This is a genomic window from Pseudarthrobacter sulfonivorans (assembly GCF_014712225.1).
Classification (GTDB): Bacteria; Actinomycetota; Actinomycetes; order Actinomycetales; family Micrococcaceae; genus Arthrobacter; species Arthrobacter sulfonivorans.
The window spans coordinates 1-113,351 of record NZ_JACXBW010000011.1 but is presented as its reverse complement, the minus strand read 5'-3'; the positions used below and the strand labels follow the sequence as shown (position 1 = coordinate 113,351).

The following is a 113,351-nucleotide window of genomic DNA, read 5'->3' as shown; positions in this document are numbered from 1 at the left end:
TGGACCTCGGAGCCCTGGCGTTTACCGAGGTGGCGCCGTCGGTTCCCGTGATCATCCTTCATGGCGGCGGCGACGCCAGCACGCCAATCCGTGTCAGCGAGGCCTTCACCGCCCGCTTCCCTGACCACGTGCGTCTGGTCAGGATTCCGGCCAGCCGGCACACCCAGGAGTGGAACAGCTGGCCGGGGCTTTGGGAAGACTCGGTGGCCGGCTGGCTGCGGGAGCTTACCCCAGGTAGGTAGCAGTAGGTGTCGTTTTGAGCGCTCAAAACGACATGTGCTGCTACTTAGTTGGGTTAGTGGCCGCCGTGGCCCGGGGCGGCACCTTCTGTTTTGCGCATCATCGCGGAAAGCACGACGGCGGCAAGGGCTATGACGGTTGCCGTCAGGAAGGCGGCACTCATGCCCGCCACCAGCCCGGACGACGCCGACACCACCGCAAAGATGGATACCAGCAGTGCCGTGCCGGCAGCACCGGCAACCTGCTGCGAGGTGCTCATGATGGCCGAGCCGTGGGAGTACAGGTGCGGGGGCAACGGGTTCAGGCCGGTGGTGAACGCGGGCGTGAACAGCAGCGCCAGGCCGAAGCTCAGCCCCACGTGAAGGGTGACGATCCACCACACCGGAGTGTCGGCGTCGAGCATGGAGAACTGCCACAGGGTCACCACCATCAGGACCGAGCCCGTCACGGTGAGCGGCAACGGGCCCACTTTGTCGAACAGCCGCCCGATGAACGGGCCCAGCAGGCCCATCGCCAGGCCGCCCGGCAGCAGCGCGAGGCCGGTCTCCAGCGACCCCAGGCCGCGGATTTCCTGCAGGTAGAGCGGCAGCAGGATCACTGCGCCGAACAGCGCCATCATGGCCACCACCATCAGCAGCACGGACACCGTGAACATGCGGAAGTTGAACGCGCGCAGATCCAGCAGCGGGGCATCCGCCTTCTGCAGCCTGAGCTGGCGGAGCACAAAGACAGCCAGGCTGGCTACGCCGATAACCAGCGCGGCAATGGCGGCCGTGCTCGGACCGCTCTGGCCGCCGTGACCGCCGCCGATCTGGCTCAGGCCGTACACCAGGCCGCCGAAGGCGGGAACAGTCAGAAGTACCGAGAGGAAGTCGAGCTTGGTCTTCTCGGTTTCACCGACGTTCGTCAGGTACTTCGCACCGATGGCCAGGGCAGCCAGTGCCACCGGAAGGACAAAGACAAACATGAAACGCCATGTGAAGTGCTCCAGGATCAGCCCGGAGACGGTGGGCCCCATGGCCGGTGCCACGGAGATCGCGATGCTGACGTTCCCCATGACGGCACCGCGCCGGGCCAGCGGGACCAGCGTGAGGATGGTGGTCATCAGCAGCGGCAGCATGATGGCCGTGCCGCCGGCCTGGATGATGCGTGCCAGGAGGAGGATCTCAAAGCCCGGCGCGACGGCTGCCAGCGCGGTGCCGCCGGCGAAAAGACCCATGGCCAGCATAAAGACGGCACGGGTGGAGAGGCTTTGGAGGATGAACCCAGTGGTGGGGATGACTACGGCCATGGTGAGCATAAAGCCGGTGGAGAGCCACTGCACAGTAGGCGCGTCCACGCCGAGGTCGACCATCAGCCGCTGCAGGGCAACGTTCATGATGGTCTCGTTCAGGATCACCACGAAGGTCGCCACCAGCAGGGTGGCGATGATGGTCACCGACTCCCGGGACAGTTTCTCCGGTGCGGAGGACTTCGACGCCGATGCCTGGCGGGTTTGGCCGGATTTGCCGGGCGGGCCCGGCTGGCCGGAGGCGTTCGAAGAGACTTCTGTAGACATGGGTGTTCCCTCAGGGAGTAAGAATGAAGTGGCGCGCGAGCATCGTCGCTGCAGATTCCAACACTGTACTCGCCGCAGCCATTCCTGCGCACGGGGTTTTTCTTTGCTGCGCGTAGGCTGTTTGGCGTGGACACCCGGAAACTGAAGTATTTCCTGGCCGTTGTTGACCATGACGGATTCAACCGGGCGGCGGAGCACCTGCTGATCGCCCAGCCGTCGTTGTCCCAGACCATCGCCAGCCTGGAAAAGGAGCTGGGCGTTCCGCTCTTTCACCGCATCGGCCGCAGGGCTGTGCTCAGTGAGGCCGGCAAGGAACTGGTGGGGCCGGCCCGCTTGGTCATGCGGGACCTGGACGCCGCACAGTCAGCTGTTCAGGCCTTGCGGGGCGTCCGCAGCGGAAAGCTCGACATCATCACCATGCCGTCCCCCGGCATCGAACCGCTGACGTCCATGATTGCTGGCTTTACCCGGGTCCACCCGTCCGTACGGCTCAACGTCAGCGCTGCGTTCACCCCGGAAGAAGTCATCGAATCGGTCCGCAGCGGAAGCACGGAAATCGGGCTGGCCGGATCCTCCACGCCCATCAGGGTGCCGGGCGTCAACGTCCTGGATCTCGAACGCCAGCCACTCATCCTGATCGTTAACCCGCAAACGGACACCTTCCGCCCCGGGCCGGCCATCCAGCGCGAAGACCTGGGCGGTCACCGCCTGATTGCCAGCCAGCGCGGATCCCTGATGCGGTGGCTGGTCGACGACGCCCTGGCGCACGGCGTCCAGGTGGAGATCGTTGTCGAAGTGGCACACCGGACCTCCATCCTGCCCCTGGTGCTGGCCGGCGTCGGGCACGCGGTGATGCCCTCATCCTGGGCACCCACTGCACAAAAAGCCGGGCTCCGTACGCTGCTGATCGAACCGGTGTCCCACCTCGATGTGGCCATCCTGAGTCGGAAGGACGGCATGACCCCCGCGGCGCAGGCCTTCCTGAAAGTCGCGGCTGAGCACGTCGACTAGCTTCCCCATCGGTTGCTCCAACACGGCCCTTTTGAGTGCTCATAAGGGCCAGGGCCCACGCTGGCAGGGTTCCCTGGCCGAACTTGTGAGGCGAGGGGGGCGGTGTTGGAGCGGTGGATGGATCCGCTAGATAGGGAAAACCTATCTAGCGGATCGGATCTTGGTCTTGGACGCTGCCTGCCCACGGGCCGTCTACTTGAAGAGGAAGAACAGTGTGACCCGGATTACAGGCCCGCTGGTAAAAAACTCAACGAGGAGGTAGGCACATGAGCGCCACCCAGAAATTCAGCATCGCATCCATCCCCGCAGACGGCGTGGGCAAGGAAGTCGTTTCCGCCGGCCGCCGCGTTCTCGAGGCCCTTGCGGAGAACTCCAACGGCAAGTTCGCTTTCGACTGGACCGAGTTCCCCTGGGGCTGCGGCTACTACGAAAAGACCGGCCAGATGATGGACCCCAAGGGCCTGGAAGCGCTCAAGGAATTCGACGCCATTTACTTCGGCGCCGTCGGCTGGGAAAACGTCCCGGACCACATCAGCCTCTGGGGCCTGCGCCTGAACATTACACAGAACTTCGACCAGTGGGCCAACATCCGCCCCGTGAAGTTCCTGCCCGGCATCCAGTCGCCGCTGCGGAAGGCAGACAACACCGAGCTTGACTGGGTGGTTGTCCGCGAGAACAGCGAAGGCGAGTACGCCGGCCTGGGCGGTCGCAACCTCAGCGGCCGCGGCCCCGGCAACGAAGTGGCGCTGCAGACCGCGCTGTTCACCGAGAAGGGCTGCGAGCGCATCATGCGCTTCGCCTTCGACCTTGCCCGGACCCGCACGGTGAAGAAGGTCTCGTCGGTCACCAAGTCCAACGCCCAGCAGTACGGCATGGTCCTCTGGGACGAAGTCTTCAACCGCGTGGCACTGGATTACCCGGACGTGCAGACCGAAAGCGTCCTGGTGGATGCCATGAGCGCCAAGTTCATCCTCAAGCCCGAGGACCTGTCGGTGGTGGTCGCGTCCAACCTGAACGCAGACATCCTGTCCGACCTGGGCTCAGCACTTGCCGGCAGCCTGGGCCTGGCGGCGAGCGCCAACCTGAACCCCGAGCGCCGCTTCCCGTCCATGTTTGAGCCGGTCCACGGCTCCGCTCCGGACATCGCCGGCCAGGGCATCAGCAACCCGATCGGCGCCATCGCCAGCGCCGCCCTGATGCTGGACCATTTCGGCCTGCACGAGGAGGCTCGCCAGGTTGAGGCCGCCATCGAGGCAGCCACCGGCTCCGGCCACCTGACCCGGGACGTCGGCGGCGACGCCAGGACGGACGACGTTACCGAGGCAATCATCAAGGCACTCACGCTCGCACCCGCCGCGGTGTAGCAAGTCTTTTTCGCGGAGGTCCCACGCCAAGCGGCGTCCCGAGGACCCCAACACGAGCTTGCAAGTGTTGGGAAGGGACCTCCGCGGGCGGCCCCGCGGCCGCCGTCGAACGCTCCGCCCCCTTACTTATCAGCGGCGTCCCGATGGCCCCGGCACGAGCTTGCGAGTGTTGGGAAGGGACCTCCGCGCCCTCCAGCGCCATTCCACAACGAGGTAGGAATCATGGATCACAGCACCACCACGGGCCGGGCTGCCCCAGCCACGACACAGCCGGCAGCGAAAGCCCCTAAAACACGTTGGTACCGGCAGCTTTACTTCTGGGTACTGACAGCCATTGTTGTCGGCATCCTGGTCGGCTGGCTCGCACCGACCGCCGGCATCGCCATGGAACCCATCGGCACCACCTTCGTGAGCTCCATGAAGATGCTGATCGGGCCCATTGTGTTCCTGACCATCGTGGGCGGCATCGCCAGCGTCGCCGACCTGAAGAAAGTCGGCATGACGGGCCTGAAAGCCCTGACCTACTTCCAGGTGGGCACCATCTTCGCCCTGATCTTCGGCTTGGTGGCCATCAATATCTTCCGCCTTGGCGAGGGCATGAACGTGGACGCCAGCACCATCAAGGCCTCCGATTCTGCAGCCAAGCTCATCGACGCCGGCCAGCACCAGGAGTGGTGGCAGTTCCTCACCCACATCATCCCCAACAGCGTTGTGGGGCCCTTCGTCGAGGGCGACATCCTTCAGATCATCTTTATCGCCGTCGTCTTCGGCATCGCCCTGAACGCCATGGGCAAGGTGGGCGCCCCGGTCCTGGACGGGGTGCAGCGACTCACCGGCGTGATGTTCAAGATTCTGGGGTTCATCATGAAGGCAGCGCCGCTGGGGGCCTTCGGCGCGATGGCCTTCGCGGTCGGCAAATACGGGGTGTCCTCCCTGACCAGCATGGGCGGGCTGATCGCACTGTTCTACGTCACCTCGATCCTCTTTGTTGTGGTGGTCCTCGGTTCCGTGATGGCCTTCCTGAAACTGAACATCTTCACCATGATCCGCCACCTCAAAGAGGAATACATGCTCATCCTGGGCACCTCCACGGCGGAGCCCGCCCTGCCCGGCCTGATGCGCAAGCTCGAGCACGCCGGCGTCAAGAAGGAAACCGTAGGACTGGTGGTCCCCACCGGCTACAGCTTCAACCTCGACGGCGCCGCGATCTACCTCTCCCTCGCTGCCCTCTACATCGCGCAGGCCACCAACACCCACCTGAGCATCGGCCAGCAGCTGGGCCTGATCGCCGTCATGCTCCTCACCTCCAAGGGCGCAGCCGGAGTGGCCGGCGGCGGATTCATCGCCCTGACCGCAACCCTCACCACCCTCGGCACCATCCCGGCCGCAGGCATCATGCTCATCTTCGGCATCGACAAGTTCATGTCCGAATGCCGCGCCCTGGTCAACTTCACCGGCAACGCCGTCGCCACCCTCTTCATCGCTTGGTGGGACCGCACCCTGGACGCAGACCGCGCCCGCCGCGTCTTCGCCGGAGAACACGTGGAGCCCATGCCCGCCGAGGACCCGGTCCATGTGGACGACGTCGCGGACATCGATGAGGACCTGGCCGAATACGGCCACCACGCACCCAAGCACGCGGTGACAGAAGGTCCGGCACCGGCGGCACCTGCCGCCGTCGAGCCTTCCACAACCAATAACCGCCGCCCGGCCTATTCGGAATCTGTCTGACATGAACAACACCACCGCCCCGAAAAACGTCCGGACCCTCATCGCACCCGATAAGTTCAAAGGCAGCCTCACCGCCGGCGAGGTGGCGGACGCCCTGGCCGCGGGACTCCGGTCAGCAACCGGCGCCGGGACGGTCCACTGCGAGCTCCTTCCACTCGCAGACGGAGGTGACGGCAGTGTGGACGCCGCCGTCGCCTCCGGCTTCACCCGGCGGAGCTACACCGTGGCAGGACCCACGGGTCAGCCGGTCCAGGCGGGCATAGCGTTCGACGGCGTCACGGCAGTTGTGGAGGTGGCCAACACCTGCGGCCTGGGGCTACTGCCGGGCGGACGGCTCGAAGCCATGGCAGCCTCCAGCCGCGGCTTCGGCGAAGCCGTCCTGTTCGCCTTGAGCCTCAACCCGGCCACCATAGTGCTGGCGCTCGGCGGCAGTGCCAGCACCGACGGCGGCATGGGGATGCTCACCGCCCTCGGGTTCACCTTCCGGGATGCCGACGGACGGCAGCTGAACGGTGCCGGCAGGTCACTGGGCCGGATCCACTCCGTACACCGGGCAGCATTCCCTGACTTGGCCGGCACCGAGCTGATCATCGCCAGCGACGTGCACAACCCGCTCCTTGGACCCCAGGGCGCACCGGCCGTTTTTGGCCCCCAAAAAGGCGCCGGACCCGCTGAGATCGCGGCACTCGAGGAGAGCCTCACGCATTTTGTCTCCCGGCTGACCGAGGCTGGGTTTCCAGGCGCCGGATTTCCCGATGCCGCGACGCTGGCGCGGCATGAGGGCGCAGGCAGCGCGGGCGGAATCGGCTTCGCCTGCCTGCTGCTCGGGGCCCAACAGGTCTCGGGCGCAGACTTCTTCCTGGACCTGCTGGACTTCAACAGCCGCAAGGACGGCTGCGACGTGGTGATCACCGGCGAGGGAAGCATCGACGAACAAACACTGGCGGGAAAGCTGCCGGCCGCCGTCGCCCGCCGATCCGGAGCCCGGTCGATCATCGCCGTCGCCGGACGCTCGCTGCTCCCGCGCGAGCGCTGGTCCGACCTGGCACTCACCAGCGTTTACACGCTCGCCGAGTATACGGACCTGGACTCTTCCAAGGACCCCGAACTGTCCGCGGCGCTGCTCAGGCAGATCGGCCGGGACATCGGCGCCAGCATGCTTTAGCCCAGCCCCGGCCCGGACCGGGCCGGCGAGCCACCTCAACGGGAGCCGTCGCTGAGAGAAGCTGGCCGCCTCAGGCGGCCAGCTTCTTCTGCCGCTTGCGCACGCTCGGGCGCTTATCCGCCACCACGTCAGACCGGCGCTGCGGCTGGGCGGCAACGCGACCGCCGTCGGGCACCCTGCTGTCAGCCGCCAGCCGGGCGCCATGTCCAATGACGGCACCGGCGCCGATACGTGAATGGCTACCGATGTGCACGCGGTTACCGATAATTGTTCCGTGGCCCACGCGGACGGCGTCGCCGATAATGGTCCGTACCCCCACCTGCACCTGCTGGTCGATCCAGCTGCCGTGCCCCACCCGGGCGCATGCTCCGATCCGCGCGTGCGGCTCAACGTACGTCATGGGCCCCAGGCGGGCCGAGTCAGCCACAACAGCCCCGCGGCCCACAAAGCCCCCGCCATTCGCGTGCCGGTGGTAGTACACCACTGCGCCGGCGTCGTCCTCAACCGATTCAACCTGCCTGGTCATGCCGATCCCTCTTCATGATTCGTCAAGACGGGTGGTTCCCCCGCTCATTACTGTTAACCGCGGGGGAACCAGGCAGATTCCTCAGGCTCCTCAGGCGGTCTGGCCGGCGTGCTGGCCTTCCGAGATTTCCTCCACGAGCTTGCCGTTGAAGGCGTCCAGGTCACCCGGGTGACGGCTGGTCACCAGGCCCTGGTCCACCACCACTTCCTCATCACTCCAGTTGGCACCAGCATTCTTCAGGTCCGTCTGGAGCGTGTGGTAGGAGGTGACGTTGCGGCCGCGAATCACACCGGCATCGATCAGCAGCCACGGTCCATGGCAGATGGAAGCAACCGGTTTGTGCTGCTCAAAGAAGCTGCGCGCGAAGCTCTGGGCGGCCTTGTCCACGCGGAGATGGTCGGCGTTGACCACGCCGCCGGGGAGCACCAGGGCGTCGAAGTCGGAAGCGTTGGCCTCCGCCAAGGTGAGGTCAACGTTGAATGTGTCGCCTTTGTCCGTCCCGTTGTACCCCTGCAGCCGTCCGCTGCTGGGAGCTACCAGGGTGGGTTCGCCGCCGGCGTCCTTGACTGCCTGCCACGGGCTGGTGAGCTCAATCTGCTCCACGCCGTCCGTCAGCAGGAAAGCTACCTTCTTGCCTGCGATGTTGTGTTCTGACATTTTTCCTCCTTCAGCGAGGCGGACCGGGCGCAATCCAGCGCCGGGTGACCGCTTCGAGAGTTGTGTGTCTGACAGCATCCAGCCTAGGAAAGCACCAGGTGATAAGCAAGCTGACTATTTGCTGGTGTGGTGCTCGATCAGCCAACCGGCCATCTGCTGGGCGCGTTTCGCAGCCTGCATGTCCCCCTCGGAGGCCGAGACGATGGACCCCTTCATGAGGATGTGCCAGGACCGGGCGAAATCCTCCGGGCGGTCCAGACCGGCCTGCTCCGCGAGGGTTTGCACGTGGCCCCGGATCCTGGACAGGTAGTCGATGCTGGCCCGGCCCAATGGATGCGCCGGACCCATTTCCAGCAGGATGTTGATGAAGGAGCAGGCTTCAAAGTCGTCCCGGAGGAACCATTCGCCAAAGACGTCGAAAATGGCCAGCAGCTGTTCCGTAGGCTTGGTGGCACGAAGCTTGGCCTGGCCAACGATGGCGTCCACAGTCCAGAGCTGGTCCCGTAGCTCCAGGAACGCCAAAACCAATGCGTCCTTGGACGGGAAGTGCCGGTAGAACGTTGCCTTGGCCACGCCGGAGCGCTCGATCAGTTCGTTGACCCCGACATCCCGCACTCCGCGTCGGGAGAAGAGTTCGTAGCCCACGGCGAGGATTCGCTCCCGGGAATCGGCGGGACGAATCGCGGCCGACGCAAAACTTTCCGCCGGCTGTAGTGCGGCTTCTCCATCGGAAATCATCGTGATATTTACTTTACTCCTAGGTGCAGACAGACCGGTCTTACTCCATGTAATGTTTTTCCAGACACAAGTGCGTTGACGCCGACGGGAACCCTTCCAAGGCCCGTCGGCCTGGTGCAAGGAGGCCCCAATGTCAGCAGAGCGAACGTTCGAGTTTATCCCATGCAACGACCCGGACCCGTGGATCGAAACCACGGCGGCATCGGCCGAGGTGCGGCAATTCGCCCGCGAGTCCCTTCGGTGGCAGGCGCAGGAAATCATCGATGAAGTGCTCAGCGGAACGGAGCCGGGCGAGGAACTGGCGAGGGCCAGGCTTCGCCGCTGCGTGGCGCAAAACCCTGGCAGGCCTGAGCGTGCACTCCTCCAGCAGTTGATGGTCAACCGAGACGCCACGGGTGAATCAGCCCTGTAGTGCGGCGCGCGTCCGCCCTGCGCAAAAGTCTGCTCACGGCGTCAGCCGATATCAGGAACTCAACGGCGCATTGTCGATCAGCCGGACCGGCCCCACCTTGGCCGCGATGAGAGCCAGGCCTTCGCCTCGGAACGGGACTTTCCGGCAGTTTTCGGCGAGCGGTTCGAGGGTCCGCGGGTCCACCACGTCGAAGTAGTCAAGTTCCACCAGCGGCTGGGATGCCACCATGGCCTGGGCCGAGTCGAGGTCCAGCGGCTCGCGGGCTTTGGCCCGCTCCTCAAGCAGCGCCAGGGCGCGGGAAAGCACCAGGGCCGCCTCCCGCTCCTGGTCGGACAGGAAACGATTGCGGCTGGACAGGGCAAGGCCCTCTGCGGAACGCACCGTGGGCACCGCAACGATGTCCACAGGGAAGTTCAGGTCTGCGACCATCCGCCGCACCAGCGCCAACTGCTGCGCGTCCTTCTGCCCGAAGTAGGCACGGTAGGCGGGCAATCCTGCGCTGCCGCCGGAAACGAAGGCACCTGCGGACGGGAGGCCCGCACCGGGAATGCCGTAGTGCAGCAGCTTGGCAACGACGGTGAGGGCGCCGTCGAAATGCCCGGGCCGTGACGCCCCTTCCCATTTCTCCCCCAGGGAACCGGCCGTTACGCGCACCAGCGGCTCCCCGCCCGGATAAACCTCGTCCACCGATGGCGCAAACACCAGGTCCACGCCTTGTGCCTCCAGCAGGGCAACGTCGGCTTCGAGTGTGCGCGGGTACCGGTCAAGGTCCACCGCATCGCCGAACTGCAGCGGATTCACAAAGATGGAGGCCACCACCACGTCGTTTTCTTCGACGGCGGTCCGCGCCAGCCGGGCGTGTCCTTCGTGGAGGGCGCCCATGGTTGGCACCAGGCCTTGGGATCTGCCCTCCTTCGCGGCCAGGAGGCGGGCGCTGGCCCCCCGCAGTTCCGCCGCTGTCCGTACCACTTGGGTAGCCACGTCAGTCTCCTTCTTCCAGGGCCGATCGGATGGCCCCCAGTTGATCCGTTTTGAGCAGCCCGCGGTTTTCCGCCCGCCGCGCGGTGGCACGGGCCATGGCGAGGTAGGCCTCGAGAACATCGCCGTGCGCCCCGGCGTCGTATTCGCGCAGCGCCTCGGCGTGAGCCGCCACGGTTCCCACATCGCCGCGGGCCACCGGGCCCGTCAGGGCTGATTCGCCGGAGGCCAGCGCGTTCTCGAGCGTGGCGCGCAGCAGCGGCCCGAGCATCCGCTCCGGCGCGTCCACGCCGACATCCCGCAGCAACTGGGAGGCCTGCGCCACAAGCGTGACCAGATGGTTCGAACCGTGGGCCAGGGCCGCGTGATACAGCGTCCGGTCCGCCTCGGCGATGGCAACAGGCTCGGCACCCATCTCCACCACCAGCGCCTGCGCGATGGGCAGCATCGCGGCGTCAGCGGTCACCCCGAAGGTGCAGTCAAGCAGGCGGGTCAGGTCCAGGCTCATGCCCGTGAATGTCATGGCGGGATGCAAAGCCAGCGGGATGGCTCCGGCGGCCCTTACGGGGCGCAGTACCCCTACCCCGAACCTGCCCGATGTGTGGGCCACCAGCTGGCCGGGCTGCCAGGCCCCAAGTTTGGCGAGGCCGTCCACCAGGCCGGCCAGGGCGTCGTCCGGAACGGCCAGGAGCACCAGTTCGGCGCGCTCCACAATCTCCTGGATCTCCAGTACCGGGACGCCGGGGAGCAGGGCTTCCGCCCGTTCCCGGCTGGCGTCGGACACCGCGGAAACTCCGACGACGGCGTGTTCCGCCGCCCGGAGTGCCGCACCGAGTACGGCACCCACCCTGCCGGCGCTGATGATTCCGACGCCAAGGCGCCCCGGTTTAGCCACGGTTGGTGCTCTCCTGTTGGTTGATGGTTTCGCTCCCCGACCGCTCCCCCGGAACGGGCGCCGTCATCGGGGCGGGGGCCACCTGCGCCAGCCACTGTTCGCTGGTCTGCCGGTTGCGGGCCAGCCGGGCACGCGCGGACTGTTCATCAAAGAGGGTCCGCGCCTCGTCCAGGCCGGCCTGGGTCAAGCGGGGCGACACTGGCCCGGCAGTGGTGTGGAGGACCAAGTCCGCCAGGCGGAACCGCCGCGCGATCGGGCCTTGGTGCAGCGCCATCGACTGCGTGCGCTGGTGCGGGACCATCACCAGTTCCCGCCACCATCGGCCGGACCGGATCAGCAGGGCCGTCTCAGTAGCGGCGAAGCCGTTGCGGCGCCAGGCAAACGGCGCCAGGAACCGGCCGCGGCGCGGCGTGGTGACAAATCCGCCGTCGGAATCCAGTCCGCCGAGCCCCGCCGCGAAAATTCGTCCGGGCTCAGGCGTCCCCGGATCGGGCAGGACCAGTGCGAGCATGCTCATCACCTCGGGGAGCTTGCCGACGGGCAGCAGCGTGGTCCGTGACGCTGACTCGCCGTTGCTGCCCGCCGCACCGTAGCCGGCAACATTGACTTGCATCCGGTACCAGCCGAAGATCCGCCACAGCGGGGACTGGACCACTTTCAGCGCCTGGATCCTGCCAGGCGGGAGCGTCTGCGCCTGCGTATCCAGCAGCCCGTAGCGGAGCCGGATCCCGTCCGGCGAAATTGCCGCGGTGAAGTTGTAGCCCTTGTTGAAGGAGCCCCAGTAGCTGGCGGCAAGGCCCAGCGCCGCCGGGATCAGGTAGAAGTAGAAGCTGCGGTTGTCCGTCACAGCGGACAGGATGACGGAGGCGACGCCGCCCAGCACCACACCGACGCTCTGCTCGCTGAGGAGCAGCGAACCAACAAGGCGCGACGGCGGCACGGACAGTACCGGAAATTCCGGCGCCTCGGGCGCGGCCTCCAGTGGCCGGGCAGGGTCAGGGACCACGCCGGCGGCGCGTGCCAGGATGGTGGCCCGGAGCTGCCGGGCATCGTCCATCCGCAGGTAGGCGAGCTTGACGGCGGATTCGCCGGCGTCGGCCACCTCGAACTTGAGTTCTGCCAGGCCGAAGATCCTGGCCAGCAGCGGCTGGACGATGTCGATGGCCTGGACGCGGTCCAGCCGGGCCTGCCGCTGCTGGCGGAAGAGGAAACCGGAGTTGACCCTGACGTAGCCTTCGGACACCTGGTATTTGGTGAAGTACCAGGTCAGAATGAAGCCCAGGACGGCCAACACCAGCATGATCCCGCCGCCGGCCACCAGCCAGGGCGCACGGCCGGCGAAGTCCTCCGCGATGAGGGGACGGCCCTGCAGCAGGCGTTCGACGATGTCCCGGCCGAAGAAGAACCCGATGGCCGCCAGGGCCACCCAGCCGCGCACAAAAGGCGACGCCGGGTGCACACGCAGCCACTCGCCGTCGGGCGCTGATCCGGGCTCAGGGGCAGGCGCCCCCGGCGCTGCGGTGGACTCATCCATCGCTGGAGTGGAAATATCCGGCACGCTGCGCTCCGGAAGGTCAGCGGTCACAGCCCTGCCAGCCTCGCTTCGCCCCGGGCGGCGAGCTGCTCGCGCAGGCGTGCCCCTTCTTCGGCGGGCAGGCCGGGGATAGTGGCGTTGGTGCCGGGCGAAGCGGTGTGGAGCTTCAGCGTGCACAGCCCCAGCCCGCGCTCCACGGGACCCACCCCGATGTCCACGTACTGCATCCGGCCGTAGGGAACTGCCATGGTCCGTTGGAAGAAGATGCCGCCGCGGATCAGCAGGTCGTCATCCCGTTCGGCATAGCCGATGGCGCGCACCTGGCGGGGAATCAGCACCAGCCGCCAGACGGCCAGTACCAGGGTCACCGCCGGGACCGTGACGGCCAGCCACAGCGGCGGCCACCGCCACCACCCCAGCGAGACGAAGACGAGGGGCAGGCTGAGGACAACCACGGCGAGCAGGTTGCCGATGGCCCACTCCACAAGCCGCACAGTGACGTACTTCGGCGACACCCGCTGCCAGGTGATGCCCGCCGGATCAATCGCCTCGGTAGGCATATTCACCTTCCCCTGCGGCTTCCCCGCGGACTCCGTGGCCGGGTTTCCCGTCGCCGGTCGCGTCAGTGTCCTCGGGCGGGATCCTGCAGAACCGCTCCACCAGCAGGCCCACCACGATCATCACCAGGCCGCCGCCGGCCACGGCGATGGCCACCCACGTGATGCCCTGGTCGCTGCGCAGGTTCCAGATGCGGAGCTGGTCCAGGAAGATCCCGGCGTGCCAGCCCAGCAGCACGGTGCCTGCGTAGGCGCAGGCCTGGGCGAGCACCAGCGTCCGCGCCGCGAGGATCGGGTCAAGGGCCTTCTTGCGTTTGGTGCTGTTGCGCCAGCGGAGGACCCGGATGCCCAGAATCAGCGTGATCACCACGATGACGGCCATGGTGGCCAGGGCGGTCGCCGGCAGCACGGGGGTGGCCATGCTGTAGCGCGTGGTCACCACGGTGGCTGACCAGCCGGCAACAGTCAGGACCAGGCCGATCAGCACGAGCCGTCCAGGGCTGATGGGTTTCACTGCTATTCCACCGCCCCGGCGGTAGGTACGCCGTCGTAGTCCCCGAAGCCGTCGAACGGTACGATGTCGGCGAAGTCAGCGGCGCGCGCAGCCAGCTCACTGATCCGTTCGCCGCCCAGCGTTGCCGCCGGGTCGATGAGGGACCAGGGATACAGGACAAAGGCGCGCCCGGCAGCACGGGGATGCGGCAGAGTCAGGTCCGGATCGTCGCTGGTGACATCGCCGTACGTGATGATGTCGACGTCGAGCGTCCGGGGTCCCCAGCGCACGTCACGTACGCGGAGGTGCTTGTTCTCCACCGCGTGGCAGTGCTCCAGGAGGGCCTCCGGGGACAGGGTGGTTTCCACTGTCATGACCATGTTCAGGAAGTCCGGCTGCCCGGCCGGGCCGCCGACGGGTTTCGTCTGTACTACGGGGGAAACGGCCAGCAGGCGCACCTCCGGCGGGTCGACGAGGTCCGCGACCGCCCCGGACAGAGTGTCGTTCCGTTCGCCCAGGTTGCTGCCGAGGGCCAGGACCGCTTTGGTGTAACCCGGGCTCATGGTCTCTCCCTGTGCACGCTGACGGCCACATCACCGAAGGGCACCTCAATGGGCGCCTGCGGTTTATGGACGGTGATGTCCACGGCCTGGATGCTGAACCGGCCCAGGAGGTCATCGGCAATCCTGACGGCCAGTGCCTCGATCAGGTTCAGCGGCTCCCCCGTGATCCAGTCGGTGATCCGCTCAGCCACTTCACCGTAATGTGCAGTGTCCCGGACGTCGTCGGATTCCGCGGCTTTGGCGAAGTCCAGATGCAGGACCGCGTCCACCACAAAGGGCTGGCCCTCCCGGCGCTCAAAGTCGAACACGCCGTGATGGCCGACGGCGGTGACACCGCTCAGCGTAATCCTGTCCATGGGTCCCCCGGCCCTAGTGAGTGGTGCGGGCAGCCGCCACGCGTGAAGCAACCTTAACAGCGTCAAGGCTTGGTGCGACGTCGTGCACCCGGACGGCCCAGGCGCCGCGGAAGGCGCTGATGGCCGTAATGGCCGCGGTGGCGGCGTCACGTTCCTCCGGTGCGGCGGACTTGCCGGCCACCGTCAGCAGGGTGCCCAGGAAGCGTTTGCGGGATGCAGCCACGAGGACCCGGTGCCCCAGGCTGTCCAGCTGGTCCAGGTTCTGCAGGAGTTCCCAGTTGTGGGCATCGTTCTTGGCGAAGCCCAGGCCCGGGTCAACGATGATCTGTTCCGGGCTCACCCCGGCGGCGAGGAGCTTGTCGCGAACACCGGCCAGTTCCGCCACCACTTCGCCGGCAACATCCTTGTACTCGGCCAGCGAATTCATCGTGCGGGCGTCGCCCCGGCGGTGCGTCAGGACGTAGGGGGCTTTCGACGAGGCCACCAGTTCTGCCATTTCGGACTCCATGGTGAGGCCGGAGACATCATTGATGATGGCGGCTCCGGCCTTCAGCCCGGCCGCCGCCGTGGACGTGTGCGTGGTGTCGATGGAGACCAGCGCACCTGCCTTGACCAGGGCTTCGATGACAGGGACCACCCGGCGCTGTTCTTCCTCCGGGCTGACGTCCAACGCGCCGGGGCGGGTCGATTCACCGCCCACGTCGATGATGTCGGCGCCCGCGTAGAACATCCGCAGGCCGGCCGCGATGGCAGTGTCTGCCGTGGCGTGCTTGCCGCCGTCACTGAAGGAGTCGGGCGTAACGTTCAGGATGCCCATGACCAGCGTGCGGTCGGTGGGCAGGTCTGCGAATTTCGCTGCCGGGCGCGGTTTGCGCAGGATGGGCAGCGGCGACGTTGCGGGCCCGGTTCCCGGGGCTGCAGCTAGTGAGTCCATGGTTTGTACTTACCTTCCGAGGATGAGGCTCATGGCTTCGGCACGGGTGGCCGGGTCATGGAGCTGCCCGCGTACCGCACTGGTGACGGTCTTCGCTCCGGGCTTGCGGACACCGCGCATGGACATGCACATGTGCTCGCATTCAACAACAACAATTGCGCCCCGCGGCTTGAGGTGGCTGACCATTGCTTCGACGATCTGGGTGGTCAGCCGTTCCTGCACCTGGGGGCGCCGGGCGTAAATGTCCACGAGCCGCGCCAGCTTGCTCAGGCCGGTCACTTTGCCGTCGTGCGAGGGGATGTAGCCCACGTGGGCAACCCCGTGGAACGGCACCAGGTGGTGCTCGCATGTGGAGTAGAACGGGATGTCCTTGACCAGGACCAGTTCCTCGTGGTCGAGGTCAAAGGTGGTGGAAAGGACGTCAGCGGGGTCGTGGTGAAGACCTGCGAACACCTCGGCGTAGGCTTTGGCCACCCGCCGGGGGGTGTCCACGAGCCCGCCGCGGTCAGGGTCCTCGCCGATGGCCAAGAGGATCTCGCGGACGGCCGCTTCGATCCGCGGCCGGTCCACTTTCTCGTGCTTTTTGTGGTGGGATCCGTCCTCCGCCGGGTATCCGGCGGAGGAGGGCGCGTCGTCGTCGTCGAAGTGATTCACAGAAGAAAGCTTAGCCGCGCAGGGCGTCAGGCCCCGAGTCCGGAATGCCGCCCTTGAAGGTAGCATCCTCCGGGACACCCTGCGGGTGCGGAGGCTGGGCATCCAGCGGCTCGTCCAGGCGGGCCTGTTTGGCCTCTTCCTGGGCTTCGCGTTCCGCCTTTTCCTGCCGGGATTCCACGGGACCGGCCTGCTGGACCGGCCGGGATTCCTTGGACAGCCATACTTCGCGGAAGTCACGCAGACGGATGTCCGTGAAGATGTCCGCGATCTCTGCCTGGTTCAGGGTTTCCCGCTCCAGGAGCTCGAGGGCCAGCTGGTCCAGCACGTCGCGGTTTTCGGTGAGGATCGCGTAGGCCTCGTCATGCGCCTGGTCGATCAGGCGGCGCACTTCCTCATCCACAACGTAGGCGATCTGGTCCGAGTAGTTGCGCTCGTGGCCGGCATCGCGGCCCAGGAAGGGCTCGCCGCCGCCCTGGCCCAGGCGCACGGCACCAACACGCTCGCTCATGCCGTACTCGGTGACCATTTTGCGGGCCGTGGCAGTGGCCTTTTCGATGTCATTGGAGGCGCCGGTGGAGGGGTCGTGGAAGACGATTTCCTCCGCCACGCGGCCGCCCATGGCGTAGGCCATCTGGTCCAGCAGCTCATTTCTGGTCACGGAGTACTTGTCGTTGTCCGGGACCACCATGGTGTAACCCAGGGCGCGGCCGCGGGGCAGGATGGTGATCTTGGTGACCGGAGCGGAGTTCCGCAGCGCCGCTGCCACCAGTGCGTGGCCGCCTTCGTGGTACGCGGTGATCTTGCGCTCGTGTTCCTTCATGACGCGGCTGCGCTTCTGCGGGCCGGCCATCACACGGTCGATGGCCTCGTCCAGGGCGCGGTCGTCGATGAGGTTGGCGTTGGAGCGCGCAGTCAGGAGAGCGGCTTCGTTGAGAACGTTGGCCAGGTCAGCACCGGTGTAGCCGGGGGTCTTCTTGGCCACGGCCTTCAGGTCGACACCCGGGGCCATCGGCTTGCCCTTGGCGTGGACCTGCAGGATCTGGTCACGGCCAATCATGTCCGGCGCGTCCACGCCGATCTGGCGGTCGAAGCGTCCCGGGCGCAGCAGTGCCGGGTCCAGGACATCCGGGCGGTTGGTGGCGGCGATCAGGATGACGTTGGTCTTGACATCGAAGCCGTCCATCTCCACCAGCAGCTGGTTGAGGGTCTGCTCGCGTTCGTCGTTGCCGCCGCCGATGCCGGCACCGCGGTGACGGCCGACGGCGTCGATCTCGTCCACGAAGATGATGGCGGGCGAGTTGGCCTTGGCCTGCTCGAAAAGGTCGCGGACGCGGGAGGCGCCAACGCCGACGAACATTTCAACGAAGTCCGAGCCGGAGATGGAGAAGAACGGGACGCCTGCTTCGCCTGCGACGGCGCGGGCCAGGAGGGTCTTGCCGGTTCCTGGCGGGCCGTAAAGGAGCACACCCTTGGGGATCTTGGCGCCCACAGCCTGGAACTTGGCCGGTTCCTGCAGGAATTCCTTGATTTCCTGCAGTTCCTCCACGGCCTCGTCTGCACCGGCGACGTCCACGAATGTCACCTGCGGCATGTCCTTGCTGACCATTTTGGCCTTGGACTTGCCGAACTGCATGATCTTGGAGCCGCCGCCCTGCATGCGGGTCATCAGGAACCAGAACAGTGCACCGAGGAGGATGACGGGGATCAGGAGCGAGAGCAGGCCGGAGAACCAGTTGCTCTCGATCGGCTGGTCCGTGTATCCGTTGGCCGGCTTGGAGTCGGTGACGGCCTTGACGACGTCCATGGCGCGGGCGTCCACGTAGAAGAACTGGACGCTCTTACCCTTGTCTTGTCCATCGACGTTGTAGCTGTCCTTCAGCACCAGGTCAACACGGTTCTCGCCGTCGAAAATCTTTGCCTGCTCAACCTTGCCGTTGTCGGCGAGGAGCTCAAGGCCCTTATCAGTGTCGATCCGCGCCGCACCGCCGGGAGCCAGCGTTGCAAAGGCCACAAGGAGCATGGCGATCACAACGACGATCCAGATGCCCGGGCCCTTGAAGAAACTCTTAGCTTTCATCTGTTCGGGGGCTGGCCCCGTCCCTCCTGGTAGTGCTGCACGGCGAGTGGTCTACGCGCGTGTGGTGCTGCATCAGCTACTAGCTATACACCGTCCGGAGTAATTCACGCACGGTGCCGGCTAAAAGTTCCCTCTGGGCGTAGCGATGGGAGGGGGCGAACTGTCAGCCGCTAGATGAAGGTTGAGACGCTCAGAGTCCGGATGATGGCGTCGCCGCCGTCGTTGAACACCGAAACCCCAAAGTCTCCGGGGAGCGGGAACACCAGGTCGGTGAGCACCACCTTCCCGCCTTGGGCGAAAACCTCAACTGAGCAATGGTCGACGACGATACGCAGCGTGAGCAGTCCATCCTCCAGCGCGACGGCGGCGGACTCCACGGACGCGAAGGCCGGGTGGAAGGCAGCGTTCCCCGCATTGGTGCGGTCCAGGCTGAGCACCCCGGCGGCGGGATCATAGGCGAGGACGGCAGCACCGCCGTCGGCATCCTCCCACAGCCGGAATCCGCAGCGGTCCGAGGCTCCGGGCAGGATTTCGGCGTCGATGACCTGCGCCGTGCCCGGCAGGATTTCCGGCAAGGCGAGCGTACCGCATAGCTCGCGGCTATCCAGGCAGTGGACGTTGTCAAGGGGCGGAAGAATGGGGGTCTGGACCAGGGCCGGGCGCCCGTCCACCGTTTCCAGCGAGACCTCGCGGACCAGCGACATCCCGGACCGCCAGGGGAACGTGGGCAGGCTGTTGGCGTAGTCCCAGTTGCTGAGCCAGCCGACCATGAGGCGCCGGCCGTCGGGAACATTGCTGAAGGAGACGGCAGCGTAGTAATCGCGTCCCCAGTCCAGCCAGCGGCATTCGCGGAGCCGTCCAGCCTCCGCGCCCGCACCGCTGGTGCCGTAGACCGGGGAGTCCAGCAGGGACGACGGATCCGGCGTGAACGTGAAGCCGTCGAAGTCGCCCACGAAGTATTGCCCGCCGGAGCCCCCTGCCACCGCACCGGGGTTGATGTTGACCACCAGCACCCACTTGGTCCGGTCCGGGTCTCCGTCCACGGACAGCGGGAAGATGTCGGGGCATTCCCACTCTCCCCCGGCGGCGTTGGCTGGTCCGAACTCGCTGGCCAGCTCCCACACGCGCAGGTCTGTGGAGCGGTAGAAGACCACCTTTTGCTCCCCCGCTTCGACGGCGGCCATCACCCAGCACAGGCCGTGAGGGCCGGCGTAACTGAAGACCTTGGGGTCGCGGAAGTTCGTCGAGCCACGGGTCAGGACGGGGTTGCCCGCGAACTTGGTCCAGGTCATGCCGGCGTCGTTGCTGTAGGCCAGGGACTGGGCCTGGGTGCCTTCGTGGGCGGCGCCGGGCTTGAACGCGCTGGTGTAGATGGCCACCAGCGGCGGGTTTTCGGCGCTGCCGAAGCCAGAGCTGTTGGCGTGGTCCACCACAATGCTGCCGGAGTAGATGTCCTCGGCATCGTCGCAGGCGATGGCAACGGGTTGCTCCGTCCAGCGAACCAGGTCCGTGGACGTTGCGTGGCCCCAGGACATGTTGCCCCACACGTTCCCGTACGGGTTGTTCTGGTAGTAGAGGTGGTACATACCGCGGTAGAACACCAGGCCGTTGGGGTCATTGAGCCAGGTGTCCCGCGCCGTGTAATGGAGGGCGGGACGCAGGTGCGGCGTTCCGGCCGGGACTTGCTGCGGTAGCACTTCCTGGGGCCTGACTTCCTGCGGCGGGGCCGGTTTTGGGCGTGCGTCATCAAGGCGGCTGGACATGGTGCTTGATCCTTGCTCTGGTGTGATCGGTGGGAGGACTTGCTTTTCCGGGTCCGGGGAACGGGCCCCGGGGTCACGGCGGAGGCGCCGCCACGGAGTCGCGGGCCACCAGCGGGCAGTCGAGGATGGTCGGGTGGAGCGCCATGAGCGCCAAGTCCGTCTTGCCTTCGATGGCGTCGATCAGGTTCTCGGCGGCCCAGGCGCCCATTTCGTAGTGCGGCAGGGCCACCGTGGTCAGGCCCGGGTACAGGTTTGCCGCGATGAGCTCCTGGTCATCAAAGCCCACCACAGACAGATCCCCGGGGATAGACAGCCCCAGCTCCGCTGCGGCCCGGTAGGCGCCCATGGCCATCCGGTCGTTGTAGCAGAACAGCCCGGTGGGCCTGTCGTCACGCCCCAACATCCGGCGGGCCGCCTCATAGCCTCCCTGCACTTCGGAGAGCTCCGACTCGACAGGTGCCGCGTCGCCGTCGAGCCCTGCCTCCGTCAGCGTGGCGCGGAAGCCGTGGAGGCGGTCCCGGGTGGCGGGGACATCATCGGTGTTGTTTAGGAATCCGATGCGGGTATGGCCGGCCGCCAGCAGGATTTCGACGGCGGCACGGGCGCCGCCCTCCTCGTCCGGCACCACGGCAGTGATGCTGCCGCTGGTGCTGACGGAGTCCACCAGCACCGCCGGTACGCTGCCAAGGTTGACGGGAAGCTGCACGTGGCGGTGGTACATGGTGGCGTAAAGGATGCCGTCGACCCGGCGCTCCAGGAGGGCTTCGACGTCGGCATCCCTGGATTCAGGGCTCGCGGACCCGGACGTGTTGATGATCATCAGGTTGTAGCCGCGGGCCCGGGCAGCTTCGTCTGCGCCCAGAATGATGCGTCCTGCATGGGGTGTGGTCGCGATGTCCTCGCTGACGAGGCCCAGCATGCCGGTCCGCTGGGTGCGGAGCGCCTGGGCCAAGCGGTTGGGACCGTAGCCGAGGTGCTCAGCGGCGGACTTCACCTTGTCCCTGGTTTCCGCGCTGATCCGCGCGTACGACACGTCATTGAGGACATGGGAGACCGTGGTCACCGACACCCCGGCGGCGACTGCTACTTCCTTGATACCGACTGATCTATTGGTCATTGGTCTCCCACGTCCTCATGGTGTTGGTGCTGATTCTACGGTTCGACTTGTTCGTAAATCATTTCCCGGCCCTCGATGATGGCGATCCCGGCGGTCTCGCCGCGCCTGAGCGGGTTACTGGGCCACAAGTGCATGTGCCGCCTGGAAACCGATCGTTGGTGTGGCCCTAAAGGCGTTAACAGCCCTATCGGCGATAACTTGGGCGTCACTCCCGGAATCCAGGATCGTATTCCGGGCTGATTCGGAATCGACCATGACGGCCGTTACGGCGAGGCCGTCCGAAGCCTCGGTGGTCAACAGTGCGTCCACCTGAGCCGAGAAGCAGGAGTCACTTGACTTGGATTGAACGTCCATGGCCACCACGTGGTTGTTGGAGACGAAGTTGCCGACCCCCGCCATCAGCCGGACGATGACAGGCGTCGCACCTGTCGGCCGGATGCTCTGTGAGTCGATGATCTGGGAGAAGTGGTTGCTGACGACGGAGTTGTTGCTGCCACTGACACAGAGAAGTCCGTAGAGGTCGTTCAGTCCGTTGTCGACGCCCAGGAAGGGCGTCCAGGGCTCATGGTCGCGCAAGAAGTGGTTCGTGGCCACGAGGTTCTCCGAACTGTTCGCTGCGAGAATCAGCATCCCAGGGTAGAACGAATGCAAACGGTTGTTGGTGACGCTTGAACGCGTGACGCCGTCGAGACGGACGCTGCTCGCGCCACGGGGGAAGACGTTGTTTGCGGTTATCAGGAGCCCGCCATGGTTCTCGGCGTAGATCGAGTGACCCTTGAAGCCTGCTCCGACCAAGTTGTCGGTGATCTTTGAGGCCTGTCCCCAGCCGCGCAGCTCGATGCAGCTTCCGCATTCAGCGATGAAGTTGCCGTGAACGGAAAGCGCGTCCGCGTTGTAGATAGTGAGAGCGTTCTCAAGGTAGACGAACCCCATGCCGGTTACGCGGAATGAGTCATTGTCGTTCGCGACATAGATACCCGTCTTGCCGTTGACGTAGGTGTTCTCCGGATGCATCCCCGAGCCATCCGGGTTGAAGTGCAACCCGTCGATGCAGAAGTTGGAGAACTCGACCGAGCTGATCCGCGGGCTTCCGCTTCGCTCAACGTAGAAGGCGGCTCCCTTGGATTCCTCGCCGTCTCCGCCGAGGGGAATGTCGACGATAATGCGACTCCCTCCGGGCCACAGCTCATGCAAGGCGGGCCATTCGTCTTCGGGAACGTTGAACCGGATGCTCGACGACGTAAAGCCGTGTCCCGAGCCATGGATCCTGAGGAAGCTGACGTCGATCACCACCTGCGTACGAAGGTGGTAGTCCCCGGGCGGAATGTAGATCACCGCGCCTGGCTTTCCTCCATGGTTCGCATCGGTGGCCGTCTGCCGATCCTTGATGTCAGCGATGATGCTGTTGATTACTTCACCGACGTCCTCGGACGGATTGCCGACGGGCCACGTAGTCACGTCGTAGCAGTTGTTGCTTGACATAGGTTCTTCCCTTTGTGTGCTGTGGTTTCTCAGCCCTTGACGGCGCCGAGCGTCATGCCTGCGACGATCTTGCGCTGCAAGAGAAGCGTGAGGAGGATCACGGGGATCGAGTAGACGGCGGCGAGTGCCGTCATGGATCCCCAGTCCAGTCCGAACTGGGTCTGGAAGTTTGCGATGACCACGGGGGTGGTCTGGGACCTGACGGCGGTCATCAGGAGGGCGAACAGGAACTCGTTCCAAGAGGCGAGGAAGGCGAAGATCGCGGTGACCGCGATGCCGCCGGACACCACCGGGATGACCACCCGCCAAAGGGCTCCGAGCCTGCTGCAGCCGTCCACGGTGGCCGCTTCCTCCAGGTCCTTGGGCACGGCTTCGAAGAAGCTGGACATCAGCCAGATGGAAAGCGGCAGCGAGATGGTGGTGTGGGCGATGGACAGGGCGATCGGCGTGTCAGCCAGTCCCGCTGCTGACATCATCGATGCGAGCGGGATGCCGATGGCCACCGGCGGCACCATGCGGGTGACCAGGGCCGCCATGATGAACACGCGTCCGCTGGGTGTTTTGTAGCGGGTGATGCCGTACGCGGCGGGGACCGCCAGCACCAGGGACAGGACCGTGCTGATGATGGCCGTCTGCGCGCTGTTAATAAAGGAGGCCAGCACGCCACTTCGTCCCAGCGCGTTGGTGTAGTTCTCCAGCGTCCATTCCCTGGGCAGGATAGTCGGCGGGACGGCGATGGTGTCGATCGGCGTCTTGAAGGACGTGAAGAGCAGGTAGAGGAACGGGAAGCCGTAGAAGATCATGGCCGCCGCGAGGAGGATCCAGAGCAGCGTCCTGGTGCTGCGCTTGCCTGCCTCAAGGCCCTCAGCGTGGTGCCGGCGACGGCGCGTGCCGTTGCCGTTCGACGCCCTGGTCTTGGGTGCGGATGTCATTGTTGAGGTTGGCATGGTGGTCTCCGTTACGGCCGGACCGTGAAGGCGGGGGTCTGCGAGGCTCATCAGTTGTCCTTTCCTGGCCGCCAGATGGTGGAAACGGCGAAGAAGGCGACGGCGAGCATGGCCAGCAGGTAGATGGTGCCCATGGCGCTTGCCAGCCCGGGATCACCGAAGCGGATCATGGTGCGGTATATCAGCAGGCTCATGGTTTCGGAGGCGGACTGGGGGCCGCCGTTGGTCTGGATGAGGATCGTGTCGAAGGCCCGTGCCGCGTCGATGCCGCGGACCACCAGCGCGACGGCGATGACCGGCCGCAGCAGGGGGAGGATGATCCGGAACAGCATGGCGGGCGCACGTGCGCCGTCCAGGCGGGCCGCTTCGATCAGGTCACCGGGGATGTTCTGCAGACCGGCGAACAGCACAAGGCACATAAACGACGTGGTGAGCCAGATGTCAGGGATGGCCACCGAGAACAGCACGATGTTGGGGTCGGACAACCAGCCGATCTGGTTGGGGTTGGCAAGCAGCCCCGCCTGGTGCATGAGGGTCCCGATCAGGCCGAAGTTATCGATCATCAGGAACTTCCACAGCAGGCCCGCCACGATCGGCGCAATCATGAGCGGGTACAGGAACACGGTCCGCCAGATCTGGGAATTGCGGCCCAGCATTGTGAACAGCAGTGCCATGCCAAGGCCGAGGGCGAATTCGAGGGTGACCACCACCAGGGTGTAGGCGAGGGTCCGCCAGCCGGCGCCCATGAACGCCTCCGAAGCGAAGGCCCGGAAGTAGTTGTCCAGGCCCACGAAGTCGCGGGGTCCGCCGGCGATGGGCGAGATCTTGAAGAAGCTGTCGGCCACCAGGCGGAACAGCGGGTAGGCCACGAAGATGGCGAGGAACAACGCCGCCGGGGCCATCAGAAACGTTGCGAAGCGGCGATCGGAGATGCGCACGGTTTTCTCTTCTGTTTGTTGGGGCCGCGGCCGGCACCGGTGAAGGCAAGTGCCGGCCGCGGAGTTTACTTAAGGAGGTCCTGGATCTGCTTCTTGGCGTCGGCCAGAAGGGCTGTGGAGTCCCCGCCGGCCACGGCCTTCTGCAGGAGCGGCACCAGCACGGTGTCCACGATCTGCTGCCACTTTTCCGTTGCCGGCCGGGTGGCGGTGGCGGCACCGTTGAGCGTTGAGATCAGCGGGCCGAAGCTCTCGTACCCGGCTTTGTCCTGGTACTTCTCGAAGGCCGAAATGCGCGAGGCGAGGCCAAGGCTGGACTCGATGCCCAGGCTGTTGTAGTCGTAGGCGCATTTGACGAACTTCTTGGCGTTGTCCGCGTTCTTGGTGGCCTTGGGGACTGAGAGGTACCAGGGACCCGGAACGCCAGCCACGCCTGCACTGCCGCCGATCATCGGGGCTGCGCCCACCTTGCCGGCAACCGGTGCATCCTTGGGGATCTGGCGGTACGCGTGGGCCCAGAAACGGGTCATTGCGGTCTTGCCTTGGTTGAACAGGTTTTGCGCAGCGGCCCAGTCCACCTGCGCGGCACCGGGAGGCGCATAGCTGGTCAGGCTGGTGTAGAAGTCCAGTGCTTCCTTGTGGGCCGCGTTGTCGATGACCACGTTGTTGTTTTCGTCCAGGACCATCGGGGAGCCGGCTTGGAGGACGTGGGCCAGCCATTCGGTCTCGACGCCGCCCTTGACATCGGTGCCGTACATGCCGTCCTTGGTGAAGAACTCGGAAATGTCCTTGTACTGCTGCCAGGTGGTGGGTGCCGCGAGGTCGTAGCCGTACTTCGCGTTGAAGCCGGCCTTGTTCGCGGCGTCTTCGAAAAGATCCGTGCGGTAGAGGATGATTTCGGCGTTGGTCCAGGCGGGCATGCCGATGAAGTGGCCGTCCACGTTGGCCTCCTTGACGAGGGCCGGGAAGATGTCCTTCTTGGCCTCATCGGTGAAGAGCTCATCGATGGGCTGGACGGCGTCCTTGAAGCTGGGCAACCATACGGAGTCCAGTGCAGCGACGTCGAAGGAGACGTTGCCTGAGGAGAACTCGCTGGAGAGCCGGTTGAACATGCCGTCGTAGGGCAGTTCGACGAAGTTGACGTCGATGCCCGCGTCCTTCTTGCACTGCTCGGCGACGCCGGTCAGCTCGGCGTGGCCGCCGGCTTCCACCAGGACATTGACGGTGCTGGCGGCGCTACCCGAGCTGGTCGGGCCCCCTGCGCCGCACCCGGTGGCCACAAGTGCGACGGCAGTGCAAAGGCCGCCGATGGCAGTGAACCTGTTGATGGTCTTTCGAGTGGACATCGCTGTCGACTCACTTTCTCTCGAACGGAATGGCGAGACGGTACGTGGGCTGAAAAATCGTTTTGCCAAAACGACTTGGCATAAACGTAAGCCTGACGCTCAGAAGTGTCAAGAGTCACAGTCAGCAAAGTTTTGCCTGTTGACGGCGGCGGCCAGCGCGCATAAAGTCAGCGCGGTCATGGATAACCCGTTAGCCGACTTTGGCGCATTCTGACACCGCAGGCCTCGCAGGTCCGGGGGACGCCGCCAGTCCCCGGCGCTGGATTCCGGAGCTTAAATGCCGGCGGCGGCCTTCGAAGAGGCCGCCGCCGGCAGTGTTGGTGCGGGAGTCTTTACTCGTAGACGTGCGGGGCCAGGGTGCCCACGAAGTCCAGGTTGCGGTACTTTTCCGCGTAGTCCAGGCCGTAGCCCACCACGAACTCGTTGGGGATGTCGTAGCCGACGTACTTGACGTCGATTTCCACCTTGGCGGCCGTCGGCTTGCGGAAAGCCGTGCAGATTTCCACGGAAGCGGTGCCGCGGGATTCGAGGTTGGTCTTGAGCCAGGAGAGCGTCAGGCCGGAGTCGATGATGTCTTCAACGATCAGGACGTCCTTGCCCATCAGGTCGGTGTCGAGGTCCTTGAGGATGCGGACCACGCCGGAGGACTGGGTGCCGGAGCCGTAGGAGGACACTGCCATCCAGTCCATGGAAACGTGGCTGTGGAGCGCGCGGGCGAGGTCGGCCATGACCATTACGGCACCCTTGAGGACGCCGACAACGAGGATTTCACGGCCTTCGTAGTCCCTGTCGATTTCGGCAGCGAGCTCGGTGATCCGCTGCTGGATCTGTTCCTTGGTGTAGAGAACGTGCTTGAGGTCTGCCTGGACGTCGTTTGAATCCACCAATGGCTCCTGTGTAGATGCGGGGTGCGACTATTTTTGGGGCGGTTTTTGAGGCCGGAATACTAGCTTCCCACAGCGGGCGGCTTCGCGGGGAACGGGAGTGCCGCCGTCGGGCTGCCCTACGGTGCGGCGCGGTGCGCCGGCGGCGTCCAGCTGCGCCAGGGACAGCCGGTACACACTCACCCCGCCGGGGAGCTCCACCGGACCGGCCGAACCCTGCCGCCGCAGCAGCGCTTCGGCGGCCAGAAGGCGCTGGTAGCTGGGTTGTTGACCCCCGACGTCGGCCGCTGCCTTCGCGATGACGCGGAACCTGATGGCCGGGGAAAGTTCGCCGAGGGCGTCCTCGGGAAGGCTGATTTCGGGGCCGGACCGCTGCGCCAAACCGGCATATGTGCGTTCGGCCACGTCCTCCAGAAAGTCCGCGTCCAGCTGCAGGATGGACGCCGTCCGGGCGAGCGATTCAGCCACGCCCGGCCCGAGTTTTTCCTCCAGCAGCGGCAGCACTTCAACCCGCGTCCGGGAGCGGGCGAAGGCCGGATCCGCATTGCTGGGATCGTGCCAGGGCTCCAACTCCTCAACGCGGCAGATCTCCAGGGTGTCCTCGCGGCGCAGGCCCAGGAAGGGCCGGAGCAGAAGGCCGCGGGCAGGCCGCATTCCGGCCAGCGAGCGTGTGCCGGAGCCGCGGGCGAGGCCCAGGAGGACCTGTTCGGCCTGGTCGTCCAGCGTGTGGCCGAGCAGGATCGCGGCGGCGCCCTGTTCACTGGCCGCCGCTTCCAGGGCGGCGTGGCGGGCATCCCGGGCGGCCGCCTCCGGGCCCATGCCCGTGGGCTCAACCTCAACGGTCCGGACCTCGACCGGGGAAAGCCCGAGTTCCTTCAGGGCCCGGGCCGTGGTTATCGCCACCTGCGCCGAACCCTCCTGCAGCTGATGGTCCACCACCACGGCCCCCACCGTCAGCGGATGCCCGTCAACGTGGCCGCGGCGGGCAAAGTAGGCTGCCACGGCGGCGAGCGCCAGTGAGTCCGGCCCGCCGCTGCACGCTACCAGCACGTGCGCCGGATAGCCGGCCTCAGCCAGGGCGTTCTGGAGCATTTTGCGCGCCTTGCCGACGACGGGCGCCAGCCTGCCGGGCCGCCGTCGGCCGCTTGCGCGCGGCAACCCGTCGGCGCGGGCCGGAGAAGCCGGCTTATCGGGAGAAACCGGCACCTCGGACGGAGGCGGCGTCTCGGACGGACGCGGCGCGGGCGCCGGATCCGGCACCTACAGGCCCATCCGGTCAATCCACAGCTTGGGCTCGTGGATTTCCGGCTCGGTGGGGAGGTTGTCCGCGGATTCCCAAACCCTGTTGAAGCCTTCCATCCCCGCGACGTCCACCACCGCCCGGACAAACTTGGCGCCGTCGGAGTACTGGCGCATCTTGGCGTCAAGGCCCAGCAGGCTGCGGATGAACTTCTCCATGACGCCGCGGTCCTTGCCGCGGTCGGTGAAGCGCTGCCGGATGGTCTTGACCGACGGGACGATGCTGGCGTCGACGGCGTCCATCACCACGTTCGCGTGGCCCTCCAACAGGCTCATCACGGCCGTCAGGTGCGAGAGGGATGCCTTCTCCTCGGGGTTCTGCAGCAGGTCCAGGATGGCGCCGCGGCCGGGAGTGCCGCCCGTGGCATTCCGGTCCTTAAGTGACCGGGCGGCGGCCGAGGCGCGCTCCATGAGCGAGTCGACGTTGCCGAGCAGGTGACCGCTGAGGTTGTCGATCTCGGACAGCATGTGGTGGCGGAGCCAGGGCGCGGCGGCGAACTGCACGCGGTGGGTCTGCTCGTGGAGGCAGACCCAGAGCCGGAAATCCTCGGGCGCGACATTGAGTTCCCGCTCCACGGACACGATGTTGGGGGCCACCAGCAGCAGCCTGCCAGCCGCCGGCGCCTTGGAGCCTTCGGCGAGCGCGGCGAAGGGATCGTACTGGCCAAGGACCTTGCTGGAGAGGAATGCCAGGACGGCGCCGAGCTGGCTGCCGGTGATGGCGCCGCTGACGCTGGCGGCGGCGGGGCTGACTGTGCCGCGCCGGCTTTCGAGCATCTTTTCCATGGCGGGCTTGAGCATCACGGCGAAGCTCTGGGTGTTGGCCTTGGCCCAGTTCGCCCGGTCCACCACAAGGACGGAGGAGTCCCGTAGATCCCGTGCGGCTTCGAGGCCGGTTATTTCGTGGACGTGCGGGACCGAGGCGTCCGCGAGGCTGCGTAGGCTGTCCACCGCGTCGTTGATTTCCGCCGTGCCGAGCGTTGGCCCCGCCGAAGCCAGCCGGGCCGCGGTGGACGCGGCCAGGTCCCAGTTGATCAGGGCCTGGGCCGGGCTGGATGATGCCGGTGCTGACGAATCACGTGCAGTGGACTCCATAGCCCCATCACATCACAGCCAACCGCGGATGGTCCTTAAGTTCGCTGACCGGCGAACGCGGGCTGGCATGCTACCGGCAGCCTGAGCGGCGGAGGCTGGCGCTCCTGCGGTCCTGGCCCGCTTGAGCGGTGCTGGTCCGGAACGTTCCTGCGGGGTCCGGCCGTTCTTGCGGGACGGCCGCTCCTGCGGGCGCTACCGGCAGCCGCAGGCGGCGAGTGCCGACGCGGCACGGTCCACGGCCTCGCGGTTCCCGGCCGCGCCGGGCGTCAGTCCGTTGCCGATGAACGAGAAGACCAGCAGGCGTCCGTCGGCGTCCACCACGTAGCCGCTGAGCGCGATGACCGAGTTCAACGTGCCGGTCTTAGCCCGGACCAGGCCGGCGCCGCGGGACGTTGAAGCATCCTCGTAGCGGGCATCCAGTGTTCCGGACAGTGCGGCCACCGGGAACCCATCCAGCGCTGCCCGCAGCCGGCGATCCGTTCCGGTGGTGATGGCACGCACCACGTCGGCCAACTGGCGGGCGGAGGCCTGGTTACCCATTGCCAGTCCGGACACGTCCGCGAACCGCATGGCTGGGGTGGCGATGCCCAGCTCGGCAAGCTGTGCACGGACGGCGGCCGTGGCGCCGTCGTTGCTCGCGGGCGCCCCCGCAGCCGCGGCGGCCATCCGCCCCAGAACCTCGGCCAGGTAATTGTCAGAGGACTCCAGCATCAGGCCCACCTGTTCGGCGACCGTGGCGGACTGCACCTCCGCCAGTTGTACGGTCGCACCGTTTACGGTGCCGGGCGCAGCGGACCGCCCGACGCCGGCAGCCACCGTGAGTCCTGCAGCGGCACCTGCCGCCTTGAGCTGCCCGGCGAACGCCTCCGCAGCGGTAACCGCCGAGTCCTGCGGGCGCGGTCCCGTGGTGACGGCCGGGTTGTAGCGTGCCGAGTTCAGTGCCAGCGGGTACAGCGGCGCCGCCTCGCCCGCTGCAACGTCCCCGTCAGCCCACGCCGGGTTCAGGGCCGGTCCGCTGAACAGGGAATCGTCCACCAGGACCGACAGCTCGCCGGTTGTTCCGTTTGCTTGAAGTGCTGCGACGGTGGCCGCGGCAAGGCTGGCCAGCCCGGCGTGGCCCATCACCTGGTCCGGCGCGGATTCGCCTGCGCTGAGGAGCACATCGCCGCCGCCGGTGAGCACCACCTTGGTGGCGTCGGATCCAGCCACGACCCGGGTGCTGAATCGGTGGTCGGGCCCAAGCGCCCGCAGGGCGGCCACCGCGGTGAACAGCTTCATGTTGGAGGCGGGGACCCGGTTCTCCGAACCGCCACGGTCATAGAGGACATTGCCGGTGAGCGCATCCTGGACAAGCCCCGTGAAGCTGCCGTCGCCGTCGGACTTTAACAAGGAGTCCAGCTGCGCCGTGACGGCCTCCGGCAGCGGCGCCGGTGCGCTGTCCGTAAGCGGGGAGAGGCCTTGGCGGGCGGACAGTGCGGCCGGGGGCAGTTGCCAGGCCGGCGTGGCGGGAGCGGCCGCGGGCGGCTCAGGACCGATAAAGCCGGGCGCAACCACCACGGCCGCGGGAACGGCAAGCGCCAGCATCAGGGCCAACAGGGCGGCCAGCGGCCAGAACTGCCGCACGCTGCGGCCTGCACGCTTCACTGCGGAGGGGGCGGCGTCCTTGAACGCCGTCTTGAACCGCCTCTCGGACGCCACCTTTAACCCTGCGGGGCGCGATGTTTCCTTCATGCTGCTGCTGGTCCTCAAGTCCTGAAATTTCCCCGCAAGTTCCTGAAACCTGGGCCTCTCGCTATATCCTCAATAATAGTCGGCGGCACCGACACTCCTTTGTGGTCCGTCTCCCGTGCCGCGAACCCCTGCAATTGCCGAGGAGAATTCCCATGAAGCATGACGTGACCATCGAGATCCCCAAGGGATCACGCGTCAAGTACGAAGTTGACCACGAGACCGGCCGCGTCCGCCTGGACCGCGTCCTCTTCACCTCCATGCAGTACCCCACGCACTACGGATTCTTCGAGAACACCCTGGGCGAAGACGGCGATCCCCTGGATGCGCTGGTGCTCCTGCAGGACTTCGATCTGCACCCGGGCGTCATCGTTGAGTCCCGCCCCATCGGCGTTTTCAACATGACCGACGACGGCGGCGGCGACGCCAAGGTTCTGTGCGTCCCGGTTGATGCCCGCTTCGACCACATCCAGGAAGTCAGCGATGTCAGCGAATTCCTGATCAAGGAGATCGAGCACTTCTTCACCCGCTACAAGGACCTGGAGCCGGGCAAGTGGGTCAAGGCTGAAGGCTGGGGCGACCGCGCCGCCGCCGAGGCCGAGCTGGAAGCATCCATCAAGCGTTACGTGCCGGCAGCGGGCCACTAGTCCCATCGGCGGCCCCGCGTTGGTGCGGCTCCCCCATAAATCCCCGTCTCCCGGACAACTCCCCGCGTCATGCGGTGGGGAAAGGTCCGGGAGACGGGGATTTTCTGTTGCCCCGCCGAAGTAAATGTGTGGAATCGTTGGGCTGTGAGTTCAGAGCCTTCATTTAATCCTCCGTATTTTAAACCGCCGTGCGGGCCCGTCACCGGGTGGCGGGACGGTGAGGTTGTGCGCGCCACCGGCATCCCCTACGCCGCTGCCGGCCGTTTCCAACCCCCGGTGGCCGCGCCGGACTGGACCGCTGACTTTGCCGCCACTACCTTGGCGCCGGCCTGCCCGCAGGGCCCCGTTCCGTTCCTCGACGATGTCCTCGGCACACGCTACGGCGAACTCCCCGGCAGTGAGGACTGCCAGCGTCTCTCGATCACCGTGCCTGCCGGCCTGGCCGAGGACGAGCGGGTCCCGGTCATGGTGTGGCTGCACGGCGGCTCGTACACGTCCGGCTCCGGCGACCTGGCGATCTTTGACGCTGCGTCCCTGGTGGCAGAAAACCGGGTCATCGTGGTTTCGGTAACGTACCGGCTTGGTTTGTTCGGATACCTGGCCACGGGGACCGGCCGGCCTGCCAACCTCGGCCTGCTGGACCAGTTGGAAGCGTTCCGTTGGGTGCAGCGCAACATCGCAGCCTTTGGCGGGGATCCGCACCGCGTAACGGCTTTCGGGCAGTCGGCCGGTGGCGACTCCGTTGCCCACCTGATGGCGACGCCGGAAGCGCCGTCGCTGTTCCAGCGGGCGATTATCCAGAGTGCCCCGCTGGGTATCACCCGCGGCCGGCACAAGATGAGCCGCGACATGGGCATCGCTGCGGAAGCGGTCACTGAGGACACGCCCATGCTCGAGGTTGTGGCCATCGAGGACCATGTGTCTCAGGTGGCACGCAGGTACGGACTGATAGCGGCCATGCCGTTCGGCACGCAGTACGGCCATGCGCCCCTTCCATCCGAATCGGAGATTGAGGCGGCCTGGAACGCGACCGCGCCGGGCATCGAGGTGCTGATCGGACACACTTCCGATGAAGCCAGGCTGTTCATGCCGCGCACCCGGCTGGTACGTGTGCTGCGCAGAGTCCCCGTGCTAGGCAGCGCCGCCGTCAAGGCCATCAACTGGGCTGTGACCGAAGCGGTCTACGGCAGGGCTGCCCGGAAGTTTGCCCGCCGGCATGCCCGGGCCGGCGGAACGGCGCACAGCTACGTGTTGTCCTGGGGTGCGCCCGGAAATTTCTACCGCGCCGCACACACGGTTGACTTGCCGCTGCTGTTCGGGAACCAGCAGACCTGGGCCGCTGCCGGGCTGCTCACGGGGGCCACCTGGGATGAGATTGACGCCGTTGGCCGGGAGGTGCGCCGGCTGTGGGCCACTTTCGCCCGCGGTGAGGACCTTGGTGAAACGGGCAGCATTCCCGGGGCACTCAAGTACCGCGCCGCTGCATGAGGACGCTCGGCGTCGATCTTGCCGCGGCCACCAAGAAGACGGCGGTGGCCCTCCTGGCATGGGACGGCGGGGATGCCCGCCTGGAGCACCTTGCCCTCGACGTTCATGACCGGGAAATCGTGGAACTGTTCGGCGGCAGTTCCATGACCGGAATCGACTGCCCCGTCGGCTGGCCGGACGCCTTCCTGCCGTTCCTCGCCGGCCACCTGAATCTTGATGCCCGTCCGGTCCTGGACCACGACGGCATTGAGGGGCGCCGCCTCCTGGCCTACCGGGACACTGACCGCTTCGTCACCGCGCACACCGGCCTGATCCCGCTCAGTGTTTCAGCCGACCGACTCGCCCACCCGGCCATGCGGTGCGCCGTGATCCAAGCCAAGATCGCCGTGGAGCATGGGCCGCAGGCCAGGGACGGGTCCGGCCGCTTGGCGGAGGTCTACCCTGCGGCGGCCCTGAAGGTATGGGGCCTCCTGGCCCGGGGCTACAAGGGCCGGGGCGCTCCCGAAACGGAACGCCTTGGCGTGATTCTGGAGCATCTGAAAGCGGCGGCACCGTGGCTGGACTTTGCCGGCCACGAGGACCGACTGGCCGCATCCGACGACCTCTTTGACGCGGTGATTGCGTCGTTGACCGCCCGCGCTGTCGCCCTGGGCCAGACCCTCCGTCCACCGGCTTCGCACGCGGCGGCGGCCCTGACCGAAGGCTGGATCCACGTCCCCTCCGGCGGGCTCGCCGGTCTCCAGGACACCTAACCGCCTTTCTGCTGACCGTTGAGGGTCCAGTTCCGGATGTCCTCCGGGTCCTCACCCTCGGCCCGGGTGTGTTCGCGGGCCTGCATCCGCCGGTCCTGAAGGTCCTGGCGCAGCAGCGAGTGCTTCTCCGTCAGGCCGGGCACGCGGTCGATCGCGTCGATGGCCAGCTGGAACCGGTCGATGCCGTTGAGCATGGCCATGTCGAACGGCGTGGTGGTGGTCCCCTCCTCCTTGTAGCCGCGGACGTGCAGGCCCTCCTGGTTGGTGCGACGGTAAGCCAGCCTGTGGATCAGCGCCGGATAGCCGTGGTAGGCGAAAATGATGGGCTTGTCAGGGGTGAAAATTCCGTCAAAGTCCCGCGACGTCAGCCCGTGCGGGTGCTCGCTCGCATCCTGGAGCCGCATCAGGTCCACCACGTTGACCACCCGGACCTTTAAGCCGGGGGCGCCCTCCTTCAGCAGTTCCGCGGCAGCCACGGTCTCCACCGTCGGCACGTCACCGGCGCAGGCGAGTACCACATCCGGTTCCTCCCCGGGCACCTCGGACCCTGCGAACTCCCAGATTCCCAGCCCCCGGCGGCAGTGGTTCGCTGCGTCCGCCGGGCCCAGCCACGTGGGTGACGGCTGCTTGCCGCTGACCACGATGTTGACGTAATCCGTTGACGCCAGGCAGTGCTCCATGACCGAGAGCAGCGTGTTCACGTCCGGCGGCAGATACACCCGGATGACCTCGGCTTTTTTGTTCACCGCGTGGTCGATGAACCCCGGATCCTGGTGTGAGAACCCGTTGTGGTCCTGCTGCCACACATGTGATGAGAGCAGATAGTTCAGCGACGGCACGGGCTGGCGCCACGGGAGCTTCCGGTGGACCTTGAGCCATTTGGCGTGCTGGTTGAACATCGAATCCACGATGTGGATGAAGGCCTCGTAGCAGCTGAACACCCCGTGCCGGCCGGTCAGGAGATAGCCCTCCAGCCAGCCCTGGCAAAGGTGCTCGCTCAGCACCTCCAGAACCCGGCCCGACCGGGCAAGGTGCTCGTCGACGTCGTCAATCCGGTACTGCCACACCTTGTCGGTGACCTCATAGACATCCTGCAGCCGGTTGGATGCCGTTTCGTCGGGCCCGAAGAGTCGGAAGGTCTCCATGTTCAGCGCGATGACGTCGCGTATCCAGGATCCGAGCGTGATCATGGGGCTGATCCGTTCGGTTCCCGGTTGCTGAACCTCGACGGCGTGGGCCGAGTAGGCGGGCAGCTTGAGCGGTTTGCGCAGCACTCCGCCGTTGGCGTGCGGAGTGGCGCTCATCCGGAGGTTTCCGGACGGCGCATTCGCGGCGACGTCGGGCCGGAGCCGTCCGTCGGCGTCGAACAGTTCCTCCGGACGGTACGACGTGAGCCACTCCTCAAGCTGCCTAAGATGCTCTCCGTTGGTGCGGACCTCGGATAGGGGGACCTGATGGCTCCGCCATGTGCCTTCCACCTGTTTACCGTCCACCGTCCGCGGCCCGGTCCAGCCCTTCGGTGAGCGCAGCACAAGCATTGGCCAGCGCGGTGCGGCACCTGCTTCAGCACCGCCGTCGTCCGTCCCTTCCTGACCCGAACCGCCGCGGCGGGACTCCTGGATGGTGCGGATGCCGGCCAAGCACGACTCAAGGGCGGCGGCGAAGTCGCGGTGCGCCATAACGGTGTCATCGGGGTCAGCGACCGTGACGAAGTACGGCTCATGCCCGTAGCCGCGGAGCAGCTGCTCCAACTGCTCCTCCGGCATGCGCGCCAGAATGGTTGGGTTGGCGATTTTGTAGCCGTTCAGGTGCAGGATGGGCAGCACGGCGCCGTCGTGTACGGGATCCAGGAAGTTGTGCGAGTGCCAGCTTGCCGCGAGCGGCCCCGTTTCCGCTTCGCCGTCACCAATCACGACGGCGGTGATCAGTTGGGGATTGTCGAACACGGACCCGTACGCGTGGGCGAGCGCGTACCCCAGTTCGCCGCCCTCGCTGATGGACCCGGGCGTCTCCGGCGCGGCGTGGCTGGGAATGCCGCCCGGGTAGGAGAACTGGCGGAACAGCTCCGCCAGGCCCGCCTCGTCCGTGCCCACGGCGCCGTAGATTTCCGAGTAGGTCCCTTCGAGCCAGGCGTTGGCCACCACAGCCGGCCCGCCATGCCCGGGTCCGGCAACGAACAGCATCTCCTGTGAGTCCCTGCGGATGATGCGGTTCAGGTGGGCGTACACGAAGTTCAGCCCCGGCGTGGTTCCCCAGTGCCCCAGCAGGCGGGACTTGGTGTGGTCCGCGGCGAGGGGCTCCCGGAGCAGCGGGTTGGCGCGGAGGTAAATCTGCCCCACGGAAAGATAGTTCGCGGCGCGCCACCAGCGGTCCACAAGATCCAGGTCGTCCTGCGTCACGTCGTTCTGCATCAGTTCATCCTGCGGGCTGCCGGTCATGACCGTCCTCACGTCGCTGCGCGCCGCCCGTGGGCGGCCGTCCCTCCATCGCAACATCTTCGTCGCGCCTGCACAACCCGGACACACCCCCGACCTGCCGCAAGCCCCCACGTTCGCTTGCCCTCAGCCTGCTACCAGCGGGTAGTCTGTTTTTCACATGTTCACGTTGACCATCAACCAGACCGACAGCCGGCGCGACGGCGACCGCGTTCCACAACTTTTGAAGGACCTGCGGCACATTCCCGCGCGCCTTGATTTTGACCGCTCGGTGGAAGACGAAGTCCAGGGCATTGTCGATTCCCCGCACCAGGCAGTGGAAGCGGCACTGATCGCCCTGCGCTGCGGCTCCTGGTACGTGGGCCTGGGCGTGGGACCCGTCAATGAACCTCTGCCCAACCAGATCAAGGACGCCTCCGGGCACGGCCTGGTCTACGCCCGGCGTGCTGTGGACAGGCTCCGCAACGTCAAGGAACGCATCCCTGTGGCCGTGGAAGGGCCGCTCGCCGACCTTGCCCACGAAGCCGAATCGGTCCTCCGGCTCCTCGGCCACATCGTCAGGGACCGGTCCGGAGCCGAGTGGCGGGTCCTTGACCTGATGACCCCGGGTGTCCGCGGACAGCAGAAAGCCGTCGCCCACGAACTGGGGATCACCACGCAGGCCGTCAGCAAAGCCGTGGCCAGGGCTCAATGGACCGAGGAACACGCCGCCCGGCCGGCCGCCGCACGGTTGCTGTCGCTCATCCTTGAGGCGCGCTGAACGATCCCTCACACGCGGGAGGGTCGCGATGAACACCTGTGACCGACTCCGAACGAGCGTGTTCATATCCCTTGAAGCACACACAGCCCAACCATAGTCTCACTGTGCCCGGCCTCGGCGGATCCGCAACGCATCGGACCCCGGCATCGGCCGGATCAGCGCACCCGAGACCCCGAGGTACAACAATGACGTTCTCCGCACGAAGAATCCGAAGGCCGGTGGCTGTGCTGGCAGCGGCCGTCACTGCCGCGGCTGGGCTGGCCCTGGCGCCGGCGACGCCTCCTGCCGCCGCCGCAGAAGAGCCAACCCCAGTGACCATCACCGCGAACCCCGCCAGCCGCGGCGAGGCGTTCGAGGGCTGGGGCACCAGCCTGGTCTGGTTCGCCAATGCGACCGCGGGCTACTCTCCCGAGCTGCGGGAGGAGCTCTACCAGAAAGTGTTCGGCTAAGACGGCCTGAACCTGAACATCGCCCGCTACAACGTGGGCGGCGGGAACGCCTCCGATGTAACCGACTACCTCAACGACGGCAGCGCTGTGGAGGGATGGTGGAAGCCCGTCACGGAGCCCGCCGCCGGCGCCGCGCCCTCGAACCTCTACAACCCCGACGGCTCAGTGGACAAAACGCAGGCGAACAAGCTGGCCTTCCTGAACCAGTGGAACCCTGACGATCCCGCGTCCTACAACCCCGACGCCGACCAGAACCAGCGCTGGTGGGTGGAAAAGCTCGCGGCCGAGCAGCAGATCACCCACTGGGAGGCTTTCAGCAACTCCCCGCCATGGTTCATGACCAAGAGCGGCTATGTGTCCGGGCAGGTCAACTCGAACAAGGGCGAGAACCTGCTGCCCCAGGCGGAAGGCAAGTTCGCCGCCTACATGAAGCACGCGGTCGAACTTCTTGAAACCGGCAGCGGCATCAAGATTGACACCATCGATCCGTTCAACGAACCTAACTCCGGCTACTGGGGCACGGATATCAACGCAGCAACGGCCAAACCACCAACCAACTACACGCAGAAGCAGGAGGGCGCCCTGATCTACCCGGCCGCCCAGGACCGCGTCACCAGGCTGCTCGCCGCTGAACTGGCCAAGGACGGGACCAGCACGGACGCCGTCATCTCGGCAATGGATGAGACCGACCCGTCCAAGTTCATGACCAACTGGAACGGTTACAGCCAGGAAGCCAAGGACGCCGTTGCACAGCTAAATGTCCATACATACGGCACCAATGACCGCCGCCGCGTCCGCGACCTGGCCAACTCCACGGACAAGCCCCTCTGGATGAGCGAGGTGGGCGGCTTCTGGACCGGCAATCCTGCGCTCGGCGACTCCACCAGCGGCTGGGACCGCTCCAATATCACCAACGGCCTGGGCATCGCCGGCCGCATGGTCAACGATCTCCGCGAACTCGACCCGGACGCCTGGGTCTTCTGGCAGCCCGTCGAGGACACCTACAAGCAGGAAAAGGGCGACAAGGGCTGGGGTTCCATCTACGTCGACTTCGACTGCAACTATGACGGCCGGGAGGGCTTCTCCAACCGACGGCTCAACGACGGCGCGTCCCAGGACCAAGCCAAGTGCAAGGTCCTGACCAACCAGAAGTACAACACCACCCGGAACTTCACGCACTACATCCGGCCGGGCGACTTCCTCATCCAGAACGACAACGCCAAGACCGCCAGCGCCCTGCGCGCAGACGGCAAGGGCGCCACCCTGGTGCACTTCAATGACACCCCGACGCCGGAAAAGGTCACCCTGGACCTCAGCCGCTTCGGCAGTATTGCCCCCGGCGCCACCGTCACGCCCGTAGTCACCACCAAGTCACCGTTGGACGACATCGAGCGCAACGCGCTGGTCAAGGGCGCCCCGGTCGCCGTCGATGCCGCCGCCAAGTCCGCGACGCTGGACGTTCCTGCCGCATCCGTGGTGACGTTCGTCGTCGACGGCGTCAGTGGAGTTTCGGACGACGCCGCACCTATGCAGGACGGCCACAGCTACCACCTCACCGGTGAGGCAAGCGGCAAGTACCTGACGGCGCTTGCCAACGACAGCGCCTCGATCGAGGAACTGGGCACGGATGCGGCCGGCGTCGGCCCGCAGCAGTGGACGTTCCACGCGGTCAACAGCGACGATGAGTTCGCCAACAACCGCCGCTGGGTCCTGACGAACAAGGACGGCCGGGTACTCACGGGCAACGGTGGGGTTCTGAACGCGAGCCAGTCGGGCGCCGCTTCACTTGCTTCCCTCAGCTTGGAGCAGGCCAAGGCCACTCCTTCTGCACAGTGGATAGTGACCACTGAGAACGGCAAGCAGTGGTCCTTGGTGAACGCGGCCGCGGCGAGCGCCCTGCAGGTTTCGGGCAACCAGACCGCGGCCGGGACCGGAGTCGCGCTGGCGTCGTCGACAGGAACGACCGCAACTGCCACCTCGGGTCCCCACCAGTCCTGGGCCTTTACGGACCTGGCGGATCTGGTGCTCCTCGGCACCGAACGGGTGGAGCTCAGCACTCCCACCGGCGTCGCCCCTGTCCTTCCCGGCACGGTGGCTCCCCTCTATGAGGCGGGCCTGGGACGTCCGCTCCCAGTCACCTGGGACGCCGTCGACCCGGCAGCGTGGCATAAGGAAGGCACATTGACCGTCCGTGGTTCCGGCGTGGATCCCTACGGCCAGGCGTTCGACGACGCCGAACTCACCGTCACGGTGGGCCGGTACGTCGCCACAGATCCGGCGTCGGCCACGGTTGGTACAGGCGCCACACTGGCTGACGTCCAGGCCGCAGCTCCCGCCACCGTGCCCGGCCAGATCGGTGCCGGCCCTGCCCGGAACCCGCTCCCGGTGACGTGGGACTGGGCCGGCCTTGATGCCGCAGCCTTGCAGGCCGCCGGAACTGTCACAGTGCCGGGCAAGGCTACCGGTTCCGACGGCCAGTTGGACGCGGTCCTGACGGTCATCGTGGTGGACCGCGTGCCGAGCAGCAACATCTGCAAGGACGATCCCACCACCGCCGTCACCGCCGGCTACACGGAAGGCTCCTACATCGCCAAAAACACCTGCGATGCCAACGACGCCACCCGGTGGTCCAACTGGGTGAGCGGTGGCCGGAACGGCGACAGTCTGGGCTACGCCTTTAGCCGCGACTACACAGTGGACTCCGTCACGGTGACCTCTGCAGAAAAGGCGGCCCAGAGCCTCAAGGTCCAGTACCAGGATGCCTCCGGCGTATGGCAGGACACCTCGGCGGGAACCATCACCGGCCTGACCACGGCAGCACCTGTCACCGTCCGGTTTGCTCCGGTGACCACCCGCGGCATCCGGGTTTCGTTCGTCACCACGGGCTCCTTCACAAAGGTCGCCGAGGTGGCCATCGCCGGCACCCGCGTGGGCGAAGCAGGGCTGACTGACCTTGGCCGGCTCCTCGTGAACCAGGCATCGGTGGTGGGCCTCTCCGCCGCAACCACTGAGTACCGGGTATTGACGACGACGCCGCAACGCGCCGTCAGCGGCTACGCCTTGGACACGAACGCGAAGGTGACCGTCCGGCAGGCAACGGCTGAAAACCCGACGGCGGTGGCCACCGTCACTGCTCCGAACGGCACCACCAAGGAGTACCGACTGGTGTTCTCTACGGGCAAGGATGCGTGCAGGAACGACGGCTGGAAGACAAGCCCGTCTCCGGTCTTCTTCAACCAGGGCCAGTGCGTGAGCTACTTCGCAACCAAGAAGTAAAGTGCAGGAGAAGCTCCCGTCCGGATGCAGTTGGCATTCCGGCCGGGAGCTTTTTCGTTTCCTGCAAATCAGGAAGCAGAACCGGCGCAAAGGCGCCAGGCGGCGAGGAGGTCAACGGACGTTCCGTCGGCAAACTCGATCCGTCCGTCTCCTACGCCCGTGCCGGAGGCCGCGGACGCCGCGACAAACCGGACGCCGGCGTCAGCTTCCGCGCCTGCGCCACCCGCGAGGACAACGACGGCGGCATAGTCGCCGTCGTCCGCTGCGCCGGCCGTGCCGATCCAGGGAATGGTGAGCCGCTCCCCCATCGGGTGCGGGCTCTCGCGGACCACCAGCCCGGTGTCCTCCATCGGCAGGCCAAACCCGGCCAATGGACGGACTTCGCTGGCCACCCCGGACCCGGCATCCACCGGCCAGCCGCCGATCCGGAGGGTCGCCGGGACGCTCGCGGACGTTCCCCGGACCCGGACGAGCCGTACCTCCACCGCGCCGCGCGTCAGCGACGCGACAGTGACGTGCGGGCCCGGCGTCGCGGCGCCCTTGGCCCCGCTGCCGTGGTCCGGACCGCCGTCGGGCTCCACCGCGATCCAGTTGGTCGCGGAGCGGGAGGCGCCGGCCAGGACCCCGCCGAGGTCCTCCTGCCCGAGGAATTCGAAGCCCGTGCGGTGCGTCAACCGGCCCTCGGCGTTCACCAGCACCACCGCGTTGTCCAGGGATTCGGACTCAAGGTCCGGGAAGGTGTGGGTGGAGTATCCCAGCCGCGCGTAGAGCGGCGAATCGGCCACCGCCACGCCGGCGTTGGCGTGGTCGGTGCCGTGGTTCCGTACTCTGACGACGCCGTCGGCCGCCGTTCCGTTCACCTGCCAGCCCGGTGCCGCGATGAACCGTTGCGTGTCCCCGGCCTCCACCGGCAAGGGCTCCTCGACGGCGGTCCACACCCGGTGGTCGGCCGGGAGGGCCAGACCCAGGAAGCCCTTGGCGGCCCAGTACGGTGACCCCGCGCCGGAATAGGACTGCCGCATTCCGGCGAATTCGCCATGCCAGCCGATCGAGAGCAGGCCGTCATCGGTGATGGAGCCGTGACGGGCAAAGTAATCGAGCATGCCGGAGGCCGCGCGCCGGCTCAGCCCCGGAGGCAGCCGGGTGTGGCCCGAGAGCTCGCCGGTCCAGAAAGGAGCGGCTGCGGCGAAGCGGTAGATGAGGCTGCGGCCCTGGATGAGCGGGGCCCCGTTTCCACCGACGAGGTGCGCGGCGTCGTCGAGGTAGTCGGCAAGGCGGCCGCCGTCGAGCCTGGTACGGGCCTGAACCCGGGGATCCTCTGGGGCCATCAGCGCCCAGAGCTGCGGGTAGACCTGGAAGGCCCAGCCCACGTAGTGGTCGTACGCGCGCTCGGGACCGTCGGCAAACCAGCCGTGGCCTCGGTAGAGGGAATCGTGGACGGCGAGGCCGGCGTCGATGTCCCCGTCCGACGCGCGTCCGCCGACACTGGCCAGGAAGGTTTCCACCACAATCTGGAACCAGACCCAGTTGATGGGCGGATAGTCCTCGCCGATCACCGTTTCGAACCAGGCAACCAGCTGCTCCTGGACGCGCTGGGAGAGCTTGTCCCACAACACGTCGCGGGTCAGTGCCAGCCCCACGGCCAAGGAGGCGGCCTCCACTTTGGCCTGGTCGAGCTCGCCCGGAGTCGGCCACCGGTCCGGGTTCGCCGGATCCGTGCCCGCGTCCAGGCCACGCGCGTACCACTCGGCGATCCAGCCCGTGGCTGCCGGGTCGCCGGCGATCCGGAAGGAGGCCAGCAGGAACGTCCGGGCGAACGCCTCCAGCGCATCGCTGCGCGGACCGTAGACGCTGTTGGCTCCGGGCAGGTGGATGTTGGCGTGGTCCGCGGTGCCATAGCAGTGGGCGGAGCGCAGCAGATGGTCGGCGTAGGCGCACCAGTGCCCGCGCGTCAGGCCGGTGTAGGGCGAGAGCTGGCGGTCCAATGCCGGCAGGGTCAAAGCAAGGGGCGTCATGGTGGAGGGCATGGGGTCCTAGGGTTTCTGGCTGGCGGTGAGCCAGGTGAGGGCACGCAGCAGGATTTCGCGGTGCCCGGCTGACTGATAGGAGGCAGCGTCGTGGCCGAGGGCGTCGTAGAACGTCCGGCCGGGCCGCCGGTCCAGGGACCACATCACGGGATGTTCGTGGCCGTCGTGGGCGTGTGTGGCATGGACGGTGATCCCCGGTGCTGTCTGCAGGTAGCTGTACCGCTCGTCCTGCACTTCGAAGTCTCCGATGCCGTCAACGACGTGTCCGGAGTCCGGCTGGACGTGGATCTCCGCCGGGCCGTACGCGGGATGCATGGAGGTCCCGCGGATCCAGCGGCCGCCCAGCGCGGCCTCCCACTCGGGGGAATCGAGGAAGCTGGTTGAGCTGGCGTGGCTCACCAGCAGGGGCCTGCCCTCCGCCAGCCAGCGCCGCAGTCCCGCCGAGGCTTCCGCGGTCCCGGGCGACGGCCGGCCATCCCGGGGCAGGCCCACGTTCACCACCAGCAGGTCCGGAACACCGGCGCCGGGTGCAGCCAGCCCTTCCAACGCAGCATCGACGTCGTCCGCGGTGTCGACGCCGAACCCCGCCTCCCGCATGAGGCCCGCCAACGCCGCGGAAGTCTCCGCGAACGGGTGCCAGAGATCCGCGTACCGTCCTGCGCCGCTCAGGAGCAACGCCCGCGGAGCCGTCAGCCCGCCGGCCGTCACAGGGATTCCTGCAGCGCGCCGGCGGCAGGCACACGCGGCCCACCGATCGATGACTCGCGAAGGATCAGCTCCGGGTTCAGTTCGATCCGGTGCACCGGCCGCATCCGGCCCTCGGCGAGGCGGGCCGCCATGAGCTGGACAGCCACCTTGCCCACGTACTGCTTCGGTGGCCGGACGGCCGAAATGGCGGGCTCTGCAAGGTAGGCCACTTCGTCGTCGTAGCCCACGATCGCCATGTCCCCCGGCACTTGGAGCCCCCTGTCTACGCAGTGCTGCACAAACGCCACGGCCTGGGTGTCAGAGTGGACCAGCATGGCCGTGGTCACTGTTGTCCTGCACAGTTCCAGGACATGGTCGAAGTGTGCGGCGCGGCCGCCGGTGGGCAGTTTGGCCGAATCCTCATGAACGGCGCCATCCGCCGGGATTTTCAGTGCCGCCAGCGCCTGCCGCCACCCGCGCACCACGTGGGGGCTGGTGGGGCTGGACGAATCGGTCAGGCAGCCGATCTGCCGATGGCCTTCCTGCCACAGGTGCCGTACTGCCATCCCGGCGCCAAAGGCGTGGTCCGTGGCAACCCACTCGAGGCGGTGGGCCGGGTTCTCCCCCGGTGAACGCCGCTCAGCCAGCACCACCGGGATGGGCAATGCGTTCAGCCAGCGGAGCAGTTCCTGCCCCACCTCGCCGGTCAGGTCCGGGGCGACGATCAGCCCGTCGATGTTTTGTGTGTCGAGCAAGGCCTGGACCTGCCTGCGGTTGTCGGCGGCATCGTAGGCGGAGCCGCGGACCAGGATCCGCAGGTTCTGCTCCTCGGCCTCCGCACGGGCGCCGCTGATGACCTGGGGCCAGTAGTAGTCCAGGGAAGGAACCACCATCCCGATGGAATAGCTGTGCTGCTGAGGCCGGGCCCCCGTGGCCGACCGGTCCAACCGGCTGGGAAGCGTGGCACCGCCGTGGACGCGCGATACCAGCCCCTCGTCGGCGAGGATGTTGACGTCACGCCGGATGGTCAACTCACTCACACCCAGTTTCGCGGCAATGGCACGGACCGTGATGGCGCCATGGGCACGCAGTTCCTCCATCAGCCGCTCGCGGCGCTGGAGCGAGAACAGGGACTTCCCTGCTCCCTCGAGAGGTTGTTCCGGGCTCATGATGTTGCCTCCACTGTCAGGGTAAATGTGCCGGCGGCGCTGGGTCCTTCAGGCAGCCGGAAGCGCAGGCGCGTCAACTTTTCGCCCCAGACTCCGGCCAGCAGCGGATCGTCGAGGTGCCATTCGTCGACGAGTACGACGGCGGCGGCCGGCTCCCAGCGCAGCATCAGCCCCCGGCCGTCCCCGGCAAGCTGTGTGGCCGTCGCCCTAGTTCCCGCCGAGGTAGTTCCCACGGGCGGAATGCCTGCGGCCGGAATACCGGCGCGCTCGACTGTTGCGGAACCGTCCAGGCCGAGGCGGACGGTGCCGGCCGCGAGGTAGGTGATGTCGACGTCGGGCGTTGCGCGGGGCAGCGGATCAGCGTTTGCCTTCACCAGGTTTCCTGGGGACGTGGCCAGGTTCCAGCGGTCTGCGACGACGATCTGCCGGGCTTCCCGGTCCAGCGAGGACGTCCGGACCCACTGCTCCGGGTGCAGGCCGTAGGCCGCGCCCAGTGCAAGTTGGAGCGTTGGGTCTTCAGGACTTGGCGTCCGCAGCACGTCCGCCGCGAATGCCTTGCCGGTACCCTGTTCGAGCCCGAACGGCGCAGGAACGCTGTGCCAGGCACTTTGCATCGCCCGGATGTCGTAGCGGTCGGGGCCGAAAGTCTTGGCCGTGTAGGTGGGCTGGCCGGCGTCCACCAGCAGCGGAACGCCGTCAACCGCAACCACCACAGAGCCGACATCGCGGTGGTTGTGATGTTCGCCGTTGTGCCCGCCCTTGGCCGCCAGCACCAGGCCCTGCTGCGTGCCTGCAGCCTCGCGGGCCACCATGATCTGCACCGACGGGAGATAGGTGAACGGAACCAGCGGCGGGGTCTGGATTCCGTTTTCGCTTGCTTGGTCCAGGGGAACGCCGTTCAGGAGGGCGGGGTCCGGGTCGGTGCGGACCTGGTCCAATCGCGCGCCATCCAGGAGTGCATGGAGAACCCGGCCCAGTCCCGCCGTCGCATCCGGTTGGCCGGACACGAACGCGGCAGCGTGCCGTGCGGCGTCCCTGTCACCCAGGCGCACGGCCCAGCGGTGCAGCATGTCCCACGGCAAGCCGTTGGCGGCACGGGCCGGACCGTCCGCAACGTTGAGGAACCAGTTTCCGCCCAGGTGCATGCGGTGCGGGAAGGCTGCGAGCTGGCGGACCACCGGGAGGTCGGCGTCGAGCGCACCGCCCGTGGCCTGCTCCAGCAACGCCAGGCCCTCCAACGCCCTCCCGGCCCCGTTCCACCAGTAGGCGAAACCCTCGTCGATGGCCCCGTCGGCGGGGATGGATGCGAGGAAGCGGTCCAGGCCTTCGATGCACCGGGCAACGGTGGCCGCCTGGAGCCGGGGGTCGTCCAGGAGGAAGAGGGCCGCGGCAACCAGGTTGGTGTGGATCCAGGGGTTCCAGTTATGGACATCACCCTCAAGGCCGAGCCAATGCCAGTCCAGGCGCTCGAGGAACGGGGTGATGGCGCGTTCGGTTGTTTCCTGCCGGATCCTGCGGCGCAGGCCGGGTGCCCGGTCATCAAGGGCATCGCCCAGCACGTAATCCGTCCACGCGAGCTGCGCCGCAACTTCGCCGGCCCCGAGGTCCAGGTACGGCAGGGACTTGTCCGGCACTACCCCGCCGGTGCGCGTGAACACGTCATCGTGCGCGGCCCAGCTCCAGGAGCTCTGTTCACACAGCAGGTGGACACCGTCGATCACCTCATCCAGCCAGCCTGTCGCGTCATTCGAGGCGTCACCCGGGGCAACGGCCAGGGCGCCGGCGTCTGCAACTGCGCCCGCACCGACATCGACGTCGGCGTGGCGTCCGGCAAGCAGCGCCATCACCACCGCCCGGGTCAGACGCTGCTGGCGCGTGGCCACCAGCCCTTCGTAGTCCGTGCGGTTGCCGTCCCGGAAGTAGCGGGCATAGTGCGAGACGAGGGGCTGCGGCCAGGCGGTGCCCCTTTCCTTCCTTGCCTGGGCTGCCAGACCCGCGAGCGCAGGGTCTCCAACGCTGAGCCAGACGGCATCACCCAGCGGGCGGACCACAAGGCCGGGGAAGCCCCCGGCGAGCAGAGCCTCGAGGCCGGAACGCGAGGCGCTGATGCTCCAGGCGTCGGCGAGGAGGCCGCCCGGCAGCGCAGGGTCAGTGGTGCCGGCGGATAGCTGGCTCATAAGACTCTTCTCATTTGTTCGAGTGTGATCGTTTCGGATCGACACTGATCGGCATGGTTGAAGTGTGGTGTTTATGAGTATGTACTTATTTTCGGATACGACGCAAGACATGAAACGCCAATCGCGGCCGGCCCCCCGGCGGCACTGACAACACCTGAAAGGAGGACCCTGATATGTCGCCCAAACCCAAAACACTGCTGGTCATGAATAGCGGCACCTACGCGGACCAGTTTGATTCCACGCGGTTGCAACGGCTCGCGGGACTCGTTGACCTGGGCGAACAGCCATGGACCGATTCACTGGATTCCCCCGAGCTCGCCGGCCGTTTGGCGGACGTGGAGATTCTGCTCACCAGCTGGGGGGTTCCACTGCTCGCTTCGGAGATGCTCGACCGGATGCCCAAGCTGCGTGCAATCTTCCATTGCGCCGGGACCGTGCGCAGTTTCGTTACTGACGAGCTGTGGGAACGGGGCATCCTGGTCACCAACGGCGCGGACGCCAACGCCATCCCGGTCGCCGAGTTCACCTTCGCCTCGATCGTCCTGGCCGGGAAAAAGGCCCACGTCCTCGCTAACGATGCCCGGATCCACCGGGACGACTGGAGCTACTCCAGCCGGCGCGGCGAACTCGGCAACATCGGCCGGGTCATCGGCGTGATCGGCTTTTCCCGGATCGGACGCCGGGTGGTCCAGCTGGTCCAACAGCTGCAGGACGTGACGTGCCTGGTGAGCGATCCGCACGCAGACCCGTTTGCCGTCCAAGCAGCAGGCGGACGGCTCGTTCCGCTCAAGGAGCTCCTGCCGGCGTCGGACATCGTGACGGTCCACGCGCCGGCACTGCCCGAGACGCGGCACATGATCGGGTCTGCGGAGCTCCGGGCCATGAAGGACCACGCAACCTTGATCAACACGGCCCGCGGGTCACTGGTGGATACAACAGCACTTGAGGTTGAGTGCGCCACCGGCAGGATCCACGCGCTCCTGGACGTCACCGAACCCGAGCCGCTGCCCGCGGACTCGGTGCTATATGACCTCCCCAACGTGATCATCACCCCGCACATCGCCGGTTCCCTGGGAACGGAAACCCGGAGGATGTCGGACGCGGCCCTGGACGACCTGGAACGGTACCTGACCGGACAGGAACTCCTCGCCCAGGTGGTCCACGACGACCTCTCCCTCAGCGCCTGACCCACACCACGCGCCGCAGCTGCGGCGGACTTAACCCTCACCTAAGGAGAACGCAATGAAGCGCACAACCCTCGCCGCGATCGCACTGGCTGTAACGGCCGGACTCGGCCTGACCGGTTGCGGCGGCGCCGCCGGACCGGCGGAACCCCAGAGCCAGGGCGGCAAGACGCGCCTGACCGTTTCCGTGTGGAACTACGAAGGGACCCCGGAATTCAAGGCACTCTTCGACGCCTACGAAGCTGCCAACCCCACGGTGGACATCGAGCCCGTGGACATCCTGGCAGATGACTATCCCCAGAAGGTCACCACGATGCTGGCCGGCGGCGACACCACCGACGTCCTCACCATGAAAAACGTCATCGATTACTCCCGCTACGCCAACAACGGCCAGCTGCAGGAGATCAACGGCGTGGTGGACAAGGTGGGCGAGGACAACCTGGCCGGCATCGACGCCTTCGATATGGACGGCAAGTACTACGCGGCCCCGTATCGTCAAGACTTCTGGCTCCTGTACTACAACAAGGACCTGTTCAAGGCTGCCGGCATCGAAGACCCCAAGGACCTGACCTGGGAGAAGTACACGGAGATCGCCAAGAAGCTCTCCACCGAAGCGGACGGCAAGAAAGTCTACGGAACCTACCACCACATCTGGCGTTCAGTAATCCAGGCGATGGCGGCCGCCCAGAACGGCGCTGACCAGAACAGCGGCGACTACGGTTTCTTCGAAGACCAGTACAACACCGCGCTGGATCTCCAGAAGAGCGGGGCCACCTTGGACTTCGGCACGGCGAAGAGCCAGAAGACCAGCTACCGCACCATGTTTGAAACCGGCCAGGCTGCCATGATGCCGATGGGCACCTGGTACATCGCCGGCATCCTGCAGGCCAAGAAGGACGGCAAGACCAACGTCAACTGGGGCCTGGCTCCGATGCCGCAGAAGACATCCGGCGGCAAGGTCACCACCTTCGGGTCGCCCACAGCCTTCGCCGTAAACAAGAACGCCGCCCACTCCGACGACGCCAAGAAGTTCATCGAATGGGCCGCCGGCGAAGAAGGCGCCAAGGCCATCTCCAAGATCGGTGTTGTCCCGGCCCTGCAGAACGAATCGGTGACGGCTGAATACTTCAAGCTGGACGGCCTGCCCACGGATGAGCTTTCCAAGAAGGCCTTCACCCCTGACGAGACTGCCCTGGAAATGCCCGTGAGCGACAAGTCCGCTGCGACGGACAAGATCCTCAACCAGGAACACGACCTGATCATGGTGGGCGAGCGCTCCGTGGCCGACGGCATCGCCGAGATGGGCAAACGCGTCAAGAGCGAAGTCCTGGGCCAGTGACTACGGAAACACTGTCGCCGGAAACACGCACCCCCGCCCCGGCTGTCCACAGCCGGGGCAACCGGAAGCAGGCGCGGCGCAACACGCTGATCGGCTGGACGTTCATCCTGCCGAACTTCCTGGGCTTCCTGGCCTTCACCCTTATCCCGGTGCTGGCCGCCTTCGCCCTCTCCTTTATGGAGTGGACCTCATTCAGCGCACCGCGCTGGGTAGGCCTGGCTAACTTCCAGCGCATGGTGCAGAGCGACACCTTCTGGGTGGCCCTGCGCAACACGATGGTCTACGCCCTGGGGCACGTGCCGCTGACCATGGCCCTGGCCCTGGTCCTGGCCCTGCTCCTGAACCGCAAACTCAAGGGCATCGGCTTCTTCCGGGTGGCCATTTTCTTCCCCTACATCACCTCGCTGGTGGCTGTCGCCGTCGTCTGGAACATGCTCTTCAGCCCGGACAGCGGACCGATCAACCAGCTGCTCCACGCCATCGGCATCGCCGAGGCGCCCGGCTGGACCTCCAGCTCCGACTGGGCCATGCCTGCCGTGATCATCACCAGCGTGTGGCGCGACATGGGCTACTACATGATCCTGTACCTAGCCGGGCTCCAGGCCATCCCGACCGAACTCTACGAAGCGGCGGAGGTGGACGGCGCCAGCCCGTGGCAACGGTTCTGGAACGTAACCCTGCCATCGCTGCGGCCCACCACGTTCTTTGTGGTGGTGATGCTGACCGTGTCCAGCTTCAAAGTCTTTGACCTAATTGTGGTCATGACCAACGGCGGTCCCGGGCGCTCCACCACGGTGCTGTCCCAGCTCATCTACCAGGAGGGCATCGGCGAAGGAAAGTTCGGCTACTCCTCGGCGATCTCCCTGGTGCTGTTCCTGATCGTCCTCACCGTCACCGTCCTGCAATTCAAGCTCCAACAGCGGAGGGAACGCTGATGACCAACCTCGCGGAAGACCTCAAGGCCCCTAATCTGCCAGGCGTACCGGTGAGGGGCGGGGCAAATAGTCCGGAAGACCGCCGTCGTACGCACCGCAGTTCCCGGCGCGAACGTAACAAGCGCACCACGGACGTGGTGGTTTACGGCGTCCTTGCCGTACTGGTGGTGGCGCTCCTGGTCCCGTTCATCTGGATGCTCTCCTCCTCGCTGAAGGAGAACAACCAGGTCCTCACAGTCCCCATCCAGTGGATTCCCTCGGAGTTCCTGTGGAGCAACTACACGGACATCTGGACCAGGATCCCGATGATGGGGTACCTGCAGAACTCGCTCTACCTCGCGGTGATCATCACCTGCCTGCAGGTCCTGACCGGCTCGCTCGCGGCCTACGGTTTCGCCAAGGTCCGCTTTCCGGGCAGGGACGTGCTGTTCCTGGCGTACATCGGCACCATCGCCGTGCCGTGGCAGGCCTACATGGTGCCGCAGTACATCATGATGCAGCAGCTGGGGCTGACCAACAGCTTCAACGCGCTCATCCTGCTGCAGGCGTTCGGCGCGTTCGGTGTGTTCCTCATGCGCCAGTACTACATGACCATTCCCGACGAACTCTGTGAAGCCGCCCGTATCGACGGCCTCAGCGAGTATGGCATCTGGGCCCGCGTGATCCTGCCCTTGTCCAAGCCCGCCCTCGCCAGCCTGGCGCTGCTGACGTTCGTGAACACCTGGAACGACTACATGGGCCCGTTCATTTACCTAACCAGCAACCGGCTGTGGACGGTCCAGCTTGGCCTGCGCTCCTTCGTGGGACAGTTCGACGCCGAGTACGCCATGATCATGACCGGTTCCGTCATCTCGGTAATCCCCATCCTGATCATCTTCCTGATCGGCCAGCGGTACTTCATCCAGGGCATCGCGACGAGCGGAATGAAAGGATGACCACGGTGCGCCAGCATACAACAGGGCCGCTGCGTCGTCGTTGGGCGGGGCCAGGATTTGAAACCTTCGGGAGCATCTTCGGGTTCATTTACACCTTCCTGGCCGGGAACGTCCTGCTCGCCGTGGCCAACGCACCACTGGTGCTCTGCCTCGCGCTGGTGGCCGACCCCGCGGCCGCGTGGCCATTCTTCCTGGCGCTTTCGGTCACCGTTGCGCCGTCGCTCGCCGGCGTCTTCGCAGCCTTCCGCGCATTGAACGACGACGGCGGCACGGTCAAGCCGGTTGCCGCTTTCCTTCGGGGATACCAGCGCAGTTTCAAGCGGGCCGCACCGCTCGGTTTGGGCGCAGTGGCCATGCTGCTGTTCCTGGGCGTGGACCTGGCTATTATCCAGGCTATGCCGGCAGCGGCAGCGTTGGTGCCGCTGATCATCGTAGCGGCCGCCGTGACGGTAAGCCTGGCCGTCACGGCGATTGCCGGCGTCGTACTTCTGCCCGATGCCAGCTTGAAAAGCACCCTCAAGGCCTCGATCTATCTGGTGGTGCAGCGCTGGTTCCTGAGCCTGGCCATGCTGATCCTGCTGGGAATCATCGTCTCGGCCGCGCTGCTTCAGCCAGTCCTGGGTGTCGCCCTGGCACCGGCTCCGCTGCTCTTCGTGGTCTGGAGCAACGCTTCGTACGCATTCCATGCTGTGCTCCGGCCGGCGTAATTTCCTGTTAGGACCCGCTTTGGATACCTTCACAATCGGCGATCAGGACTTCCTCCTGAACGACGAACCCTTCCGGATCCTCTCCGGAGCCATCCATTACTTCCGGGTCCAACCGGACCTGTGGGCAGACCGGATCCACAAAGCCCGGCTCATGGGACTGAACACCATCGAGACGTATGTGCCGTGGAACGAGCACTCGCCGACACCTGGCGTGTTTAATACCGACGGCGGCCTGGACCTGGCCCGTTTCCTGGACTTGGTAGCGGCGGAAGGCATGCGGGCCATCGTCCGGCCGGGACCGTACATCTGCGCCGAATGGGACAACGGCGGGCTGCCGGCATGGCTGTTCAGCGACCCCACCGTGGGTGTCCGCAGCAGCGAACCCGGCTACCTCGCCGCCGTCGGCTCCTACTTCGATGCCCTGCTGCCCATCGTGGTGGAGCGGCAGGTCACGCACGGCGGACCGGTCATCCTCCTGCAGATCGAAAACGAGTACGGCGCCTACGGCAGCGACAAGGCGTACCTGCAGCACCTCGTGGATCTGGTGAAACGCCACGGCGTGGATACGCCGCTGTTCACGTGCGACCAGCCTTTCAGCACCATGATCGAGGACGGATCGCTGCCGGAGCTGCACAAAACCGGAACCTTCGGTTCGCGTTCCCTTGAACGCCTGGCGTTTATCCGCGAGCGGCAGCCGAAGGGGCCGCTGATGTGCGCGGAGTTTTGGAACGGCTGGTTCGACAACTGGGGCACCCACCACCACACCACCGACGCCGCTGCATCCGCCGCCGAACTCGATGCGCTGCTGTCCACCGGGGCGTCAGTGAATATCTACATGTTCCACGGCGGCACAAACTTCGGTTTTACAAACGGCGCCAACCACAAGGGCATTTACGAACCAACCATCACGTCGTACGACTACGACGCGCCGCTCAGCGAGGACGGGCACCCGACAGCCAAGTACTTCGCGTTCCGGGACGTCATCGCCAGGCATTTCCCCGTTCCAGCCGAGGTCCCGGCCGGACGGCCGGTCCGGCCGGAGTCTGTGGTCACCATGCGCTCTGGCGTCCCGTTGCTCAGCGCGGTGGATGCCTTGGGTTCTGTCTGCGACGTCGCAGGGCCCGTGCCGCGTTCCGAGGTCACCGGCCAGTACCGAGGTCTATGCCTTTATGAGCGGACACTTGGCCGCGGCGGCGTCCTTGCCTTTGACGAAATCCGCGACCGGGCCCAGTTCTTCCTCGACGGACTTCCGCTGGGCACGCTCAGCCGCGAACTCGGCGAGCGCAGCATCGTGATCCCCCGGGGCGGGCTCCTGCAGGTTCTCGTGGAAGATCAGGGCCGCGTCAACTACGGACCACGAATCGGCGAGTCCAAGGGATTGACCGGACCCGCCCTGCTTGACGGCGAGGAATTGCGCGACTGGCGGATCCGACCACTGTCCCTGGATAGCCTGGATGCCGACGCCGGCCCGCTCGGGGCGCTTGCCCGGGACCTGGCCGGAGCCGGCGGGGTGGCAGGCCCGTCCCTGTCGTTCGCGACGTTCGAAGCGGACGGACCCGAGGACCGCTACCTGCGACTGGACGGCTGGACGAAGGGCAACGCCTATCTGAATGGCTTCAACCTTGGCCGTTACTGGAGCCGCGGACCGCAGCGGACACTGTACGTTCCGGGGCCGCTCGTCCGTCCGGGCAGCAACGTCCTGGCTGTGCTGGAGCTCCAAGGCAGCACCACCCGCGATGTTCGCCTTGTCTCCGGGCCGGACCTCGGACCGGACGAGAAGTAGCTGTGGCCGGCTAAGGCCCGGGCAGCCCTTATGAAAGGAGGCTGCGGAGCACGTGGGCGGCGCCGTCGTCGAACACTGACGCGGTGACCTCATCCGCTGCGGCGATGACTTCCTCCGGGGCCTGGCCCATGGCCACACCCCGTCCGGCCCAGCCCAGCATTTCGATGTCGTTCCGGCCGTCGCCAATGGCCACGGTCCTGTTCGGCTCGGTGCCCAACTGGCCGCGGAGCCGTTCCAGCGCGCTGGCCTTGGTGACGCCGGCCGCGGCGATGTCCAGCCATGCTGTCCAGCCGACGGAGTAGGTCACGCCGGCCAGGCCGATCTGCTGGATGGTCTCGGAGAACTCCTCCGGCGTGTTCTCTGTGCTGTACACCACCAAGCGGACTGCTGTGGATTCCAGCAGCGTCTGGAAGTCCACGCCTATCGCCTCAACACCGAAGCTGGCGTCATGGAAGCGCTCGGTGGCGAGAAAGTTGCCATCCTCGTCCTCCAGAGCGTACTTCGCGGTGGGCAGGCGTTCGCGGAGGGCGCGGAGGGCAGGGGCCGGATCGAAAGTGGACTTGTGGATGATTTCGTAGCCGTCGGCCAGGTCCGGATCCAGCCGGAGGGTCACACCGCCGTTGCAGCAGACCGCGTAGCCGGTGTCGATGCCGATCTGCTCGATGATGGGCAGGGTGGCGTTCAGGGAGCGGCCGGTGGCGATCAGGACGTCGTGTCCGGCAGCCACCACGGCCTGGGCGGCGTCGCGGACCGGGGCGGACATGTGGCCGTCGTGGTCCACCAGGGTGCCGTCCACGTCCAGGGCGACCATGAACTTGATGCTGTTTTCAGTTGCGTTCCGCCGGTCATCGGTGCCGGCGACTGTGGATTCAGTCAAAATAGTCATGCGTCAAGTGAACCAGAGACCCCGGAAAGCGGCTAGGACGCAGGCCACAGCCCCGGTGAACACACGGTTAATACTCACAGGTTATCCCCGGTGTGGGTATTAACCTCCCCCGCGGCCGGGCCGGCCTGGCTGCCCGCGGCAAGACCCCGCCGGATGGTCAGATCCCCTCCGCCCGCCAAGGGGAAAAGCCCGTTGCCGGGGAATTGCCGGGAGTTGTCCACATCCGGGCAGACGCGGCTAGCGGCGCCAGCGCGGTCAGCAAAGCATGGAACCATGGACTCCCCTCCCTCAGCCCTGATCCTCGCCCGCCATAGGCGCGCTCTTACCGGCAGCAGCCGTGGCCTAAGCCGGGCCTACAACAAGGGTGACCTGGTCCGCGTTAGGGCTGGCGCGTACTACAACAAGCCCGCGTGGCTCGCCCTCAAGCCGTGGGAACGCTATTCCGCCACGGTGGCAGCGGTGGCGGCCATCGACCCATCGGTTAACTTCTGCTATCTGACCGCACTGCGGATCTGGCGCCTCCCGAGCCCGCGGGTCCCCGACCACATCCACATGCTCACGTCATCGCCGCACAAGGCCGGAAGACTTCCGTCCACCACCCTCGCGGCAAGGGATCCGAAGACAGGCTTCACAGGGCTCGAAGCAGCAAAGGGATACGGAATCTCCCGCCATCACTGGCAAGCAGACGTTGTGGAAGACCGAGGGTTCCGTGTCACTTCCCTGGTGCAGACCGTCCTTGACTGCATCGTCCGGATGGAGCTCCCCGAGGCGGTCGCGGTGGCTGACGATGTGCTCGGAAGCCGCCGCAAGGAAGGCGAAGGCCTCACGCGGAACGAGCTTGAGGCGGCGTCAGGCCGTTTGGCGTCTGCTGCTAAGCGACGCCGGGTCCTGGCGATACTGGCACTCGCCGACGAGGCTGCAGAAAGTGTCGGGGAGTCCCGGAGCCGTGCGCTTATCCACGTCTTGGGGCTCCCGGCTCCGGTCCTCCAACACGCCTTCTACGACCTCGACGGATTCATTGGGCGGACGGACTTCTTCTGGCCCGAGTACGGCCTAATCGGGGAGTTCGACGGCGACGCCAAGTATCTCGACGACGACCTCCTGGGTGGCCGCACGGCTCGCGAAGCCCTGCTGGCCGAAAAGAAGCGGGAGGACCGGCTTCGAGCACTCGGCTACACGGTTGTCCGTTGGGACTGGAAAGCCGTCACGAAACCGGAACTCTTGGGGCAGAAGCTCGCAGCGGCCGGCCTCCCACGCAGAAATCCCCGCCGCGTGGACTAAACCCCTTGGCGTTAGCCGGGGATTGGACCACAAGACGGGGAATTCTGGGATTGGCGAGGAAACCGGGCCTAGAGGACCGGGAAGACTTCCAGGCCGCCGAGGTACTTCTGCAGGGCGGCCGGGACGTTGACCGAGCCGTCGGCGTTCTGGTGGTGCTCCAGGATGGCCACGATCCAGCGGGTGGTGGCCAGGGTGCCGTTGAGGGTGGCCACGGCACGGGTGCCCTTGGCTACGCCTTCGTCATTGATGACTCGCTCACGGATATTCAGGCGGCGGGCCTGGAACGTGGTGCAGTTCGAGGTGGACGTCAGCTCGCGGTAGGCGCCCTGGGTGGGAACCCAGGCCTCGCAGTCGAACTTCCGGGCGGCGGACATCCCGAGATCCCCTGCGGCGGTGTCGATGACCCGGTACGGCAGCTCGCACTTGGCCAGCATCTCCTCTTCCCAGGCGAGCAGGCGTTCGTGCTCAGCTGCGGCCTGTTCAACGGTGGTGTAGATGAACATCTCCACTTTGTTGAACTGGTGCACGCGGATGATGCCGCGGGTGTCCTTGCCGTGCGAGCCGGCTTCGCGCCGGTAGCAGGAGCTCTGGCCGGCAAACCGGATGGGACCGGACGTGAGGTCCAGGATTTCGTCCGCGTGGTAGCCTGCCAGCGCCACCTCGGAGGTGCCCACAAGGTAAAGGTCATCCTCGGCGAGACGGTAGATCTCGGCGTCGTGCTTTACGTCAAAACCGGTGCCCTGCATGGTCTCGGGGCGCACCAGGGTGGGTGTGATCATGGGAACGAAACCGGCCTCGATGGCCTGATCCATGGCCATCTGCAGCAGCGCCATCTCCAGCCGCGCACCCACGCCGCGCAGGAAGTAGAAGCGGGAGCCGGACACCTTCGCGCCGCGCTCCATGTCGATCGCGCCGATCAGCTCACCAATTTCCAGGTGGTCCTTGGGCTCGAAATCGGGAAATTCGCGGGGCGTGCCAACGGTCTTGACCACAACGTAGTCGTCCTCGCCGCCCTCGGGGACGCCGTCCTCGATAAGGTTCGGGATGGCACGCAGCAGTTCGTCCTGCTTGGCCTGCACAGCATCAGCCTCGGCGGAGGCTGCCTTGACGGTGTTGGCCAGTTCCTTCACCTCGGCGAGAAGGGCTTTTTTCTCGTCGCCCTTGGCCTGCGCCACCTTCTTGCCGAAGACGTTCTGCTCGGCCCGGAGGTTTTCATACCGGATCAGGGCGGCCCGCCGGGCGGAGTCTGCTGCGATGATCGCGTCCACCACTGATTCGTCGGCGCCGCGGGCGCGCTGGCTGGCACGGAACTTGTCCGGGTTTTCGCTGAGGTCTTTTACGTCGATCACCAGACAAGAGTATCTAATCCGGCGCACGGAGGACTGCCGCCCGGAACGCGGAAATAGCGGCGCCGCGCCCGGGCTACTGTTGAAGCACCATGAACGACTGGCTTCTCTACCTCCTGAGTGCGGCAGCGCTGGCCTTTGCTGTCTCCAGTTGGTGGGGTGTGCGGAAGCTCAAGGCCCTGCACGTTCGCAGCGCTGTCAACGAAGTGGCCCACGAGGCCGGCCTCACCCACCAGCGGGTGGCCGTCATCCTCAACCCCGTCAAGGCACGCGCCCCCGAGGCGAAAGCAGCCATCCAGCGCGCCTGCCTCACAGCCGGCTGGGACGATCCCCTCTTTTTGGAGACGACGGCGGAGGACCCCGGCTACTCCCAGGCCAAAGCGGCGCTCGATTTTAAGGCCGACGTCGTCCTGGTGGGCGGCGGCGACGGAACCGTGCGGGTGGTGGCCGAGTCGCTCGCGCACACGGACATTGCCATGGGCATCATTCCGCTGGGAACCGGGAACCTGCTGGCGCGCAACGTTGACCTGGACGTCAACGACCTCCGCGCGAATATCCAGACGGCCCTGTTTGGCCAGCAGCGCTACATCGACACCGCACGGATGGGCATCGAGAACTCCCGCACCGGCCACTCCTCCAAACACCTCTTCCTGGTGATCGCCGGAATCGGGATGGATGCGGAAATCCTGGCGGACACCAATGCCGGACTCAAGAAAGCGGTGGGCTGGCTCGCCTACACCGAGGCCGGCATGAGGCACCTGCCTGGGCGCCGGCGGAAAGTGTCGGTCTCCCTGGATGAAAGCCCGGAACAAGTCCGAAACATCCGCACCGTCCTCTTCGCCAACTGCGGGCTGGTGCCGGGCGGCATCGATTTCATCCCCGAAGCCATGATCGACGACGGAATGCTCGACGTGGTGGTCATGAGCCCGCGCAGTGCCATCGGCTGGCTGGCCATGTACGGGAAAATCCTCCTCAAACACCGGGGCAACCTGCCCATCATGACCATGTACCGGGCGGGGAAGATCGTCATCAAGTGCCCGGACCCCATGCCGACCCAGATCGACGGCGATCCGTCGGGTTTGGCCACGAAGGTCACGGTCCAGGTGGCGCCGCGGTCACTCCTGATCAGGGTAAAGGGTCAGCAGGCCTGAGCCAGGCCGGCCTCAAGCGGTGGCTTTCTTGGCTGCTTCCTCTGCGGCGGCCTTTGCGGCACGCGCCTCAGACTGCTCGCGGATCATGGCCTGTTCCTCTTCGAAGCGCAGGCGGTCGGCCCGGTCTGCTTCGTCGCCGTCCCAGTCCTGGTTGTCTTCGGCTGGCTTGGGATTAACGATCATGCCCTGGCCGTCATTGTCCGTACTGCTGGTACTCATGACCCGCTCCCTTCGTTAGGGGCCGTCCCCCAAGTGGATCAGGCAAGCATACGCACAGTAACAATCCCGCGGAAGTACCCCCATCTACGCTGTGGGCGAAGCCTCGGAAGCGGTTTCAGGGCCGCCCGGCTGCGCCTGGGCAATCGCGCCCACCCATTGATGCGCTGCACGGAATGCCTCGTCCGAGGTGTGCGGGGCCACGAGGACCTCGTGCGCGTCCGCCCGCCCGTAGGAACCCAGGAAACGGGTGGCCGGGCTGATGCGGTGAAGCCCCGCGAGTGCGTCGGCGACCCGGGCGTCCTGGACATGGCCGTCGGCATCGATACTGAAGAAGTAATGGCCCAGATACTGCCCGGTGGGCCGGGATTCGATCCGGCTGAGGTTTACGCCGCGGGTGGCAAACTGATCAAGGATTTCCATCAGCGCCCCCGGCCGGTCCTCCGGCAGGGGGACCACCACGGTGGTCTTGTCCGCTCCGGTCCGCTCAGGCAAGGCGCCCGGCCGGCTCACCATGATGAACCGCGTCACGGCACCTGGATTGTCGCCGATGTTCTCCGCCACCACGGCCAGTCCGGGCTGTTCCTGCGCGACTATCGGTGCACAGATGGCGGCGTCGTAATGGGCATCGTCCGCCAGCAGCCCCATGGCGGCGGCCGCCGTGGAGGAGCCCGGGACGTATTCCGCACCGGGAATGTTCGCCTCTACCCACAGGCGGCACTGTGCCCACGCGTGGCCGTGGGTGGAAATGCGCCGAATTTCGGCGAGCCTTACTCCCGGGCGAGCCACCAATACAAAGCTGATGGGCACGAGGACCTCCCGCGTGATCCGGAGTTCCGGACCACTGGCAATGGCGTCCAAGGTGGCAGTGACGCCGCCTTCGACGGAGTTCTCGATCGGGACCATGGCGGCATGCGCAGAACCCTCCCGGACCCTGTCCAGGGCAGCGTTCACGTTGGAGGCCGGAATGCGGATGGCCTCGGCGGCTCCCGGCACCTGCATCAGCGCCGCCTCGGTGAAGGTTCCCTCAGGTCCAAGGAACGTGTAGATAGCGGCTGACGCAGGCATGGCATATTCCTCTATGGCGATGGATGCGGGAAAAGTCGCGGCTTAAAGGACCAGCGGCTTGAGCCCGTTGTCGGACACCAGCGGCTTGCCTGACTCCAGCCACTGGTCCATTCCGCCCGCAACATTGATGGCAGCGTAGCCTTGGCCGGTGAGCCACTGGGCAGCGCGGAAGGACCGCCCGCCGGTCCGGCAAATGATGTAAAGGTCCTGGTCCGGGTCCAGTTCGTCCAGGCGTGCGGGAAGCTGATCCAGCGGAATGTGTAGGGCGCCCTCGGCGTGGCCGGCCACCCACTCGTAGTCTTCGCGGACGTCAAGAATTGCCGCGTCTTCCGGAACGTCGTTGACAGGCACGGATTCGAAATCGCTCACGGGATCCCTTTCGGATGATTGTGGTCTCCTCCCAGCCTAACGCCGGGCACCTGCCAACCCGGCCGGGAACGGGGAGGTTACGCTTCTACATGATCCCGAGGAGGACCCTTGCCCGCTAAGCAGCCCACCGGTTCCCTGAGCGACCTTCACGAAATATCCGCCGTCCAACTGCGGGACTCCCTTCGGTCCGGAGAGATCTCCGCCCGTGAAACGACGGCGCACTTCCTGGCCCGCATCGCCGAGCGGAACCCCCTGCTGGGCGCTTTCATTACCGTTACAGCCGAACAGGCCATGGCCGATGCCGCTGCGGCCGACGCCCGCTACGCCCGGCTTCGGAAGAGTTCCGCAGCAGCCCCCGCCGGCGGCACTGCGAAGGACCTGCCGCTGCTGCACGGCATGCCGCTCGCCTTCAAGGACCTGACCGATGTGGCGGGCGTGGTGACCACCCACGGGAGCGCAGCGCTGGACCACAAACCTGCGCCCACCGACGGCGCGGTCGTTGCAGTCCTCAAGGCAGCCGGCGTGATCTCGCTGGGTAAGACCCAGGTCCCGGAGTTCGGACTGACCGCATACAGCGAGAACCGCATCGCCCCGCCGTCGCGCAATCCCCACGCGCCCAGCCGCAGTTCCGGCGGTTCCTCTGGCGGCAGCGCCGCGGCGGTGGCCGGCGGCTTGCTCCCCTTTGCGCCCGGAAGCGACGGCGGCGGCTCCATCCGGATCCCGGCGGCGGCCTGTGGACTGGTGGGACTCAAGCCGGGCCGTGGGCTGGTGCCCTCAGGCGAGAGTTCGGCCGATCCCGCCGGGCTGGTGGTGGCCGGCCCGCTGGCGCGGAGCGCCGCCGACGCTGCACTGCTTCTGGACGCCCTGGTGCCCTCCCCCGGAAGCAGCTACCTCGACGCCGTGGCGCAGGAACCGCGTCCGCTGCGGATCGGCGTCAGCCTGGACAGCCCCTGGTCTGCTGCCTTCCCGTTCACGCCCGAACAGGAGGCGCTGGCTGCATTGCGGGCGGGCCGCGACATGCTGGAACATGCCGGGCACGCCGTGACCGAAGCCGACATCCGCTACGACAACCGCTACCCGGACGCCTTCACCACAGCCTGGACGGCCGCCGTCGGAACCGCCCGGATCAGTCCGCACCGTGAAGCATTGCTCACCCCGCTCACCAGGACGTTCCGGCGCAGGGCACAACAGCGCAGCGCATCCAAGCTGAACGAATCCCTGGCGTTTCTCCGGCAGTTCACGCGTGACACCATCGCCCAGTACGGCGCGTGGGATCTTATGCTGATGCCTGCCCTGGCGCAGACGCCCCGTCCGGTGGGCTGGTTTACCGGCGCCACCCACGGTGACGAGCGCTGGCCCGCGGCGGCATGGGCGGGCGACGCCGACGACGACTACCGCAGGCAGTGCGAATTCGCGCCGTGGTCTTCGATGGTGAACGTTTGCGGCCTGCCGGCCGTGACCATTCCCGTGTACTGGACCCGCGGGCAACCCGGCGAGGGACTCCCGATGGGCATCCAGCTGGTTGGGCCGAAGGGGTCGGAGCTGCTCCTGCTGCAGGTGGCGGCACAGCTGGGATTCTGAAGTGGATTGAACGGCTCCGGGGTGTCGACTCCACGGCCAAACGGGTGGACCATTAAAGGGCAGTCACCTAGAGGAGGCCTGTGATGTGCTATTCATCAAGCAAGGATTTCGGGTGGGGCATCAAGAAGGACGCCACCCGCGAACCCGAGGCTCGCCAGCAGACACCGCCGGACCGTACCGAGCCGCATTTCACGGCTCAGGACTTCAGCTTCTGGACATTCCCGCGTCGGCGGAAGACCCATGAAGCCGAGGAACCTGCTGGTGAGCGCACCAGCGAGAGGGTCTGACCCGTTGGCCAAGCCCGCTTGAAGAAAGGCCCCGCCCGGGGCCTTTCCCCTGCCCGGCATGGCCCCGGTATGGCACCGCATGGCACCGCCGCCGCGCCAGCCCTGTCGGGCACCGCACCGCTCCACCGCAGTGAAATTTGGAGGGACAACTCACATGCGCGGACAATACGTACACCAAGCATCTCTGCTGATGGCCACCGGCTCCGATCCCGAGGCACCAGGCGCGGCCATCACGCTTGAACTATGCGGAAGCTGGGAGCATGAACCGCCGTGCCCCCTGGCCCCGCATCATACGGGCCACGCCCGGGACGGCAACGAGGTCAGGCTCAGGGTCGTCTTCGCCGCCGAACCGGCTAAAGAAAACGAGGTTCGCCGACGGATCGGAAAAGCCCTCGCCGGCGGGACCCTCACCGGGCCAGGCGGAGTGAAAACCAACTGGACGTTGCAGGACTCCGGACCTGGCGTGCTTACCGAAAGCGAACGGGAACAGGCCGAGCGGATCGGGGCCGCAACCTAATTCCAGAACCTGGCTTCCGGAAGCCTAGTAGCCGTAACTTGTGCGGTAGGCCGACAGCCCGAGGATGAGGAGCAGCCAGAACGCGCCATAGGCGAGCAGGCACAGATAGCCCAGGACCAGCCCGGTAATGGACATGCCGTTGCCGGAGGGTTCGCGCCCGAGGGCCAGGTGGCCGGTGATGATCGCGGCGAGCTGCGGAATGAGGAACCACCCCAGCAGGACCGAGGAAATACCGCAGACCATGCTCGTGATGCTGAGACCCTTGGGCTCGGCTGCCGGCATGCCGTAATACGCGGGCTGGCCATAAGGGCTGGGCTGGGCGTAGGTGCTCGGCGGACCGTAGGGGCTGCCCGGTTGGGCGTAGGGCGCACCGTGCTGCTCGGCAGGCTGGCGGTACGCGCCGGCGCCGGGCTGGCTGTACGCGCCTGCGCCCTGCTGGCCGCCGCCGTACTGGTCCCCGCTCTTTCTCCAGTCATAAAGTGGCGGTGCGGGAATCTCCGGACCCTGCGGCGGCACAAACTGTGGTGGCTCGTAGCCAGCCGGTGAATCGCCTGCTCCTGGGGCGCCGGGCCCTTGGGAATCCGGGCGCGGCGTGGTCTGGTCACTCATGGTTTTCCCCGTTCGAAGTCTTCGCTTTCCAGCCTACCGCCGCGCCCCCTGCGGGCCTATCGCCCCAGATACGGCAGCACGTACACAGCGAAAACCACGAAGCCCACGAGGCAGAGCAACCGGCCCATCCCCGCGGCAGCCTGCTGTTGGACATTCGCTTTCCGCCGTCCGTAGCCGCTGCGCGCCGCGCTGGCGACGGGCGGGAGTTGCCGGGGGCCGGGCCGGGAACCGCGCCGGACCACCGGCGCCGCCGCGGACCGCACGGACACATCCGGCCGACGGGAAACCTCGGGCTCCCGGGAGCCATCGGGCCGCCGAGGCACTTCGGGCCGGCGCGTCGAAGGCGCCGGACGATTGCTGGTCAACGACCTCAGGGCAGCACTGTCCGCTTCCGGTTCCTGCGTGAGTTGCTGGCTGAGGTCCGCGAACAGGCCCACCACTGTCGCCGTGTCCAGCACCGCAGGCAGGGCCAGGACAGCCTCAACAACGCGTTCGGCACCTGCCACGGCGACGTCGGCATTCGTGATGGCGAAGAGGTCCGGCTGGCCCGCGAGGCAGATCAAGGGGCGGACCAGGCGGCGATGCGGCGGCGCCAGGACCGAGGCGACGGCGGCGCACTGCGCCAACGCCCCTTCCACCGACTGGGTCCTGGCAAACCGGCCCTGCCACAGGACCCCGGCGGACACGCGGACCTCGCCTGTCCAGTTCTTCGCATCCACCACCACCACGCCGCCGGGACCTACCAGCACGTGGTCGAGGTTGGCCCTGGGCCTGCCGGGCCAGTGCACGTCGTGGAGCAGGAACCAGCCGTACGTGACGAGCAGGCTGAGATGCTCGGCAACCATCCGCTCGCCGACGGCGCCATCGTCCCAGGATTTAGTGGCCCGCTCGGCCTGGTCCAGCTGGCGTTTAAGCCGCCGCACACGCTCCGCTGCGAGCCTTGACTGCTCGGCCGCGCCGTCCCCTGCCCCCATGACCGGTCCCTTACTTTCCTGGCGGCCTTACTGCCGCATGCACGACGGCGGTGCTGCCGCCGTCGTGCATTCCTTCCTGACTTTTCCGAACGTAACAGCGGCGGCGGGAGCCGGTATATAGGTACTTTGGGGCTGAGTACTCAGGTTTGACCACCTGTTCATGACATTCCGCGTCACAGGGTCCGGAATTTGGACCGGGGCGTATTGCCGTCCGCCCGGGTCTGGCATGCTGGTCCCATGGCTAGCCGCGCGGGCACAGTTGCCCAACCCCAGGACCTTGTTGACATCACTGCGCTCCTCGACGCGTACTACGACATATCGCCGGATCTGGGTGATCCCGGCCAGCGCGTAGCGTTCGGCACGTCGGGGCACCGGGGATCCAGCCTCAAAGCGTCGTTCAACGAAAAACACATCGTGGCAATCACGCAGGCCATCGTGGAATACCGCGCCGGCCAAGGCATCACCGGCCCGTTGTTCCTGGCGAAGGACACCCACGCACTGAGCGAACCCGCCCAGAATTCCGCCCTCGAAGTGCTCGCCGCCAACGGCGTGAACGTGCTGGTTGACGCCCGCCACGGCTACACCCCCACACCTGCCCTGAGCCACGCCATCCTCACCTACAACAACAACCGCCAGGCCGGCGCTCCCGAGGCGGACGGCATTGTGGTCACGCCCAGCCACAACCCGCCGGGCGACGGCGGCTTCAAGTACAACCCGCCGCACGGCGGCCCTGCCGATTCCGACGCGACGGGCTGGATCGCCAACCGCGCCAACGAACTGCTCGAGAACGATCTCCGCGGCGTCAAGCGCATCCCCGTCGCCGAAGCCCTCGCGGCGGACAGCACCGGCAAGTTCGATTTCCTCAGCAGCTACGTTGACGACCTCCCGGCGGTCCTGAACCTGGATGCCATCCGGGAAGCCGGCGTCCGCATCGGTGCCGACCCCATGGGCGGCGCGTCCGTTGACTACTGGGGCGAGATCGGCGAGCGCCACCACCTGGACCTCACCGTGGTGAACCCGACCGTGGACCCGCAGTGGGCCTTTATGACCCTGGACTGGGACGAGAAGATCCGGATGGACTGCTCCTCACCCGCCGCGATGGCCTCACTCATCAAGCGCATGTCCGACGGCGGCAGTTCCGCCGCGTTCGACGTCGCTACCGGGAATGACGCCGATGCCGACCGCCACGGCATCGTCACCCCGGACGGTGGCCTGATGAACCCGAACCACTATCTCGCCGTCGCCATCGATTACCTCTACCGCAACCGCGGCGGCTGGAACCCGAACTCGGTGGTGGGCAAGACCCTGGTCTCGTCCTCGATCATCGACCGTGTGGCGGAGAGCCTGGGCCGCAAGCTGGTAGAGGTTCCCGTGGGCTTCAAGTGGTTTGTGCCGGGCCTGCTGTCCGGCGAAGGCGCGTTCGGCGGCGAAGAATCGGCCGGTGCATCCTTCAACAAGCTGGACGGCAGCGTCTGGACCACCGATAAGGACGGCATCCTGCTGGCGCTCCTGGCCTCGGAGATCACCGCCGTCACGGGCAAGTCCCCCTCGCAGCTGTACAAGGGCCTGACCGACCAGTTCGGCGCCCCCGTCTACGCACGCATTGATGCAGCAGCCACGCGGGAGCAGAAGGCGGCACTCGGCAAGCTCTCGCCGTCGGACGTCACCGCAACGGAACTGGCAGGCGAGACCATCACCGCCAAGCTGACCGAGGCACCCGGCAACGGCGCGTCCATCGGCGGCCTCAAGGTCGTCACGGAGAACGCCTGGTTCGCCGCGCGCCCGTCCGGCACCGAGGATGTCTACAAGATCTACGCCGAGTCCTTCAAGGGCGAGGAGCACCTCAAGCAGGTGCAGGCGGAAGCCAAGGCTCTGGTGGACGGCGTCATCGCCTAACCACCCCCGCACAATCAACGCTCTCTCACTTAATGCGCTTAAAACACCGACGCTCTCTCACTTTCCTGAAGAAAGTGAGAGAGCGTCGGTGTCAAAGCCGCATTAAGTGAGAGAGCGTCTGAGGTTGTTGGGTCAGACGGTGCGGACGACGTCCTCGTAGGTGAACTTGGGCTTGGCGGCACCCCAGGCGCCTTCACCGGGCTGGCCGATGTTGACCACCAGGAAGCTCTTCTGCTCGCCGGCCGGGAAGAGCTGGGCGTCGATGGCGCTGAAGTCGGCACCGGTCATCGGGCCGGCGGCGAGGCCGAGGGACCGGACGGCAAGGATGAAGTAGCCGGCCTGCAGGTGCGCGTTGTTGTTGCCGGTGGCTGCAGCCAGGTCCGGGGCTGCGTCGTACATGGCCTTCGGTGCGTTGTACTCGGGCAGGAAGGTGTCCCACTGCTCAGCCCAGGCGGTGTCGTAGCTGAGGACGGCAACCAGCGGAGCGGAGGCGGTCTTGGCCTTGTTCCCGTTGGACAGGGCGTCAACAAGCTTGGCGCGGGCCTCGTCCGAACGCACGTAAGTGACGCGCAGGGGCTGCGAGTTGAAAGCCGTGGGGCCAAACTTGGTGAGCTCGTAGATGGCGCGGGCCTGGTCCTCAGTCACTTCGCCGGTGAAGGAATTGGCGGTGCGGGCTTCGGCAAAGATGGCGTCGACGGCGGCCGAGTCGATGACTGCTTCTTCGTGGGCAATAGTCATATGCGTACCTTTCGCTGGGCCCGCTCATCGGGATGATGTGCCGGCGGTCTGCTTTCCATAGTTGCAACTTCAAGCGTTGCTGTCTTCTTCCCGTGACGGCTCGTGACGTCCGGCACAGCCGCGCGGCAGGCGGGGTGGCGCGGTATTCTTGCACCGGAAGATTCAGCCCCAGCGGCAACCCCCTTGAAAGGCCCCCGACCATGAGCATGCTCGGAATGAAATGGAAGCTGCACGGCACCGGCAGGTCGATCAAGCCCGGCCACGTGGTTGCTCCGGACGAGCGGCTGGCCTGGCCACTGACCATTGGCGTCGGCATGCAGCATGTCGTGGCCATGTTCGGTGCCACGTTCCTGGTCCCCATCATCACCGGGATGCCGCCGGCCACCACGCTGTTCTTTTCCGGCATCGGCACCCTGCTGTTCCTGGTCATCACCAAGGGCCGGGTGCCCAGCTACCTCGGCTCCAGCTTCGCCTTCATCGCGCCCATCATGGCGTCCCAGCAGCAGTTCGGCATCCCCGGTGCGCTGGGCGGGGTGCTGCTCGCCGGCGTCGCGCTGGCCCTGATCGGTGCGATCGTCCAGAAATTCGGTGCAGGCTGGATCAACCGGCTGATGCCGCCGATCGTCACCGGCGCGATCGTGGCCCTGATCGGCCTGAACCTGGCCCCCGCGGCGAAGATGAACTTCGCCGCGGCCCCCGTCACCGCAGTGGTCACCTTGACCACCATCATCCTGGTCAGCGTCCTGTTCCGCGGGATCATCGGCCGGCTGAGCATCCTGGTGGGCGTGGTGGTGGGTTACCTGGTGGCCATGCTGCGCGGCGAAGTGAGCTACGACAAAATGGACGCCGCCGCATGGATCGGCTTCCCCCACTTCCAGACACCGGAATTCCATGTCGGCGTGCTTGGTCTCTTTGTTCCGGTGGTCCTGGTCCTCGTGGCTGAGAACATCGGGCACGTGAAGTCAGTGGCGGCCATGACCGGCCAGAACCTCGACGACGTCTCCGGGCGTGCGCTGCTGGCCGACGGCATCGCCACGGTGCTCGCCGGCGCAGGCGGCGGTTCCGGCACCACCACCTACGCGGAAAACATCGGCGTCATGGCGGCCACCAAGGTGTACTCGACGGCGGCCTACTGGGTTGCCGGGACCTTCGCCATCGTGCTGAGCTTCTCACCGAAGTTCGGCGAACTGATTGCCACGGTCCCGCAGGGCGTGCTCGGCGGTGCGGCCACCATGCTGTACGGCATGATCGGCATTCTCGGCGTGAAGATCTGGGTACAGAACAAGGTGAACTTCGCCAACCCCGTGAACCTGACCACCGCCGCCGTCGCCCTGATCATCGGCATCGCGGACTACACCTGGACCATCGGGGAGCTGACCTTCACCGGCATTGCGCTGGGCTCTGCCGCCGCCCTGGTGATCTACCACGGCATGAAGGCCATTGCGAGGGCCCGGGGCACGGTGGCAGAACCGGAAACCGAGCAGGCGGGCCTTCCGCCGGCGGCAAAGGCCGCCCTCAACGCTGCAACGAAACGTGGACCGAAGAAACGCTGATCAGGCGGCGTGGCTGCCCCCGACCAAGGGCCCGGGTGAGCTTCCAAAGCCAAAGACGGGCCCGGGCTCGGGCCGCTTGGCGGTCAGCGCCTCCACAGCCGGGTGCCTCAGCTGTCTGATCACCCAGGGGACCAGATATTCCCGGGCCCAGATCAGATCCTCGGACCTGGCCGCCTTCCAGTTACGCGGCAGCGGCGGCTTGGGTACCAGGGGCACCAGCGTGTGCGGGACGCCGAGGGCCGTCAAGACTGCCGTGGCGATGGTGTGGTGCCCGAGGGGTGAGAAGTGCAGCCGGTCACGATCCCACATGCCGGGGCTTGAGAGTTCGCGCAGGAACCACAGGTCAACCATCACCGCGTCGTGATGGGCGGCCACGGTGTGCAGGTTCTCATTGAGGATGGCCACTTTGCCACGGATCTGGCTGAAGACCGGAGTGGCACCCCAGTCCGGCCCGGCGAACATGACCACGGTGGCGCCGGACCGGGTCAACTGGTCCACCCCTGCGTCGATCTTTTCTGCCAGCCGGTCCGGATCGCTGCGCCGGAAAACAATGTCGTTGCCGCCTGCGGAGAGCGTCACGAGGTCGGGCTTCAGTGCCAGTGCCGGCCCAAGCTGCTGGTCAAGGATCTGCTGCACCAGCAGCCCTCGGACGGCGAGGTTGGCGTAGGCGAAACCAGGCTGGTTGGCACTGAGCTCCTCGGCCACACGGTCAGCCCAGCCGCGCAGGCCGCCGTCGCTGCGGGGATCAGGGTCACCGATCCCCTCCGTGAAGGAATCGCCCAGGGCCACCAGCCGGCGCCAAGGGTGAAGTGCTGGCTCTGCGGGGGCGCTTGTGGCTGCCTTCTCCTGCTTCCAGGCGTTCATGCCGTACTCCCTGTTTTGTAGGGTCCTTCGTCCAGCGCCGGTGTTTCGACCGCGATAAGGCCGAAGTCAGCGTTGTCCTGGCGGGGTACCGCCGTTTCGGGGCGTGAGGCCGCCACGATATTCAGGGCCGTCTGGCGCAGCCCTTGGCTGGTGTGCCTTGCGACGGTCCGGAGGTACTGCACAGCCGCTTCATGGCCGAGCCCGTAGTCGGACATGAGGATGCCGACGGCCAGGTCCATCAGGACTGCGGAGCTCTGGGCTACTGCCAGTTGCGCAGCGACTTCGGCCCGCGCGGCCACCCGCACCACCAAGCGCAGGGACCTCGCGACCTGCCGCGCATACCGGCGGGCCAGGACGATGTCTTCGCTGCTGAAGGTATGGGGTGTGGCGGCATAAAGGCTTAGGGCCGCATGCCATCCTGCCGCAGACACAATCGGGATGGACAGCAGCGATCTGACCCCGTGGCCTGCGGCAGCGTTGGCGTAGCCTGGCCACCGGCGGTCGCGGGCCGTATCTGCCAGGTGAACAAAATCTCCGGTGCGCAGGGATTCCAGCACGGGTCCGTCGGCGAACGAACACTGTTCTTCGTCTGCGGCCCTGGCCGCGGCGCTGCCGGCGGCGGCTGTCCGGGCCGCCCCGGGACGGAAGAACGTGACAGCCCAACTGATTGAGCGGGCATCGCCGTCCAGGCTGCGCATGAACTCGCCGGTGACCGAAGCAAGGAAGTCCTCAACATCCGTGCTCTCGAACACCACATCCTGGGGGTCGGGAAGGGATTCCCAACCCGGCACCCTTGGAGTCTCCGCGGCCATGTTCCACGCCTAGGATCGATACGCGCGGCCCACTGCAAAACCTGTTACTAGGATACGTCCGGAGTTGGTTTCCCGGGTGCGGTTCTGCGGCACCAATATGCGGCATCGTAGACGGGGCAGGGGGCACAAGAGAGCCGCCCGGCATGAAGCCGGGCGGCTCTCTTGCTGCATTACCGGTGCCGGGGCGGAACCTGGCGGCACGACGGGTCAGCCGGCGTCGAAACTTTCGTCTTCGTCGTTCGGGGACTTTTCCTTGGGCAGGTCATTGCCGCTGCCGTCCGGCAGTCCGGCAGCGTCCTCTTCCGCCTCTGACGAGAACGGCTCTGAGCCCTGTGAATCCGCGTTTGACTCGTCAATTTCGGCCTCCGCGGACGGTACGGCCGCGTCCCGCGGCACGGGCGGCTCACCCGGTTCGAAGCCGGGATCGTTCGAGTCGGCTTCGGCATGGTGCTGCTCGTCCGTGCCGCCGAACCTGCCGGCTCCGGGCTCGCCGGCACTGTCCTTGTCCTCCTCGTCGAAGTGGCTGAGGTTGGGCGTGCCCGTGGCGAAGGTTTCGCCGTCGGGGCTGTCCTGGTTCAGGCCGGCGGCGTCGAAGTCCTCTTCGTCCCGGGGCTGCGCGAACTGCTTGTTGTCAGCTCCGCCCATCTCCTGCTCTGCGGTTGGCGAGCCGTATCCGCCCACTTCCTCTTCCGGTTCCGTGCGCTGGTTTTCCTGACTCATGGTTCCTCCTGTTGTGGATGTGGATGAATCTGACGGGCAAGTATTAGAGCCCCTTGCCGCCGGTGACCGGCAGCACCGCGCCGGAGATGTAGGACCCCTGTTCAGATGCCAGCAGCACATAGGCCGCTGCGAGCTCTGCCGGCTGGCCGGCCCGCTGAAGCGGAGTATCCTGGCCGAACGTGGGCAGCTTGTCCGGCCACTCGGTAGCCGGAATCAGCGGGGTCCAGATGGGCCCCGGTGCCACGGCGTTGACGCGGATCCCCTTGGGTCCCAACTCCAGGGCCAGAGCCTTGGTGAATGCCACCTGGGCGGCTTTGGTCATGGCGTAATCGATCAGCCCAGGGGACGGGTTGAAGGCCTGGATGGAGGCCGTGGTGATGATCGAGGCCCCGGCTTTCAGGTGGGGTACCGCAGCCCGCGCCGTCCAGATCAAGGAATAGAGATTGGTCTTGAACACCCGGTCGAATTCCTCCGTGGGGAGGGACTCGAAGCTGTCCCGGTTCTTCTGGTAGGCGGCGTTCAGCACCACGACATCGAGCCTGCCAAACTCAGCCACCGTGTCCTCCACGATCCGGGTGCTGAAGTCCTCCTCCCGTCCGTCGCCGGCCAGCAAGAGGGCCCGCTGGCCCGCCTTGCGGATCCAGTCGGCAGTGTCCTGGGCGTCTTCCTCCTCCTCCGGAAGGTAGGAAATTGCGACGTCGGCACCCTCGCGTGCGAAGGCGATGGCCGCGGCCTTGCCAATCCCGGAGTCTCCCCCCGTTATGAGCGCTGCCTTGCCTTGGAGGGCGCCGTGCCCCTCATAACTGAGCTCGCCATGGTCCGGCTTGGGATCCATGGGCGCCGTAAGCCCAGGCTGCTCCTGCTCCTGCCTCGGGAACCCGCCGGAATGGTAGCTCCCGCGGGGGTCTGCGGGCGGTTCCGTCTGCTTCTGCTTATCGCTCATAGTCCACCTCTTCACTGAATCGGTTTTCGAAGGGCGCATGCTGCACCAGCCCTTCGAAACTATCCCGCCCGGCAGAGCAAGTCCACCGTTCGACACGAACAATAAGCAACCTTAGCAATTCTTGATCTCGGCGCAACTTCGGCCTAGCTTGAGAGCACACGGCTTGGGTGGCCACGCCCCGGAGCAAGGAGAAGCAATGTCGGATGTGGAGGACTTCACGGGCAAGTCGGGCCGGAACGAAACCCGGGAAGAACAGCTTGACCGGAACTGGGCCGAACTGCTTCAGGAACTCCGGGTCCTGCAGACCGGGGTGCAGATTTTGGCAGGTTTCCTCCTGACCCTCCCCTTCCAGCAGCGCTTCGAAGAACTGGACGATTTTCAGGTCACCCTCTATCTCGTCAACGTCGTTATCGCCACCCTCACCACCGCCTTCATCCTGCTTCCGGTGAGCGTCCACCGCCGTCTGTTCCGCCAGCGCCTCAAGGAGATGCTGGTGTCAAGCGCCGATACCATCACGAAACTGGCCCTGGCCGGTGTTGGCATGCTCAGCGTCGGGACGGCGGCACTGGTTTTTGACGTAACCGCCGGCCGGTCGGCGGGGCTGACCGCCGGCGTCATCCTGCTGGCGGTCCTCCTGGTCCTGCTGATCTATGTCCCCCTGCGGCTGAACCGCCGCGCCCAGGGACGTTAGCCCAGGCAGCTTAGTCGAACGGCAAAAACCGCCAACCCCGCCGGAATGCGGCGGAAGAAACCTTCAAACAGAGGAGCAAAACATGCGTAAGTGGGCCAAGGAACATGGGCTGTTGCTCGCGAACGCCGGCCTGTTCCTGGCGTTTTTCGGCGGAATGATCCTGTCCGGCGCGGCGGCCTACAGCGAGGATCAGGCGGCCCACGGGCAGCCGGGCGTCACCGTGCTGGAGTATCTGTCGACGGGCGACTTTGTGGAAGCCACGTTCGAAAACTGGGAATCCGAATTCCTGCAGATGGCCATGTATGTGATCCTGACCGTCTTCCTTTTCCAGAAGGGCTCCTCCGAATCCAAGCCCATGGGTAAGGATGCCCCGCAGGACCAGGACCCGCGCGATGCCACCATCAAGGACGCAACGCCGTGGCCGGTGAAGCGCGGCGGCCTTGTGCTGAAGCTCTACGAGCACTCGCTCTCCATCCTCCTGCTGCTGCTCTTCCTGGCCTCCTTCAGCCTGCATGCGGCCGGCGGGGCCTCGGCGTACAGCGACGAGCAGCAGAGCCACGGCCAGCCCGCTGTCACCGTGCTGCAGTACCTGGGCACCAGCCAATTCTGGTTTGAGTCCTTCCAGAACTGGCAAAGCGAGTTCCTGGCGGTGGCCGTTTTGGTGGGCGCCTCTGTTTACCTGCGGGAAAAAGGCTCGCCGGAATCCAAGCCGGTAGCCGAGCCGCACTATGAGACCGGAGCGTAAGCAGCACACCACATTTTTTGTCAGGCCTCGATCCGGCCCCTGATCTGATTGGAGAATGCAATGAAAAGAATTCTGAAGGCCGTCATCGTGGTCCTGGCGATGCTCGCCGGGGCCCCGGCGTTCGCCACAGCAGCCACCGCGGCTCCGCCGGCTTCCGCCACCTTTCAGGCGATGGGGGCCCAGTCCGACCCGGGACCGGCATCGGCAGCTGTTGCGGCCGCGAAGCCTACTCCCTCCGATACGGCGTCAACCAGTCCGGCCAACCCCGGTACGGGAGAAACAGCCGAGCAGGAAGGGACGCGGTTGGACTATGCGCCGTGGGTCATCGGAGCCATCGTGCTGGTTACGCTGGTGGTTGTCGTGATCTGGCGGCGCCGCCGGAACACCACCATCGTCTAACCGGCTCAGGCGCCTTCCAGGACCTGACTGGTTGCCCACGCCAGGTACTTTGCAGCGTTGGCGACGGCGTCTTCGGGACTGGCCGCCACATCGAGCAGCTGGGCAGCGGCTACTACGCCGTGTCCGGCCAGGTCCTCGGGCGTGACAAGAATCCGGCCCGCCACCACAATCACCGGGATGCCCCGTTCGCGGGCGGCATCGGCAAGCGCGATGGGGGCCTTGCCGGTCAGCGATTGCGAGTCCAAGGACCCTTCGCCGGTGATCACGAGGTCCGCGTTGTCGAGCTGACCCGAGAGTCCAGTGAGTCCTGCCACCAGCGCAAATCCGCCTTCCAGCCGGGCCTTGGTAAAGGCAAGGAACGACGCCGGGAAGCCGCCGGCTGCCCCGGCACCGGGGAGGTTGACGTCCCGGCCGGTCGCTTCACGGAGCACGGACGCCCAGTTGCGGAGGCCGGAGTCGAGCAGTTCCACAGCCTCGTCGTCGGCTCCCTTCTGGGGGCCAAAGACGTGGGCGGCGCCGGTGGCGCCGAACAGCGGGTTCTGCACGTCCACGGCGATCCGGAACGAAACGGAGGACAGCCGCGGATCAAGTCCGGAGGTATCCAGGGCCACCACATCCGCAAGCGATCCGCCGCCCAACGGGACCACGTTTCCGGCGCTGTCCAGGGGCTTGAGGCCCAGCGCACGCAGGGCTCCGCTGCCGGCGTCGGTCATGGCCGAGCCGCCGAGGCCGAGCACAATCTCGGTGGCACCGGCGTCGAGGGCCGCGGCGATGAGCTGCCCGCAGCCGTAGCTGTGGGCCCGCAGCGCATTGGACGCAGTGGGCTCCATCTGCGCGAGGCCGGAGGCCTGCGCGGTCTCGATGACCGCCACAGCGCTGCCGTCAGCGTTCCTACGGAGGGCCCACGCCGCGCCAACGGGCTTAAGGATCGGCCCGACGACGGCGTTGAGGCGCTCCTCGTAGCCGGCGGAAACGGCTGCCTCCAAGGTTCCCTCGCCACCGTCGGCGATCGGAAACTGGTTGGCCACGGCATCCGGATAGACGCGCAGCGCCCCTTCCGCGATGGCGGCGGCGGCCTCGGCTGCGGTGAGGGAACCCTTGAACTTGTCCGGAGCAATGAGAATGCGCATGCGCTCAATCATGCCAGCCCACTGTGGGAAAGCGCTTGCCCGATCCGCTATGCGGACATGCCCTCCTGTGCGGGCGCCTTGCCCCTGAGGACGGCGAAGTAGCCGGGGATTCTGCTGTCCCCGTCAGCATCCATCAGCGGATTGGTTTCGATGGTGGCGGCGCCGTCTTCCACGAGCGTCCACCGGTCCGTTGGCATCACGACGGCCAGCTCGTCCGGGCCGAAGTGTCCGGGCATGGGCAGCTTGCGGATGGCCAGTTCCAGCGGCGCCGGGATCCTCCGAAGCGAGGCACCCAGGTGCGAGACGTATTCCACCGGGTTTCCGCGAAAGTTCGTCTCCGCCAGGAACACCCGGCCGCGCTCGCCCACCAACAGCCGGAGGTTTTCCATCAGGGCGGCCTGATCGGCGGTGTCCAGGACATGGAGCACTCCCCGGATGAAGACATTGGCGTCCGTCGGTCCCGCCAGCCCGGCACCCGCTCCCGGCAGCGTCATGTCGCATGCCACAAAGCTGACATTTTTCACCCCTGCCGACGTGGCCCGCGCGCGGACCACGGCATGATCAGCCACGTCAACGCCGATCACCTGCGGTGAAAAGGCCGCCAGGGCGCGGCTGAAGGCGCCGTGGCCGCAGCCCACATCAACCACGGGCAGGTCCGGATCGAAGTGCCGCGCAAGAATGTCCCGGTAGCCGCGCAACTCATGGTCAGAACCGGAATCCCAGAGGACTTCACTACTGGTCCCGGTTCGGAGGATTCCTGCCCAGTACTTGTCCCAGGCAACGGCCCGGTCCTTGGGGGCGGAGCGGGACAGCCGGATGAGCCTGGGCAGGATCAAGTACTTCCGCCAGGCGGGGCGCATCGGTTTCGAGGGGGAGGACACCGTTCAAATATAGGACCCTGAAGGCCCTGCGCCTGCGCCGGGAAGCGCGGTGGAGTCAGGCGACGGCCTGCTGGTCCTTCAGCAGCCAGGCCGTGGCTTCTTCCCTGGAGGTAAAAAACCGGGTGGGGCAGGGCAGTTTGTTAATGCCGAGGATGAAGTTTGCGAGCACTTTGTCCACGGGCGATGCCCCCAACAGCGCGATCCGGGACGCTTGGCACGGCTTGCCGAAAACTGTCCGGGCACCGCGGCTGACCTGCGCCGTCGTGGCCATGTCCACCAGCATGGGATAGCGGAGGTCCCCGCACAGTTCATTCACGCCGCGCATCGCAGCTTCGGCGTCCGCCTGGGAGATGGACACCGCGCGGGGCCACTTCAGTTGGATGACACCCTGCCCGTCCAACGTCAGGTCCGCCTTCACACCTTCAGCAGGCTGATTCGTCACGATTACCCTCCGCGCATCCTAATAAGGGGCCGGCTATGCCCCGTCACCCTACAATGTACTCATTCAGGACTGAACAGTGCTCAACCACATCGAGGGGGACGGGTTGCCAACGGACACACCACACGTAGCAACCGTGCCCTACCTGGCCGTAGTCGCGGACCCGGATGCCGGGCGCCGGCAATTCGTAACGGCAGCGCTGGAGGCGGCGGGCTTCACGGTCCGCACTGCCGGGACTGCCGCCCACCTGTCCGCGATTCTGGGCGACGCCAAGCCCTCCATCCTGGTCCTGGACAGTTCCCTGTCCGATATCGACGTTGCAGCTCCTGTGCTGGCGCTCGTGGACCTGGACAGTCCGTCCGAGGTCAAGGCAGTGGAGCATGCCGGCGTGCGGGACTGCGTTGCCAAACCACCTGCGGCCAAGGAGTTGATCCACCGGGCCACCGCACTGATCAACCTGGTCTCCCGCCGGGCCGAGACGCGCCATGAAGCCGAGACGCTGCGCGAACGACTGCGGCAGGTATCGGCGGCGCTTCGCGGAACCAACGACCCCCAGCAGATCGCCGACCTTGTGGTGACGGGTTTCGGTGAGACCTTCGGCGCCGACCGGGTCTGCCTGGCCACGTTCGAGGACGACAGGGTGCCGCTGATCACGGCCCAGTGGCACCGGCGCGGGTTGGCGCCCCTGCCTGCGGCGTTGTTTGAGGCGGCGGAAGGGGCCCGCTCGGCAGCGGATCTCCTCTGGTCACGGGCAGAGCCCCTGACCGCGAACGGGGCCTTCGTACAGGGCGGCACCGATGATGCCGAGCTTCCGGCCGAGCTGGCCGCCCTCAACGCGGCAGCATATGTTGCTGTCCCGATCGGCGACGGCAGTTCGTCCCTGGGCATGATCTGGATAGCGCTGCTGGACTCCCCCAGGGAATGGTCGCGCGCGGAGCTCGGCCTCATCCAGCACGTGGCCGGCAATGCGGCCCACGGACTGATCCAGAGCCACCTAATCACCAGTCAGCAGCAGGTGGTCAAGCAGCTCCGGGAGCTGGACAAAGCCAAGACCGATTTCCTGGCCACCGTCAACCACGAACTCCGCACCCCGCTGACCTCGATCATGGCGTACCTGGACATGATTCAGGAAAACACCTCGGATCCGGTGTCCACCGAGGTCCACCAGATGCTTGACATCGTGGTCCGGAATACGGAGCGGCTCCGCCTGCTGATCGAGGACATGCTGAGCGTTTCCCGCAACGGCCACGAGCTCAGTCCGCTGCAGCTGACGCCTGTCCGGCTGGCACGGACACTGAAGATAGTCACCGCCGCGCTTACCCCGCTGGCAAAACTGCAGAACGTCAGCATTGTGCTGGCACCCAACGCCGAAGACCTCGACATCATGGCCGACGAGGTCCAGCTGCAGCAGGTTTTTACCAACCTGGTTTCCAACGCCATCAAGTTCACCCCGGGCGGGGGACGGATCGACGTCAGCAGTGTCTCCGAGACCGAAGCCGACGGCACCTGCTGGGCAACGGTCAGGGTCTCGGATACCGGGATGGGGATCTCCGACGACGAGCTGGCCCACGTCTTCACCCGCTTTTACCGGGCCTCCAACGCCATGTCCGGGGCGGTGCCCGGCACCGGCCTGGGGCTTGCCATCACGCAGGACATCGTGGATCGCCACGGCGGCCGCATCGAGGTGGCTTCCCAGCTGGGACTGGGCACCACTGTCACAGTGAGGCTCCCACTCGCTACCCGTTCACCACAGAACGCCTGAACCGCAGAACCCTGATCCTTGGAGAGGAGGTCCCCTTGTTCGCCGATGATGACCCCAGGCTGTCCCAACTTTTGGAGGGTATTGTCCGGCTTGCCTCCGGCGACCTCCAGTCCCGGATTGCAGTTTCGCCCGCCCGCGACGAACTCGACGCCATCATCATGGGCACCAACCTCCTGGCCGAGGACCTGCAGATCATCTATGAGGAACTTGAACAGCGCGTAGAGGACCGCACCCAGCTCCTCCACGAGGCACACCGCGAAATGCAGAAGATGGCCATGCAGGACCCTCTTACCGGCCTCGCCAACCGGTCGGCGCTCCTTACCGCGCTGAAGTCGGCCCAGGGCCACAACGGCGCCGGCCAGCCGGTGATCCTGCTCCTTGACCTGGACGCCTTCAAGTCCATCAACGACAGCCTGGGCCACGCCGCCGGGGACCAGGTGCTAACGACAGTCGCAAGGCGTATCCGCAGCGCCGTCCGCCAAACCGACGTTGTCGCCCGGCTGGGCGGAGACGAGTTCGCCATTGTTATGCCTGCGACGGGCGCCGACCAGGCCGCCGCCGTCGGTCGACGCATCCTGGCCTCCCTCAAGGAACCGATCGAGCTGCCGGACCGGACCATCCGCTGCGGGGCGTCCATCGGACTCAGCATCGGCGAACCGGGCCGGTCGCCGGACGACCTGCTGATGGAGGCTGACATTGCCATGTACGCCTCGAAGGCCGAGGGCCAGAACCGGCTCCATGTGTTCGAGCCAGGGCTCCTTCTTGTCCGCAGGCTCCGCAGCCAACTTCTCGATGACCTCCGGACGGCGGTCAAGGGCGAAGGGCTGGTGCTCCATTACCAGCCCGTCATTGAGCTGGACTCGGGCAGGATTGAAGGCGTGGAAGCCCTTGTCCGCTGGCAGCACCCCACCCGGGGGCTCATCATGCCGGACGAATTCATCCCCCTCGCTGAAGACGCCGGACTGATCTCCGAGCTTGGCCTCTGGGTCCTCACGACGGCGGTGCGCCAGCTCCGTCAATGGATTGACGATGGGCTGGTGGACAGTTCGTTCTCCGTGCGGGTCAACATCTCCGCCACCGACCTGCAAAGCCTGCGGTTCATCGAGGACGTCCGCGGCGTGCTCCGGGAAACAGCCGTCCGGCCGGAGCAGGTTGTCCTCGAACTGACGGAAGTTGCGATCGTCAGGGGCAACGAACTGGACCGGTACTCGCTGGGAGGGCTGCGGGGCCTGGGGGTTGGAATCGAGATCGATGATTTCGGGACGGGCTACTCCTCCATCAGCTACCTGCGCCGCCTCCCCGTGGACCGCGTCAAGGTTGACCGGTCGCTGATCGAAGGCCTGGGTACTGATCCGAGCCAACCCGCCCTGGTGGCTGCCGTCCTGCAGCTGGTGCGGGCCTGCGGGCTCGAAGCAGTCTGGGAGGGCGTGGAAACTGGGGAGCAGGCTGAGCACCTGCGCAACCTGGGCTGTCTCAGTGCGCAGGGGTACTACTTCAGCAAACCTGTTCCGCCCGAACAGATCCCTGGGCTCCTCGCCCGACGTTCGGCGCAAAGTAATAGCGCTTAATCGTTTGGGGGCTGCGCTTTTGGCATGTCCCGATATACGATCTAGTTGCAGTATCCGATTCTTCGCGGTAAGGAGATCGGCCTAATCAGAAGTACCGAATTCTGGAAAGCGCCAGGAAATTTGAAAACTAAACGGCCACGAGGCCATTACTTCGTCAACTGGGGGCGTCGCTAATGACAGTGCGCGTGCAAGCATGGGGAGTTATCGCTGCGGTTTTGGCGGATCCGGATCCTGCGGGGGCGGCCATTCGCCAGCGCCTCAGCGATCGCCTGGGCGAAAACCCCGGTGTACCGGAGCGGGCTCTGCTGGAATATCTGCTGGAGCGCCGGCAGTTGGATGCCACGCAGGAGGGCACCCGGGACACGGCCAGCACCCTTCAACCCCTCAGTGCCGTGCCGCCGCATCTCGCTGAGCGGGTTGATTCGCTGCGGAGCCTCTCCAGGATCAGCGCCTTGCTGGAGCAGCAGATGCTGATGACCGCTTTCCAGCCTATTTACGGGCTGGACTCCAAGAGTGTGGTGGGTGTTGAGGCGCTGTCCCGCTTTGTGAGCGACGACGGTGCACGTGCGGAACTCTGGTTTGCCGAGGCTGCCGCGGTTGGCCTGGGCGCCAACCTGGAATTCTCAGCGCTCGGTTCTGCAGCGCTGGCCGCCGCGAATCTCCCTGAGCACCTTTATGTTGCCATGAACATCTCGCCGGCATCGTGCCTCGACCCGCGCCTGGCGGAATTGTTTGACCACATTGAGTTGCCTATCGAGCGAATTGTCCTTGAATTGACGGACGGAATTCTTGACGAGCAATACTCGCATTTCATTTCTGCAATTACTCCGCTGCGGGAACGCGGACTGAGAATTGCCATCGATGACTCACACTCCAGCGCCGGCACCCTGAGCCGGATGCTCCATTTGCGCCCCGACTTCATCAAGCTGGGCCGGAGCGTGATCAGCGGCGTGGACCAGGACCCGACGCAGCATGCCGTTGCCGCCTGCATGGTGGAGTTTGCCACGCAGATCGGAAGCGTCGTGGTGGCGGAAGGCGTGGAAACTGCCGAGGAACTTGCGGCGCTGACCGAGTTGGGTTTCAGCGCCGGGCAAGGCTACCTGCTCGGCAGGCCCTCTGTGCGGCCGATGGACTGGGCCGCCTGGGATGCTCCCCTCGACCCGGACGAGCTCCGGCCCCTCGCCGCCGATTCCGGCCGTTCCTTCCCAGGCCCCGGGGGCGCTGACCGGCAGTGACCGGCTGCGCCGCCGTGGACGGACCTGCTATTCGTCGTGGCCCTGGTCCCCGCTCATCTGGTCCTCCATGGGCGGGGTTTCCCCGGGCGGCACTCCCCCGCCCGGCTCGAGGCCGGTGATGTTGCCCTCGGCGGGGTCCGGGTTTGCCGAGCCGGCGGAGTCCTTGTCCGCAAGGTCCTTGGACTGCTTCGCTGACTTTGCGGAGTCTTCTTCCGGATAGTTGCTGCCCATGATGCGGCTTCCTTCCTTGGGTCGGCTGCGGCTGTTCCCCAGCTCTGGACTAATTGTAAGCATGCTGATAATTCTGGAAGATCAGTTCCGGCGGGACCGGAGGGCGACGCCGGAGCCCCAACGTCAAGAAGGAGCGGTCAGATGGGCATCGGAGACAGCATCAGCAAGGCAGCGGAAAACGCCATGGAGGACCTGGCCGGCACGTCCAAACCGACTGACGGCACAGACGTTCCGGAGCCGACGGATCCCAACAGCGACGTCGAGGTGCACTCGTCCATCAGCGAGGGTTCCAATGCCATGGAAGCCGAAAAGGAAAAGGCGCCTGGCTTGAAGCCTGGCTCCGCCACCGGCCCGGTGTCCGCCAATCCTGCCCAGCCGGGAGGCAGCGGCGGGAGCGGCGGCGGGCCGGCAGAGCCTACGGAAGCGGACGCGCCGGACGTTCCCCGTGACGTCCCCGGACCGGCTGGCCTGCCCGAAGGTGACCCCGGCGAGCTGAGGGCCGATCCCGGCGAAGGCGATCAGGACCCTTCCGCCGGGCTGGGCCGCGGCTGACTGCACTCCGCGGCGGCGGAAGCTGACCTCGGGGCCCTGGCCCGGCAAAGCACAGCTCAGCTGCCGGACCACTGGCCCCGTTCCAGGAGCACCTGCCTCAGCAGGTCTGCCCGGTCCGTCACGATCCCGTCCACGCCAAGGTCCAGCAGGCGGCGCATCTCGTCGGGATCGTTGATGGTCCACACGTGGACCCCGAGGCCGAGGGCGTGCGCGCGGCGGATGAAACCGGGCGTGACCACGCGGATCACCCCCTGCCGCACCGGCACCTGCAACGCCTGGACGTCACGCAACGGGCCCCGCAGCACAAAGCGCAGGAAAGGGACCGGAAGAACGGGGCCAAGCAGGACAAACAGCCCGTTCGTCACCACCCCGGCCGAGGAGGCAACCGGCCGGCTCAGCAGCTTCAGCACCGCCCGGCGTCGGCGGTCCGAAAAGCTGGCCACCAGGACGCGGTCGTGCGCGCCGTGGCGTTCGATGCCCGCGGCCAGCGTGCGCACGGAGCCCCAGTCCTTGATGTCCAGGTTCACCCGCACTTCGGGGAACGCCGTGAGGAGCTCGTCGAACAGCGGCACCGGTTCGAACCCGCCGATCCTGGCGGCAGCCACGTCGGCGGCTGTCAGTTCGGAGATCCGGCCGCGGCCGTCGGTGGCCCGGTCCAGGGTGTCGTCGTGGAAGAGCAGCAGCACGCCGTCGGACGTGGTGTGGACATCGGTTTCGACGTAACGGCATCCGAGTTCGACGGCGGCGCGGAACGCGGCCATCGAGTTTTCCAGGCCCTCCCGGGAGAAGCCGCGGTGGGCCATGGCGATGGGGGGCGGCGGGCGCGAAGAATCACCGGAAGAGTCAAAGTACCGCTCGGTCACGCTGCGAGCGTACCGGAACCTGCCCGCTATGCCTCCTGCGGCACGATTTCCACGCCGTCGCTGCAATGAAGCATCGTACGCCCCAGCCCGCCGTCGAGATTCACCCACACAGAGGTGTAGTCCGAGGTGATGGCGTCCACGAGCCCGCCGGTTTCGTAACCGGGAGTGAGGAGGACGCGTACACGGTCGCCCTCTTTCAGCACCTTCCAGTGCGCAGCCGGCTCCGCCGGGTGCAATGCCGCTTCGGACCTGCGTTGGTTGCCGTTCCTTGCCATGACGCTCCCCTCAAGCTGTGGATGCTTGTCCGCCCCAACGTTAGGGGGCGAAAGTTAACGCGAGGTGAGCGGTAGCTGTGAAAAAAGACTATGGCGCCTGGTCAGGCGCGCCCTACTCCGAGGCTCGCGAGCCTGGCTTCGAGGATCTGGGCCACGCCGTCGTCGTCGAAGTGCGGTGCCTGCTGCCCGGCTGCGCGGATGGCGTCCGGGTGGCCGCTGGCCATCCCGTATCCGTTGCCTGCCCAGCGCAGCATCTCGACGTCGTTGGGCATGTCGCCGAACGCCACCACGTCCGCGGCATCGATCGAGAGGGACCTGGCGTATTCGGCCAGGGTGACCGCCTTGTTGACGCCGGGAAGGCACAGTTCCAGCATGGCCACGCTGGGGGCGGAATGCGTTGCGTACGCAAGGTGCGCGACGGCGGGGCGGACCTCAGCGAGGAAGTCGTCCGGGGTGCCTTCCCTGACGATCGCAAGGAACTTCACGACGGCGTCATCCGCTGTGAGCGTTTCCGCCAGCGGGGCGGGGGTGAATTCGGCCAGCAACTCACTGGAGCCGTTCTCGATAAAGCCCGGCTCCAGATGGAACCCGGTAAGGGTCTCCGCCGCGAACAGCGAAGCTGGCCGGAGGGCCTTGATGATCCGCCGTGCCTCCCGGACGGCATCAATGCTCAGCGTCTGCGCGGAGACCAGCCGGTCCGTCTCGAGGTCCCACACCACGGCGCCGTTGGAGCAGATCACCGTGCCGGTGTGGCCCAGCTGCTCCTGCAGCGGGTGCAGCCAGCGCGGCGGGCGGCCGGTAACGAAAACCAGTTCGACGCCGGCCTCCCGGCAGGCGTGGAAGGCGCGGACGGTGCGGTCACTGATTTTTCCGTCGTGCCCCAGAATGGTTCCGTCAATATCACTTGCTACGAGCCGCATCCTCCCAGTCTACGTGGATCCATAGAGGGCCTTGCCGTTCACGGGAGGCCCTCCGGGAGGGGCACGCCGTCGCGGGCAGGCAGCAAGTAACGGGTGAACCACCCGGCAGCCAGCTTCGCCGCCTGCGCGAGCGTTCCAGGTTCTTCGAAGAGGTGGGTGGCACCCGGAACGATCTCCAAACGGGTCAGCCCACGCATGTCATTCATCGCCGCGCGGTTCAGGGCCAGGACCTGGGTATCGGCTCCTCCGACGATCAGGAGGGTCGGGGCGCGGACGGCGGCAAGCCGCGGGCCCGCCAAATCCGGCCGCCCGCCCCTGGATACGATCGCGCCCACCTGGCTGCCGGCGTCGGCGGCGGCCCAGAGCGCGGCGGCGGCGCCAGTGCTTGCCCCGAAGTAGGCGACGTGCATTGAGGGGCCGTAGTGGCTAGCCAGCCACCGGGTCGCGGCGGTGAGCCGCTGCGCCAGCAATGGGATGTCGAACACGTTGCCGCGGTCTGCTTCCTCCGCCGGGGTCAGCAGGTCCAGCAGGAGGGTGCCCAAGCCTGCGTCGTGGAGGATCGAGGCAACATACCGGTTGCGGGGGCTGTGCCGGCTGCTGCCGCTTCCGTGGGCGAAAACGACCACCGCTTCGCAGTGTGCGGGCAAGTGCAGGTCGCCCTGCAGGGTCAGGGCCGCGGCCGGAATCTCCACCTCTTGATCATCCGCCGCGTCCTGCCCTCCGCCGGTGGATTTCCCGCCGGTGGAATCGCTGGTGGAATCACGCTGGGCAAGCGCGTCCAGCAGTTGCATCACCTCCTCGTCCGCCGTGGGTGAGAAGTCACGGTAATACTGACCGACTGCCTGGAAGTCACGGGCGGAAATGAGGGAGACAACCTCATCCGGGTCAGTCAGTGTTTCCAGCAGGTGTGCCGGGGCCACGGGGACGGCCAGAATGATCGTGGCCGCGCCGAGCTGCCGTGCGACTTGGCAGGCCACCCGGGCCGTTGATCCGGTGGCCATGCCGTCGTCGACGATAAGGGCCGTCTTCCCGGTCAGTTCCAGGCGCGGCCGTGCCCGGCGGTACCGTTCCACCCTGGATTTGAGAAGTGCCCGCGCCTCCCGTTCCACGGTCCGCAGGTCGTCTTCCGTTATTCCTGCGAGCGAGATCACGCGCTGGTCCAGCACGCGCGCGTTTCCTTCCCCGATGGCTCCCATCGCCACCTCCGGCCGGAACGGGACGCCGAGTTTGCGGACCACAATGACGTCCAGCGGCGCGTTGAGTGCTTTCGCAACCTCAGCTGCCACCGGAACACCGCCCCGGGGCAGCCCCAGAATCACGACGTCCTCCCCCCGAAACCGGCTCAGCTGCTGCCCCAGCCGACGACCGGCGTCGGCCCTGTCCCGGAACTTATTCATCGCGGCAGGATGAAGTGGCCATCATCGCTGTTCCGGCCGCGCAGTTGGGTAGTTCCTGCCGTCATGCTCCCATCGAACGCCCGGCAGGGTGGCGTGGCAAGGGTAGAAAGTCCCCCGGGAAAGTGACGCCGCGCGACGGTCTTTGACGGTGTGCGACGCCGTATTGAGCCTTCGCTACGCCGGGTGAACGCCCGTGTCCGGAACCGTTGTGGCGCATCAGGCCCGTCCGTAATCTCTTCTCAACACCTCCGCCAGCAAAGGAAAACCCCATGAGCGCACCCTCGGACAAGAGTCCACAGAACCAGCAAGGATCCACGCGCATCGTTGCCGGGCAGTCAGCCACTCCCAAGCGGCCGCTGGGGCTGAAGATCGGCGTCGCGGCCGGCATCCTCGCCCTGGTGGGCGGCGGCGTGGCCGTGGCTTCGGCCGTCTCCGGCAACAATGCCGCTGCCCCCGCCGCATCAGCGGAAGCTCCGGCGGGCAATGCCGCGGCCGAGCTGAAGCTGGGCTACTTCGGGAACGTCACCCACGCCCCGGCGCTGGTGGGTGTCAGCCAGGGCTACATTGCCGGCGAGCTGGGCGACACCAAGCTGACCACCCAGGTGTTCAACGCCGGCCCCGCCGCAATCGAGGCCCTGAACGCCGGGGCCATCGACGCCACGTACATCGGCCCCAACCCCGCCATCAACTCGTTCGTCAAAAGCGGCGGCGAGTCGATCAACATCATCGCCGGTGCTGCCGCCGGCGGTGCGCAGCTGGTGGTCAAGCCGGAGATCAACTCCGCAGCCGACCTCAAGGGCAAGACCCTCGCTTCCCCGCAACTCGGCGGCACCCAGGACGTGGCGCTGCGCGCGTGGCTCAGCACGCAGGGCTACAAGACCAACGTAGACGGCGGCGGCGACGTCGCGATCAACCCCACCGAAAACGCCCAGACGCTGAAGCTGTTCCAGGACGGAAAGCTCGACGGCGCGTGGCTGCCTGAGCCGTGGGCGTCCCGGCTGGTGCTGACCGCCGGCGCCAAGGTCCTAGTGGATGAAAAGGACCTGTGGGACGGCTCGCTCTCCGGCAAGCCGGGCGAGTTCCCCACCACCATCCTGATCGTGAACAAGAAGTTCGCCGCTGAACACCCGGACACCGTGAAGGCGCTGCTGAAGGGCCACGTGAAGTCTGTTGAGTGGCTGAACGGCGCGGCGGCAGGCGAGAAGGCCTCCGTCATCAACGCCGCCCTGAAGGAAGCGGCCGGCGCAGAGCTGAAGGCGGACGTGATTAACCGGTCGCTGAAAAACATCGTATTCACCGTTGACCCGCTGGCCGGAACCTACCAGAAGCTCCTGGCCGACGGCGTGACTGCAGGAACCACCAAGCAGGCGGACATCAACGGTATCTTCGACCTGACCGCCCTGAACGAAGTCGCCGGGGAAAAGACCTCCGCCGCGGGTCTGGGCAAGGAGTAGCAACACGACCGTCGAGTGGCGGGCTCTCAGCGCTAAGACCCGCGCTTAGCATCGAGATCTCGCCGCTCGATCCGCGTTATTGCTGCTGCCGCTTCACCATCTCAGTGATCCAGATGGGCGCGAACGGCGAGGTGCAGTTCGGCGGCGTGGGGTAATCCTTGAGCACCTCCAGGCGCTCCCCGATGTCCAGGGCGCGGGCACGGTGCTCAGCGTGCTCAATGCCAATCTGGGCCAGGCAGTGGTTCATCGCCCACTGCAGGCGGTCCGGCGCTGACTGCATCTCCGCCTCGATAATGTCCAGCAGTCCCGGGAGGTCGAGGCCCTCTGGCTTCTTCGCCACGCGTTCTGTGGTCAAAGCCCATCCGGCACTCGCCACCGCCGGATCCGGATCAGCGAACCATAGCTGGCGAAGCGCCTCGACGTGCGGGCTCTTCTTCACCACATAGCTCACCAACCAGTCCTGCACTTTGGGCGTGCCCGCCTGGCGCAGCATGGCGTCCAGCTCGGCCTGATCAAACGCCTTAGGGCGGCAGACGAGGAGCGCCAAAAGCCGGGCGGCCGTGTCTCCCGTTTTCCACAGCTCAAGCGCAAGCTCCTGCTGGGTCTTCAACCGCTTGGCGACCGTGCGCAGCTTGCCGAGGTTCACCCCGTGGTCGTCACCGTGCCTGGCGTTCACCTCGCGGGCCCGGGGATCCTCGAGCGCTGCCAGCTCGGCCATCAGCCCGTCCACCGTCGTTCCGGCCGCCGTCGTCTGGGCCACCTGAGTCTCCTGTCCGTCGTGCGTGTGGGATGCAGATTCAGCCTACCCACCGATGCGGAATCCCGCCTCTTCAGGGCAGCAGCAGGCGGGCAGCACCCGGCCACCGCTTGCGCCGGGGACGGGCTGCTGTGCACGCCTGTGCGCATGCACTTAGTCGACGCGGCGCTGGCCCAGGAAACTGACCATCCGGGGGTCACGGTGATCGAAGAACAGCGAGGCGTTGGTGTCCATCGGGGCGATGAGGGCCATCTCCCCCGCACTGAGTTCGAAGTCAAAGACGTCGAGGTTTTCGGCCATGCGGTCCGGCCGGACGGACTTGGGAATCACGACGACGTCGCGCTGGATGAGCCAGCGGAGCACCAGCTGTGCCACTGATTTTCCGTGCGCGGTGGCGATGGAGGTCAGGGTCGGGTCCGAAAACAGGTTGTTCCTCCCCTCCGCGAATGGCCCCCAGGACTCGTGCTGGACGCCGTGCTCCCGCATGAAGTCATGGTCAGCCTGGCGCTGGTAGAAGGGGTGGGTTTCGATCTGGTTGACGGCCGGGGTGATGTCGTTATGCGTGATCAGGTCCATCAGCCGGTCCGTGTGGAAGTTGGACACACCGATCGCCCGGACCAGGCCCTCCGCCTGGAGATCCTGCATGGCGCGCCACTGGCTGTAGTAGTCGCCGTAGGGCTGGTGCATCAGATACAGGTCAACGTGGTCCAGGCCAAGCCGCTTCAGCGAGGCTTCGAAAGCCCGCTTGGTGTTGCTCTCACCCGGGTCCTGGACCCAGAGCTTGGTGGTCACGAACAGTTCGTCGCGCGGGATGCCGCTGTTCCGGATGGCGCGGCCCACGGATTCTTCGTTCTGGTAAGCGGCGGCAGTGTCCAGTGAGCGGTAGCCCGCTGCCAGAGCATCAGTAACGGCCTGTTCGGTCTGGTCTTCGGGGATCTGGTAGACGCCAAATCCGAGGATCGGCATCTCGACGCCGTTATTCAGGGTGACGGTTTTCATGGCTGGCAGTGAGTTCATGATTTAAGACAACCAGGGAATGGATACGGGCGGGAGTGCCTGTTGTTACATGTACTGCCAGTACCTGCTTGGAGGCAGCTCCCGCCCTACTCCTCCGGAATTGCGTTCAGCTCCGCGCGGGTGGGCGGGTTTGCGCCGGGTCGTGAAACGGTGACTGCGGCCGCCCGGGAGGCGTGCGCCAGGAGTTCGGCAAGGCCCTCGGCCGGAAGTGCGCGGAGGTCTTCCCGGTTCTGCGCGCCGTCCAGGCCGCGGTCAACAATGCCGGAGAGCAGCGCGGCCATAAACGAATCCCCCGCACCCACGGTGTCCGCCACTTCCACTTCCGGTGCCGGGCATTCCACCTCGCCGGCGGCGGCAATCCCCCACGGACCGGCCGCGCCGCGTGTAACCACTACCATCGCCGGCCCCTCCGCACCGTCCAGGGACAGCCAGCGGCGGGCCGATTCCAGCACGTCGACGCCTGGGTACAGCCACGCGAGATCCTCGTCCGAAGCCTTGACAACATCCGCCAGGGACGCGAACTTTTCCGCCTGCTTCCGTGCATAGTCCACGTCGGTGATGATGCTGGGCCTGCAGTTCGGATCGAAGCTGATGGTGGCGGACGGGTGGGCGTGTTCGACGGCGGCCAGCACGTCTGCGGCGCCCGGCGCCAGCATCGTGGCGATGGAACCGGTGTGCAGCAGGGTGGTGCCCTGGAGCATAAAGGTGAGGCGGTCCGCGAGGTTGGGAAGCTCCCAGGCGAGATCGAACGTGTAGGTGGCGGCGCCGTCGTCGTCAATCAGTGCGGTGGCCACGCTGGTAGGCAACTCGTCCGGCCCCTGCGGCAGCATCACGGAACTCGCGCGAAGGTGGGCGGCCACGGAGTCCCCGTAGGCGTCGCGGCCGTAGCGCCCGATGAACTGCACGGGATGGTCCAGGCGGGCAAGCCCCACCGCGACGTTGAGCGGACTGCCGCCCACGTGGGCTTCAGTTCCGGAAGCGCGCTGGACAACGTCTACGAGGCCCTCGCCAATTACAGTGAGCATGGTCATACTCTGCCAGAGAAGCGGCCCCGGCACGCAGGTTTATTACCCATCGCCTACCATGGATATATGACATCCCATGTCCTGCCGATAACGGCTGCCACCCCCGACGTCGAACACGTCCTCGCCGTCCGGGGAGCCGGCGGGTACCGCCAATACAGGATTCCCGCCCTCGCCGTCTCGCGGCAGGGCACCCTGCTGGCGGCCTACGACGGGCGCCCCAACCTCGACGACCTGCCCAATCCGATCGACCTTCTGCTGCGGCGCAGCACGGACAACGGCCGGACGTGGGGATCCCAGCAGGTGGTGCGGACCGGCGTCGGGCTCAACGGCTACGGCGATCCAAGCCTCCTGGTGGACGTGGACACCGGCCGCATATTTATGTTCCACGCCGCCGGAACGCACGCGGGCTTCTTCGAGGCGGCGGCCGGGATGGCGCCGGATGACCAGGTCCAGCACTGCGATCTGAGTTTTTCCGACGACGACGGACTGACATGGCAGCACCGCAGGCTCACCGCCCAACTCAAGCTCCGGCCGCCCGTCCGCCCCGGCGAGCCCGCCATCACCGGAATCTTCGCCGCGGCAGGCCAGGGCATCCAGATCCACACCGGACCGTTCCGCGGCCGGCTGGTGCAGCAGTTTGTGGTCCTGGCCGGCGACGGGATCATGGCGGCGTCCGCGTTCAGCGATGACCACGGCGAAAGCTGGACGCTCGGGGACCTGATCGGCGCCCGCACGCACGGGTTCAGCCCCAACGAAAACAAGGTGGCAGCGCTCCAGGACGGCCGGCTTCTGCTGCACAGCCGCGGGACGCCGCACCGCCTCGCCGCAACGTCCGACGACGGCGGCGCCACCTGGAGTGCCCTGGTTCCCATTGAGGACCTCCCGGACCCGGGCGACAACGGATCGCTGGTCCGCTTCGATGGCCTGCCTTCGGTGACCTCCCTCGCCGGGGGTGCCACCGGATCGTGGCTGCTGGCCACGAACAACCACGACACGGCTCTGCGGCGGAACACCGTCCTCAGCCTGTCAACGGACGACGGACGCAGCTGGCCGGCCAAGCTGGTGCTGTGCCCCGGCAGTTCCGCGTACTCCACGGCCGCGCGTCTGCCGGACGGCAACATCGGCGTCCTGTACGAGCGGCAGGGGTACCGCGAGATTGTGTTCGTTGCCGTTCCGGCGGGGCAGCTCACCGCGCAACTCAGCACGCACGCCGGCACGGACGACGACAACGGGGTTTCCGCGGAACCCGCCGGCGAGCTCCCGCCGGAGCCTGACGCCTCCGTGCCCGGCCCTGACGGCAACGCCGGCCTGGTCTTCGACATGGAGCTCCGCTCCATCACCCCCGGCCGGCCGTCCGTCTGGCAGAACGCGGGCGAGTTCCACGTGATGCCCGCCGCCAGTGAAGAATGGGGCGTCCATACCTGGAAGGAAATCGGCCAGGGCTACACACCCGAAGCGGCGCAGGTGATCGGGACCCGCGAGGCCCAGGACCTGAACTACGGCCCCATCATTCCGGGCTACAAGGCTGGGGACATCCTTGCCTTCACCGGCCGGGCGCGCAACGACGGGGACCTGCCGGTAACCGGCGTCCGGCTGGCCGGCCCCGGCTCAGAGGCCTTCCCTGCCGCGGACCTCGGCCCCGGCGAGGAAGTCCTCTACTTCACCCCCGGCTACACCGTTACGGAGACGGACGTGGCACGCGGCCGCGCGGAGGTCGTGTTCGAAGTGACAGCCGGGCGCGGCACCACTGGCGTGCGCCGCCGTCGTGCTTTCCGGTTCGACACCCGCACCGGCAGCGTCAGCGCGTCCGAGTGAGAGAGCGTTGGCCCGGAACCTGCGTTAAGTGGGAGAGCGTTGGGGAAAAACCCGCATCAAGTGAGAGAGCGTCCGGGGGGAGGCGGAAATTCGCGCTTGACGGGAGGCTGTGATCCGACTTACAGTCATCCTACGAGCTCGGACGTCCTACATCCGATAAACCTTCTGGAATGGCGAGGCCCTCATGAACGACACTTTCAAAAACCTGCCGCTGGTCAATGACGCCAGCCGCCGGAACTTCCTCAAGCTGACCGGTGCCATGGGCGCCGCTGCAGCCTTCACCACCACCCTCGCCGCCTGTGGCAGCCCGGCCCCGACCACCACCGGCGGCTCCGCGAGCGCGGCAGCAGTGAACAAGGACCTCACCATCGAAGCGGGCATCTCCTACGCCCTCTCCACCGGCTTTGACCCGCTGAGCTCCTCCGGGGCCACCCCGATGGCCGCCAACCTGCACATCTTCGAAGGCCTTATCGAACTGCACCCGGCCACCCGCGAACCGTACAACGCCCTCGCCGCAGCCGACCCCAAGAAGGTCAACGACACCACCTACCAGGTGACCATCCGGGACGGTGCCAAGTTCCACAACGGCTCCCCCGTCACCACCGAGGACGTGGCCTTCTCCTTCACCCGCGTCATGGACCCGGCCAACAAGTCGCTGTTCTCGCAGTTCATCCCGTTCATTCAGGATGTGAAGCCCGTCGACGCCAAGACGGTCGAGTTCACCCTGAAGTACGCGTTCCCCGGCTTCGGCCCCCGCATCTCCGTGGTCAAGGTCGTCCCCAAGGCCTTGGCCACGGACCTCAAGGCGTTCGACGCCGCACCGGTCGGCACCGGCCCGTACAAGCTGATCTCCGCCGTCAAGGACGACAAGATCGTCTTCGAAGCCTTCGCCGATTACAACGGCCCCAAGCCGGCACTGGCCAAGGGCATGACCTGGCTCCTGCTCTCCGACGCGGCAGCCCGGGTCACCGCCGTCCAGTCCGGCCGTGTGCAGGCCATCGAGGACGTCCCCTACCTGGACATCGACGGCCTCAAGTCCAAGGTCAAGGTTGAATCAGTGCAGTCCTTCGGACTGATGTTCCTGATGTTCAACTGCAACAAGGCCCCGTTCAACAACAAGCTGGTGCGCCAGGCCCTGCACTTCGGCCTGGACAAGGACGCCATCATCAAGAAGGCCCTGTTCGGCAACGCCAAACCCGCCACCTCCTACTTCCAGGAAGGCCACCCGGACTACGTCAAGGCCAAGAATGTCTACGGCTACGACGCCAAGAAGGCTGAAGACCTGCTCAAGGAAGCCGGCGTCACCAGCCTCGAGTTCGAACTGCTCACCACGGACACCGCCTGGGTCAAGGACGTTGCACCGCTGATCCTCGAATCCTGGAACAAGCTTCCGGGCGTGAAGGTCACCGTGAAGAGCATCCAGTCCGGCGCCCTCTACACGGACCGCGTCGGCGCCGGCGACTACTCCGTGGTTGCTGCCCCCGGCGACCCGTCAGTCTTCGGCAACGACGCTGACCTGCTCCTGAGCTGGTTCTACTCGGGTGCCACCTGGATGGAAAAGCGCGCCTACTGGACCGCCCCGGAGCGCGCCAAGCTGCAGGAGCTCATGAACAAGGGCTCCCAGGCTGCCAAGGAAGACGCCAAGAAGATCACCGGCGAAATCGTGGACCTCGTCTCCGAGGAACTCCCGCTCTACCCGATCTTCCACCGCCAGCTGCCCTCCGCCTGGGACGACAAGAAGCTCAACGGCTTCAAGCCGCTGCCCACCACCGGCATGTCCTTCATCGACGTCGGACGCACCTCCTAAGCAGCCCCGTGCGTTGTGAGGCCTGCCCTGCACCCTGACATCCCCCCGAGGGCACGCAGGGCAGGCCTCACAACTTGAGACTGCAGCACCCCAAACAAACCGGAGAACAAATTGGTCACGATATTGCGTCTGCTCGGCCGCAGACTCGCAGCACTGCCATTGATGATCCTGGGCATCACCCTGCTCGTCTTCCTCGTCCTGCAGGCCGCTCCCGGCGACCAGGCAAGCTCCGCCCTCGGCGACGGTGCCAGCGAAGAGGCGAAAGAGCAGTACCGCCAGGAAAACGGCCTGAACGATCCGCTGGTCCTCCAGTACTTCAGCTTCCTCGGCAAGCTGCTGCAGTTCGACCTCGGCGTCACCACCCCGCCGGCCAAGTCGGTGGCCTCCATGATCGGCTCGGCGTTCCCCCTGACGCTGCAGCTGACCTTCCTCGGCGTCCTCATCGCCATCGTCCTGTCCCTGACGTTCGGCATTCTCGGCGCCCTGTACCGCGACAAATGGCAGGACCAGCTGGTCCGCGTCTTCTCGATCGCCGCGATCGCCACGCCGTCGTTCTGGCTGGGCATCCTGCTGATCCAGTGGTTCGCCCTGGGCGCCAGCCCGATGTTCCCCTCGGGCGGCATCGCGACGCCGGAATCCGGCTTCGGCGGCTGGCTGAACTCCATGGCACTCCCCGCCCTCGCGCTTGGCATCCCCGTGTCCGCCTCGCTGATCCGGGTGGTCCGCACCTCCATGGTGGAGGAACTGGACCGCGACTACGTCCGCACCGCCATCGGCAACGGTGTCCCCTACCGCGAAGTGGTCTCCAAAAACGTCCTCCGGAACGCCCTGGTCACCCCGGTGACCGTGCTGGGACTGCGCGTGGGCTACCTGCTCGGCGGCGCCGTCGTGATCGAAATGATCTTCGCCCTGCCCGGCATGGGCCAGCTGATCCTCAACGGCATCACCAATCTGGACGTCAACCTGGTCCAGGGCGTGGTGCTCACCATCTCCGTCACCTTCGTTCTGGTGAACATCGTGGTGGACCTCCTCTACTTGCTCATCAACCCCCGAATCAGGACGGTATAGCTCATGCGCAGCAAGCTTGCTGAACGGCTGAGTGCCCCGGGCATCCGTTTCAAAGCCCTCCCCTGGGGCTCCCGCATCGCCCTCCTCTTCCTCATCATCATCGTGCTGGCCGCCGTCTTCGCGCCGGTCATCGCTCCGCATGATCCCTTAGAGACCTTCATCCCGGCCACCCCGCCCGGCGCCGAGCACTTCTTCGGCACCGACCGCCTGGGCCGCGACATCTTCTCCCGCATCCTCTTCGGCGCGCAGTCCTCGCTGATGATCGGCCTCGGCGCCGTCCTCCTGGCCATCCTGGCAGGCGCCCTGCTGGGTTCCTTCGCCGCCACGTCCAGCAAGGCCGTGAACGAACTGATCATGCGCCTGATGGACATCCTGATGGCATTCCCGGGCATCGCCCTGGCCGCAGTGCTGCTGGCAGCGTTCGGCAACACGGTCCCCACGATCATCATCGCGATCGCCATCATCTACACCCCGCAGCTTGCCCGCGTGGTCCGCGCCAACGTGCTCTCCCAGTACGGCGAGGACTACGTCCGTGCCGAGCGAGTGATCGGTGCCGGCCGTTTCTACATCCTGCTCAAGCACATCGTCCGCAACACCGCCGCCCCCGTGCTGGTGTTCGCCACGGTGATGGTGGCCGACGCCATCATCCTCGAAGCCTCGCTGTCCTTCCTCGGCGCCGGCGTCCAGGACCCCGCACCGTCGTGGGGCAACGTGATCTCCTACGGCCGCAACCTGGTCCTGTCAGGCGGCTGGTGGGCCACCACCTTTGCCGGCCTGACCATCCTGCTCACCGTACTGTCCCTGAACATCCTCGCCGAGGGCCTCACCGACGCCATGGTGAACCCGAAGCTGCGCAAGCCAGTTGTTGTCAAGGACGACGACGGCGCGTCGGCGGTTGTTGCCGGCGCAGCGGTAGGTGCCGCAGTGGATACCGAGATCGCCACGTCCGTGGCCCAGCCTTCGGTGGTGGAGGCGCACGAGCTCGACGGCGTCCGCGCCGCCTTCGGTGACGTCCTCACCGAAGAGCACTACAACGAGGCCGCCATCCTCTCCGATCCGAAGCTGGCCGCGGCCAACCCGCACCTGCTGCTGGACAGGGAACTGGAACTGCTCGCTGCCATCGAGGCCCAGCGCACGGACCGCCTCCCCCAGGTTCCGGCGGATGCGCGCAACGTCCTGGAGGTCAGGAACCTGTCCATCCGCTTCCCCGGCCGCTTCGGCGACACCGCGATCGTGGACAACGTCTCCTTCACCGTCCGCGAAGGCGAAACCATGGGCCTCGTGGGCGAATCCGGCTGCGGCAAGTCCATCACGTCCCTCGCGGTCATGGGCCTGCTGCCCAAGACCGCTGTGGTCACCGGGTCCATCAGGTTCGACGGCAAGGAACTGCTCGATCCGGCCACCAAGCACAGCAGCGTCAAGGCCTACCAAGGCCTGCGCGGCGAACAGATCGCCATGGTCTACCAGGACGCCCTGAGCTCACTGAACCCGTCCATGAAGATCAAGGACCAGATGGCGCAGCTGACCAGGCGCGGCGGCCGGAAGACCCCGGCCGAGCTGCTGGAACTGGTCAAGCTCGATCCCGTCCGGACGCTCGCCAGCTACCCGCACGAGCTCTCCGGCGGCCAGCGCCAGCGCGTCCTGATCGCCATGGCCCTGTCGCGCTCGCCGAAGATCGTGGTTGCCGATGAGCCCACCACCGCCCTGGACGTCACCGTCCAGAAGCAGGTTGTGGACCTGCTCAACGAACTGCGTGAACAGCTCGGCTTCGCCATGGTGTTCGTCAGCCACGACCTCGCCCTGGTTGCCTCCCTTGCCCACCGCATCACGGTCATGTACGCCGGCCAGGTGGTGGAATCCGCACAGGCTTCGGAGCTGCTGCAGAACCCCAAGCACGAGTACACCCGCGGCCTGCTCGGCGCAGTCCTCTCCATCGAGGCCGACGCCGTCCGCCTGCACCAGATCCCCGGCACCGTCCCGTCCCCGCGGGACTTCGCGCCGGGTGACCGCTTCGCGGCACGGTCGCTGCGGTCCGACGCCGACCCCAACCAGCAGCTGGTCCTGACCTCGGTTTCCTCCGCCGGAGCCGAGAATGCAGACCACTTCTGGGCGAGCCACCTGAAGGAGGACGCAAAGTGAGTGAATCCACCGGTAAGCCGGTCATCGAACTGAAGGACGTGAAGGTCCACCACCACGCCCGTGGCGGCGGACTCTTCCGGCCCAATATCGTCAAAGCGGTCGACGGCGTCGACTTCACCATCAGCCGCGGCGAGACCGTGGGCATCGTGGGTGAGTCCGGCTGCGGCAAGTCCACGCTCGCGTCAGTACTTGTGGGACTGCAGACTCCGACGTCGGGCGAGGTCCTGTTCCACGGCAAGCCGGCCATCAAGCGCAACGCACACATGCGCAAGGAATTCGGGCGCTCCGTGTCCGTGGTCTTCCAGGACCCGGCCACCGCACTGAACCCGCGCATGACCGTCCAGGACATCCTCACCGACCCCCTGCAGATCCACGGCATCGGCACCGCGGCCACCCGCGCGGCCAAGGTCAAGGAACTGCTGGCCCTGGTGGGCCTGCCGCAGTCCGCGTCCGAGGTCACGCCGTCGCAGGTTTCCGGCGGCCAGCGCCAGCGTGTGGCGATCGCCCGCGCCCTGGCGCTGGATCCGGACATCATCGTGGCGGACGAGCCGACGTCGGCCCTGGACGTTTCCGTCCGCGCCCAGGTGCTGAACCTGCTCTCGGACCTGAAGACCCAGCTGAACCTCGGCATGGTGTTCATCTCGCACGATATCCAGACTGTCCGCTACGTGTCCGACCGCATCTGCGTGATGTACTTCGGCAAAATCGTCGAACAGGGCACCGCCGCGCAGGTCTTCGACAGCCCCACCAACGACTACACCAAGAAGCTGCTGGGCGCCGCGCCGAGCCTGCTCCACATCTAGATTTCCCCCAAGAAGTTTTCGTCTAACCATCAATATTTGGAGAACTCTGTGACTACTGTCGCTTCCCGTTTCCAGGGCGTCATTCCGCCCGTCGTAACCCCCCGCACGGTCGATGGCGCCATCGACGTGCCGTCGCTGGAAAACGTCACCAAGCACCTGCTCGACGGCGGCGTCAGCGGCCTGTTTGTGCTTGGCTCCTCCGGCGAGGTCACACACATGACCAACACGGAGCGCGACCTCGTGGTGCAGACCGTGGCAGGCGTGAACGCCGGCCAGGTTCCCGTGATTGTGGGCGCAGTAGAGCAGACCACCAACCGCGTCATTGAAGAAGCCAGGCGCGTCATCGCGCTGGGTGCCGACTCCATCGTGGCCACCAGCCTCTACTACGCCATCTCCAACGCCCAGGAGAACGGCACGCACTTCCGCTCCATCGCCGCCGCCGTCGACGTTCCCGTCTTCGCCTACGACGTGCCGGTGCGCACCCACTTCAAGCTGCCCACCGACCTTCTGGTCGAGCTGGGCCGCGAGGGCGTCATTGCCGGCGTCAAGGACTCCTCCGGCGACGACGTCTCCTTCCGCCAGCTGCTCCTGGCGGCCAAGGACATCCCGAACTTCGACATCTTCACCGGCCACGAAGTTGTTGTGGACGGTGCCCTCCTGGGCGGCGCCCAGGGTGTCGTTCCGGGCCTGGGCAACGTTGACCCGGCCGGCTACAAGCGCCTCTACGACGCCGCCGTTGCCGGCGACTGGGCCAAGGCTGCAGCCGAGCAGGACCGCCTGGCCGATGTCTTCGAGATCGTCTACACCCCCAAGACCGGCCGCATGTCCGGCAACGCCGCGGGCTTGGGCGCCTTCAAGACCGCCCTGCAGCTCATGGGCGTCATCAAGACCAACGTCATGAGCGCCCCCATGCTGTCCCTGGACGAGGACGAGACCGCGGCCGTCAAGGTCATCCTGGAACGCAACGGCCTGATCTAGGCTTCCTCGGCTGAGTCGTGGTCGGGGCGGCACGGTAGCTGCGTTCCGCCGGCGCTTAGACACCTCCCGCCATGCCTCTCCGGTCGCTGGGCGACCTACGCGACATTCTGGTCGGCGATGCGCCTACCCGGAAAGCAGCCACCGCACCTTGGGTGACTTCGGCACCTAGCGCTGAAGGGTGCGTTTTGCGTAGGCCCGCATCGCCGACCAAAGGCGGATGAACGTCGCCAGCGACGGAGGCCGCCGGCGGGAGGTGTCTAAGGGCCGGCAAAATGGACCCTTCAGCGCGACCAAGCCACCACTGACTCAACCACCGGAAACTAGATAAGGACAGAAGGAACCACATGCAGTACGCGATCGGGGTTGACCTTGGGGGTACTAAGACTGCTGCCGGGGTTGTTTCGGCGGCCGGTGAGGTGCTGTTCTGGGAGACCATTCCGACGCTGAACCGCGCCGGCGGCGAGGCGATCCTCGATGCGACGGCGGCACTGGTTTCTTCCCTCACGTCCCGGGCTCAAGCAGCGGGCCTGGACGTGGCGGGGGTTGGCGTTGGTTCTGCCGGGGTGATTGATGCCGGGCGCGGGGTCGTCGTTTCGACTACCGATGCGATCCTCGGGTGGGCCGGCACGGAGCTGACAGCGGGATTGGCATCCCGGTTGGGCTTGGATCCCGAGGCCGTGCGGGCGGTGAACGATGTCCATGCGCATGCTCTCGGTGAGTCGTGGACGGGTGCCGCTGCCGGGACGGCAAGTTCGCTGCTGGTCGCCTTTGGCACCGGCGTCGGGGGCAGTTTTGTGCTCGACGGGCAGCCGCTCCTGGGCCACCGGTACGTCGGCGGGCACGTGGGCCATTTCGCATCGCCGTACGCGTTCCACGAGGGCGGTGCTGTTCCGTGCGTCTGCGGTGGAGCCGGGCACGTTGAGGCGATCGCCTCCGGTCCGGCCATCCGCGAGACCTATGTACGGTTGGGCGGCACCTCGGACGCGGCGGACGCCCGGGCGGTCTTTGCCCTCGCCGGGGCAAGCGATGCGGCCGCCATCCAAGCCGTGGGCAGGGGCGCCGCCGCTGCGGGACAGGCCGTGGGCGGCCTCGCCAACATCCTGGACCCCGAAGTGGTGGTGGTTTCGGGTGGTCTCTCCGACGCCGGAGCCCCCTGGTGGCGTCCCATGGAACGTGCGCTCCGGGCCGAACTCCTGCCCGCCTTGGCCGGACTCCCCGTCCTCCCGGCTAAGCTCGGCAACGCAGCTGCCATGGTGGGCGCCGCGCGCCTGGTCCTCACCACACCGCCCTGACACCATCGTCCTAAGTACCTCGTCTAACCGCCCGCCAAACTTCCAGAGGAACCGATCGTGATCCTGACCCCCGAAGCCCTTGACGCCCTCCGCGGCCAACTGATCGTCTCTTGCCAGGCATACCCGGGCGAGCCCATGCGCGATCCCCGCACCATGGCCCAGATTGCCGCCGCGGCAGTAACCGGCGGCGCGGCCGCCATTCGCGTCCAGGGCCTGGCCGACGTGCAGTTCACGCGTTCCGCGGTGGAAGTTCCGGTGATCGGGCTCTGGAAGGACGGGCACGACGGCGTCTTCATCACTCCCACGCTCCGCCACGCCTTGGCAGTAGCAAACGCCGGCGCGCACGTCGTGGCGATCGACGGCACCCGCCGCAAACGCCCGGACGGGCTGACCCTCGCCCAGACGGCGGCCGGCATCCACACCGAATCCCACGCGCTGGTCATGGCTGACTGCGGCTCCTTCGACGACGCCGCTGCCGCCGTCGAAGCAGGGGCTGACCTGATCGGCACCACGCTGTCGGGCTACACCGGCGAGCGCCCCAAAAGGCACGGACCTGACCTGGAGCTGATTGAGCAGATCGCCGCGGCCGGCTTCGGCGTGCCCCTCATCGCCGAGGGCCGCTTCCATACCCCGGCGCAGGCCCGGCAGTCGCTCGACGCCGGCGCGTTCGCCGTCGTCGTTGGCACGGCCATCACCCACCCGGCCACCATCACCGGCTGGTTTGCCGAGGCCCTGAAGTGACGCCGCCGCCGGGGGCGCAGCCGAAACAGGCACAGCCGGACCCGACACATCCGCGTCCCGCAGGGCCCGGGAGCTACCTCCTGGCAGGAACGGTCCTGACCGACGGGATGTCGATGGACAACGCCGTCGTGGCCGTCGCTGATGGCCGCATTGCCTACGTTGGCCCGCGCGCAGGCCTGGACGTTTCGCTGACAGATTTTGAAGAACTGGATGTGCCGCCGGGCAGCATAATTTTGCCCGGCCTCGTTGACCTCCACTGCCATGGTGCGGCCGGCGGCGATTTCCCCACCGGCGACGCCCAGGCCGCCCGGACTGCCGTGGACTTCCTGCACCGCAGCGGCACCACCTCGCTGCTTGCCAGCCTTGTGACTGCTGAGCGGGCCGACCTGCTGCGGGGACTGGAAACACTGCGGCAGCTGGCCCGCGAAGGCCTCATCGCGGGCATCCATTCCGAGGGGCCGTTCCTGTCCCATGCGCGCTGTGGCGCCCAGGATCCGCGGTTCCTTCGCGACCCTGACGTGGGCCTGCTCGGTGAAATGCTGGACGCCGCCGGCGGACACCTGCGCTCCATGACCTACGCCCCCGAGCTGCCCGGCTCGGACGCCGTGGTGCAGCTGCTCGCGGAACGCGGCGTCACGCCGTCGTTGGGCCACACCGATGCGGATGCCCGCACGACGGCGGCCTCCCTCACCCACGCGGCAGAACTGCTGGCCGCATCCGGGCAGGGCACCGTGACCCGGCCTACGGTCACGCACTTGTTTAACGGGATGCCGCCGCTGCACCACCGCAGCCCCGGGCCCGTAGCGGCCTGCCTGCGCCTCGCCAGAGCGGGAACAATAGCCGTCGAGCTGATTGCGGACGGCGTGCATCTGGATCCCGAGACCACACGGATGGTCTTCGAGCTGGTTGGTGCGAAAAACGTGGTTCTGGTGACCGACTCAATGGCAGCCACCGGGCTGCCCGACGGCGACTACGAACTGGGCCCCCAGTCCGTCTCCGTCAGCGGCGCCGTGGCGCGCCTGCAAAGCAACGGTTCCTTGGCCGGCGGCACAGCCACACTGCTGGACGTGGTGCGCCGGACCATCGACGCCGGGGTGGAACCCGCCGCTGCAGTCCTGTCCGCGACAGCCGTCCCGGCGGCCATTATCGGTCAAGGGAATGAAATTGGGAGCCTTCGCGCGGGCCTGCGTGCCGACGTCGTGGCGGTGGACGGCAACTTTGGGCGCGTCCTGGTCATGCGCGCGGGCGAATTGCTGGCTGCGTAAGGTCAGCCGGATCCGGGGTCGTTCGATAACCGCAGTTCATGTTCTAATATGGGACTCGCCTCCCAAGCGTGGCTGCACTGCGCATCCGCATCAGCTTGGCAGGACGCAGGATGCCCAGGCAAACGACGGGAAGGGCGCAATGGGAAACGCACCACTGCCGGGCGAGAAGGCGGCACCGGCCCATTCGCAGACGCTGTCCCGCGGCATCAGGATGCTCGAAATCCTGAGCGACGAAACAACGGCGCTCAGCATCGGAGAAATTTCGGCCCGGATGGGAGTGCACCGCTCAATTGCCTACAGAATCCTCCGCACCCTTGAAGACCATGGACTCGTCGCCAGGGACAGCGCCGGCGGCATCTCCCTGGGCACCGGACTCGCCACGCTGGCCCGCGGCGTTGCCCGCGACCTGCAAACGGCAGCGCTGCCGGAGCTGACATCCCTCGCCAATGAACTCGGCACCACCGCCTTCCTGGTGGTACTGGACCGCGGGGACTGCACCACACTGACCAGCGTGGAACCGCGGCACAGCCGTGCCGCCGTCGTCCAGCGGCCCGGCACCCGCCATTCGCTGCACGTGGGGGCGCCGGGGCTGGCCATCCAAGCGATGCTGGACGATTCACAGTGGGAGGCGATTTCTCCGGATCAGCCCCGCCGTCCGGAAGTGGCTTCGGTTCGCGAGTTGGGATTTGCCGTCAGCCACCACGAGGTCCTGCCGGGGGTTACCTCCGTGGCCGTCCCGCTCAGGCTCACGCAGGGACTCCAGCCCGCCGCCATCGCGGTGGTTTATCCCAGCGCCCAACTACCACCCGAGCAGGTTGGAAGCTCGGTCAAAGAAGCCGCCCGGCGGATCAGCGAACAGCTCCGCTGACCAAGGATGCCTGCACGCGAGGGCCCCTGAGGGGAGCGAAAAACGCCCCAAGCTCAGCCGTCGACGTCAGCGGCAGGACGTTTGCCACGTACTGGTCCGGCCGCACCACCACCACCACGCCCTCACGGCTTAGGCCCCGCAGCTCGAAAATATCGGCTGCGGGATCGGTGGCGTACACCTTTTCGTAGTCGGTGAGCTTGAACGGTCCAACCTGTGGTTTGAACACGGCCGGAACCGCCCCGATGTCCAGGCCTGCGTGCTCCTGCTGGTAGATCACCTTCACGTCGAACCAGGCGTCGGGATCAGCGTCCGACGGCGTTGCGGCCAGCGGTGATTCCGGCGAGTTCGCGATCCACTCGGCAAACCGGTCCGTGGCAGACGACGTCGCCTGTTTCCCTCCTGACGGAAGTGCCTGGTCCGCGAAAACGTAAATGCGCCAGCGGCCGTCGGCCGTGGCGTGGTGGCCAAGGTGGATCGGGTTGGTGTCCCCCACCCGCACAACAGGCGCTGACTTGAACCGCTTTCCCACCGGGAAACCCGTGGCCAGGTCCTGGTGATCGGCGGGTGCCACCAGCAGGGACGGCGCATACTCGGTCATGAACCCGGCCGGGAACTCGGCTGTGCTGACGTAAAAATCTTCAAGCTCTGTGGGGTCCGCAAATTCCTCGGGCTTCTTCGCCATCATCGTGGACCACTCTTTGTCGAAGTCGATGAGGTTCTTCGCCACCACCTGCCGCTCTTCCGAGTAGGTGGAGAGCAAGGCCTCGGGACTGCGGCCCTCAAGCACGTGCCCCAGCTTCCACGCGATGTTGAAGCCATCCTGCATGGAGACGTTCATGCCCTGGCCGGCCTTTGCGCTGTGCGTATGGCAGGCATCCCCGGTAATGAACACCCGCGGGGTCCGCGTGCCGCGATCCTCCGGAAGGACGTCGTCGAACCGGTCCGTCAGGCGGTGCCCCACCTCGTACACGCTGTGCCAGGCAATGTTTCGCACGTCCAGGGTATAGGGGTGAAGGATCCCGTTTGCCTTCTGAATGATTTCTTCGATGGTGGTGTTGCGCACCGCGCCGTTGTCGTCCGGGTCCACTTCGCCGAGGTCAACGTACATCCGGAAGAGGTGGCCGCCTTCGCGCGGGATCAGGAGGATACTGCCGCCGGAGCCGGACTGGATGGCGCACTTGGTGCGGATGTCGGGGAAGTCCGTCACGGCGAGCGCATCCATCACGCCCCACGCGTGATTGGCAGCGTCACCGGCAAGGGTGCAGCCGATGGCCTGACGCACTTTGCTGCGGGCGCCATCGGCGCCGACGACGTACTTTGCCCGGACGGTTCGCTGCCTGCCCTCAAGGGGACCGGACGTGTGGAGCAGCGTGACGGTGACGGGGTACTCCCCCTCGCTGGCGACCTCAAGGCCCTGGAACTCAAAGCCGTAATCGGGCTTCATCCGCGTGGGTGAATTGGCCATGAACTCAGCGAAGTAGTCCAGCACGCGGGCCTGGTTCACGATGAGGTGCGGAAATTCGCTGATCCCGGCAGGATCGTCCGGCGTGCGTGCTGTCCGAACGATGCGTGAAGGGTCAGTGACGTCGGGCTTCCAGAACGCCATCTCCGTAATGGCGTACGCCTCGCCGATGATCCGCTCGGCGAATCCAAACGCCTGGAAGGTTTCGACGCTCCGGGCCTGGATGCCGTCTGCCTGGCCGATGGCGAGCCGTCCCGGACGCCGCTCCACAATCCGCGTGGTGACATTCGGAAACTGGGACAGCTGCGCGGCTGCGAGCATCCCGGCAGGCCCGGTGCCCACGATCAGCACGTCAACTTCGTCCGGGAGTTCAGCGGGTCGATCGATGCCGGCACCTGCGGCGGGCTGGACCCGGGGGTCTCCGGACACGTAACCGTGGTGGTGGAACTGCATGGGGCGTTTCCTCACTTCACTGTGGGATGGGTGATCACCCAGGGTGTTCTATATAAGAATTTGCGGTTCGATATTAGAAAACAGCGACTTGGTTCAAGACTGTACGGCACGTGTGACGCCGCATACAAGTGGCTGGAATGGGAGCTCCGGCGGCAATATGCCGGCTGCACGATTACTACGGGTGTTCGCAATCCGCCTGGCGGCCCTGACCTCGTGAGGCGCCGCCCCCAGCTCTTCCACTTGAGGGTTGACAGGGCCCAACCGGTGCGCAATAGTCATCGTATACGATTTCGTACTTGATGAGGAGACGGTTTTGGAGCAGGTCAACAGTGACATCCTCGCAGCGGCACGCAAGGTGATCGCTGTACACATCAACTACCCCAGCCGGGCCGCGCAGCGGGGACGCACCCCGGCCCAGCCGTCCTACTTCCTCAAGCCGTCGTCATCGCTCTCCCTCGGCGGCAGCGCCGTGGAACGCCCGGCGGGCTGCGAACTGCTCGGCTATGAAGGCGAGATAGCCCTGATCATCGGTAAGGCGGCCCGGCGCGTCGGCATCGAGGACGCCTGGAGCCACGTCGCCGCGGTGACCGCCAGCAACGATCTGGGCGTCTATGACCTGCGCTACGCGGACAAGGGCTCCAACCTCCGGTCCAAGGGCGGTGACGGCTTCACCCCGGTCGGCCCGGCACTGGTCCCGGCAGACGCCGTCGACCCCGCCGGCCTGCGCATCCGCACCTGGCACAACGGCGAGCTCGTCCAGGATGACACCACCGAGGACCTGCTCTTCCCGTTCGCCCGGTTGGTCGCTGACCTGTCCCAGCTGCTCACCCTCGAAGAGGGGGACATCATCCTCACCGGCACCCCTGCGGGTGCCTCCGTGGCCAAGCCGGGTGACGTGCTGGAAGTTGAGGTGGCTACCACCGACGGAAACCTGTCGACGGGGCGCCTGCGCACCACGGTAGAGGAAGGCACGACGCCGTTCGCTGACTTTGGTGCCGCACCCAAGGTTGATGACCTGCAGCGGGAGGAGGCGTACGGTTCCCGCGAAGCGGCGGGTTTGGCACCCGCGGAAGCGGCCGCCGTCGGGCCCCTCCTCTCCCCCGAGCTGAAAGCCAAACTCGAAAGCGTTGCTACGGCCACTCTGTCCTCGCAGCTGCGCAAGCGCGGCCTCAACAACGTCAGCATCGACGGCCTGCAGGCCACCCGGCCGGACCGCCGCGTGGTTGGCCTGGCCCGGACCCTGCGCTACGTCCCCAACCGTGAGGACCTCTTCAAGACCCACGGCGGCGGGTTTAACGCCCAGAAGCGCGCCATCGATTCGGTCAACGAAGGCGAAATCCTCGTGATGGAGGCCCGCGGCGAGAAGGGCACCGGGACGGTCGGCGACATCCTGGCCCTGCGCGCGCAGGTCCGCGGCGCCGCGGCGATCATCACCGACGGCGGCGTCCGCGACTACACGGCCGTGGCCGGCCTGGAGATGCCCACCTACTACGCCAACCCGCATCCTGCCGTGCTCGGCCGCCGCCACATCCCGTGGGACACGGACATCACCATCGCGTGCGGCGGTGCCACTGTTCAGCCGGGCGACATCATCGTGGCCGACTCCGACGGCATCCTGGTCATCCCGCCGGCCATCGCCGAAGAACTGGTGGAGGACTGCATCCAGCAGGAAAAGGAAGAAGCCTTCATCTTCGAGATGGTCCAGCAGGGCAACAGCGTCGACGGGCTGTATCCCATGAACGCCGCGTGGCAGGGCCGGTACAGGGAATGGGAAGCAGGCAAAGCCAATGACTGAGACTGCAGTGACTGAATCGACAGCGGCCGCCGGCAGCAAGTCAGAGCAGGCCTACGCCGCCGTGAAGGCCTGGATCGTCGACGGCACCTTCACGCCCGGCTACCGCCTGGTCCTGGCCGTCATCGCCAAGGACCTGGGCTTCAGCGTCGTCCCGGTCCGGGAGGCCATTCGACGGCTCGAGGCCGAAGGGCTGGTGAAGTTTGAGCGGAACGTCGGCGCCACCGTGGCCGGGATTGACCCCACCGAATACCTGTACACCATGCAGACCCTGAGCATCGTCGAAGGTGCCGCCACCGCGCTGTCCGCTCCGCTGATCGGCGGGGCGGACATTGCCCGGGCACGGGCCGTCAACGAGGAAATGCGCGAGTGCCTGCAACACTTCGACCCCGTCCGCTTCACGCAGCTCAACCAGGACTTTCACAGCGTCCTCTTCGAACACTGCCCTAACCCGCACATCCTGGACCTGGTCCACCGGGGCTGGAACCGGCTCGCGTCGCTGCGGTCCTCGACGTTCCGCTTCGTCCCCGGCCGCGCCCACGATTCCGTGGACGAGCACGAGGCACTGCTCCGGCTCATCGAAACCGGGGCCAGCGCCGACAATATCGAAAAAGCAGCACGACGCCACCGCAGCGCCACCCTTGACGCCTACCTCGCGCAGGCTCAACCCCTCCCATAAAGCAACGCGGGGTCACTAAACGCCCGATAAACGGCCCCGATCGGGCGAGAAGTGACCCCGAGTTGCACTAGTAGCTAAGGAAACAACAATGACGTTCACTGCTGCAGAAGCCAGCACGCATTACGTGCCGCAGGACCTGCCTACCCACATCCAGCACTACATCAACGGCCAGTTCGTTGACTCCGTGAACGGTGCGACCTTCGACGTCCTGGACCCGGTCTCCAACACGAACTACGCCACCGCGGCAGCCGGCCAAAAAGAGGACATCGACCTCGCCGTCGCCGCCGCCCGTGAAGCTTTCACCAAAGGCCCGTGGCCGAAGATGAAACCCCGCGAACGTGCCCGCGTCCTGAACAGGATCGCCGACGCCGTCGAGGCCCAGGAAGCCCGGCTCGCCGAACTGGAAACCTTCGACACCGGCCTGCCGATCACCCAGGCCAAGGGCCAGGCGCTGCGCGCGGCGGAGAATTTCCGCTTCTTCGCGGACCTGATCGTGGCGCAGTTCGACGACGCCATGAAGGTCCCCGGATCCCAGATCAACTACGTGAACCGCAAGCCGATCGGCGTCGCCGGCCTCATCACCCCGTGGAACACGCCGTTTATGCTCGAGTCCTGGAAACTCGCCCCGGCCCTGGCCACCGGCAACACAGTGGTCCTCAAGCCCGCCGAGTTCACCCCGCTCTCCGCCTCGCTCTGGGCGCAGATCTTCAAGGACGCCGGCCTGCCGGACGGCGTGTTCAACCTGGTCAACGGCCTGGGTGAGGAAGCCGGCGACGCCCTGGTCAAGCACCCGGACGTGCCGCTCATCTCCTTCACCGGCGAGACCACCACGGGCCAGACCATCTTCCGGAACGCGGCGGCCAACCTCAAGGGCCTGTCCATGGAGCTGGGCGGCAAGTCCCCCTGCGTGGTCTTCGCCGACGCCGAGCTGGACGCCGCCATCGATTCCGCCCTGTTCGGGGTCTTCTCCCTGAACGGTGAACGCTGCACCGCCGGTTCCCGGATCCTGGTGGAGCGCGGCATCTACGACGAGTTCTGCGAAAAGTACGCCGCCCGCGCGAAGAACATCGTCGTCGGGGACCCGCACGATCCCAAGACCGAGGTCGGCGCTCTGGTCCACCCGGAGCACTACGCCAAGGTGGCTTCCTACGTGGAGATCGGCAAATCCGAGGGCCGACTGCTGGCTGGCGGCGGACGCCCGGAAGGCCTCCCCGAAGGCAACTACATCGCACCCACGGTGTTTGCCGACGTCGCGCCTGACGCGCGGATCTTCCAGGAAGAGATTTTCGGCCCAGTTGTCGCCATCACCCCGTTCGAGAACGACGACGAGGCGCTGGCTTTGGCGAACAACACCAGGTACGGCCTGGCGGCCTACATCTGGACCCAGAACCTGACCCGCGCACACAACTTCTCCCAGAACGTCGAGGCCGGCATGGTGTGGCTCAACAGCCACAACGTCCGCGACCTCCGCACCCCGTTCGGCGGCGTGAAAGCTTCGGGCCTGGGCCACGAGGGCGGCTACCGCTCCATCGATTTCTACACCGACCAGCAGGCCGTGCACATCACCCTCGGCAGCGTCCACACCCCGAAATTCGGCAGCATCGAAGACGCGGCCGCCGCCGGCGACAGCTAGCCCCTCCCCTGCCCCTCCTCAGCGAAGAGAGAATCCAATGACAAACACCATCCCCACCCCCTCCGTTCCGGCACCGGACATCGTCCGCTGCGCCTACATGGAACTTGTTGTCACCGACCTCGCCAAATCCCGCGAGTTCTACGTCGACGTCCTTGGCCTGCATGTCACGGAGGAAGACGAGAACACCATCTATCTGCGCTCCCTCGAGGAGTTCATCCACCACAACCTGGTCCTGCGCAAGGGCCCCGTGGCCGCCGCCGCAGCGTTCGCGTACCGGGTGAAGTCCCCCGCCGAGGTGGACGCCGCAGAGGCCTACTACCGCGAGTTGGGTTGCCGGGTTGAGCGCCGGAAGGACGGCTTCACCAAGGGCATCGGCGACTCCGTGCGCGTCGAGGACCCGCTGGGCTTTCCCTACGAGTTCTTCTACGAGACCGAGCACGTCGAGCGCCTCACCCAGCGCTATGACCTCTACACCGCCGGGGAACTGGTCCGCCTGGACCACTTCAACCAGGTCACTCCGGACGTGCCCCGCGGCCGTGCCTACCTTGAGGACCTCGGCTTCCGCGTCTCCGAGGACATCAAGGATTCCGACGGCGTAACCTACGCGGCCTGGATGCACCGCAAGCAGACCGTCCATGACACCGCGCTCACCGGCGGGGACGGCCCGCGCATGCACCACATCGCGTTCGCCACGCACGAGAAGCACAACATCATCCAAATCTGCGACAAGATGGGCGCCCTGCGCATCAGCGACCGGATCGAACGCGGCCCCGGGCGCCACGGCGTCTCCAACGCCTTCTACCTCTACATCCTGGACCCGGACGGCCACCGCATCGAGATCTACACGCAGGACTACTACACCGGCGACCCGGACAACCCCACCATCACCTGGGACGTCCACGACAACCAGCGCCGCGACTGGTGGGGCAACCCCGTGGTCCCCTCCTGGTACACCGAAGCCTCCCTGGTCCTGGACCTCGACGGGAACCCCCAGCCCGTCATCATCCGGGAGGAGAAGAGCGAAATGGCCGTCACCGTGGGCGCGGACGGCTTCTCCTACACCCGCCCGTCGGACGCCTCCGGCGCAGCGCTGGAGGGCTTCAAGCTGGGAGCGCAGCTGTAGCCATGCTGGATGACAGGACCATTGAAGCCATCGCGGACGAACTGGTGGAGGCCGGCCGGACCCGCACCCCCGTCAAACGCCTGACGTCACGCTATCCGGAGATGACGGTGGAGGATTCCTACGCCGTCCAGCAGCTGTGGCGGAACCGCAACGAGGACGCCGGCCGGAAGCTGGTGGGCCGCAAGATCGGCCTTACGTCCAAGGCCATGCAGGCCGCCACCGGCATCACCGAACCGGATTACGGCGCCATTTTTGATGACATGGTCATGGAAACGGGCTGCTCGGTGGAATGGGACAAATACACGCATCCCCGCGTTGAAGTGGAGCTGGCGTTTGTCCTGAAGAGTGCGCTCAAGGGCCCCGGCTGCACCATCTTCGACGTCCTGAACGCCACCGACTATGTGGTTCCGGCCCTCGAGATCCTGGACTCCCGGATCGAGATGGAGGGCCGGACCATTGTGGACACCATCGCGGACAATGCCGCGATGGGTGCCATGGTGATCGGCGGCAACCCGGTCAGGCCCGATGCCGTGGACCTCCGCTGGGTCTCCGCGATCCTCTACAAGAACCAGACCGTCGAGGAGACCGGCGTGGCCGCGGGAGTCCTGGACCACCCCGCCAACGGGGTGCACTGGCTGGCCAACAAGATCGCCGCCCACGGCGACGGCATGAAAGCCGGGGACATCATCCTCGCCGGCTCCTTCACCCGCCCGCTCTGGGTCTACAAAGGCGACACCGTCCACGCCGACTACGGACCCCTGGGGAGTGTCACATGCCGCTTCGACTAGAACCCGCGACTGCTGTCCACGGGAACACGTTCCGGGACGCCCTGCCCGATCAAAAGGGCAAAGCAGGCCGGCCGCTGGCCGGGATGTGGGTGTGCTCCGGCAGCCCGCTGATCGCCGAACTCTGCGCCGGGTCCGGCCTGGACTGGCTGCTGATCGATGCCGAGCACAGCCCCAACGGACTCGAATCCATCCTCGCCCAGCTCCAGGCCGTCCACGGCTACCCCGTCCACGCCCTGGTCCGCCCGCCGGTCAACGACACCGTGATCATCAAGCAATACCTGGACCTCGGCGTGCAGAACCTGCTGATCCCCATGGTCAACTCCGCAGCCGAAGCCGAAGCCGCCGTGGCGGCCACCCGCTACCCGCCGAACGGTGTCCGCGGCGTCGGGTCGGCACTGGCCCGCGCTGCCCGCTGGAACAGGGTCCCGGACTACCTCGCCCGGGCCGGGGAAACCATCAGCGTCACGGTCCAGATCGAATCGACGGCGGCCGTTGAGCATGTCGAAGACATCCTCGCGGTGGACGGGGTGGACGCCATCTTCCTGGGGCCGTCCGACCTCGCCGCTTCCATGGGTCTGCTGGGACAGCAGGAACACCCCGAGGTGCGCGCCGCCGTCGAACACTGCCTCGCGGCTGCGAACGCGGCCGGAAAGCCCGCCGGTGTCAACGCCTTCAACGAAGCCACCGCCCGGCACTACCTCACCAGCGGTGCCAACTTCATCCTGGTGGGCGCGGACGTGGCCCTCCTGGCCCGCGGCTCCGAGGCTCTTGCCGCCCGGTACATCCCGCAGGATCCGGTAGTTGAGGCCGCCGGAACCCCCGCCAGCTACTGACGCAGGTCCAGCGCGCCGGCATCGTCTCCGCGCCGGGTCCCTTAGACGCCGGCGCGCGCGCCCGCCACCCGCACGGCCACCCGGCCGCTGCCCGGTGCCAGCTGCGAAGCGGCTGCCTCGTCGGCCACCACGGTCACGTGCGGGTGCCGCTGCAGGACGGACGCCGGGCAGTCGGCGGTGACCGGACCGTTCAGGGCGGCGGCCAGGATGCCCGCCTTGTCCACGCCGTTGACCACCAGCAGCAGGTGACGGGCTTCCATGATGGTCCCCAGGCCCTGGGTGATGCAGCGGAGCGGAACTTCCTCCGCCGTGCTGAAGTAGCGGGCGTTGGCCGCACGGGTGCGCTCGGTGAGGACCTCCACGCGGGTCCGTGAGTCCAGGGCGGAGCCGGGCTCATTGAAGGCCAGATGCCCGTTGTGGCCGATGCCGAGGATCTGCACGTCGATGCCGCCGGCTGCGCGGATGGCGGCGTCGTAGTCGGCAGCTGCCCGCTCGGGGTCGGCGGCGCTGCCGTCCGGCACGGCGACCTTGGCGGGGTCCAGCTGCAGCCGTTCAGTCACTTCACGCCGGACAACCTCGGCGTAGCTTTCGGGGTGTCCGGCCGGCAGGCCCACATACTCATCGAGAGCGAAGCCACTGACCCGGGACATGTCCACCGTGTGGCCTGCGAGCGCCGCGTAGATCGGCAGCGGTGAGCCGCCCGTTGCCAGGCCCAGGACGGCGTCGGGCTTGCTGCGGATGACCGCTGCAAGGATCCCGGCGGCAACGGAACCGGTGGCTGAGGCGGTAGGCACTACGAAGATTTCCACGGCAAAGGCACTCTCTACGAAAATTGGGCAGGGCTGAGTCCGCCCGGTTGTGCAGGCGGTGGGGAGGGGCTGGTTCAGGCGGCCGAGCTGACGGGCGGCCGAGCTGACGGGCGGCCGAGCTAACTGGCGGCGACGTCCTTGAGTTTCAGGCGGATGCCATCAAAGTGGCGCTGCAGGCGTTCGGAGGCCAGCGCTTTGTCCTTGTTGGCCACGGCCTCGTAGATGTCCCAGTGGTCCTGGGTCTGCTGCTCGAGGTTGACGGGGCCTGTCCCGAGGGCCTGGTGGATTTTGCGGTACACCTGCCAGAACACGTCCATCAGGTTGATCAGCAGCTCATTGTTAAGGGGCGCGTACAGGCGGCGGTGGAATTCGGCGTCGTGGACGTAAAGATGCTCCCCGTTCTTGGCTGCAGCTTCCATGGCCTCCATGGTGGCGCGCAGGTCCGCCAGGTGCTCGTCCGTGAGGAGGTCGATGGCGGACCCGATCAGTCCGGATTCGAGGGCCTGCCGCACGTCGATAAGCTCCATGGCTTCCTCGCCCTTGTGGCGGAGGGAAAGCCGGCCACGGAAGGTCAGCCCGGACACCAGGGCGCTGAAGTTGTTCGGTGCCACAAACATGCCGAACCCGTGCCGGATTTCAATGACACCGAGAGCCTGCAGTACCTTCAAGGATTCACGGACGGTGTTGCGGCCCACGCCAAGTTCTGCGGAGAGCTCGCTTTCGGTGGGCATGGCGTCGCCGACGTCCAGCCCACGCTCGAGGATGAGATCCATGATCCGCGTCTGCAGGGCGTGCGAACGGAGCTGCGCGCTGAAACGGGCGGGCGATACTTCTTGGGATGCGATAGCCACGTGATCTCCTCCTTGCCGCGCCGAGGGGCGACGACTTGTCCTACTTCCCAAGAGTACAGGAGATGGGACATCCAATGTCTAGAAGTGGCGGTCCAATTACGCAGTTCTTACCCGCAGGGGACGAATCTATCCCAAAAGGGACTGAACCAGCTCCCGGCACGTCCGGTACGCCGGGCTTTTCGGGTCAATGAGGTCGAAGTGGTCGCCCGGCACGCTGATCAGCCGCGTCCCCATGCGAGCTGCCGTACCGGCGTCGACATAAGCCTCGGACTGGCTCCGCGGGACAGTGTCGTCGTCGGTTGCGTGGACGGCGATGACCGGGACCGCCAGGGGAAGGGTGGTCATGGGGTCCGCATATCTGTGGCGCTGGGGATATTTCGACGACGGCCCGCCCAGCAGGTTGCCCACCGCACCGTTGCTGAGGTTCAGCCGCTCCGCCTCGGCGAGGTTGAGGAGCCCGGATTGGCTCACGACGCCGGTGAGGTGCACCGCCGTCGCATCTTGCCGCCGTGAGACCTGCCCGTCCGGCTCCGGCATCCCCAGCTGGGCGAGCTTGGCCCGGCCCGCAGCCCATGCAGCCAGGTGCCCGCCGGCTGAATGGCCCAGCGCCACCACCGGCCCCAAATTCAGGGCGTGGGTCGCCGCAAGGTCCTGCAGTTTGTCGATTCCCGCCAGCACGTCGCAGAAGGTGTTCGGCCAGCCTCCGCCGTTGCCGGCCCGCCGGTATTCCAGGTTCCAGGCGGCCATGCCATGCGCAGCAAGGTCCTGGGCGATTGGTTCGCCCAGTTCTGCGCCGTACTGCGAGCGCCAGTAACCGCCGTGGATCACCACTACAACGCCGCGGTGCTCGCCGTCGGCCGGCAGTTCCGGCAGGAAGAGCTCGCCCCATTGGCTGGCATCCCCGCCGTACTGATACTTGTACCGCTTCACCGCATCCCCTCTGCCGCTACCGGTGTCGCCGTCGGCATCGGCGCCGGGCGAACATGCGGCCACGGTGCCTCCCGCTGCCGCCGCAGCCGCGCCCGCCAATGGCCCACGTGCAGCCTACTCCGACGAGATCAAAGCCGGCGACCCGCCGGCGCCCGAGCCACCTAGCCGGACGCTCTATCACTTGATGCAACTAAATTGGCAACGCTCTCTCACTCGATGCGCCAATTACACCGATGCTCTCTCACTTTCTTCGGGAGAGTGAGAGAGCGTCGGGTAAAAAT

General features: G+C 66.3%; 106 protein-coding genes (1 of these 106 running past the window's edge). 50 read left to right on the top strand and 56 right to left on the bottom strand.

Annotation, left to right across the window (positions count from 1 at the left end):
• Positions 1-242, top strand: the 3' portion of a protein-coding gene (locus tag IAQ70_RS15150; protein WP_190990143.1) for an alpha/beta hydrolase family protein. It extends 886 nt beyond the left edge of the window; 242 of the gene's 1,128 nt are visible here — the last part of the coding sequence; the start codon falls outside the window, past its left edge; it ends in the stop codon at positions 240-242.
• A 53-nt stretch (positions 243-295) separates the two neighbouring features.
• On the opposite strand, the gene IAQ70_RS15145 is transcribed toward IAQ70_RS15150, so the two are convergent.
• The gene (locus tag IAQ70_RS15145; RefSeq protein WP_190990142.1) at positions 296-1,798 is read right to left on the bottom strand and encodes a DHA2 family efflux MFS transporter permease subunit; all 1,503 of its coding nucleotides are present in this window, start codon (positions 1,796-1,798) and stop codon (positions 296-298) included.
• 126 nt (positions 1,799-1,924) lie between these two features.
• On the opposite strand from IAQ70_RS15145, the gene IAQ70_RS15140 reads away from it, so the two are divergent.
• The 4 genes from IAQ70_RS15140 (at position 1,925) to IAQ70_RS15125 (ending at position 7,069) form a co-directional block, all read left to right on the top strand.
• Positions 1,925-2,809, top strand: a complete 885-nt coding sequence (locus tag IAQ70_RS15140) for a LysR family transcriptional regulator (protein ID WP_190990141.1) — start codon at positions 1,925-1,927, stop codon at positions 2,807-2,809.
• Positions 2,810-3,075: 266 nt separating this feature from the next.
• Positions 3,076-4,173 (top strand): tartrate dehydrogenase, encoded by a 1,098-nt coding sequence (locus IAQ70_RS15135; RefSeq protein WP_190990140.1) that lies wholly within the window; start codon positions 3,076-3,078, stop codon positions 4,171-4,173.
• Between the two features lie 222 nt (positions 4,174-4,395).
• Positions 4,396-5,904, top strand: coding sequence for a C4-dicarboxylate transporter DctA (dctA, locus tag IAQ70_RS15130; RefSeq protein ID WP_190990139.1), 1,509 nt, complete (start codon positions 4,396-4,398; stop codon positions 5,902-5,904).
• Between the two features lies 1 nt (position 5,905).
• Entirely contained in the window at positions 5,906-7,069 is a 1,164-nt protein-coding gene (locus IAQ70_RS15125; protein ID WP_190990138.1) for a glycerate kinase, read from the top strand.
• Positions 7,070-7,139: 70 nt separating this feature from the next.
• Here the strand turns inward: IAQ70_RS15125 and IAQ70_RS15120 are convergent, their stop codons facing one another.
• From IAQ70_RS15120 to IAQ70_RS15110, 3 genes are all read right to left on the bottom strand, one after another.
• On the bottom strand, positions 7,140-7,595 hold the full coding sequence (locus IAQ70_RS15120) for a transferase (RefSeq protein WP_190990137.1): 456 nt from the start codon (positions 7,593-7,595) through the stop codon (positions 7,140-7,142).
• 90 nt (positions 7,596-7,685) lie between these two features.
• Complete coding sequence (locus tag IAQ70_RS15115; RefSeq protein ID WP_190990136.1) at positions 7,686-8,252, bottom strand: type 1 glutamine amidotransferase domain-containing protein; 567 nt, start codon at positions 8,250-8,252, stop codon at positions 7,686-7,688.
• Positions 8,253-8,366: 114 nt separating this feature from the next.
• A complete protein-coding gene (locus IAQ70_RS15110) occupies positions 8,367-8,990 on the bottom strand; it encodes a TetR/AcrR family transcriptional regulator (protein ID WP_344000057.1) in 624 nt (207 codons plus the stop codon).
• Between the two features lie 130 nt (positions 8,991-9,120).
• On the opposite strand from IAQ70_RS15110, the gene IAQ70_RS15105 reads away from it, so the two are divergent.
• A complete protein-coding gene (locus tag IAQ70_RS15105; RefSeq protein ID WP_223860110.1) occupies positions 9,121-9,402 on the top strand; it encodes a hypothetical protein in 282 nt (93 codons plus the stop codon).
• Between the two features lie 51 nt (positions 9,403-9,453).
• On the opposite strand, the gene IAQ70_RS15100 is transcribed toward IAQ70_RS15105, so the two are convergent.
• The 16 genes from IAQ70_RS15100 to IAQ70_RS15025 form a co-directional block, all read right to left on the bottom strand.
• Positions 9,454-10,383 carry a 4-phosphopantoate--beta-alanine ligase gene (locus tag IAQ70_RS15100; protein ID WP_190990134.1) on the bottom strand — a complete coding sequence of 310 codons (930 nt, stop codon included), beginning with the start codon at positions 10,381-10,383 and terminating at the stop codon, positions 9,454-9,456.
• A 1-nt stretch (position 10,384) separates the two neighbouring features.
• Positions 10,385-11,275 carry a Rossmann-like and DUF2520 domain-containing protein gene (locus IAQ70_RS15095; protein ID WP_190990133.1) on the bottom strand — a complete coding sequence of 297 codons (891 nt, stop codon included), beginning with the start codon at positions 11,273-11,275 and terminating at the stop codon, positions 10,385-10,387.
• Positions 11,268-12,809: a PH domain-containing protein gene (locus tag IAQ70_RS15090; RefSeq protein WP_190990201.1), complete on the bottom strand. Its 1,542-nt coding sequence runs from the start codon at positions 12,807-12,809 to the stop codon at positions 11,268-11,270. The genes IAQ70_RS15095 and IAQ70_RS15090 overlap by 8 nt, the downstream gene beginning before the upstream one ends.
• A 47-nt stretch (positions 12,810-12,856) precedes the next feature.
• Entirely contained in the window at positions 12,857-13,369 is a 513-nt protein-coding gene (locus tag IAQ70_RS15085) for a PH domain-containing protein (RefSeq protein ID WP_190990132.1), read from the bottom strand.
• Positions 13,350-13,880, bottom strand: a complete 531-nt coding sequence (locus IAQ70_RS15080; protein WP_190990131.1) for a DUF3180 domain-containing protein — start codon at positions 13,878-13,880, stop codon at positions 13,350-13,352. Before IAQ70_RS15080 ends, IAQ70_RS15085 begins: the two co-directional genes overlap by 20 nt.
• Before the next feature lie 2 nt (positions 13,881-13,882).
• Positions 13,883-14,422, bottom strand: a complete 540-nt coding sequence (gene folK / locus IAQ70_RS15075) for a 2-amino-4-hydroxy-6-hydroxymethyldihydropteridine diphosphokinase (protein ID WP_190990130.1) — start codon at positions 14,420-14,422, stop codon at positions 13,883-13,885.
• Positions 14,419-14,778, bottom strand: coding sequence for a dihydroneopterin aldolase (gene folB / locus IAQ70_RS15070; protein ID WP_190990129.1), 360 nt, complete (start codon positions 14,776-14,778; stop codon positions 14,419-14,421). The genes folK and folB overlap by 4 nt, the downstream gene beginning before the upstream one ends.
• A gap of 13 nt (positions 14,779-14,791) precedes the next feature.
• Positions 14,792-15,712, bottom strand: coding sequence for a dihydropteroate synthase (folP, locus tag IAQ70_RS15065; RefSeq protein WP_190990128.1), 921 nt, complete (start codon positions 15,710-15,712; stop codon positions 14,792-14,794).
• 9 nt (positions 15,713-15,721) lie between these two features.
• Positions 15,722-16,366 (bottom strand): GTP cyclohydrolase I FolE, encoded by a 645-nt coding sequence (folE, locus tag IAQ70_RS15060; protein WP_190990127.1) that lies wholly within the window; start codon positions 16,364-16,366, stop codon positions 15,722-15,724.
• Positions 16,367-16,376: 10 nt separating this feature from the next.
• Positions 16,377-18,443, bottom strand: a complete 2,067-nt coding sequence (gene ftsH, locus IAQ70_RS15055) for an ATP-dependent zinc metalloprotease FtsH (protein WP_190990126.1) — start codon at positions 18,441-18,443, stop codon at positions 16,377-16,379.
• 170 nt (positions 18,444-18,613) lie between these two features.
• Positions 18,614-20,206, bottom strand: coding sequence for a glycoside hydrolase family 32 protein (locus tag IAQ70_RS15050; RefSeq protein WP_190990125.1), 1,593 nt, complete (start codon positions 20,204-20,206; stop codon positions 18,614-18,616).
• A 73-nt stretch (positions 20,207-20,279) separates the two neighbouring features.
• Positions 20,280-21,323, bottom strand: coding sequence for a LacI family DNA-binding transcriptional regulator (locus tag IAQ70_RS15045; RefSeq protein ID WP_190990124.1), 1,044 nt, complete (start codon positions 21,321-21,323; stop codon positions 20,280-20,282).
• 114 nt (positions 21,324-21,437) lie between these two features.
• Entirely contained in the window at positions 21,438-22,805 is a 1,368-nt protein-coding gene (locus IAQ70_RS15040) for a right-handed parallel beta-helix repeat-containing protein (RefSeq protein ID WP_190990123.1), read from the bottom strand.
• A gap of 29 nt (positions 22,806-22,834) precedes the next feature.
• Positions 22,835-23,737: a carbohydrate ABC transporter permease gene (locus IAQ70_RS15035; protein WP_407682598.1), complete on the bottom strand. Its 903-nt coding sequence runs from the start codon at positions 23,735-23,737 to the stop codon at positions 22,835-22,837.
• Between the two features lie 65 nt (positions 23,738-23,802).
• Positions 23,803-24,690: a carbohydrate ABC transporter permease gene (locus IAQ70_RS15030; protein ID WP_190990122.1), complete on the bottom strand. Its 888-nt coding sequence runs from the start codon at positions 24,688-24,690 to the stop codon at positions 23,803-23,805.
• A gap of 65 nt (positions 24,691-24,755) precedes the next feature.
• Positions 24,756-26,033: an ABC transporter substrate-binding protein gene (locus IAQ70_RS15025; RefSeq protein ID WP_190990121.1), complete on the bottom strand. Its 1,278-nt coding sequence runs from the start codon at positions 26,031-26,033 to the stop codon at positions 24,756-24,758.
• Between IAQ70_RS15025 and IAQ70_RS15020 the strand changes: the two genes are divergently transcribed.
• Positions 26,026-26,247, top strand: coding sequence for a hypothetical protein (locus tag IAQ70_RS15020; RefSeq protein WP_190990120.1), 222 nt, complete (start codon positions 26,026-26,028; stop codon positions 26,245-26,247). The two genes, IAQ70_RS15025 and IAQ70_RS15020, sit on opposite strands and share 8 nt — an antisense overlap.
• A 118-nt stretch (positions 26,248-26,365) precedes the next feature.
• On the opposite strand, the gene hpt is transcribed toward IAQ70_RS15020, so the two are convergent.
• The 4 genes from hpt to dacB form a co-directional block, all read right to left on the bottom strand.
• The gene (gene hpt, locus IAQ70_RS15015; protein ID WP_190990119.1) at positions 26,366-26,917 is read right to left on the bottom strand and encodes a hypoxanthine phosphoribosyltransferase; all 552 of its coding nucleotides are present in this window, start codon (positions 26,915-26,917) and stop codon (positions 26,366-26,368) included.
• A gap of 30 nt (positions 26,918-26,947) precedes the next feature.
• Complete coding sequence (gene tilS, locus IAQ70_RS15010) at positions 26,948-28,009, bottom strand: tRNA lysidine(34) synthetase TilS (protein ID WP_190990118.1); 1,062 nt, start codon at positions 28,007-28,009, stop codon at positions 26,948-26,950.
• A gap of 168 nt (positions 28,010-28,177) precedes the next feature.
• Positions 28,178-29,311 (bottom strand): zinc-dependent metalloprotease, encoded by a 1,134-nt coding sequence (locus IAQ70_RS15005; RefSeq protein WP_190990117.1) that lies wholly within the window; start codon positions 29,309-29,311, stop codon positions 28,178-28,180.
• A 192-nt stretch (positions 29,312-29,503) separates the two neighbouring features.
• Positions 29,504-30,895, bottom strand: coding sequence for a D-alanyl-D-alanine carboxypeptidase/D-alanyl-D-alanine endopeptidase (gene dacB, locus IAQ70_RS15000; protein WP_223860124.1), 1,392 nt, complete (start codon positions 30,893-30,895; stop codon positions 29,504-29,506).
• Positions 30,896-31,194: 299 nt separating this feature from the next.
• Here dacB and IAQ70_RS14995 point away from each other — a divergent pair, with 299 nt between their 5' ends.
• From IAQ70_RS14995 to IAQ70_RS14985, 3 genes are all read left to right on the top strand, one after another.
• Complete coding sequence (locus IAQ70_RS14995; RefSeq protein ID WP_039239147.1) at positions 31,195-31,686, top strand: inorganic diphosphatase; 492 nt, start codon at positions 31,195-31,197, stop codon at positions 31,684-31,686.
• A gap of 144 nt (positions 31,687-31,830) precedes the next feature.
• Positions 31,831-33,174: a carboxylesterase family protein gene (locus tag IAQ70_RS14990; RefSeq protein WP_317983675.1), complete on the top strand. Its 1,344-nt coding sequence runs from the start codon at positions 31,831-31,833 to the stop codon at positions 33,172-33,174.
• Positions 33,171-33,926 carry a DUF429 domain-containing protein gene (locus IAQ70_RS14985; RefSeq protein WP_190990114.1) on the top strand — a complete coding sequence of 252 codons (756 nt, stop codon included), beginning with the start codon at positions 33,171-33,173 and terminating at the stop codon, positions 33,924-33,926. Before IAQ70_RS14990 ends, IAQ70_RS14985 begins: the two co-directional genes overlap by 4 nt.
• On the opposite strand, the gene IAQ70_RS14980 is transcribed toward IAQ70_RS14985, so the two are convergent.
• Positions 33,923-36,364, bottom strand: coding sequence for a phosphoketolase family protein (locus IAQ70_RS14980; protein ID WP_190990113.1), 2,442 nt, complete (start codon positions 36,362-36,364; stop codon positions 33,923-33,925). The genes IAQ70_RS14985 and IAQ70_RS14980 overlap by 4 nt on opposite strands.
• 157 nt (positions 36,365-36,521) lie before the next feature.
• On the opposite strand from IAQ70_RS14980, the gene IAQ70_RS14975 reads away from it, so the two are divergent.
• The 3 genes from IAQ70_RS14975 (at position 36,522) to IAQ70_RS14965 (ending at position 40,846) form a co-directional block, all read left to right on the top strand.
• Entirely contained in the window at positions 36,522-37,121 is a 600-nt protein-coding gene (locus tag IAQ70_RS14975) for a hypothetical protein (RefSeq protein WP_190990112.1), read from the top strand.
• 185 nt (positions 37,122-37,306) lie between these two features.
• Entirely contained in the window at positions 37,307-37,570 is a 264-nt protein-coding gene (locus tag IAQ70_RS14970; protein WP_190990111.1) for a hypothetical protein, read from the top strand.
• A 33-nt stretch (positions 37,571-37,603) separates the two neighbouring features.
• Positions 37,604-40,846, top strand: coding sequence for a glycoside hydrolase (locus IAQ70_RS14965; protein WP_190990110.1), 3,243 nt, complete (start codon positions 37,604-37,606; stop codon positions 40,844-40,846).
• 68 nt (positions 40,847-40,914) lie between these two features.
• On the opposite strand, the gene IAQ70_RS14960 is transcribed toward IAQ70_RS14965, so the two are convergent.
• The 4 genes from IAQ70_RS14960 to IAQ70_RS14945 are packed head-to-tail and all read right to left on the bottom strand — an operon-like array spanning position 40,915 to position 46,906.
• Entirely contained in the window at positions 40,915-42,873 is a 1,959-nt protein-coding gene (locus IAQ70_RS14960) for a DUF2264 domain-containing protein (RefSeq protein ID WP_223860108.1), read from the bottom strand.
• 6 nt (positions 42,874-42,879) lie between these two features.
• Positions 42,880-43,581, bottom strand: coding sequence for a ThuA domain-containing protein (locus IAQ70_RS14955; protein WP_317983674.1), 702 nt, complete (start codon positions 43,579-43,581; stop codon positions 42,880-42,882).
• A complete protein-coding gene (locus tag IAQ70_RS14950; protein ID WP_190990109.1) occupies positions 43,578-44,729 on the bottom strand; it encodes a LacI family DNA-binding transcriptional regulator in 1,152 nt (383 codons plus the stop codon). The genes IAQ70_RS14955 and IAQ70_RS14950 overlap by 4 nt, the downstream gene beginning before the upstream one ends.
• Positions 44,726-46,906, bottom strand: a complete 2,181-nt coding sequence (locus IAQ70_RS14945; RefSeq protein ID WP_190990108.1) for a heparinase II/III family protein — start codon at positions 46,904-46,906, stop codon at positions 44,726-44,728. The genes IAQ70_RS14950 and IAQ70_RS14945 overlap by 4 nt, the downstream gene beginning before the upstream one ends.
• Before the next feature lie 173 nt (positions 46,907-47,079).
• On the opposite strand from IAQ70_RS14945, the gene IAQ70_RS14940 reads away from it, so the two are divergent.
• Genes IAQ70_RS14940 through IAQ70_RS14915 form a run of 6 tightly spaced genes read left to right on the top strand, consistent with a single transcriptional unit; the run spans position 47,080 to position 53,789 of the window.
• Positions 47,080-48,093 (top strand): hydroxyacid dehydrogenase, encoded by a 1,014-nt coding sequence (locus IAQ70_RS14940; protein WP_190990107.1) that lies wholly within the window; start codon positions 47,080-47,082, stop codon positions 48,091-48,093.
• Positions 48,094-48,148: 55 nt separating this feature from the next.
• On the top strand, positions 48,149-49,429 hold the full coding sequence (locus IAQ70_RS14935) for an ABC transporter substrate-binding protein (RefSeq protein ID WP_190990106.1): 1,281 nt from the start codon (positions 48,149-48,151) through the stop codon (positions 49,427-49,429).
• Positions 49,426-50,364 carry a carbohydrate ABC transporter permease gene (locus IAQ70_RS14930; RefSeq protein WP_190990105.1) on the top strand — a complete coding sequence of 313 codons (939 nt, stop codon included), beginning with the start codon at positions 49,426-49,428 and terminating at the stop codon, positions 50,362-50,364. Before IAQ70_RS14935 ends, IAQ70_RS14930 begins: the two co-directional genes overlap by 4 nt.
• On the top strand, positions 50,364-51,299 hold the full coding sequence (locus tag IAQ70_RS14925; protein WP_190990104.1) for a carbohydrate ABC transporter permease: 936 nt from the start codon (positions 50,364-50,366) through the stop codon (positions 51,297-51,299). Before IAQ70_RS14930 ends, IAQ70_RS14925 begins: the two co-directional genes overlap by 1 nt.
• Positions 51,296-52,006 (top strand): DUF624 domain-containing protein, encoded by a 711-nt coding sequence (locus IAQ70_RS14920; RefSeq protein ID WP_190990103.1) that lies wholly within the window; start codon positions 51,296-51,298, stop codon positions 52,004-52,006. The genes IAQ70_RS14925 and IAQ70_RS14920 overlap by 4 nt, the downstream gene beginning before the upstream one ends.
• A gap of 19 nt (positions 52,007-52,025) precedes the next feature.
• The gene (locus tag IAQ70_RS14915) at positions 52,026-53,789 is read left to right on the top strand and encodes a glycoside hydrolase family 35 protein (protein WP_190990102.1); all 1,764 of its coding nucleotides are present in this window, start codon (positions 52,026-52,028) and stop codon (positions 53,787-53,789) included.
• A 28-nt stretch (positions 53,790-53,817) separates the two neighbouring features.
• Here IAQ70_RS14915 and IAQ70_RS14910 read toward each other — a convergent pair whose 3' ends face one another.
• Entirely contained in the window at positions 53,818-54,675 is an 858-nt protein-coding gene (locus IAQ70_RS14910) for an HAD family hydrolase (RefSeq protein WP_190990101.1), read from the bottom strand.
• Positions 54,676-54,948: 273 nt separating this feature from the next.
• On the opposite strand from IAQ70_RS14910, the gene IAQ70_RS14905 reads away from it, so the two are divergent.
• Positions 54,949-55,956: a type IV toxin-antitoxin system AbiEi family antitoxin domain-containing protein gene (locus IAQ70_RS14905; RefSeq protein WP_190990100.1), complete on the top strand. Its 1,008-nt coding sequence runs from the start codon at positions 54,949-54,951 to the stop codon at positions 55,954-55,956.
• A 68-nt stretch (positions 55,957-56,024) separates the two neighbouring features.
• Here the strand turns inward: IAQ70_RS14905 and serS are convergent, their stop codons facing one another.
• A complete protein-coding gene (gene serS / locus IAQ70_RS14900) occupies positions 56,025-57,305 on the bottom strand; it encodes a serine--tRNA ligase (RefSeq protein ID WP_190990099.1) in 1,281 nt (426 codons plus the stop codon).
• Between the two features lie 89 nt (positions 57,306-57,394).
• Between serS and IAQ70_RS14895 the strand changes: the two genes are divergently transcribed.
• Positions 57,395-58,453, top strand: a complete 1,059-nt coding sequence (locus tag IAQ70_RS14895; RefSeq protein ID WP_190990098.1) for a diacylglycerol/lipid kinase family protein — start codon at positions 57,395-57,397, stop codon at positions 58,451-58,453.
• A gap of 12 nt (positions 58,454-58,465) precedes the next feature.
• Here IAQ70_RS14895 and IAQ70_RS14890 read toward each other — a convergent pair whose 3' ends face one another.
• The 3 genes from IAQ70_RS14890 to IAQ70_RS14880 all read right to left on the bottom strand — a co-directional run bounded on the left by IAQ70_RS14890 (position 58,466) and on the right by IAQ70_RS14880 (position 60,106).
• Complete coding sequence (locus IAQ70_RS14890) at positions 58,466-58,672, bottom strand: hypothetical protein (protein WP_190990097.1); 207 nt, start codon at positions 58,670-58,672, stop codon at positions 58,466-58,468.
• Positions 58,673-58,756: 84 nt separating this feature from the next.
• Positions 58,757-59,737: a prephenate dehydratase gene (pheA, locus tag IAQ70_RS14885; RefSeq protein WP_190990096.1), complete on the bottom strand. Its 981-nt coding sequence runs from the start codon at positions 59,735-59,737 to the stop codon at positions 58,757-58,759.
• A 42-nt stretch (positions 59,738-59,779) separates the two neighbouring features.
• A complete protein-coding gene (locus IAQ70_RS14880) occupies positions 59,780-60,106 on the bottom strand; it encodes a rhodanese-like domain-containing protein (protein ID WP_190990095.1) in 327 nt (108 codons plus the stop codon).
• A 135-nt stretch (positions 60,107-60,241) separates the two neighbouring features.
• On the opposite strand from IAQ70_RS14880, the gene IAQ70_RS14875 reads away from it, so the two are divergent.
• The 3 genes from IAQ70_RS14875 (at position 60,242) to IAQ70_RS14865 (ending at position 62,491) form a co-directional block, all read left to right on the top strand.
• Positions 60,242-61,687 carry an amidase gene (locus tag IAQ70_RS14875; protein WP_190990197.1) on the top strand — a complete coding sequence of 482 codons (1,446 nt, stop codon included), beginning with the start codon at positions 60,242-60,244 and terminating at the stop codon, positions 61,685-61,687.
• A gap of 83 nt (positions 61,688-61,770) precedes the next feature.
• Positions 61,771-61,974 (top strand): hypothetical protein, encoded by a 204-nt coding sequence (locus IAQ70_RS14870; protein ID WP_190990094.1) that lies wholly within the window; start codon positions 61,771-61,773, stop codon positions 61,972-61,974.
• 154 nt (positions 61,975-62,128) lie between these two features.
• Positions 62,129-62,491 carry a hypothetical protein gene (locus tag IAQ70_RS14865; RefSeq protein ID WP_190990093.1) on the top strand — a complete coding sequence of 121 codons (363 nt, stop codon included), beginning with the start codon at positions 62,129-62,131 and terminating at the stop codon, positions 62,489-62,491.
• A gap of 24 nt (positions 62,492-62,515) precedes the next feature.
• Here the strand turns inward: IAQ70_RS14865 and IAQ70_RS14860 are convergent, their stop codons facing one another.
• Both IAQ70_RS14860 and IAQ70_RS14855 read right to left on the bottom strand, forming a co-directional pair.
• The gene (locus tag IAQ70_RS14860; protein ID WP_190990092.1) at positions 62,516-63,100 is read right to left on the bottom strand and encodes a DUF4190 domain-containing protein; all 585 of its coding nucleotides are present in this window, start codon (positions 63,098-63,100) and stop codon (positions 62,516-62,518) included.
• A 56-nt stretch (positions 63,101-63,156) separates the two neighbouring features.
• The gene (locus tag IAQ70_RS14855) at positions 63,157-64,074 is read right to left on the bottom strand and encodes a nuclease-related domain-containing protein (RefSeq protein ID WP_190990091.1); all 918 of its coding nucleotides are present in this window, start codon (positions 64,072-64,074) and stop codon (positions 63,157-63,159) included.
• A 237-nt stretch (positions 64,075-64,311) separates the two neighbouring features.
• Here IAQ70_RS14855 and pgm point away from each other — a divergent pair, with 237 nt between their 5' ends.
• Positions 64,312-65,970: a phosphoglucomutase (alpha-D-glucose-1,6-bisphosphate-dependent) gene (pgm, locus tag IAQ70_RS14850; protein WP_190990090.1), complete on the top strand. Its 1,659-nt coding sequence runs from the start codon at positions 64,312-64,314 to the stop codon at positions 65,968-65,970.
• Positions 65,971-66,102: 132 nt separating this feature from the next.
• Here the strand turns inward: pgm and IAQ70_RS14845 are convergent, their stop codons facing one another.
• Complete coding sequence (locus IAQ70_RS14845; RefSeq protein WP_190990089.1) at positions 66,103-66,708, bottom strand: malonic semialdehyde reductase; 606 nt, start codon at positions 66,706-66,708, stop codon at positions 66,103-66,105.
• A gap of 200 nt (positions 66,709-66,908) precedes the next feature.
• On the opposite strand from IAQ70_RS14845, the gene IAQ70_RS14840 reads away from it, so the two are divergent.
• A complete protein-coding gene (locus IAQ70_RS14840; protein WP_190990088.1) occupies positions 66,909-68,261 on the top strand; it encodes a uracil-xanthine permease family protein in 1,353 nt (450 codons plus the stop codon).
• On the opposite strand, the gene IAQ70_RS14835 is transcribed toward IAQ70_RS14840, so the two are convergent.
• From IAQ70_RS14835 to IAQ70_RS14820, 4 genes are all read right to left on the bottom strand, one after another.
• Positions 68,262-69,125 (bottom strand): SGNH/GDSL hydrolase family protein, encoded by an 864-nt coding sequence (locus IAQ70_RS14835; protein WP_190990087.1) that lies wholly within the window; start codon positions 69,123-69,125, stop codon positions 68,262-68,264. It lies immediately after the preceding gene.
• Positions 69,122-69,937 carry a GAF and ANTAR domain-containing protein gene (locus IAQ70_RS14830; RefSeq protein WP_190990086.1) on the bottom strand — a complete coding sequence of 272 codons (816 nt, stop codon included), beginning with the start codon at positions 69,935-69,937 and terminating at the stop codon, positions 69,122-69,124. Before IAQ70_RS14830 ends, IAQ70_RS14835 begins: the two co-directional genes overlap by 4 nt.
• Before the next feature lie 207 nt (positions 69,938-70,144).
• Positions 70,145-70,657: a hypothetical protein gene (locus IAQ70_RS14825; protein ID WP_190990085.1), complete on the bottom strand. Its 513-nt coding sequence runs from the start codon at positions 70,655-70,657 to the stop codon at positions 70,145-70,147.
• Between the two features lie 43 nt (positions 70,658-70,700).
• Entirely contained in the window at positions 70,701-71,600 is a 900-nt protein-coding gene (locus tag IAQ70_RS14820) for an SDR family oxidoreductase (protein WP_190990084.1), read from the bottom strand.
• Between the two features lie 196 nt (positions 71,601-71,796).
• Here IAQ70_RS14820 and IAQ70_RS14815 point away from each other — a divergent pair, with 196 nt between their 5' ends.
• The 3 genes from IAQ70_RS14815 (at position 71,797) to IAQ70_RS14805 (ending at position 73,435) form a co-directional block, all read left to right on the top strand.
• Positions 71,797-72,291, top strand: coding sequence for a DUF6328 family protein (locus IAQ70_RS14815; RefSeq protein WP_190990083.1), 495 nt, complete (start codon positions 71,797-71,799; stop codon positions 72,289-72,291).
• 82 nt (positions 72,292-72,373) lie between these two features.
• The gene (locus IAQ70_RS14810) at positions 72,374-73,036 is read left to right on the top strand and encodes a DUF6766 family protein (protein ID WP_190990082.1); all 663 of its coding nucleotides are present in this window, start codon (positions 72,374-72,376) and stop codon (positions 73,034-73,036) included.
• Between the two features lie 60 nt (positions 73,037-73,096).
• Positions 73,097-73,435, top strand: a complete 339-nt coding sequence (locus IAQ70_RS14805; RefSeq protein WP_190990081.1) for a LuxR family transcriptional regulator — start codon at positions 73,097-73,099, stop codon at positions 73,433-73,435.
• Between the two features lie 5 nt (positions 73,436-73,440).
• On the opposite strand, the gene IAQ70_RS14800 is transcribed toward IAQ70_RS14805, so the two are convergent.
• From IAQ70_RS14800 to IAQ70_RS14790, 3 genes are all read right to left on the bottom strand, one after another.
• Positions 73,441-74,565: a glycerate kinase gene (locus tag IAQ70_RS14800; RefSeq protein WP_190990080.1), complete on the bottom strand. Its 1,125-nt coding sequence runs from the start codon at positions 74,563-74,565 to the stop codon at positions 73,441-73,443.
• 47 nt (positions 74,566-74,612) lie between these two features.
• Complete coding sequence (locus IAQ70_RS14795) at positions 74,613-75,425, bottom strand: class I SAM-dependent methyltransferase (protein WP_190990196.1); 813 nt, start codon at positions 75,423-75,425, stop codon at positions 74,613-74,615.
• A 76-nt stretch (positions 75,426-75,501) separates the two neighbouring features.
• Positions 75,502-75,888 (bottom strand): DUF7793 family protein, encoded by a 387-nt coding sequence (locus IAQ70_RS14790; RefSeq protein ID WP_190990079.1) that lies wholly within the window; start codon positions 75,886-75,888, stop codon positions 75,502-75,504.
• A 76-nt stretch (positions 75,889-75,964) separates the two neighbouring features.
• Between IAQ70_RS14790 and IAQ70_RS14785 the strand changes: the two genes are divergently transcribed.
• From IAQ70_RS14785 to IAQ70_RS14775, 3 genes are all read left to right on the top strand, one after another.
• Entirely contained in the window at positions 75,965-77,647 is a 1,683-nt protein-coding gene (locus tag IAQ70_RS14785) for a sensor histidine kinase (protein ID WP_317983673.1), read from the top strand.
• 35 nt (positions 77,648-77,682) lie between these two features.
• Positions 77,683-79,215 (top strand): putative bifunctional diguanylate cyclase/phosphodiesterase, encoded by a 1,533-nt coding sequence (locus IAQ70_RS14780; protein ID WP_190990078.1) that lies wholly within the window; start codon positions 77,683-77,685, stop codon positions 79,213-79,215.
• A 185-nt stretch (positions 79,216-79,400) separates the two neighbouring features.
• The gene (locus IAQ70_RS14775; protein ID WP_317983672.1) at positions 79,401-80,450 is read left to right on the top strand and encodes an EAL domain-containing protein; all 1,050 of its coding nucleotides are present in this window, start codon (positions 79,401-79,403) and stop codon (positions 80,448-80,450) included.
• Positions 80,451-80,477: 27 nt separating this feature from the next.
• Here IAQ70_RS14775 and IAQ70_RS14770 read toward each other — a convergent pair whose 3' ends face one another.
• The gene (locus IAQ70_RS14770) at positions 80,478-80,681 is read right to left on the bottom strand and encodes a DUF6480 family protein (protein ID WP_190990076.1); all 204 of its coding nucleotides are present in this window, start codon (positions 80,679-80,681) and stop codon (positions 80,478-80,480) included.
• A gap of 141 nt (positions 80,682-80,822) precedes the next feature.
• Between IAQ70_RS14770 and IAQ70_RS14765 the strand changes: the two genes are divergently transcribed.
• Positions 80,823-81,233: a hypothetical protein gene (locus tag IAQ70_RS14765; protein WP_190990075.1), complete on the top strand. Its 411-nt coding sequence runs from the start codon at positions 80,823-80,825 to the stop codon at positions 81,231-81,233.
• 56 nt (positions 81,234-81,289) lie between these two features.
• Here the strand turns inward: IAQ70_RS14765 and IAQ70_RS14760 are convergent, their stop codons facing one another.
• The 4 genes from IAQ70_RS14760 to IAQ70_RS14745 form a co-directional block, all read right to left on the bottom strand.
• Complete coding sequence (locus IAQ70_RS14760; RefSeq protein WP_190990194.1) at positions 81,290-82,036, bottom strand: glycerophosphodiester phosphodiesterase; 747 nt, start codon at positions 82,034-82,036, stop codon at positions 81,290-81,292.
• 86 nt (positions 82,037-82,122) lie between these two features.
• Positions 82,123-82,371, bottom strand: coding sequence for a hypothetical protein (locus tag IAQ70_RS14755; RefSeq protein ID WP_190990074.1), 249 nt, complete (start codon positions 82,369-82,371; stop codon positions 82,123-82,125).
• 101 nt (positions 82,372-82,472) lie between these two features.
• Positions 82,473-83,291: an HAD family hydrolase gene (locus tag IAQ70_RS14750; RefSeq protein ID WP_190990073.1), complete on the bottom strand. Its 819-nt coding sequence runs from the start codon at positions 83,289-83,291 to the stop codon at positions 82,473-82,475.
• A 38-nt stretch (positions 83,292-83,329) separates the two neighbouring features.
• On the bottom strand, positions 83,330-84,688 hold the full coding sequence (locus IAQ70_RS14745) for a phosphoribosyltransferase family protein (protein ID WP_190990072.1): 1,359 nt from the start codon (positions 84,686-84,688) through the stop codon (positions 83,330-83,332).
• Between the two features lie 269 nt (positions 84,689-84,957).
• Here IAQ70_RS14745 and IAQ70_RS14740 point away from each other — a divergent pair, with 269 nt between their 5' ends.
• Positions 84,958-86,142 (top strand): ABC transporter substrate-binding protein, encoded by a 1,185-nt coding sequence (locus IAQ70_RS14740; protein ID WP_190990071.1) that lies wholly within the window; start codon positions 84,958-84,960, stop codon positions 86,140-86,142.
• A gap of 76 nt (positions 86,143-86,218) precedes the next feature.
• Here the strand turns inward: IAQ70_RS14740 and IAQ70_RS14735 are convergent, their stop codons facing one another.
• The 3 genes from IAQ70_RS14735 to IAQ70_RS14725 form a co-directional block, all read right to left on the bottom strand.
• Positions 86,219-86,860 carry a DNA alkylation repair protein gene (locus tag IAQ70_RS14735; RefSeq protein WP_223860118.1) on the bottom strand — a complete coding sequence of 214 codons (642 nt, stop codon included), beginning with the start codon at positions 86,858-86,860 and terminating at the stop codon, positions 86,219-86,221.
• 192 nt (positions 86,861-87,052) lie between these two features.
• A complete protein-coding gene (locus IAQ70_RS14730) occupies positions 87,053-87,916 on the bottom strand; it encodes an aldo/keto reductase (RefSeq protein WP_223860107.1) in 864 nt (287 codons plus the stop codon).
• 86 nt (positions 87,917-88,002) lie between these two features.
• Positions 88,003-88,941 (bottom strand): carbohydrate kinase family protein, encoded by a 939-nt coding sequence (locus IAQ70_RS14725; RefSeq protein WP_190990069.1) that lies wholly within the window; start codon positions 88,939-88,941, stop codon positions 88,003-88,005.
• A gap of 66 nt (positions 88,942-89,007) precedes the next feature.
• On the opposite strand from IAQ70_RS14725, the gene IAQ70_RS14720 reads away from it, so the two are divergent.
• The 10 genes from IAQ70_RS14720 to IAQ70_RS14675 all read left to right on the top strand — a co-directional run bounded on the left by IAQ70_RS14720 (position 89,008) and on the right by IAQ70_RS14675 (position 101,717).
• On the top strand, positions 89,008-90,756 hold the full coding sequence (locus tag IAQ70_RS14720; protein ID WP_190990068.1) for a sialidase family protein: 1,749 nt from the start codon (positions 89,008-89,010) through the stop codon (positions 90,754-90,756).
• Between the two features lie 184 nt (positions 90,757-90,940).
• Positions 90,941-92,563, top strand: coding sequence for an ABC transporter substrate-binding protein (locus IAQ70_RS14715; protein ID WP_190990067.1), 1,623 nt, complete (start codon positions 90,941-90,943; stop codon positions 92,561-92,563).
• Positions 92,564-92,674: 111 nt separating this feature from the next.
• A complete protein-coding gene (locus IAQ70_RS14710) occupies positions 92,675-93,631 on the top strand; it encodes an ABC transporter permease (protein ID WP_190990066.1) in 957 nt (318 codons plus the stop codon).
• 3 nt (positions 93,632-93,634) lie between these two features.
• On the top strand, positions 93,635-95,770 hold the full coding sequence (locus IAQ70_RS14705; RefSeq protein WP_190990065.1) for a dipeptide/oligopeptide/nickel ABC transporter permease/ATP-binding protein: 2,136 nt from the start codon (positions 93,635-93,637) through the stop codon (positions 95,768-95,770).
• Positions 95,767-96,573, top strand: coding sequence for an ATP-binding cassette domain-containing protein (locus tag IAQ70_RS14700; protein ID WP_190990064.1), 807 nt, complete (start codon positions 95,767-95,769; stop codon positions 96,571-96,573). Before IAQ70_RS14705 ends, IAQ70_RS14700 begins: the two co-directional genes overlap by 4 nt.
• Before the next feature lie 48 nt (positions 96,574-96,621).
• Positions 96,622-97,551 (top strand): dihydrodipicolinate synthase family protein, encoded by a 930-nt coding sequence (locus IAQ70_RS14695; RefSeq protein ID WP_190990063.1) that lies wholly within the window; start codon positions 96,622-96,624, stop codon positions 97,549-97,551.
• A gap of 344 nt (positions 97,552-97,895) precedes the next feature.
• Positions 97,896-98,843 carry an ROK family protein gene (locus tag IAQ70_RS14690; protein ID WP_190990062.1) on the top strand — a complete coding sequence of 316 codons (948 nt, stop codon included), beginning with the start codon at positions 97,896-97,898 and terminating at the stop codon, positions 98,841-98,843.
• Positions 98,844-98,900: 57 nt separating this feature from the next.
• Positions 98,901-99,584 carry an N-acetylmannosamine-6-phosphate 2-epimerase gene (locus IAQ70_RS14685; protein WP_190990061.1) on the top strand — a complete coding sequence of 228 codons (684 nt, stop codon included), beginning with the start codon at positions 98,901-98,903 and terminating at the stop codon, positions 99,582-99,584.
• The gene (locus IAQ70_RS14680; protein ID WP_407682596.1) at positions 99,581-100,849 is read left to right on the top strand and encodes an N-acetylglucosamine-6-phosphate deacetylase; all 1,269 of its coding nucleotides are present in this window, start codon (positions 99,581-99,583) and stop codon (positions 100,847-100,849) included. Before IAQ70_RS14685 ends, IAQ70_RS14680 begins: the two co-directional genes overlap by 4 nt.
• 139 nt (positions 100,850-100,988) lie before the next feature.
• Positions 100,989-101,717: an IclR family transcriptional regulator gene (locus IAQ70_RS14675; RefSeq protein WP_190990060.1), complete on the top strand. Its 729-nt coding sequence runs from the start codon at positions 100,989-100,991 to the stop codon at positions 101,715-101,717.
• On the opposite strand, the gene IAQ70_RS14670 is transcribed toward IAQ70_RS14675, so the two are convergent.
• Entirely contained in the window at positions 101,698-103,632 is a 1,935-nt protein-coding gene (locus IAQ70_RS14670) for an FAD-binding monooxygenase (RefSeq protein ID WP_190990059.1), read from the bottom strand. The two genes, IAQ70_RS14675 and IAQ70_RS14670, sit on opposite strands and share 20 nt — an antisense overlap.
• Before the next feature lie 313 nt (positions 103,633-103,945).
• Here IAQ70_RS14670 and IAQ70_RS14665 point away from each other — a divergent pair, with 313 nt between their 5' ends.
• The 6 genes from IAQ70_RS14665 (at position 103,946) to IAQ70_RS14640 (ending at position 110,480) form a co-directional block, all read left to right on the top strand.
• Complete coding sequence (locus tag IAQ70_RS14665) at positions 103,946-105,427, top strand: fumarylacetoacetate hydrolase family protein (protein WP_190990058.1); 1,482 nt, start codon at positions 103,946-103,948, stop codon at positions 105,425-105,427.
• Positions 105,420-106,103 carry a GntR family transcriptional regulator gene (locus IAQ70_RS14660; protein WP_190990057.1) on the top strand — a complete coding sequence of 228 codons (684 nt, stop codon included), beginning with the start codon at positions 105,420-105,422 and terminating at the stop codon, positions 106,101-106,103. The genes IAQ70_RS14665 and IAQ70_RS14660 overlap by 8 nt, the downstream gene beginning before the upstream one ends.
• A gap of 88 nt (positions 106,104-106,191) precedes the next feature.
• On the top strand, positions 106,192-107,736 hold the full coding sequence (gene hpaE / locus IAQ70_RS14655; RefSeq protein WP_190990056.1) for a 5-carboxymethyl-2-hydroxymuconate semialdehyde dehydrogenase: 1,545 nt from the start codon (positions 106,192-106,194) through the stop codon (positions 107,734-107,736).
• A gap of 37 nt (positions 107,737-107,773) precedes the next feature.
• Positions 107,774-108,859, top strand: a complete 1,086-nt coding sequence (gene hpaD / locus IAQ70_RS14650) for a 3,4-dihydroxyphenylacetate 2,3-dioxygenase (RefSeq protein WP_190990055.1) — start codon at positions 107,774-107,776, stop codon at positions 108,857-108,859.
• Between the two features lie 2 nt (positions 108,860-108,861).
• The gene (gene hpaH, locus IAQ70_RS14645) at positions 108,862-109,647 is read left to right on the top strand and encodes a 2-oxo-hept-4-ene-1,7-dioate hydratase (RefSeq protein ID WP_190990054.1); all 786 of its coding nucleotides are present in this window, start codon (positions 108,862-108,864) and stop codon (positions 109,645-109,647) included.
• Positions 109,632-110,480 (top strand): HpcH/HpaI aldolase family protein, encoded by an 849-nt coding sequence (locus IAQ70_RS14640; protein WP_190990053.1) that lies wholly within the window; start codon positions 109,632-109,634, stop codon positions 110,478-110,480. The genes hpaH and IAQ70_RS14640 overlap by 16 nt, the downstream gene beginning before the upstream one ends.
• Before the next feature lie 41 nt (positions 110,481-110,521).
• Here IAQ70_RS14640 and IAQ70_RS14635 read toward each other — a convergent pair whose 3' ends face one another.
• The 3 genes from IAQ70_RS14635 to IAQ70_RS14625 form a co-directional block, all read right to left on the bottom strand.
• Entirely contained in the window at positions 110,522-111,289 is a 768-nt protein-coding gene (locus IAQ70_RS14635) for a glucosamine-6-phosphate deaminase (protein ID WP_190990052.1), read from the bottom strand.
• A 119-nt stretch (positions 111,290-111,408) separates the two neighbouring features.
• Positions 111,409-112,134: a FadR/GntR family transcriptional regulator gene (locus IAQ70_RS14630; RefSeq protein ID WP_407682597.1), complete on the bottom strand. Its 726-nt coding sequence runs from the start codon at positions 112,132-112,134 to the stop codon at positions 111,409-111,411.
• A 132-nt stretch (positions 112,135-112,266) separates the two neighbouring features.
• Entirely contained in the window at positions 112,267-113,070 is an 804-nt protein-coding gene (locus IAQ70_RS14625) for an alpha/beta hydrolase (RefSeq protein ID WP_190990051.1), read from the bottom strand.
• Between the last annotated feature and the right edge of the window lie 281 nt (positions 113,071-113,351).

Excerpts from the sequence above, each read along its gene's own strand:
- IAQ70_RS14670 (WP_190990059.1), bottom strand. The coding sequence starts at position 103,632 with ATGCAGTTCCACCACCACGGTTACGTGTCCGGAGACCCCCGGGTCCAG.
- IAQ70_RS14845 (WP_190990089.1), bottom strand. The coding sequence starts at position 66,708 with ATGACTATTGCCCACGAAGAAGCAGTCATCGACTCGGCCGCCGTCGAC.
- IAQ70_RS14745 (WP_190990072.1), bottom strand. The coding sequence starts at position 84,688 with ATGAATAAGTTCCGGGACAGGGCCGACGCCGGTCGTCGGCTGGGGCAG.
- IAQ70_RS14890 (WP_190990097.1), bottom strand. The coding sequence starts at position 58,672 with ATGAGTACCAGCAGTACGGACAATGACGGCCAGGGCATGATCGTTAAT.
- IAQ70_RS14800 (WP_190990080.1), bottom strand. The coding sequence starts at position 74,565 with ATGCGCATTCTCATTGCTCCGGACAAGTTCAAGGGTTCCCTCACCGCA.
- IAQ70_RS15025 (WP_190990121.1), bottom strand. The coding sequence starts at position 26,033 with ATGTCCACTCGAAAGACCATCAACAGGTTCACTGCCATCGGCGGCCTT.
- IAQ70_RS14720 (WP_190990068.1), top strand. The coding sequence starts at position 89,008 with ATGACATCCCATGTCCTGCCGATAACGGCTGCCACCCCCGACGTCGAA.
- IAQ70_RS14935 (WP_190990106.1), top strand. The coding sequence starts at position 48,149 with ATGAAGCGCACAACCCTCGCCGCGATCGCACTGGCTGTAACGGCCGGA.
- IAQ70_RS15085 (WP_190990132.1), bottom strand. The coding sequence starts at position 13,369 with ATGCCTACCGAGGCGATTGATCCGGCGGGCATCACCTGGCAGCGGGTG.
- IAQ70_RS14980 (WP_190990113.1), bottom strand. The coding sequence starts at position 36,364 with ATGACCGGCAGCCCGCAGGATGAACTGATGCAGAACGACGTGACGCAG.
- IAQ70_RS14910 (WP_190990101.1), bottom strand. The coding sequence starts at position 54,675 with ATGACTATTTTGACTGAATCCACAGTCGCCGGCACCGATGACCGGCGG.
- IAQ70_RS14820 (WP_190990084.1), bottom strand. The coding sequence starts at position 71,600 with ATGAGCGATAAGCAGAAGCAGACGGAACCGCCCGCAGACCCCCGCGGG.
- IAQ70_RS14840 (WP_190990088.1), top strand. The coding sequence starts at position 66,909 with ATGAGCATGCTCGGAATGAAATGGAAGCTGCACGGCACCGGCAGGTCG.
- IAQ70_RS14940 (WP_190990107.1), top strand. The coding sequence starts at position 47,080 with ATGTCGCCCAAACCCAAAACACTGCTGGTCATGAATAGCGGCACCTAC.
- IAQ70_RS15110 (WP_344000057.1), bottom strand. The coding sequence starts at position 8,990 with ATGATTTCCGATGGAGAAGCCGCACTACAGCCGGCGGAAAGTTTTGCG.
- IAQ70_RS14920 (WP_190990103.1), top strand. The coding sequence starts at position 51,296 with ATGACCACGGTGCGCCAGCATACAACAGGGCCGCTGCGTCGTCGTTGG.
- pgm (WP_190990090.1), top strand. The coding sequence starts at position 64,312 with ATGGCTAGCCGCGCGGGCACAGTTGCCCAACCCCAGGACCTTGTTGAC.
- IAQ70_RS14985 (WP_190990114.1), top strand. The coding sequence starts at position 33,171 with ATGAGGACGCTCGGCGTCGATCTTGCCGCGGCCACCAAGAAGACGGCG.
- IAQ70_RS15145 (WP_190990142.1), bottom strand. The coding sequence starts at position 1,798 with ATGTCTACAGAAGTCTCTTCGAACGCCTCCGGCCAGCCGGGCCCGCCC.
- IAQ70_RS14925 (WP_190990104.1), top strand. The coding sequence starts at position 50,364 with ATGACCAACCTCGCGGAAGACCTCAAGGCCCCTAATCTGCCAGGCGTA.
- IAQ70_RS14825 (WP_190990085.1), bottom strand. The coding sequence starts at position 70,657 with ATGAGTCAGGAAAACCAGCGCACGGAACCGGAAGAGGAAGTGGGCGGA.
- IAQ70_RS14865 (WP_190990093.1), top strand. The coding sequence starts at position 62,129 with ATGCGCGGACAATACGTACACCAAGCATCTCTGCTGATGGCCACCGGC.
- hpaH (WP_190990054.1), top strand. The coding sequence starts at position 108,862 with ATGCTGGATGACAGGACCATTGAAGCCATCGCGGACGAACTGGTGGAG.
- IAQ70_RS14750 (WP_190990073.1), bottom strand. The coding sequence starts at position 83,291 with ATGCGGCTCGTAGCAAGTGATATTGACGGAACCATTCTGGGGCACGAC.
- IAQ70_RS14735 (WP_223860118.1), bottom strand. The coding sequence starts at position 86,860 with ATGGCCGAGCTGGCAGCGCTCGAGGATCCCCGGGCCCGCGAGGTGAAC.
- IAQ70_RS14810 (WP_190990082.1), top strand. The coding sequence starts at position 72,374 with ATGCGTAAGTGGGCCAAGGAACATGGGCTGTTGCTCGCGAACGCCGGC.
- IAQ70_RS15090 (WP_190990201.1), bottom strand. The coding sequence starts at position 12,809 with ATGGATGAGTCCACCGCAGCGCCGGGGGCGCCTGCCCCTGAGCCCGGA.
- IAQ70_RS14755 (WP_190990074.1), bottom strand. The coding sequence starts at position 82,371 with ATGGCAAGGAACGGCAACCAACGCAGGTCCGAAGCGGCATTGCACCCG.
- folB (WP_190990129.1), bottom strand. The coding sequence starts at position 14,778 with ATGGACAGGATTACGCTGAGCGGTGTCACCGCCGTCGGCCATCACGGC.
- tilS (WP_190990118.1), bottom strand. The coding sequence starts at position 28,009 with ATGCTCCAGAACGCCCTGGCTGAGGCCGGCTATCCGGCGCACGTGCTG.
- IAQ70_RS15120 (WP_190990137.1), bottom strand. The coding sequence starts at position 7,595 with ATGACCAGGCAGGTTGAATCGGTTGAGGACGACGCCGGCGCAGTGGTG.
- dacB (WP_223860124.1), bottom strand. The coding sequence starts at position 30,895 with ATGCTGGCGCTTGCCGTTCCCGCGGCCGTGGTGGTTGCGCCCGGCTTT.
- IAQ70_RS15105 (WP_223860110.1), top strand. The coding sequence starts at position 9,121 with ATGTCAGCAGAGCGAACGTTCGAGTTTATCCCATGCAACGACCCGGAC.
- IAQ70_RS14660 (WP_190990057.1), top strand. The coding sequence starts at position 105,420 with ATGACTGAGACTGCAGTGACTGAATCGACAGCGGCCGCCGGCAGCAAG.
- IAQ70_RS14640 (WP_190990053.1), top strand. The coding sequence starts at position 109,632 with ATGCCGCTTCGACTAGAACCCGCGACTGCTGTCCACGGGAACACGTTC.
- IAQ70_RS15135 (WP_190990140.1), top strand. The coding sequence starts at position 3,076 with ATGAGCGCCACCCAGAAATTCAGCATCGCATCCATCCCCGCAGACGGC.
- dctA (WP_190990139.1), top strand. The coding sequence starts at position 4,396 with ATGGATCACAGCACCACCACGGGCCGGGCTGCCCCAGCCACGACACAG.
- IAQ70_RS14905 (WP_190990100.1), top strand. The coding sequence starts at position 54,949 with ATGGACTCCCCTCCCTCAGCCCTGATCCTCGCCCGCCATAGGCGCGCT.
- ftsH (WP_190990126.1), bottom strand. The coding sequence starts at position 18,443 with ATGAAAGCTAAGAGTTTCTTCAAGGGCCCGGGCATCTGGATCGTCGTT.
- IAQ70_RS14740 (WP_190990071.1), top strand. The coding sequence starts at position 84,958 with ATGAGCGCACCCTCGGACAAGAGTCCACAGAACCAGCAAGGATCCACG.
- IAQ70_RS14975 (WP_190990112.1), top strand. The coding sequence starts at position 36,522 with ATGTTCACGTTGACCATCAACCAGACCGACAGCCGGCGCGACGGCGAC.
- IAQ70_RS15040 (WP_190990123.1), bottom strand. The coding sequence starts at position 22,805 with ATGTCAAGCAACAACTGCTACGACGTGACTACGTGGCCCGTCGGCAAT.
- hpaE (WP_190990056.1), top strand. The coding sequence starts at position 106,192 with ATGACGTTCACTGCTGCAGAAGCCAGCACGCATTACGTGCCGCAGGAC.
- IAQ70_RS14855 (WP_190990091.1), bottom strand. The coding sequence starts at position 64,074 with ATGGGGGCAGGGGACGGCGCGGCCGAGCAGTCAAGGCTCGCAGCGGAG.
- IAQ70_RS14675 (WP_190990060.1), top strand. The coding sequence starts at position 100,989 with ATGGGAAACGCACCACTGCCGGGCGAGAAGGCGGCACCGGCCCATTCG.
- IAQ70_RS14715 (WP_190990067.1), top strand. The coding sequence starts at position 90,941 with ATGAACGACACTTTCAAAAACCTGCCGCTGGTCAATGACGCCAGCCGC.
- IAQ70_RS15125 (WP_190990138.1), top strand. The coding sequence starts at position 5,906 with ATGAACAACACCACCGCCCCGAAAAACGTCCGGACCCTCATCGCACCC.
- IAQ70_RS14960 (WP_223860108.1), bottom strand. The coding sequence starts at position 42,873 with ATGCCCTCCACCATGACGCCCCTTGCTTTGACCCTGCCGGCATTGGAC.
- IAQ70_RS14690 (WP_190990062.1), top strand. The coding sequence starts at position 97,896 with ATGCAGTACGCGATCGGGGTTGACCTTGGGGGTACTAAGACTGCTGCC.
- IAQ70_RS15050 (WP_190990125.1), bottom strand. The coding sequence starts at position 20,206 with ATGTCCAGCCGCCTTGATGACGCACGCCCAAAACCGGCCCCGCCGCAG.
- IAQ70_RS14760 (WP_190990194.1), bottom strand. The coding sequence starts at position 82,036 with ATGGCCCACCGCGGCTTCTCCCGGGAGGGCCTGGAAAACTCGATGGCC.
- IAQ70_RS14730 (WP_223860107.1), bottom strand. The coding sequence starts at position 87,916 with ATGAACTCACTGCCAGCCATGAAAACCGTCACCCTGAATAACGGCGTC.
- hpaD (WP_190990055.1), top strand. The coding sequence starts at position 107,774 with ATGACAAACACCATCCCCACCCCCTCCGTTCCGGCACCGGACATCGTC.
- IAQ70_RS14795 (WP_190990196.1), bottom strand. The coding sequence starts at position 75,425 with ATGCGCCCCGCCTGGCGGAAGTACTTGATCCTGCCCAGGCTCATCCGG.
- IAQ70_RS14995 (WP_039239147.1), top strand. The coding sequence starts at position 31,195 with ATGAAGCATGACGTGACCATCGAGATCCCCAAGGGATCACGCGTCAAG.
- IAQ70_RS14830 (WP_190990086.1), bottom strand. The coding sequence starts at position 69,937 with ATGGCCGCGGAGACTCCAAGGGTGCCGGGTTGGGAATCCCTTCCCGAC.
- folK (WP_190990130.1), bottom strand. The coding sequence starts at position 14,422 with ATGAGCCCGGGTTACACCAAAGCGGTCCTGGCCCTCGGCAGCAACCTG.
- folP (WP_190990128.1), bottom strand. The coding sequence starts at position 15,712 with ATGGACTCACTAGCTGCAGCCCCGGGAACCGGGCCCGCAACGTCGCCG.
- IAQ70_RS14835 (WP_190990087.1), bottom strand. The coding sequence starts at position 69,125 with ATGAACGCCTGGAAGCAGGAGAAGGCAGCCACAAGCGCCCCCGCAGAG.
- IAQ70_RS14815 (WP_190990083.1), top strand. The coding sequence starts at position 71,797 with ATGTCGGATGTGGAGGACTTCACGGGCAAGTCGGGCCGGAACGAAACC.
- IAQ70_RS14945 (WP_190990108.1), bottom strand. The coding sequence starts at position 46,906 with ATGAGCCAGCTATCCGCCGGCACCACTGACCCTGCGCTGCCGGGCGGC.
- IAQ70_RS14725 (WP_190990069.1), bottom strand. The coding sequence starts at position 88,941 with ATGCTCACTGTAATTGGCGAGGGCCTCGTAGACGTTGTCCAGCGCGCT.
- IAQ70_RS14765 (WP_190990075.1), top strand. The coding sequence starts at position 80,823 with ATGGGCATCGGAGACAGCATCAGCAAGGCAGCGGAAAACGCCATGGAG.
- IAQ70_RS15045 (WP_190990124.1), bottom strand. The coding sequence starts at position 21,323 with ATGACCAATAGATCAGTCGGTATCAAGGAAGTAGCAGTCGCCGCCGGG.
- IAQ70_RS15115 (WP_190990136.1), bottom strand. The coding sequence starts at position 8,252 with ATGTCAGAACACAACATCGCAGGCAAGAAGGTAGCTTTCCTGCTGACG.
- IAQ70_RS14870 (WP_190990094.1), top strand. The coding sequence starts at position 61,771 with ATGTGCTATTCATCAAGCAAGGATTTCGGGTGGGGCATCAAGAAGGAC.
- IAQ70_RS15005 (WP_190990117.1), bottom strand. The coding sequence starts at position 29,311 with ATGGAGTCCACTGCACGTGATTCGTCAGCACCGGCATCATCCAGCCCG.
- IAQ70_RS14950 (WP_190990109.1), bottom strand. The coding sequence starts at position 44,729 with ATGAGCCCGGAACAACCTCTCGAGGGAGCAGGGAAGTCCCTGTTCTCG.
- IAQ70_RS14970 (WP_190990111.1), top strand. The coding sequence starts at position 37,307 with ATGACGTTCTCCGCACGAAGAATCCGAAGGCCGGTGGCTGTGCTGGCA.
- pheA (WP_190990096.1), bottom strand. The coding sequence starts at position 59,737 with ATGCCTGCGTCAGCCGCTATCTACACGTTCCTTGGACCTGAGGGAACC.
- IAQ70_RS14705 (WP_190990065.1), top strand. The coding sequence starts at position 93,635 with ATGCGCAGCAAGCTTGCTGAACGGCTGAGTGCCCCGGGCATCCGTTTC.
- IAQ70_RS15035 (WP_407682598.1), bottom strand. The coding sequence starts at position 23,737 with ATGACATCCGCACCCAAGACCAGGGCGTCGAACGGCAACGGCACGCGC.
- IAQ70_RS14805 (WP_190990081.1), top strand. The coding sequence starts at position 73,097 with ATGAAAAGAATTCTGAAGGCCGTCATCGTGGTCCTGGCGATGCTCGCC.
- IAQ70_RS14770 (WP_190990076.1), bottom strand. The coding sequence starts at position 80,681 with ATGGGCAGCAACTATCCGGAAGAAGACTCCGCAAAGTCAGCGAAGCAG.
- IAQ70_RS14895 (WP_190990098.1), top strand. The coding sequence starts at position 57,395 with ATGAACGACTGGCTTCTCTACCTCCTGAGTGCGGCAGCGCTGGCCTTT.
- IAQ70_RS14860 (WP_190990092.1), bottom strand. The coding sequence starts at position 63,100 with ATGAGTGACCAGACCACGCCGCGCCCGGATTCCCAAGGGCCCGGCGCC.